General features: G+C 70.9%; 85 protein-coding genes and 1 riboswitch (1 of these 86 running past the window's edge). Of the genes, 24 read left to right on the top strand and 61 right to left on the bottom strand.

What is annotated here, in order from left to right:
- Positions 1 to 350: the 3' portion of a DUF3093 domain-containing protein gene (locus ACFYV1_RS00425; RefSeq protein ID WP_389393103.1), read on the top strand. Its footprint begins 109 nt before the window's first position; the window shows 350 of its 459 coding nt (coding positions 110-459); its start codon lies off the left edge, out of view; it ends in the stop codon at positions 348 to 350.
- A 118-nt stretch (positions 351 to 468) separates the two neighbouring features.
- Here the strand turns inward: ACFYV1_RS00425 and ACFYV1_RS00420 are convergent, their stop codons facing one another.
- The 4 genes from ACFYV1_RS00420 to ACFYV1_RS00405 all read right to left on the bottom strand — a co-directional run bounded on the left by ACFYV1_RS00420 (position 469) and on the right by ACFYV1_RS00405 (position 4,053).
- On the bottom strand, positions 469 to 1,464 hold the full coding sequence (locus ACFYV1_RS00420; RefSeq protein WP_389393102.1) for a hypothetical protein: 996 nt from the start codon (positions 1,462 to 1,464) through the stop codon (positions 469 to 471).
- A 13-nt stretch (positions 1,465 to 1,477) separates the two neighbouring features.
- Complete coding sequence (locus ACFYV1_RS00415) at positions 1,478 to 1,774, bottom strand: DUF4193 domain-containing protein (protein WP_005310959.1); 297 nt, start codon at positions 1,772 to 1,774, stop codon at positions 1,478 to 1,480.
- 381 nt (positions 1,775 to 2,155) lie between these two features.
- On the bottom strand, positions 2,156 to 3,394 hold the full coding sequence (locus ACFYV1_RS00410; protein WP_389393101.1) for a sensor histidine kinase: 1,239 nt from the start codon (positions 3,392 to 3,394) through the stop codon (positions 2,156 to 2,158).
- 5 nt (positions 3,395 to 3,399) lie between these two features.
- Entirely contained in the window at positions 3,400 to 4,053 is a 654-nt protein-coding gene (locus ACFYV1_RS00405) for a response regulator transcription factor (RefSeq protein ID WP_018848142.1), read from the bottom strand.
- 302 nt (positions 4,054 to 4,355) lie between these two features.
- On the opposite strand from ACFYV1_RS00405, the gene ACFYV1_RS00400 reads away from it, so the two are divergent.
- Positions 4,356 to 4,523: a hypothetical protein gene (locus ACFYV1_RS00400; RefSeq protein ID WP_389393100.1), complete on the top strand. Its 168-nt coding sequence runs from the start codon at positions 4,356 to 4,358 to the stop codon at positions 4,521 to 4,523.
- A gap of 531 nt (positions 4,524 to 5,054) precedes the next feature.
- Here ACFYV1_RS00400 and ACFYV1_RS00395 read toward each other — a convergent pair.
- Both ACFYV1_RS00395 and ACFYV1_RS00390 read right to left on the bottom strand, forming a co-directional pair.
- The gene (locus ACFYV1_RS00395) at positions 5,055 to 5,855 is read right to left on the bottom strand and encodes an inositol monophosphatase family protein (RefSeq protein ID WP_389393099.1); all 801 of its coding nucleotides are present in this window, start codon (positions 5,853 to 5,855) and stop codon (positions 5,055 to 5,057) included.
- An 11-nt stretch (positions 5,856 to 5,866) separates the two neighbouring features.
- Positions 5,867 to 6,994 carry a ferrochelatase gene (locus ACFYV1_RS00390; RefSeq protein ID WP_389393098.1) on the bottom strand — a complete coding sequence of 376 codons (1,128 nt, stop codon included), beginning with the start codon at positions 6,992 to 6,994 and terminating at the stop codon, positions 5,867 to 5,869.
- A 108-nt stretch (positions 6,995 to 7,102) separates the two neighbouring features.
- Between ACFYV1_RS00390 and ACFYV1_RS00385 the strand changes: the two genes are divergently transcribed.
- Both ACFYV1_RS00385 and ACFYV1_RS00380 read left to right on the top strand, forming a co-directional pair.
- On the top strand, positions 7,103 to 8,353 hold the full coding sequence (locus tag ACFYV1_RS00385) for an MFS transporter (RefSeq protein WP_389393097.1): 1,251 nt from the start codon (positions 7,103 to 7,105) through the stop codon (positions 8,351 to 8,353).
- Complete coding sequence (locus ACFYV1_RS00380; RefSeq protein ID WP_389393096.1) at positions 8,304 to 9,632, top strand: D-arabinono-1,4-lactone oxidase; 1,329 nt, start codon at positions 8,304 to 8,306, stop codon at positions 9,630 to 9,632. Before ACFYV1_RS00385 ends, ACFYV1_RS00380 begins: the two co-directional genes overlap by 50 nt.
- A gap of 3 nt (positions 9,633 to 9,635) precedes the next feature.
- Here the strand turns inward: ACFYV1_RS00380 and ACFYV1_RS00375 are convergent, their stop codons facing one another.
- Positions 9,636 to 10,523: a hypothetical protein gene (locus ACFYV1_RS00375; RefSeq protein ID WP_389393095.1), complete on the bottom strand. Its 888-nt coding sequence runs from the start codon at positions 10,521 to 10,523 to the stop codon at positions 9,636 to 9,638.
- A 453-nt stretch (positions 10,524 to 10,976) separates the two neighbouring features.
- Here ACFYV1_RS00375 and sepH point away from each other — a divergent pair, with 453 nt between their 5' ends.
- Complete coding sequence (gene sepH / locus ACFYV1_RS00370; RefSeq protein WP_389393094.1) at positions 10,977 to 12,020, top strand: septation protein SepH; 1,044 nt, start codon at positions 10,977 to 10,979, stop codon at positions 12,018 to 12,020.
- A gap of 159 nt (positions 12,021 to 12,179) precedes the next feature.
- Here sepH and ACFYV1_RS00365 read toward each other — a convergent pair whose 3' ends face one another.
- A complete protein-coding gene (locus tag ACFYV1_RS00365) occupies positions 12,180 to 13,010 on the bottom strand; it encodes a sulfurtransferase (RefSeq protein ID WP_389393093.1) in 831 nt (276 codons plus the stop codon).
- Positions 13,011 to 13,252: 242 nt separating this feature from the next.
- Between ACFYV1_RS00365 and ACFYV1_RS00360 the strand changes: the two genes are divergently transcribed.
- Positions 13,253 to 14,026 carry a VOC family protein gene (locus tag ACFYV1_RS00360; RefSeq protein WP_389393092.1) on the top strand — a complete coding sequence of 258 codons (774 nt, stop codon included), beginning with the start codon at positions 13,253 to 13,255 and terminating at the stop codon, positions 14,024 to 14,026.
- 149 nt (positions 14,027 to 14,175) lie between these two features.
- Here ACFYV1_RS00360 and ACFYV1_RS00355 read toward each other — a convergent pair whose 3' ends face one another.
- The 4 genes from ACFYV1_RS00355 to ACFYV1_RS00340 are packed head-to-tail and all read right to left on the bottom strand — an operon-like array spanning position 14,176 to position 20,007.
- Positions 14,176 to 14,826: a thymidine kinase gene (locus tag ACFYV1_RS00355; RefSeq protein WP_389393091.1), complete on the bottom strand. Its 651-nt coding sequence runs from the start codon at positions 14,824 to 14,826 to the stop codon at positions 14,176 to 14,178.
- A gap of 39 nt (positions 14,827 to 14,865) precedes the next feature.
- Positions 14,866 to 16,062 carry an alkaline phosphatase family protein gene (locus ACFYV1_RS00350; protein ID WP_389393090.1) on the bottom strand — a complete coding sequence of 399 codons (1,197 nt, stop codon included), beginning with the start codon at positions 16,060 to 16,062 and terminating at the stop codon, positions 14,866 to 14,868.
- On the bottom strand, positions 16,059 to 16,643 hold the full coding sequence (locus tag ACFYV1_RS00345; RefSeq protein ID WP_389393089.1) for a DUF5998 family protein: 585 nt from the start codon (positions 16,641 to 16,643) through the stop codon (positions 16,059 to 16,061). Before ACFYV1_RS00345 ends, ACFYV1_RS00350 begins: the two co-directional genes overlap by 4 nt.
- Before the next feature lie 37 nt (positions 16,644 to 16,680).
- On the bottom strand, positions 16,681 to 20,007 hold the full coding sequence (locus tag ACFYV1_RS00340; protein ID WP_389393088.1) for a GNAT family N-acetyltransferase: 3,327 nt from the start codon (positions 20,005 to 20,007) through the stop codon (positions 16,681 to 16,683).
- 230 nt (positions 20,008 to 20,237) lie between these two features.
- Here ACFYV1_RS00340 and ACFYV1_RS00335 point away from each other — a divergent pair, with 230 nt between their 5' ends.
- Complete coding sequence (locus ACFYV1_RS00335; protein WP_389393087.1) at positions 20,238 to 20,519, top strand: HPr family phosphocarrier protein; 282 nt, start codon at positions 20,238 to 20,240, stop codon at positions 20,517 to 20,519.
- Positions 20,520 to 20,670: 151 nt separating this feature from the next.
- Here ACFYV1_RS00335 and ACFYV1_RS00330 read toward each other — a convergent pair whose 3' ends face one another.
- From ACFYV1_RS00330 to ACFYV1_RS00315, 4 genes are all read right to left on the bottom strand, one after another.
- The gene (locus ACFYV1_RS00330) at positions 20,671 to 21,348 is read right to left on the bottom strand and encodes a GntR family transcriptional regulator (RefSeq protein ID WP_389393086.1); all 678 of its coding nucleotides are present in this window, start codon (positions 21,346 to 21,348) and stop codon (positions 20,671 to 20,673) included.
- Positions 21,349 to 21,562: 214 nt separating this feature from the next.
- Entirely contained in the window at positions 21,563 to 22,357 is a 795-nt protein-coding gene (locus tag ACFYV1_RS00325; protein WP_389393085.1) for a M23 family metallopeptidase, read from the bottom strand.
- Between the two features lie 12 nt (positions 22,358 to 22,369).
- Positions 22,370 to 22,528, bottom strand: a riboswitch (cyclic di-AMP (ydaO/yuaA leader).
- A gap of 240 nt (positions 22,529 to 22,768) precedes the next feature.
- Positions 22,769 to 24,136 carry a M16 family metallopeptidase gene (locus ACFYV1_RS00320; protein ID WP_389394529.1) on the bottom strand — a complete coding sequence of 456 codons (1,368 nt, stop codon included), beginning with the start codon at positions 24,134 to 24,136 and terminating at the stop codon, positions 22,769 to 22,771.
- A 17-nt stretch (positions 24,137 to 24,153) separates the two neighbouring features.
- Positions 24,154 to 25,509: a M16 family metallopeptidase gene (locus ACFYV1_RS00315; protein ID WP_389393084.1), complete on the bottom strand. Its 1,356-nt coding sequence runs from the start codon at positions 25,507 to 25,509 to the stop codon at positions 24,154 to 24,156.
- 215 nt (positions 25,510 to 25,724) lie between these two features.
- On the opposite strand from ACFYV1_RS00315, the gene ACFYV1_RS00310 reads away from it, so the two are divergent.
- Positions 25,725 to 28,175, top strand: coding sequence for a DNA topoisomerase (ATP-hydrolyzing) subunit A (locus ACFYV1_RS00310; RefSeq protein WP_389393083.1), 2,451 nt, complete (start codon positions 25,725 to 25,727; stop codon positions 28,173 to 28,175).
- Positions 28,176 to 28,263: 88 nt separating this feature from the next.
- Here the strand turns inward: ACFYV1_RS00310 and ACFYV1_RS00305 are convergent, their stop codons facing one another.
- Positions 28,264 to 29,424 carry a CobW family GTP-binding protein gene (locus tag ACFYV1_RS00305; protein ID WP_389393082.1) on the bottom strand — a complete coding sequence of 387 codons (1,161 nt, stop codon included), beginning with the start codon at positions 29,422 to 29,424 and terminating at the stop codon, positions 28,264 to 28,266.
- Between the two features lie 239 nt (positions 29,425 to 29,663).
- Between ACFYV1_RS00305 and ACFYV1_RS00300 the strand changes: the two genes are divergently transcribed.
- Together ACFYV1_RS00300 and ACFYV1_RS00295 are read left to right on the top strand one after the other, a co-directional pair.
- On the top strand, positions 29,664 to 31,376 hold the full coding sequence (locus tag ACFYV1_RS00300; protein ID WP_389393081.1) for an ATP-binding protein: 1,713 nt from the start codon (positions 29,664 to 29,666) through the stop codon (positions 31,374 to 31,376).
- Positions 31,373 to 32,053: a response regulator gene (locus tag ACFYV1_RS00295; RefSeq protein ID WP_389393080.1), complete on the top strand. Its 681-nt coding sequence runs from the start codon at positions 31,373 to 31,375 to the stop codon at positions 32,051 to 32,053. Before ACFYV1_RS00300 ends, ACFYV1_RS00295 begins: the two co-directional genes overlap by 4 nt.
- A gap of 21 nt (positions 32,054 to 32,074) precedes the next feature.
- Here the strand turns inward: ACFYV1_RS00295 and ACFYV1_RS00290 are convergent, their stop codons facing one another.
- From ACFYV1_RS00290 to ACFYV1_RS00270, 5 genes are all read right to left on the bottom strand, one after another.
- Complete coding sequence (locus tag ACFYV1_RS00290) at positions 32,075 to 33,712, bottom strand: cation acetate symporter (protein ID WP_389393079.1); 1,638 nt, start codon at positions 33,710 to 33,712, stop codon at positions 32,075 to 32,077.
- The gene (locus ACFYV1_RS00285) at positions 33,709 to 34,158 is read right to left on the bottom strand and encodes a DUF485 domain-containing protein (RefSeq protein ID WP_389394528.1); all 450 of its coding nucleotides are present in this window, start codon (positions 34,156 to 34,158) and stop codon (positions 33,709 to 33,711) included. The genes ACFYV1_RS00290 and ACFYV1_RS00285 overlap by 4 nt, the downstream gene beginning before the upstream one ends.
- Positions 34,159 to 34,284: 126 nt before the next feature.
- The gene (locus tag ACFYV1_RS00280; protein ID WP_389393078.1) at positions 34,285 to 34,959 is read right to left on the bottom strand and encodes a response regulator; all 675 of its coding nucleotides are present in this window, start codon (positions 34,957 to 34,959) and stop codon (positions 34,285 to 34,287) included.
- Positions 34,956 to 36,116 carry a sensor histidine kinase gene (locus ACFYV1_RS00275; RefSeq protein WP_389393077.1) on the bottom strand — a complete coding sequence of 387 codons (1,161 nt, stop codon included), beginning with the start codon at positions 36,114 to 36,116 and terminating at the stop codon, positions 34,956 to 34,958. Before ACFYV1_RS00275 ends, ACFYV1_RS00280 begins: the two co-directional genes overlap by 4 nt.
- A gap of 114 nt (positions 36,117 to 36,230) precedes the next feature.
- Positions 36,231 to 38,357: a type IIA DNA topoisomerase subunit B gene (locus ACFYV1_RS00270; RefSeq protein ID WP_389393076.1), complete on the bottom strand. Its 2,127-nt coding sequence runs from the start codon at positions 38,355 to 38,357 to the stop codon at positions 36,231 to 36,233.
- Positions 38,358 to 38,790: 433 nt separating this feature from the next.
- Here ACFYV1_RS00270 and ACFYV1_RS00265 point away from each other — a divergent pair, with 433 nt between their 5' ends.
- The gene (locus tag ACFYV1_RS00265) at positions 38,791 to 39,021 is read left to right on the top strand and encodes a hypothetical protein (protein WP_100109587.1); all 231 of its coding nucleotides are present in this window, start codon (positions 38,791 to 38,793) and stop codon (positions 39,019 to 39,021) included.
- 256 nt (positions 39,022 to 39,277) lie between these two features.
- Here the strand turns inward: ACFYV1_RS00265 and ACFYV1_RS00260 are convergent, their stop codons facing one another.
- The 6 genes from ACFYV1_RS00260 to ACFYV1_RS00235 form a co-directional block, all read right to left on the bottom strand.
- Positions 39,278 to 40,099 (bottom strand): S1 family peptidase, encoded by an 822-nt coding sequence (locus ACFYV1_RS00260; protein WP_389393075.1) that lies wholly within the window; start codon positions 40,097 to 40,099, stop codon positions 39,278 to 39,280.
- 161 nt (positions 40,100 to 40,260) lie between these two features.
- Complete coding sequence (locus ACFYV1_RS00255; protein WP_389393074.1) at positions 40,261 to 41,817, bottom strand: RNA polymerase sigma factor; 1,557 nt, start codon at positions 41,815 to 41,817, stop codon at positions 40,261 to 40,263.
- A gap of 338 nt (positions 41,818 to 42,155) precedes the next feature.
- On the bottom strand, positions 42,156 to 43,043 hold the full coding sequence (locus ACFYV1_RS00250) for a FadR/GntR family transcriptional regulator (protein WP_389393073.1): 888 nt from the start codon (positions 43,041 to 43,043) through the stop codon (positions 42,156 to 42,158).
- A gap of 159 nt (positions 43,044 to 43,202) precedes the next feature.
- Positions 43,203 to 44,972, bottom strand: coding sequence for an ATP-binding cassette domain-containing protein (locus ACFYV1_RS00245; RefSeq protein ID WP_389393072.1), 1,770 nt, complete (start codon positions 44,970 to 44,972; stop codon positions 43,203 to 43,205).
- 282 nt (positions 44,973 to 45,254) lie between these two features.
- Entirely contained in the window at positions 45,255 to 46,019 is a 765-nt protein-coding gene (locus ACFYV1_RS00240; protein ID WP_389393071.1) for an NUDIX domain-containing protein, read from the bottom strand.
- A 256-nt stretch (positions 46,020 to 46,275) separates the two neighbouring features.
- Positions 46,276 to 47,628, bottom strand: a complete 1,353-nt coding sequence (locus ACFYV1_RS00235; protein WP_389393070.1) for a DUF4192 domain-containing protein — start codon at positions 47,626 to 47,628, stop codon at positions 46,276 to 46,278.
- Between the two features lie 110 nt (positions 47,629 to 47,738).
- Here ACFYV1_RS00235 and ACFYV1_RS00230 point away from each other — a divergent pair, with 110 nt between their 5' ends.
- Together ACFYV1_RS00230 and ACFYV1_RS00225 are read left to right on the top strand one after the other, a co-directional pair.
- Complete coding sequence (locus tag ACFYV1_RS00230; RefSeq protein WP_389393069.1) at positions 47,739 to 49,910, top strand: RecQ family ATP-dependent DNA helicase; 2,172 nt, start codon at positions 47,739 to 47,741, stop codon at positions 49,908 to 49,910.
- Positions 49,911 to 50,128: 218 nt separating this feature from the next.
- Positions 50,129 to 50,758 carry a hypothetical protein gene (locus ACFYV1_RS00225; RefSeq protein WP_389393068.1) on the top strand — a complete coding sequence of 210 codons (630 nt, stop codon included), beginning with the start codon at positions 50,129 to 50,131 and terminating at the stop codon, positions 50,756 to 50,758.
- A 96-nt stretch (positions 50,759 to 50,854) separates the two neighbouring features.
- Here the strand turns inward: ACFYV1_RS00225 and ACFYV1_RS00220 are convergent, their stop codons facing one another.
- The 3 genes from ACFYV1_RS00220 to ACFYV1_RS00210 form a co-directional block, all read right to left on the bottom strand.
- Positions 50,855 to 51,481: a hypothetical protein gene (locus ACFYV1_RS00220; protein WP_389393067.1), complete on the bottom strand. Its 627-nt coding sequence runs from the start codon at positions 51,479 to 51,481 to the stop codon at positions 50,855 to 50,857.
- 80 nt (positions 51,482 to 51,561) lie between these two features.
- On the bottom strand, positions 51,562 to 52,263 hold the full coding sequence (locus ACFYV1_RS00215) for a ribonuclease HII (protein ID WP_389393066.1): 702 nt from the start codon (positions 52,261 to 52,263) through the stop codon (positions 51,562 to 51,564).
- A 30-nt stretch (positions 52,264 to 52,293) separates the two neighbouring features.
- On the bottom strand, positions 52,294 to 52,962 hold the full coding sequence (locus tag ACFYV1_RS00210) for a TetR/AcrR family transcriptional regulator (protein WP_389393065.1): 669 nt from the start codon (positions 52,960 to 52,962) through the stop codon (positions 52,294 to 52,296).
- A gap of 119 nt (positions 52,963 to 53,081) precedes the next feature.
- On the opposite strand from ACFYV1_RS00210, the gene ACFYV1_RS00205 reads away from it, so the two are divergent.
- Complete coding sequence (locus ACFYV1_RS00205) at positions 53,082 to 54,635, top strand: MFS transporter (RefSeq protein WP_389393064.1); 1,554 nt, start codon at positions 53,082 to 53,084, stop codon at positions 54,633 to 54,635.
- Positions 54,636 to 54,711: 76 nt separating this feature from the next.
- On the opposite strand, the gene ACFYV1_RS00200 is transcribed toward ACFYV1_RS00205, so the two are convergent.
- From ACFYV1_RS00200 to ACFYV1_RS00190, 3 genes are read right to left on the bottom strand one after another with little or no spacing between them, the layout of a single operon-like run.
- Positions 54,712 to 55,626, bottom strand: a complete 915-nt coding sequence (locus tag ACFYV1_RS00200; RefSeq protein WP_389393063.1) for an ADP-ribosylglycohydrolase family protein — start codon at positions 55,624 to 55,626, stop codon at positions 54,712 to 54,714.
- A 12-nt stretch (positions 55,627 to 55,638) separates the two neighbouring features.
- Positions 55,639 to 56,298: a histidine phosphatase family protein gene (locus tag ACFYV1_RS00195; RefSeq protein WP_389393062.1), complete on the bottom strand. Its 660-nt coding sequence runs from the start codon at positions 56,296 to 56,298 to the stop codon at positions 55,639 to 55,641.
- 22 nt (positions 56,299 to 56,320) lie between these two features.
- Positions 56,321 to 57,931, bottom strand: a complete 1,611-nt coding sequence (locus ACFYV1_RS00190) for an ABC-F family ATP-binding cassette domain-containing protein (RefSeq protein ID WP_389393061.1) — start codon at positions 57,929 to 57,931, stop codon at positions 56,321 to 56,323.
- Between the two features lie 88 nt (positions 57,932 to 58,019).
- On the opposite strand from ACFYV1_RS00190, the gene ACFYV1_RS00185 reads away from it, so the two are divergent.
- Positions 58,020 to 58,643 carry a TetR/AcrR family transcriptional regulator C-terminal ligand-binding domain-containing protein gene (locus ACFYV1_RS00185; RefSeq protein ID WP_389393060.1) on the top strand — a complete coding sequence of 208 codons (624 nt, stop codon included), beginning with the start codon at positions 58,020 to 58,022 and terminating at the stop codon, positions 58,641 to 58,643.
- Here the strand turns inward: ACFYV1_RS00185 and ACFYV1_RS00180 are convergent, their stop codons facing one another.
- Entirely contained in the window at positions 58,644 to 59,249 is a 606-nt protein-coding gene (locus ACFYV1_RS00180) for a YdbC family protein (protein WP_389393059.1), read from the bottom strand.
- A gap of 174 nt (positions 59,250 to 59,423) precedes the next feature.
- On the opposite strand from ACFYV1_RS00180, the gene ACFYV1_RS00175 reads away from it, so the two are divergent.
- Complete coding sequence (locus ACFYV1_RS00175; protein ID WP_389393058.1) at positions 59,424 to 59,954, top strand: TerD family protein; 531 nt, start codon at positions 59,424 to 59,426, stop codon at positions 59,952 to 59,954.
- Between the two features lie 100 nt (positions 59,955 to 60,054).
- On the opposite strand, the gene ACFYV1_RS00170 is transcribed toward ACFYV1_RS00175, so the two are convergent.
- Both ACFYV1_RS00170 and nrdR read right to left on the bottom strand, forming a co-directional pair.
- Positions 60,055 to 62,940 carry a vitamin B12-dependent ribonucleotide reductase gene (locus ACFYV1_RS00170; protein WP_389393057.1) on the bottom strand — a complete coding sequence of 962 codons (2,886 nt, stop codon included), beginning with the start codon at positions 62,938 to 62,940 and terminating at the stop codon, positions 60,055 to 60,057.
- A gap of 167 nt (positions 62,941 to 63,107) precedes the next feature.
- On the bottom strand, positions 63,108 to 63,620 hold the full coding sequence (gene nrdR, locus ACFYV1_RS00165) for a transcriptional regulator NrdR (protein WP_389393056.1): 513 nt from the start codon (positions 63,618 to 63,620) through the stop codon (positions 63,108 to 63,110).
- Positions 63,621 to 64,185: 565 nt separating this feature from the next.
- Here nrdR and lexA point away from each other — a divergent pair.
- Entirely contained in the window at positions 64,186 to 64,971 is a 786-nt protein-coding gene (lexA, locus tag ACFYV1_RS00160; RefSeq protein WP_389393055.1) for a transcriptional repressor LexA, read from the top strand.
- A gap of 76 nt (positions 64,972 to 65,047) precedes the next feature.
- Here lexA and ACFYV1_RS00155 read toward each other — a convergent pair whose 3' ends face one another.
- From ACFYV1_RS00155 to ACFYV1_RS00135, 5 genes are all read right to left on the bottom strand, one after another.
- Positions 65,048 to 67,018 (bottom strand): ATP-dependent DNA helicase, encoded by a 1,971-nt coding sequence (locus tag ACFYV1_RS00155; protein ID WP_389393054.1) that lies wholly within the window; start codon positions 67,016 to 67,018, stop codon positions 65,048 to 65,050.
- Between the two features lie 52 nt (positions 67,019 to 67,070).
- Positions 67,071 to 68,840: an IucA/IucC family protein gene (locus ACFYV1_RS00150; protein WP_389394527.1), complete on the bottom strand. Its 1,770-nt coding sequence runs from the start codon at positions 68,838 to 68,840 to the stop codon at positions 67,071 to 67,073.
- Positions 68,841 to 69,000: 160 nt separating this feature from the next.
- Complete coding sequence (locus tag ACFYV1_RS00145; RefSeq protein WP_389393053.1) at positions 69,001 to 69,741, bottom strand: GNAT family N-acetyltransferase; 741 nt, start codon at positions 69,739 to 69,741, stop codon at positions 69,001 to 69,003.
- A gap of 64 nt (positions 69,742 to 69,805) precedes the next feature.
- Positions 69,806 to 71,812: an IucA/IucC family protein gene (locus ACFYV1_RS00140; protein WP_389393052.1), complete on the bottom strand. Its 2,007-nt coding sequence runs from the start codon at positions 71,810 to 71,812 to the stop codon at positions 69,806 to 69,808.
- 28 nt (positions 71,813 to 71,840) lie between these two features.
- Positions 71,841 to 73,217, bottom strand: coding sequence for a diaminobutyrate--2-oxoglutarate transaminase family protein (locus tag ACFYV1_RS00135; protein ID WP_389393051.1), 1,377 nt, complete (start codon positions 73,215 to 73,217; stop codon positions 71,841 to 71,843).
- 333 nt (positions 73,218 to 73,550) lie between these two features.
- Here ACFYV1_RS00135 and ACFYV1_RS00130 point away from each other — a divergent pair, with 333 nt between their 5' ends.
- Together ACFYV1_RS00130 and ACFYV1_RS00125 are read left to right on the top strand one after the other, a co-directional pair.
- Positions 73,551 to 74,726 (top strand): trypsin-like serine peptidase, encoded by a 1,176-nt coding sequence (locus tag ACFYV1_RS00130; protein ID WP_389393050.1) that lies wholly within the window; start codon positions 73,551 to 73,553, stop codon positions 74,724 to 74,726.
- A gap of 309 nt (positions 74,727 to 75,035) precedes the next feature.
- Positions 75,036 to 76,205, top strand: coding sequence for a trypsin-like serine peptidase (locus tag ACFYV1_RS00125; protein ID WP_389393049.1), 1,170 nt, complete (start codon positions 75,036 to 75,038; stop codon positions 76,203 to 76,205).
- Between the two features lie 157 nt (positions 76,206 to 76,362).
- On the opposite strand, the gene hflX is transcribed toward ACFYV1_RS00125, so the two are convergent.
- From hflX to miaA, 5 genes are all read right to left on the bottom strand, one after another.
- The gene (gene hflX / locus ACFYV1_RS00120; protein ID WP_389393048.1) at positions 76,363 to 77,853 is read right to left on the bottom strand and encodes a GTPase HflX; all 1,491 of its coding nucleotides are present in this window, start codon (positions 77,851 to 77,853) and stop codon (positions 76,363 to 76,365) included.
- A 251-nt stretch (positions 77,854 to 78,104) separates the two neighbouring features.
- Positions 78,105 to 79,568 (bottom strand): M1 family metallopeptidase, encoded by a 1,464-nt coding sequence (locus ACFYV1_RS00115; protein ID WP_389393047.1) that lies wholly within the window; start codon positions 79,566 to 79,568, stop codon positions 78,105 to 78,107.
- A 76-nt stretch (positions 79,569 to 79,644) separates the two neighbouring features.
- Positions 79,645 to 81,723, bottom strand: coding sequence for a RelA/SpoT family protein (locus tag ACFYV1_RS00110; RefSeq protein ID WP_389393046.1), 2,079 nt, complete (start codon positions 81,721 to 81,723; stop codon positions 79,645 to 79,647).
- A gap of 321 nt (positions 81,724 to 82,044) precedes the next feature.
- Positions 82,045 to 82,485, bottom strand: a complete 441-nt coding sequence (locus tag ACFYV1_RS00105; protein WP_389394526.1) for a hypothetical protein — start codon at positions 82,483 to 82,485, stop codon at positions 82,045 to 82,047.
- 106 nt (positions 82,486 to 82,591) lie between these two features.
- On the bottom strand, positions 82,592 to 83,530 hold the full coding sequence (gene miaA, locus ACFYV1_RS00100) for a tRNA (adenosine(37)-N6)-dimethylallyltransferase MiaA (protein ID WP_389393045.1): 939 nt from the start codon (positions 83,528 to 83,530) through the stop codon (positions 82,592 to 82,594).
- A 288-nt stretch (positions 83,531 to 83,818) separates the two neighbouring features.
- On the opposite strand from miaA, the gene ACFYV1_RS00095 reads away from it, so the two are divergent.
- Positions 83,819 to 83,980 (top strand): gliding motility protein, encoded by a 162-nt coding sequence (locus ACFYV1_RS00095; protein WP_389393044.1) that lies wholly within the window; start codon positions 83,819 to 83,821, stop codon positions 83,978 to 83,980.
- A 25-nt stretch (positions 83,981 to 84,005) separates the two neighbouring features.
- Positions 84,006 to 84,245, top strand: coding sequence for an antitoxin (locus ACFYV1_RS00090; RefSeq protein ID WP_389393043.1), 240 nt, complete (start codon positions 84,006 to 84,008; stop codon positions 84,243 to 84,245).
- A gap of 121 nt (positions 84,246 to 84,366) precedes the next feature.
- Here the strand turns inward: ACFYV1_RS00090 and ACFYV1_RS00085 are convergent, their stop codons facing one another.
- The 3 genes from ACFYV1_RS00085 to ACFYV1_RS00075 all read right to left on the bottom strand — a co-directional run bounded on the left by ACFYV1_RS00085 (position 84,367) and on the right by ACFYV1_RS00075 (position 88,600).
- On the bottom strand, positions 84,367 to 85,176 hold the full coding sequence (locus ACFYV1_RS00085) for a class III extradiol dioxygenase subunit B-like domain-containing protein (RefSeq protein ID WP_389393042.1): 810 nt from the start codon (positions 85,174 to 85,176) through the stop codon (positions 84,367 to 84,369).
- A gap of 201 nt (positions 85,177 to 85,377) precedes the next feature.
- The gene (gene miaB / locus ACFYV1_RS00080; RefSeq protein WP_389393041.1) at positions 85,378 to 86,904 is read right to left on the bottom strand and encodes a tRNA (N6-isopentenyl adenosine(37)-C2)-methylthiotransferase MiaB; all 1,527 of its coding nucleotides are present in this window, start codon (positions 86,902 to 86,904) and stop codon (positions 85,378 to 85,380) included.
- 121 nt (positions 86,905 to 87,025) lie between these two features.
- The gene (locus ACFYV1_RS00075; RefSeq protein ID WP_389393040.1) at positions 87,026 to 88,600 is read right to left on the bottom strand and encodes a tryptophan 7-halogenase; all 1,575 of its coding nucleotides are present in this window, start codon (positions 88,598 to 88,600) and stop codon (positions 87,026 to 87,028) included.
- Between the two features lie 149 nt (positions 88,601 to 88,749).
- On the opposite strand from ACFYV1_RS00075, the gene ACFYV1_RS00070 reads away from it, so the two are divergent.
- Positions 88,750 to 88,989, top strand: a complete 240-nt coding sequence (locus ACFYV1_RS00070; RefSeq protein WP_389393039.1) for a DUF6269 family protein — start codon at positions 88,750 to 88,752, stop codon at positions 88,987 to 88,989.
- Positions 88,990 to 89,062: 73 nt separating this feature from the next.
- Here ACFYV1_RS00070 and ACFYV1_RS00065 read toward each other — a convergent pair whose 3' ends face one another.
- From ACFYV1_RS00065 to ACFYV1_RS00045, 5 genes are all read right to left on the bottom strand, one after another.
- Positions 89,063 to 90,910 (bottom strand): BTAD domain-containing putative transcriptional regulator, encoded by a 1,848-nt coding sequence (locus tag ACFYV1_RS00065; RefSeq protein WP_389393038.1) that lies wholly within the window; start codon positions 90,908 to 90,910, stop codon positions 89,063 to 89,065.
- A 615-nt stretch (positions 90,911 to 91,525) separates the two neighbouring features.
- A complete protein-coding gene (locus ACFYV1_RS00060) occupies positions 91,526 to 94,513 on the bottom strand; it encodes a BTAD domain-containing putative transcriptional regulator (RefSeq protein WP_389393037.1) in 2,988 nt (995 codons plus the stop codon).
- Positions 94,514 to 94,648: 135 nt separating this feature from the next.
- Positions 94,649 to 94,873, bottom strand: coding sequence for an acyl-CoA carboxylase epsilon subunit (locus tag ACFYV1_RS00055; RefSeq protein WP_389393036.1), 225 nt, complete (start codon positions 94,871 to 94,873; stop codon positions 94,649 to 94,651).
- A 10-nt stretch (positions 94,874 to 94,883) separates the two neighbouring features.
- Positions 94,884 to 96,425 (bottom strand): acyl-CoA carboxylase subunit beta, encoded by a 1,542-nt coding sequence (locus tag ACFYV1_RS00050; protein WP_389394525.1) that lies wholly within the window; start codon positions 96,423 to 96,425, stop codon positions 94,884 to 94,886.
- A gap of 27 nt (positions 96,426 to 96,452) precedes the next feature.
- A complete protein-coding gene (locus ACFYV1_RS00045; RefSeq protein ID WP_389393035.1) occupies positions 96,453 to 97,427 on the bottom strand; it encodes a polyprenyl synthetase family protein in 975 nt (324 codons plus the stop codon).
- 629 nt (positions 97,428 to 98,056) lie between these two features.
- Between ACFYV1_RS00045 and ACFYV1_RS00040 the strand changes: the two genes are divergently transcribed.
- On the top strand, positions 98,057 to 100,225 hold the full coding sequence (locus ACFYV1_RS00040) for an MMPL family transporter (protein ID WP_389393034.1): 2,169 nt from the start codon (positions 98,057 to 98,059) through the stop codon (positions 100,223 to 100,225).
- A gap of 129 nt (positions 100,226 to 100,354) precedes the next feature.
- On the top strand, positions 100,355 to 102,376 hold the full coding sequence (locus ACFYV1_RS00035; protein ID WP_389393033.1) for an AarF/UbiB family protein: 2,022 nt from the start codon (positions 100,355 to 100,357) through the stop codon (positions 102,374 to 102,376).
- Positions 102,377 to 102,560: 184 nt separating this feature from the next.
- On the opposite strand, the gene ACFYV1_RS00030 is transcribed toward ACFYV1_RS00035, so the two are convergent.
- From ACFYV1_RS00030 to ACFYV1_RS00005, 6 genes are read right to left on the bottom strand one after another with little or no spacing between them, the layout of a single operon-like run.
- The gene (locus tag ACFYV1_RS00030; RefSeq protein ID WP_389393032.1) at positions 102,561 to 103,349 is read right to left on the bottom strand and encodes an ABC transporter permease; all 789 of its coding nucleotides are present in this window, start codon (positions 103,347 to 103,349) and stop codon (positions 102,561 to 102,563) included.
- Entirely contained in the window at positions 103,346 to 104,308 is a 963-nt protein-coding gene (locus tag ACFYV1_RS00025) for an ATP-binding cassette domain-containing protein (RefSeq protein ID WP_389393031.1), read from the bottom strand. The genes ACFYV1_RS00030 and ACFYV1_RS00025 overlap by 4 nt, the downstream gene beginning before the upstream one ends.
- Before the next feature lie 49 nt (positions 104,309 to 104,357).
- Positions 104,358 to 104,903 (bottom strand): DUF3995 domain-containing protein, encoded by a 546-nt coding sequence (locus tag ACFYV1_RS00020; RefSeq protein ID WP_389393030.1) that lies wholly within the window; start codon positions 104,901 to 104,903, stop codon positions 104,358 to 104,360.
- Between the two features lie 54 nt (positions 104,904 to 104,957).
- Positions 104,958 to 106,223 carry a cytochrome P450 gene (locus ACFYV1_RS00015; RefSeq protein WP_389393029.1) on the bottom strand — a complete coding sequence of 422 codons (1,266 nt, stop codon included), beginning with the start codon at positions 106,221 to 106,223 and terminating at the stop codon, positions 104,958 to 104,960.
- A 58-nt stretch (positions 106,224 to 106,281) separates the two neighbouring features.
- Entirely contained in the window at positions 106,282 to 110,229 is a 3,948-nt protein-coding gene (locus ACFYV1_RS00010) for an amino acid adenylation domain-containing protein (protein WP_389393028.1), read from the bottom strand.
- Positions 110,229 to 115,328, bottom strand: a complete 5,100-nt coding sequence (locus ACFYV1_RS00005; RefSeq protein WP_389393027.1) for an amino acid adenylation domain-containing protein — start codon at positions 115,326 to 115,328, stop codon at positions 110,229 to 110,231. Before ACFYV1_RS00005 ends, ACFYV1_RS00010 begins: the two co-directional genes overlap by 1 nt.
- Positions 115,329 to 115,343 lie beyond the last annotated feature (15 nt).

The raw sequence follows: 115,343 nt of genomic DNA, 5'->3' as shown, positions 1-115,343 counted from the left end.
GGACGCTGCCGATGCTGGGCGGCGTGATCGGCGCGGGCGCGCTGGCGTCGGCGCTGGTCAGTTCGTACGGCTCGGCCCGGATCCGGGTGGTGGCGGGGGCACTGGTCGCGGCGGACGCGAAGATCCCGGTGTCGGCGCTCGGGGAGCCCGAGGTGCTCGATGCCGACGAGGCGCGGGCCTGGCGGTTCCACAAGGCCGATCCACGCGCCTTCATGCTGCTGCGCAGCTACATTCCGACGGCCCTGCGGATCGAGATCACCGATCCCGAGGACCCGACGCCTTACGTGTACCTGTCGACACGGGACCCGCGGGCGCTGGCGGACGCCCTGACGGCCGTCCGCTCCGCCTGAGGCTCACGGGCGCGAGGCGCCGGCCTTCGGAGGCATGGCCGGTTGGGGGCTCCGCGGCAAGGCCGCTGAGGCGTGCGTACGGGCCGCCTTCCGCCCTCCGCCCTCCGTCAGGCCGGGGTCAGGTGTTGTCTCCCGGAGGGAGCTCACGGGGCTCCAGGGGGTCCTTGGGCTGCTCCAGCGCCGGAAGGCCGCTCAGTGCGTCCCAGGGGACCTGCCTGTGCCGCAGGTCGCCGCGGACGCGCTCCGCGAGTTTCCGGGTGTCACGACGGTTCATCACGGCACCGACCGCCGCGCCGATCATGAACGGCATCAGGTTCGGAAGGTTGCGCACCATGCGTTTCATGATCTGCTGACGCAACTGGCGCTTGAGCTGACCGCTCATGGACGCGTTGAACGTCGAGGGCTTGGTGATCTCGATCCCGCGCTCCTGCGACCAGGCGTTCAGATAGGTGGTGCTGCGGTCCTTGAGGTTGCCGGGCGGCCGCACGCCGTAGACCTCGTGGAGTTCGGCGATGAGTTTCAGCTCGATCGCCGCGACGCCGATGATCTCCGCCGCGAGCTCGGTGGGCATCGCGGGTGGTACGGGCATCATCGCGGCGGCGCCGACTCCGGCGCCGACGGTGGAGCTGGCGTTCGCCGCTCCCGCGACCAGCTTGTCGGCAAGCTGCTCGGGGGTCAGGCCGGGAAACTGCGTGCGCAGCTTCTCCAGGTCGCGCACGGGGATGCGCGGCGCGTTGTCGATCAGGGTGTCGGCGATGTGGGCCAGCGCCGCTTTGGCGCCTTCTTTGCTCTTCACGAGCCCGGTACGGGCGCCCTGTCCGCCTCTGACGAGGCCCGCCCTTGCGTTTCCACCGCCCTTGACGACGCTCTCGCCGACACGCCTGCCGGCACTGGCCAGGCGTCGGACCCTGGTCGGGGGCCCGGCCTGGCCGGCCGTATCGAGCGAGGCCGGCAGGCCCCGCTCCACACCCTCGATCGCGTCGTGCGGCAGTAGAGCGGCCGGGTCCGCCGCGGACGCCGTGGCGTCCTCTACGGGGCCCGTACCGCCCTGGTGCGCCTCCGGCGGTTTCCTGCGCCGGAAGCGCCGCTTCCCGGACGGTGTCTCGCCTGCCACTGGCGGCCTGCCCTCAGTCGCAGTCGCGGCAGATGGGCTGGCCGTTCTTCTCGCGCGCCAGCTGGCTGCGGTGGTGCACGAGGAAGCAGCTCATGCAGGTGAATTCGTCGGCCTGCTTGGGCAGGACCCGGACGGCGAGCTCCTCGTTGGACAGGTCGGCTCCGGGGAGCTCCATGCCCTCTGCGGCCTCGAACTCGTCGACGTCGACGGTCGAGGTCGACTTGTCGTTCCGCCGAGCCTTCAGTTCTTCCAGGCTGTCCGAATCGACGTCGTCATCGGTCTTGCGTGGGGTGTCGTAGTCCGTTGCCATGTCGCTCTCCCCCTCTGGGTGGTTGCGGTGTCTCCAGCGCACGTAACGCGTAAGAGGCCGGACTTGTGCCCGACCTGAGGCGGAGATTTTGCCTCACATCAAGGTCTGTTACTCAATCGACACCCAACCGGACCCCTCGGGAGTGATCGGGTTGGACGGCGATGGGGACCGTACACGGTCCATGGACGCGCTTCACGGGCGCCACCCCGTGTACTTCCCGTGATGTCACCCCCTGGAAACCCGGGCTTTTCCCGGCTTTCCGGGGGATTCTTGATCACGGAGCGTAGACAGCGACGATCAGGCCCATGTGATCGATCGCACACGGATTCGCCGGAGGCCTTTTCCGAAAATTCCGCTTAAAGCGAACATCGATTCCTCAACTCAAACCGGAAGGGTGACACGCATCACCAGACCGCCGCCGTCCCGCGGCACCGCCGTGATGCGACCCCCGTGGGCCCGGGCCACGGAGCGGGCGATCGAAAGCCCCAGGCCGACACCCTTGTCACTGCCGGTCCGCTCCTGCCGGAGCCGCCTGAACGGCTCGAACAGATTGTCGATCTCGTACGCGGGCACGACAGGGCCCGTGTTCGAGACCAGCAGGACCGCGTGGCCGTGCTCGACCGTCGTGGTCACCTCCACCCAGCCGCCCTCCTGAACGTTGTAGCGGACGGCGTTCTGTACGAGGTTGAGAGCGATCCGCTCGAGCAGGACGCCGTTTCCCTGCACGACGGCCGGCTCGCGCCCTCCACGCACCTCCACGCCCTTCTCGACGGCCTCGGAGCGGACCTGGTCGATGGCGCGCGAGGCGACCTCCGCGAGGTCCACAGGCTTGCGCTCGACGATCTGGTTGTCGCTGCGGGCGAGCAGCAGAAGGCCCTCCACCAGCTGTTCGCTGCGCTCGTTGGTGGCCAGCAGCGTCTTTCCCAGCTGATGCAGCTCCAAGGGCGCTCCGGGGTCGGAGAGGTGGACCTCCAGCAGCGTGCGGTTGATCGCGAGCGGCGTACGCAGCTCGTGGGAGGCGTTCGCCACGAACCGCTGCTGGGCGCTGAAGGCCCGCTCCAGGCGGTCCAGCATCTCGTCGAAGGTGTCGGCGAGCTCCTTGAGCTCGTCGTCCGGGCCGTCCAGCTCGATCCGGCGCGACAGGTCGGAACCGGCCACCTGACGGGCGGTGCGGGTGATCCGCCCGAGCGGAGACAGGACGCGGCCGGCCATCGCGTAGCCGAACGCGAACGCGATGATGCTCAGCCCCAGCAGCGCGAACAGCGAGCGGCGCAGCAGGTCGTCCAGGGCCAGCTCACGCTGGTGCTGGAGACAGGCGGAGACGGCCTGGTTGAACTGCTCGCCGGAGCCCTCCTTGGGGAGGGTGCACCAGTCCGTGGTGGGCCGCACCTCGCCCTTGACGATCTCGAAGGGCAGCTCGGTGACGCCGACGTTCAGTGCCTGCGCGGTGAAGAGGTAGATGATCGAGAGCAGCAGGATGCCGGCGATCAGGAACATCCCGCCGTACAGCAGCGTGAGCCGTATCCGGATGGTGGGGCGCAGCCACGGGCGGACCGGCTCCCGGGGGTCCCAGGTCGGCTTGGGCGGCGCCTCCGGAGGCGGCGCGGGAATGGTTGCCATCGCGATCAGATCCGGTAACCGGAACCGGGCACCGTGACGATCACGGGTGGTTCGCCCAGCTTGCGGCGCAGGGTCATCACGGTGACCCGCACGACGTTGGTGAAGGGGTCCGTGTTCTCGTCCCAGGCCTTCTCCAGCAGCTGCTCGGCCGAGACGACCGCGCCCTCGCTGCGCATCAGCACCTCCAGGACGGCGAACTCCTTGGGGGCGAGCTGGATCTCCCTGCCGTCCCTGAAGACCTCGCGGCGGTTGGGGTCGAGCTTGATCCCCGCACGCTCCAGGACGGGCGGCAGCGGCACGGTCGTACGGCGTCCGAGGGCGCGCACCCGGGCGATGAGCTCGGTGAACGCGAACGGCTTGGGCAGGTAGTCGTCGGCGCCGAGCTCCAGGCCCTCGACCCGGTCGCTCACATCGCCCGACGCCGTCAGCATCAGCACGCGCGTGGGCATACCGAGCTCGACGATCCTGCGGCAGACGTCGTCCCCATGGACCAGCGGAAGGTCCCGGTCGAGCACCACCACGTCGTAGTCGTTGACCCCGATGCGCTCCAGGGCGGCGGCGCCGTCGTACACGACGTCGACCGCCATGGCCTCCCGGCGCAGCCCGGTGGCCACCGCATCGGCGAGCAGCTGCTCGTCCTCGACGACGAGTACGCGCACGTCGCTGTTCCTCTCTCGAGAGCCCGTCGTGTGGTGACAGGGCAGGTCTGCGCACTGACTGTGCGGATCCATCCTGCCCTTTACGCGCGTAAACCGGCCGTAAGGCGAACGGGCTCAGGGCGGGCACCCCGGAATAAGGAGGATTCGCGGGAGAGTTGAGGTTTCCACCCGGGAAGGCCGGGGGAGGACGAATGCACACCCCGATCACGCCCTGTATGTGGCGCACCACGACCTGTTCCAGGGCTGATCAACCCACCGTCGGCACACCCCCGTGCCACCGACCCACGACGAGGGGGCGCATCATGGACGCTTTCACCGCCGGACTGCTGCAGCGTATAAAGGCCGCCGAGACCGACCTCACGATCGCCCGGGAGACGGGCGACGACTTCCTCGCCGACGTCGAACAGGCGGAGCTGGACGACCTCCACCGCCTGGCCGCCGAGCACGGGGTGAACCTCGCGGCGGCGTGACGCCACGGCGCACGCACGCACCACGTACGGGAGGCCCGCCACCGCGGAAGCGGCGGCGGGCCTCCCGCCGTGCGTCCCTCCCTCCGGACCCCCCGCCGCGCGTCAATCGCCGGCGAGGCTGAAGTCGCCCCCGTCGACGGCTCAGCCCGGCCGGCGATTGAGGCCACCGCGCGGGAGCGCAGTACAGCCGTCCGCAGGGCGGCACCATTACGGGAAGGGACCGCACAGCGGCAAATACCGGCCCGGCCGGGGCGCTCCCACTCGCCTGGCGGCATGGGAGACAGCCCCACCCACGGCCGCCAGGCCGTAGGAGGAGCTTGCGGCCGCCTGCAGGGCGGCACCGGGTCCGGGCGGAGCTCCATACGGGGGCCTCAGCGGTAAATGGAGCCCGGCCGACGATTGAGGCCACCGCGCGGAGCGCGTACGCCGCCCGCAGGGCGGCACCGGGTCCGGGCGGAGCCCGGTTCGGGAAGGGGCGGGGAGGGGGAAACGGCCCCGCGCAGCGGCCACGCCCGCCCCGCCGCCCACACGTCAGTCGTGCCAGGCGCCGAGCTCCTCCAAGAGGCCCTGCAACGGCTCGAAGACCCCCGGTACCGCCGCGATCGTCAGCTCGCCGGACGGCCGCTCCCCCGGTCGCCCGCCGGTCAGCGCGCCCGCCTCGCGGGCGATCAGGTCACCGGCCGCCAGGTCCCACGGGCTGAGGCCCCGCTCGTAGTAGCCGTCCAGACGGCCGGCCGCCACGTCGGACAGGTCGATCGCCGCGGAGCCACTGCGCCGGATGTCCCGCAGCTGCGGAATGAGCCGCTGGGCGATGTCCGCCTGGTGCGTGCGCACCGTGTGGACGTAGTTGAAGCCGGTCGAGACGAGCGCCTGGTCCATGGGTGGCGCCGGCCGGCACCGGACCTGCCTGTCGTTCAGGAACGCCCCGCCGCCTCGCACCGCGCGGAACGTCTCGCGGCGCATCGGGGCCTCGACCACGCCCACCACGGTCTCCCCGTCCAGCTCCGCGGCGATGGAGACCGCCCAGGTGGGCAGTCCGTACAGGTAGTTGACCGTGCCGTCGAGCGGGTCGATGACCCACCGGACACCGCTGGTGCCGACGGAGGACGCGCCTTCCTCGCCGAGGAAGCCGTCGCTGGGGCGGTGCTCGGCCAGGAAGCCGGTGATCAGCTTCTCTGCGGCTATGTCCATCTCCGTCACGACGTCGATGGGACTGGACTTGGTCCTGGCGACGCCCAGGTCGTCCGGTCGGCCGTCCCTCAGGAGCGCACCGGCCCTCCGGGCGGCCTCCAGGGCGAGGGGCAGCAGTTCGGACGTGAGCGGGTCGGTCACAGGGGTCTCCTTCATGCGTACGGGCTGTCCATGCCGGCCGCCGCGGGCTTCGGCGCACGGGCCGGGCAGCACCCGACCGGGCAGAGGTCGTGGCTCGCGCCGAGCGTTCCGAGCGCGCAGCGCTCCGCCGCGATGCCCCGCTCGGTCGCGGCCCGCTCCAGCAGGAGGTCGCGCACCGCGCCGGCGAACCGCGAGTCGGCGCCCACGGTGGCGGAGCGGCGCACCGGCAGGCCCAGTTCGGCGGCCTTCGCGCCGGCCTCCGTGTCGAGGTCGTACAGGACCTCCATGTGGTCGGACACGAAACCGATCGGGACCATGACCACCGCGGGCACGCCGGAGGCGTGCAGGCTCTCCAGATGGTCGCAGATGTCCGGTTCCAGCCAGGGGATGTGCGGGGCTCCACTGCGGGACTGGTAGACGAGCTCCCAGGGGTGCTCGACGCCGGTCTCCCCTGCGACGGCTCCGGCAATCAGACCGGCCACGTCGAGATGCTGGCGGACGTAGGAGCCGCCGTCCCCGTGCTCGGGCCCGGGGCCGGAGGAGTCCGCCGCGGCGGTCGGGATCGAGTGGGTCGTGAACGCGAGGTGCGCGCCGGCACGGACGTCCTCCGGCAGGTCCGCGAGCGAGGCGAGAACGCCGTCGATCATGGGACGTACGAAGCCGGGGTGGTTGAAGTAGTGCCGCAGCTTGTCCACACGCGGCAGCTCCCGCCCCTCGGCCTCCAGCGTGGCCAGGGCTTCGGCGAGGTTCTCGCGGTACTGGCGGCAGCCCGAGTAGGAGGCGTACGCGCTGGTGGCGAGAACGGCGATGCGCCGGTGCCCGGCGTCGCTCATCTCCCGCAGGGTGTCGGTCAGGTACGGCGCCCAGTTGCGGTTGCCCCAGTACACCGGCAGGTCCACGGCGTGCTCGGCGAAGTCCTTGCGGAGGGCGTCCAGCAGGGCACGGTTCTGGTCGTTGATGGGGCTGACGCCGCCGAAGAGGAAGTAGTGCTGACCCACTTCCTTGAGCCGTTCCTTGGGGATGCCACGGCCGCGGGTCACGTTCTCCAGGAACGGAACCACGTCGTCCGGGCCTTCTGGGCCACCGAACGAGAGCAGCAGAAGGGCGTCGTAAGGAGCTGGATCGCGCAGATCGGACATGAGGTCGATCCTGCCACCCGCCTCTGACACCGGAAAAACCGCGGTGCGCCGACCGGCGTTCGGCACGTAATCTGCGAAGGCTGCCCATACGCCTTACCGGAGAACCTGTTGCCCAGTCCGTACCGCGCGATCTTCGCCACCCCCGGCACTCTGCGGTTCTCCGCCGCCGGCCTCCTCGGCCGGATGCCGCTGTCCATGATGGGCATCGGCATCATGACCATGATCTCCGAGCTCACCGGCCGCTACGGTCTGGCCGGCACGCTCACCGCGACCCTCGCCCTGTCCGCGGCGGTACTGGGCCCGCAGGTGTCCCGCCTCGTCGACCGCCACGGCCAGCGCAGGGTGCTGCGCCCGGCGACCCTGGTCGCGCTGACCGCCGTAACCGCCCTGCTCGTCTGCGCCCAGCAGGGCGCACCGGACTGGACGCTGTTCGCCTGCACGGCCCTCGCGGGGGGCGTGCCGAGTGTCGGCGCGATGACCCGGGCACGCTGGGCGACCCTGCTGCACGGTTCGCCGCGGGAGCTGCACACCGCCTACTCGTTCGAGGCGATCATCGACGAGGTGTGCTTCATCTTCGGGCCGATCATCTCCATCGGACTGTCGACCCTCTGGTTCCCCGAGGCCGGGCCGCTGCTGGCCGCCGGATTCCTGCTGATCGGCGTCTGGTGGCTGACGGCTCAGCGCGCCACGGAGCCGGTGCCGCACCCGGTGGAACACCACAGCGGCGGAAGCGCCCTGCGCTCCCCGGGGCTGCAGGTCCTGGTCGCCGCGTTCGTCGCCACCGGCGTGATCTTCGGCGCGGTCGACGTGGTGACGGTGGCGTTCGCGGAGGAGCACGGCTCCAAGTCCGCTGCGAGCTGGGTGCTCGCGGTGTACGCGCTGGGTTCCTGTCTGGCAGGGGCTGTCTTCGGCCTTTTGCACCTGAAGGGCGACCCCGCCCGCAGGTGGGTACTGGGCGTATGCGCGATGTCCGTGAGTATGATCCCCCTCCAACTGGCCGGGAGCCTGCCGTTCCTGGCCGTGGCGCTCTTCGCTGCGGGCCTTGCCATCGCGCCGACGATGGTGACGACCATGGCCCTCGTCGAGGCGCACGTACCGCGCAGCAAGCTGACCGAGGGCATGTCCTGGACCAGTACGGGCCTCGCGGTCGGCGTCGCTCTGGGTTCCGCGGCCGCCGGCTGGGTGGTCGACGCACAGGGCGCCGCTGCGGGGTACGCGGTGCCCGGCGTCGCGGGAGTGTTCGCGGCCGCGGTGGCGTTCCTGGGTTACAGCCGGCTGCGCAGGCCGGAGCCGACGCGGGAGGGGCAGCGTGAGCAGCGTGATCAGGACCCGGAGGAGCGAGAGCAGCCCGTGGCGTAACTGGGCGGGCACGGTCACTTCGAGGCACGCGAGGGAAGCACGCCCCGCGTCCGTGCAGGAGCTCGCCGACGCGGTGCGCGAGGCGGCCGCGGACGGCCGGCGGGTGAAGACCGTCGGCACGGGCCACTCGTTCACCGCCATCGCGGCGACGGACGGTCTGCTGATCCGACCCGATCTGATGACGGGGATCCGGCGGATCGACCGTTCGGCGATGACCGTGACCGTCGAGTCGGGCACGTCGCTCAGGCGGTTGAACACGGCCCTCGCCCGTGAGGGTCTGTCGCTCACGAACATGGGCGACATCATGGAACAGACGGTCGCGGGGGCGACGTCGACCGGCACGCACGGCACCGGCCGGGACTCCGCCTCGCTCGCCGCCCAGATCAAGGGCCTCGAGCTGGTGACGGCGGACGGCCGGGTGCTCACCTGCTCGGAGAGCGAGAACCCGGAGGTCTTCGCGGCTGCCCGGATCGGTCTGGGAGCGCTCGGTGTCATCACGGCGATCACTTTCGCCGTGGAGCCGGTCTTCCTGCTGACCGCCCGCGAGGAGCCGATGTCCTTCGACCGGGTGACGGCCGACTTCGACGCTCTGCACGCGGAGAACGAGCACTTCGAGTTCTACTGGTTCCCTCACACGGGCAACTGCAACACCAAGCGCAACAACCGCAGCGCGGGCCCGCCCGCGCCGCCCGGCAGGGTGGGCGGCTGGGTCGAGGACGAACTGCTGTCCAACGGGGCCTTCCAGGTCGCCTGTTCGTTCGGCCGCGCCGTGCCCGCGGCCATCCCCGCGATCGCCAGGGTCTCCAGTCGCGCGCTCTCCGCCCGTACCTACACGGACATCCCCTACAAGGTCTTCACATCACCGCGTCGGGTGCGGTTCGTGGAGATGGAGTACGCGCTGCCGCGGGAGGTCGCGGTCGCGGCGCTGCGGGAGGTCAGGGCGATGGTCGAACGCTCGTCGCTGCGGGTGAGTTTCCCGGTGGAGGTCCGCACGGCGCCCGCCGACGACATCACTCTCTCGACGGCCTCCGGCAGGGAGACGGCGTACATCGCCGTGCACATGTACCGGGGTACGCCCTACCGTTCCTACTTCACCGCCGTGGAGCGGATCATGACCGCGCACGGCGGCCGTCCGCACTGGGGGAAGATCCACACGCGGGACGCGCAGTACTTCGCCGAGGCCTACCCGCGGTTCGGCGAGTTCACCGCTCTGCGCGACACCCTCGACCCGGACCGGGTCTTCCAGAACCCTTACCTGCGAAGGGTGTTGGGCGACTGACGCTCACGGCCGGGCCGTCCCCCTCACATCTTCGGCCCCCGTGTGCGGTTCACCTTCACCGGACCGATCGCCCGTTTCCCCGGTACCGGACGGCGTCGGCCGGTCCGCGGTCGGAGTGGGCGAGGGCGTGGGGGTGGGCGCGGGCTCCTGGTCAGCGCCGGTGGACGGTGAGGGCGACGGTGTACCGGCGGTGTCCGGGGTGGCGGACTGCCCGGAGTCCGTTCCGGAGCCCTCCGTTCCGGCTGGTTCCGGGCCGGACTCCCCGGTGCTGTCGGCTCCTTCGTCCGATGTCCGCGACGACGGGGTCCCGGATGGCGCGGCGGTGTGCGTGTCACCGCCGCGTACCGCCGAGCCGAGCGTGGTTCCCGCGCCGCCTCCGAGTTCGCCGCCGGAGGCGAGTTCGTACCCGGTGACCGTGGCCATGGCGAGACCGAACACCGCGGCGGCCGCGAGTGCGGGGCGTTTCCACCCCCGCACCCGGGTGCCGTGCACGGTCGCCGCGCCGAAGTCGCCGTCGAGATCACCGTCGAAGCCGAGGTCGAAGTCGAGGTCGGACTCGCCTCCTTGGCGGGCACCGGCCCTCGTCCCGCCATGAGCGGCGGCCCCGCGAAGCTGCTCCCCGGTTCTGCTGAAGAAGTGCTGGAGGAGGGAACCGCCGCAGGTCGCCACCAAGCTGACCACTCCGGCCCCGATGATGGTGCCGTAGACGCCCAGCCGGGACGCGAGCACGGCCGCCGCCACGGCGGCCAGGGCGCTGCCGGCCACCTGCGGCAGACTCAGGTCGAGCCGCGGCCGCGACAGCCGGGCCTGTTCGCCGCCTTGCTGACGGTCCGTCCCCTGATCCGGCTTCTGTCGCATCTCCAGCCTCTGTTCGCGCATCTGTCCTGCCATGCACCAAGTAGGGACATTTGAGCGAAGTGAATAGTTCCGATTCTGGTGATTCCGTGAAGCACAACACCCGCCCACCCCGGTTCCGGGCACCCAACTACCGCCGTCCGACAGAAGTTCGGCGGCGCGGCGGTCCACCCGGATGGCCCGAATGGAGTACTGTGGCGAGCCCTGGGCCCGGCCTCCTTCATGGCGTCCGGACCCCAGGTTGGGGGCCGAAAACGGCGCTCGATCCGGCGGCGCCGCGGTGAAGCACGGAGTTCTATTGCTCAGAGTGACCAACCGATCACACTGAGTGGCGAATAGATCACCGTGCCATAACGGCGATCCAGGGCAGGTGCCCGACACGCCGGGCACCTCGGCAAGGTTGTGGCAGGCTGCACCCGGGCAGGCCACACTCGACTAGCGGAAGCAGCGACGCAGGTGACGTCGGCAGGCACCACCCGGGAGGTCCCCATGCCCGAACTGCGTGTCGTGGCCGTCTCCAACGACGGCACACGACTGGTGCTCAAAGCTGCGGACAGCACGGAATACACCCTTCCGATCGATGAACGGCTGCGTGCTGCCGTACGCAACGACCGTGCCCGCCTCGGCCAGATCGAGATCGAGGTCGAGAGCCACCTCCGCCCCCGCGACATCCAGGCGCGCATAAGGTCCGGCGCGTCCGCGGAGGAGGTCGCCCAACTCGCGGGCATCCCCGTGGAACGAGTGCGCCGCTTCGAGGGGCCGGTACTGGCCGAGCGGGCCTTCATGGCCGAGCGGGCCCGCAAGACTCCCGTACGACGCCCCGGGGAGAACACCGGCCCGCAGCTCGGCGAGGCCGTGCAGGAGCGGCTGCTGATGCGCGGCGCCGAGAAGGACACCGCCCAGTGGGACTCGTGGCGCCGCGACGACGGCACCTGGGAGGTCCTGCTGGTCTACCGGGTCGCGGGCGAGCCGCACTCGGCGAGCTGGACCTACGACCCGCCGAGGCGGCTCGTGCAGGCCGTCGACGACGAGGCACGTGCCCTGATCGGCGAGACCGACGACACGATCGCCCAGGAACCGAGCTTCCCGTTCGTGCCGCGCATCGCACGGCTGCCCAGGGACCGTCCGCTGGACCGCGCCCTGGACCGGCAGATCGAGCGCCCGGCCCCGCCTTCGTCGGACGACAGCGGCAACGACGAACGGGACTCGCTGACCAGCCTGCTGGAGGCCGTACCCAGCTTCCGCGGCGACATGGTCGTGCCCGAGCGGCCCTCGTCCTCGGAACCCGCCGCGGTCGAGCCCGCGAAGGAGCCGGACGCCGAGGAGGAGCCGGTCGCGCCCGCCGCGTCGGCCGGCGCCGGATCCGCGTACGCGGATGTGCTGATGCCCCGCTCCGTCGCGGGTCACCGCGACCGGCTGACGGGCACAACGGACCGGCAGGCGGAAGCCGATGGCGTCCGCCCCGGCCGTCGGGCCGCGGTGCCGAGCTGGGACGAGATCGTCTTCGGCACGCGCAGGAAGAAGCAGGAGTAAACGTTCCGTATCAGGGCCGGCCCTCCACCGGGTCGGCCCTGATGCCGTCCATCAGCCCTGGCCGCTCGCCGGCCCTGCGGCCGTACGTCTGCCCTGGCCGCTCGCCGGCCCTGCGGCCGTACGTCTGCCCTGGCCGCCTGTCGGCCCTGCGGCCGTACGTCAGCCCGGATGCGGCCCCGTCGCGACCGGGCGGTCCGGGTCACCGGACCACTCGGACCAGGAACCGGCGTACAGAGCGGGCTCGAAGCCTGCGATCTCCAGGGCCACCGCCTGCTGTGCGGCGGAGACACCGGAGCCGCAGTACACGCCGACGGTCGTGGTGCCTTCGTCCGCCCCGAGTTCCCTGAAGCGTGCCGCGAGCCACTCGGCCGAGCGGAAGCGTCCGTCGGCGTCCATGTTCTCGGCCGTCGGCGCCGACACGGCGCCGGGGATGTGCCCGGCGACCGGGTCGATGGGCTCCACCTCGCCGCGGTAACGCTCCCCCGCGCGGGCGTCCAGCAGCAGACCGTCCCGGGCCATGGCCACCGCGCCGTCGGCGTCCAGCAGGGGCAGCGCGCCGGGCTTCGGCTCGAAGGTGCCCTCCTGCGGAACCGGAACCGTGGACTGGAGCGGCCCCGTCCAGGCGGCGATTCCGCCGTCCAGCACCCGTACGTCGCCGTGCCCCGCCCAGCGCAGCATCCACCAGGCGCGAGCCGCGCCCCAGCCCTTGTCGCCGTCGTACGTGACCACTGGTGTGCCCTCGCGGACGCCCGCGCGGCGCATCGCGGCGCCGAACGCGGCCATGTCGGGCAGCGGGTGGCGGCCGCCCGCTCCGGGCGGTCCGGCCAGTTCCGCATCGAGGTCGACGAAGACTGCGCCGGGGATGTGCCCGGCCTCGTACTCGGGCCGGCCGTGCGGTCCGCCCAACCGGTAGCGGACGTCGAGGAGGACCGGCGGGGTGGGGCCGGCGAGCTCCCGGGCGAGTTCGGCCGCGGAAATGATCGGAGTCATGCGGCCATCCTGGCGCACCGGCCTGGCGCACCGGAACACCTCCGAAGCGGGTGATGCCCCGCAAAACGGGCATCCTCCGGCGGGAACCCGCCATACCGGCGCGGCCCGGGCGCTCCGGGACCGCGGTGGTGACAACATCTGCTCGGGCGCAACGGCCTGCCCCGCGGTCCCACCGGACCCAGGCCGGCAACGCGCCCGGTCCCCCCGTACGGCCACGACGATGGTCCGAGGAGAGAGTGACGATGACCGAGGCGACTCGGCGCTCACCCGGCACACCCTGCTGGGTGAGCCTGATGGTGCACGGCCTTGACGCGACGCAGGACTTCTACGCGGCACTGTTCGGCTGGGAATTCTCGCCGGGCCCCGAGCAGCTCGGTCCCTACGTCCGCGGGATGCTCGGTGACAAGGAGGTCGCCGGCATCGGCCGCCTCCCCGGCGACCGCCACCTGCCCGTCGCCTGGACCCCCTACCTGGCGAGTGACGACGCCGACGTGACGGCGGAGGCGATCCGCAGCTGCGGGGGAACGGTCGGGGTGGGCCCGCTCGACGCCGCCGACGCGGGGCGGATGGTGATCGCGTCCGACCCCGCGGGCGCCGTGTTCGGTGTCTGGCAGGCGGCGGCGCACACCGGTACCGCCGTACACGGAACGCACGGGACGCCCGTCTGGAACGAACTGCTGACCAGGGAGACCTCGTCGGTCGGCAAGTTCTACCACGCGGTCTTCGGTTACGACACGGAGGCGGTCGGGGCCCCGGGCCTCGACCGGCTCACGCTGCGCGTCGACGACCGTCCGGTCGCCTCCGTGCACGGGATCGGCCAGGCGCTGCCACGCGACCGCGGGCCGCACTGGATGACGTACTTCGAGGTCGCGGACGTCGACGACGCGGCCGACCGTGTGGTGGAGCTGGGCGGCCGGTTGATCGGGGCGCCCGGGCCGGGTCCTGGCGGGCGGGTGGCTACCGTCTGCGACCCGGAGGGCGCGGTCTTCACGATCGTACGGTCGGACGCCGACTGAAGAGGCGCGCCGGCGAGGCGCCTCCTCTCAGCTGTCCGTCGGGCCCTCGTCGGCAGGGCTGACCGGTCCTCTTCGCGCCGGGGCGAGCCGAGGCACGTCCGCCGGGCGTCGGGGTGCGTCGGGCCGGGTCGGACCAGGTACGCCGGGGATCAGGCGGACGTCACCGGGAGCACGTCCGGGGAGAGCGCAGCGGCCTTCGTCGTGGCCGCCGTCATCCGCCGGCGGTGGTGCCGGCGGCACAACACCTCGTAACCGACCTCGTCCGGCGACTGGTTGACGTCGCCGACGACGACCTGGGCGCCCTCGACGACCATCACCCCGCCGACGGTGCGGGCGTTGTGAGTGGCACGCGCACCGCACCAGCACAGCGCCTCGACCTGCAGCACCTCGACCCGGTCGGCGAGTTCGACCAGCCGCTGCGAGCCGGGGAAGAGCTTGGACCGGAAGTCGGTGGTGATACCGAAGGCGAAGACGTCCAGCTCCAGGTCGTCGACGACGCGGGCGAGTTGGTCGATCTGTTCGGGGGCGAGGAACTGCGCCTCGTCGGCGATCACGTAGTCGCAGCGGCCGCCCTTCGAGAAGCGGTCGACGAGAAAGGCGTAGAAGTCGAAGCCCTCGGCGGCCTCGACGGCGTCGGTGACGAGGCCGAGACGGGAGGAGAGCTTGCCCTCCCCCGCCCGGTCGTCACGGGTGAAGATCATGCCCTGCAGACCGCGCGCGGACCGGTTGTGCTCGATCTGAAGAGCGAGGGTGCTCTTCCCGCAATCCATCGTTCCGGAGAAGAACACCAGCTCGGGCATGGGAATGCAGAGACCTTTCGGGTCTGGGCTGAAAGGGGGTCAGGAACGTACTTCGAGGAGTGGTACGAGCTGTTCGGCGGGGGTCATGGAACCGTGCATGCCGACCATCGCCGACTCGTTCGGTTCGTTCACGGAGGCGATGACGACCACGTCGTCGTGGGCGGCCGCGACGACGTCGCCGATCCGCCCGTACACCCGCTCGTCGATCCGGGGGCCGAACCAGCCGGCGTCGATCGCCTCGTCCCGGCTCGCCACCCAGAACTGTTCTCCCAGCACCTCGCGCCAGACGGTGAGCACGTCGTGCTCCGCGCCCGGCACGGCGTAGACATGGCGTGCCCTGCCCTCGCCGCCGAGGACGGCGACGCCGGCCCGCAGCTCCCAGTCCTCGTCGAAGTCGATACGGGACTGCTCGTCGAACGGGACGTCGATCATGCCGTGGTCGGCGGTGACGTACAGGGCGGTGCGCGGCGGAAGCTGGTCGGCGAGCCGCTCGACCAGCCGGTCCACGTACATCAACTGGCCGCGCCAGGCGTCGGAGTCGATGCCGAAGCGGTGCCCCTTGCCGTCGACCTCGCTGTAGTACGTGTAGACCAACGACCGGTCACCTGCGGCGAGTTGTTCGGCGGCGAGGTCCATGCGCTCCTCGCCGGTCAGCCGGCCGTGGAACGAACCGCCGCTGAGCGCGACCTTGGTGAGCGGGGTCTGCTCGAACGCGGGCGACGACACCTGGGCGGTGTGCACGCCCGCGCGGTCCGCCAGCTGGAAGACGGTGGGGTACGGCTGCCACGCGTGCGGCGCGGTCCACGGCTTCCAGCGCAGCTGGTTCATCAGTTCGCCGGTCTCAGGATTGCGCACCGTGTAGCCGGGCAGGCCGTGGGCGCCGGGCGGCAGACCGGTTCCGACGGAGGCGAGCGAGGTGGCGGTGGTCGCCGGGAACCCGGCGGTGACGGGTGCTCCCGTACCGCCGCGTGACGTGCCGAGGAGCGAGGTCAGGTACGGCGCCTCCTCGGGGTGCGCCCTGAGCTGCTCCCAGCCGAGGCCGTCGATGAGGAACACGCAGTTCCGGTCGGCGGGCGTGAGCTCCGGGATCGACTGCGCGAGACCTGGCACCCCCTGGCCCGCCGCAAGGGTCGGGAGCAGGTCGGCGAGGGAGCCGCTGCCGTACTCGGGCGCCGGAGCCGCGTACACGTCGAGCGTCACGGGGTCGTCCGGCCACACCGCGGGCTGGGCCGTCAACGCGTGGCTGCCGTGGCTTCGGAGAGCGCCTGGGCGAAGACCAGGGTCTGGCGGACGGTGTCGGGGCCGTCGCCCGCCTCACTGACCCGCAGGCTCAGGTCGTCGGCGGTGGAGTTGCCCGTGTAGCCGTGGTCGGCGTCGCAGTTCGGGTCGCCGCAGGCGGCGGGCTCCAGGTCGAGGCGCGAGACGGCGCCCCAGCCGATGGTCAGCACCACCTCGCGGGGCAGGGTGCCGGGCGTGTACGACTCCGGATTGGCGACCACGCGGCTGACCACGACCGACGAGATCCGGCCGAGCTTGACCGACTCGGTGGAGGTAGTCGCGTACGGGGTCGGAGACCCGGAGTCCGCGGCCTGCTCGTCGGTGTGGCTGACGATGAAGCGGTTCGCCGTCAGGACGAGGACGGTGACATGGCGGCGGACCTCGTTCGCGTCGAACGTGGTCTCCTGATGGACGAGGTACGACGCGATCGGCTCACCGCCGACAGCGGCCTCCACCGCCTCGGCCACGAGTGCCGGGTAGTAGCCGCTGCGCTCGATCGCCGTGCGCAGCCCCTGGGTCGTCGTACCGGTCTTCGCCATGCGGTCCATCCTACGGGCCCGCGAAGGGCCCAGGTGCTCAGTAGCTCGGGAGCCGGCGGGGCCCGAGATCGTTCCGGGGCGGTGGTGGGGCGAGCCGTACGGACGCGTCCAGCACGCTGAGACCGTGCTGGGCGACGACGACCGGTTCCAGACCGATCCCGACCACCTCCGGGTGGTCGTCCATCAGCCGTGACACGCGCAGCAGCAGGTCCTCCAGCGCCGACGTGTCGACCGGCGCGGAGCCGCGCCAGCCGAAGAGGAGCGGCGCGGTGCGAATGGTTCGGATCAGCTCCGCCGCGTCGCGGTCGGTGGCGGGCACGAGCCGGTGCGCCGTGTCGCCGAGCAGTTCGGAGGCTGCGCCGGCCAGGCCGAAGGACAGGACGGCGCCGACGGCCGGGTCGATGGCGGCGCGCACGACGGTGTCCACGCCGCGCGGCACCATCGCCTGGACCACGGGCTGCAGCTCGGCCGGCTTGCCGAGCGTCTCCGTCAGCTCGCGGTACGCCTGGCGCAGCTGCGTCTCGTCGGCCAGATCGAGCCGCACGCCGCCGAGGTCGGCGCGATGGCGCAGGTGGGGGGCCGTGGTCTTCAACGCGACGGGGTAGCCGAGGCGTGCGGCCGCGTCCACGGCGGCGTCGGGGCCGGGCGCGGGGAGCGTCGGCCGTACGCGGACGCCGTAGTGCGCGAGGAGCGTGTGCGCGTCGGCGGCGGCGAGGGTGAACCCTCTGGGGTCCGCCGCCGCCCCGAGGATCCGCTCGATGTGCGCGGCGGCGCCGGCCTCGTCGATGTCGTCGTAGGCGGGCACCCGGCCGGGCTCGGCGGCCTGCCTGCGCCACTGGGCGTATCTGACGGCCTCGGCCATCGCGCGCACCGCCCGCTCAGCGGCCGGATACGCGGGGATCCGGCGCGCGTCGGCAACCGGGTCGCCGTCCGCCGCGGGGGCGCGCCCGCCCCGGCCGGGCTCCCCCGCTGCCTCGGCCGCGTCCCGGCCAGGGCCGTCCGTCGGCGTCGCACCGGCGGGGCCAGGCACCTCACCGGGCCCGGACGCGGACCCGGACACCGACGTCCCCGACACCTCACCGGGCCCGGGCCGGGACGCTGTGAGGCCGGGCCTGCCGGCTGAGGTTCCCTGCGGCGCGGTGCCGCCCGCCCGGCTCACAGGCTCAGGCAGGCTCCCACCCGTACAAGCCTCCGTGGCGGGGGCCCCGGCCGAGAACGGTGCATCGTCGGGGACCGCCCTGCCGGACGCGGACCGGCCCGCATCGCCCTTCTGCGGCGCGCCGGAGGAAGCTCCGTGCGGCGGGACGCCGCCCGCCCGCTCCGGGAGCACGGAAGGTTCCCCGGCCGACGGCTGGGTGCCGCCCGGCACCGCGCGGTCCCCCGCACGTGCGGAGTCCTCGGCGGCGTCCGCACGCGACGGGTCCGCGAAGCCGGACGCGCCTTCGGGCGACGAACCGGACGGGCCCGACGGGCCGGACCCGCCGCCGGGCGAGGGCCGCGGAGCCGTACTGGAGGCTGCCGCGAGCGCTTCGGCCAGGGCGCCCATCTCGACGTGGACCACCGCCACCGGCTTCGCCGGCGCCCTGGCCGCCGCGTCCCGCAGAGCCGTGGCGAGGACCTCTCCGTCTCCCGACTCCGTCACGCCGTTCTCCCCGACCCATGGGATCGCCGTCACCACCACCGCGTCGCAGGCGTCGTCCACCAGCGCCTGCGCGAGCGCGGCGCGGAAGTCCGCGGGCGTGGCCGCCGTCGTGAGGTCGCGCGGTGGAAGCGGGCGCAGGCCCTCCGTCAGGCAGGCGTCATAGGTGAGCAGTCCCAGGGACTCGGAGTTGCCGAGGATCGCGACCCGCGGCCCGCTCGGCAGGGGCTGCCCCGCCAGCATCAGACCCGCGTCGACGAGCTCCGTGACGGTGTCGACGCGGATGACGCCCGCCTGGCGCAGCAGCGCGCCGACCGTCGCGTCCGGGATGCGGGTGAACGGCACGGCGTGCCCCGGCGGCGCACTGCCGCTGTGCCGCGCGCCCTTGACCACCACGACCGGCTTGACCGCGGCCGTGCGCCGCGCGAGCCGGGTGAACTTGCGCGGGTTGCCGATCGACTCGAGGTACATGAGGACGACATCGGTCTGCGGGTCCTCGTGCCAGTACTGCAGGAAGTCGTTGCCGGAGACGTCGGCGCGGTTCCCGGACGAGATGAAGGAGGACACGCCCGCGCCACGCCGGTGGAGCCCGGACAGCAGCGCGATGCCGATCGCGCCGGACTGGGTGAACAGACTGATCCGTCCGGGAGCCGGTGCCTGTGGCGCCAGAGAGGCGTTGAGCCGGACGGTGTCGGAGGTGCTGATGATCCCGAAGGAGTTCGGCCCGATGATCCGCATCCCGTACGAACGGGCGTGCCGTACAAGTTCGCGCTGGCGTTCCCGTCCGGCGGGGCCGCTCTCCGCATACCCGGCGCTGAGCACCACAAGGCCCTGGACGCCGTGCTCGCCGCAGTCGGCGACGACGTCGGGCACCCGTTCGGCCGGTACGGCGACGATCGCCAGGTCGACGGGCTCTTCGATGTCGGCGACCGTGCGGACCGCGGGCACGCCGTCGATCTCGCCGCGTCCTTCCGGGAACGCGCGGTTCACCGCGTACACCCGGCCCGTGAAACCTGCTCCCAGGAGGTTGCGCAGGGCCGTGCGGCCGACGCCGCCGGGCAGCCGGCCGGTTCCGACGACGGCCACGGAGCCCGGCGCGAGCAGGCGCTGGACCGAGCGGGCCTCCGCGCGCTGCTCGCGGCCGCGCTGCACGGCGACGGACTCCTCGGTCGGTTCGAGGTCGAGGGTCAGATGGACGGATCCGTCCTCGAAGCTGCGCTTCTGGGTGTACCCGGCGTCCCGGAACACCTTGATCATCTTGTTGTTGGCGGGCAGCACCTCCGCGGCGAACCGCCGGATGCCGCGCTCGCGGGCGACCGCCGCGATGTGCTCGAGGAGGGCGGAGGCGACGCCGCGCCCGTGGTGGGCGTCCTGGACGAGGAAGGCGACCTCGGCCTCGTCGGCGGGGGCGCTCGCGGGCCGCCCCTGCGCGTTGATCCGGTCGTAGCGGACGGTGGCGATGAACTCGCCGCCCACCGTGACCGCGAGACCGACCCGGTCCACGTAGTCGTGGTGTGTGAACCGGTGGACGTCCTTGTCACTGAGCCGCGGATAGGGGGCGAAGAAGCGGTAGTACTTCGACTCGTCGGAGACCTGCTCGTAGAAGCTGACCAGCCGGTCGGCGTCCTCCGTGGTGATGGGCCTGATCCGGGCGGTGCCGCCGTCGCGCAGCACCACGTCTGCTTCCCAGTGAGCGGGGTAGGCGTGCTCCTGCGAGGTCTGCATGAGGAAAGCCTACGGCGCGCCCACGGGTCGCGGAGGCTGTTGCCGACGGGCAGTCTGAGGAGGCGTACGGGCGGTCCGCCCCTTGCGGGAACCGGCGAGGAGCGCCTGCCGGACCCCGCCGGGGGCGCCCGCCGCACCCGTCGAGGAGCAGTGGTCGAAGCCGACGGGGAGCACGCCGGGACACATGAGAGACTGGTCTAGACAACCACTGAGACTTGAAGGGCAACACCATGGCTGAGCGCCGCGTCAATGTCGGCTGGGCCGAGGGCCTTCACGCCCGCCCCGCGTCCATCTTCGTCCGCGCCGCGACGGCTGCCGGCGTCCCCGTGACGATCGCCAAGGCCGACGGCAACCCGGTCAACGCGGCCTCCATGCTCGCCGTGCTCGGCCTGGGCGCTCAGGGCGGCGAGGAGATCGTCCTCGCTTCCGACGCCGACGGTGCCGAGGCCGCTCTGGACCGCCTCGCCAAGCTGGTGACCGACGGTCTCGAGGAGCTCCCCGAGACCGTCTGAGCGAAGCGGGCCGTTGCCCGCCCTCTTTCGCGACCGAGCCGCGGTGCCCCGAATTCGGAGCACCGCGGTTCCGCTTTCCAGGAATCCGAAAACGGCGAGAGAAACAGAAAAGGGCCCATCAAAGCACGCCCTCTTTTGTATACGCCTCCTGTTAATTCCGGCCGCTCGCGGTGTTTACGTCATGTTGCGAAGTCCTCACCAGCACGCGGCGCCGCAGCCGGTGCGCGCCGGCGGAACGCTCCGCGTGCAGGGCGGTCAGCGTGCGCGCCCGCTCCGCGTCCCCGCGCGCCACGGCGTCGACGATCGCACCGTGCTCGGCCCACGCCTCGACCGGCGTGACCGACTGCTCCACCGCGTACATCCAGGCGATCTTGTGCCGCAGCTGGGTGAGCAGCGCGGTGAGCCCCGGGCTGCCGCAGGACTGGGCGAGCGTCTCGTGGAACCAGCCGCCGAGGGACCGCAGATCCTCGCCCTGACCCCGGCGCGCCCGCTCCTGACCCAGCCTGACCAGGCCGCGGAGCACCTTGAGGTGCGCCTCCGTACGGCGCTGCGCCGCCCGCGCCGCCCCCAGCGGCTCCAGCAGCATGCGGACCTCCAGGAGGTCGGCGGCCTCCCGCTCTGTGGGCTCGGCGACACAGGCGCCCGCGTGCCGGCGGGTCACGACGAACCCCTCGGACTCGAGGGTGCGCAGAGCCTCGCGCACCGGGACGCGGGAGACTCCGTAGCGCCGGGCCAACTGCTCCTCCGTGAGCCGGCCGCCGCACTCGAAGACACCGGAGACGATGTCGTCGCGGATCGCCGTGCATACCGAGCGCGCGGGAATACGCATGACCGAACCTCCGTCCTGATCCGAGCAAAACGCAGCCGATTGACGCGTGTTCCCGTGACTCTATTGCAGTTCCCGCGGTTTCCCGAAGGCAGCCGGAAATTCATGGGGATCTCTCGGCCACGACCGCGATCACGGAACGGCGGAAACGGATCGGAATGCGCCGAAGGTCCCCGGCGTGAACGCCGGGGACCTTCGCAAGACGTGTTCGCGGGCGTCAGACGTTGACGCCGTGGGAGCGCAGGTACGCGACCGGGTCGATGTCGGAGCCGTACTCGGCGGTGGTCCTGGCCTCGAAGTGCAGGTGCGGTCCGGTCGAGTTGCCGGTCGAGCCGGAGAGACCGATCTGCCGGCCGGGCGTGACCTGCTGACCGACGACGACGCTGATGGACGACAGGTGACCGTACTGGGTGTAGGTACCGTCGTTCATGCGGATCACCACGTTGTTGCCGTACGCGCCGCCCCAGCCGGCCTCCACGACGGTTCCGGAGCCGACGGCCACGACGGAACTGCCGGAGGCGGCACGGAAGTCGACGCCGGAGTGGCTGCCGGAGGACCACAGCGCACCGCCGGCCCGGTAGCCGGTGGTCACGAAGGAACCGGCGACGGGGAGCTGGAAGGAGTTCAGCCGCTTGCGCTCGGCCTCGCGGGCCGCGCGCTCCTTGGCCTCGCGGAGCTCCTTGGCGCGGGCTTCCGCCTTGCGCCTGGCCTCCGCCTTGGCCTCTGCCTCGGCCTTCGCCCGGGCTCGCGCCTTGGCAGCGGCCTCCTCCGCCTCCCGCTTCTGGGTGGCGGCCTGGTCGGCTATCTCGTCGGCGAGCGACCCCATGGAGATGATCTGGGTGAGACCGGTGTCCTCCACGGAGAGGGCTTCGGTGTCGGCGGCGAGCGCCGGGGAGGCGAGGGTTCCGATGACGCCGGTGGTGGCGAGGGCGGCGACGCCGGCCAGGTTCGCGCTCCTGCGCGTCAGGCGGCTCGGGGCACGATGCTTCCCGGTGGCACGGGTGAACGCCATGAAGGGGCTGGTCCTTTCCTTCCTTCTCGCCTACCGGGTTAGCTGACGGGTTCGGAGCAGGAAGGTCTCCTACGGATGCCTCCGGGCGAAGGCGTCCGATTCACCCCAGGGACTGAGTGGGTCCCCGGCTCCCCAGGCTCGCGCCTGACGGGGACTCGGCGATGACTGTCCGATGCCGCGGGCGCGACGATCTCCAGGCGGACAGCCGGACCGACGCTAGGCATCGGCATCGCCGATCGCCAAACGGACAGGCCGTTTTGTAGCGCATGCCACAGGGCAGACACACCATCTCCACCACGAAACGGACATAACGCAGAACCCCGGCAAACGATTCGAAGCCGGGGTCCTGTTTGTGTGTTGCGTACCGTTCTGTACCGCCGGTTGCCGGGGCAGTCGGCGGACGGCTCTCAATCAGCCCGTGACAACGGTCACTTCACCGATACCGAGCGCCTTGACCGGCTCCTCGATCTGTGACGCGTCGCCGACCAGGACCGTCACCAGACGGTCGACGGGGAAGGCGTTGACGGCCGCCGCCGTGGCCTCCACCGTGCCCGTCTCCGCAAGCCGTACGTACAACTGGGCCTGGTAGTCGTCCGGGAGGTGCTGCTCGACCTGGTCGGCCAGCGTGGCGGCGACGGACGCCGCGGTCTCGTACTTCAGCGGAGCGACGCCCACGAGGTTCTGCACGGCGACGTCACGCTCGGCGTCGTCGAGTCCCTCGGCCGCGAGCGTGCGCAGCACCTTCCACAGGTCGTCGAGCGCCGGGCCGGTGTTGGGCGTGTCCACGGAACCGCTGATGGCCAGCATCGAGGCGCCCGAGCCGTCCGGCGCGGAACGCAGCACCTGACCGAAGGCGCGCACACCGTAGGTGTAGCCCTTCTCCTCCCGCAGCACCCGGTCGAGGCGCGAGGTGAGAGTGCCGCCGAGGCAGTACGTACCGAGCACCTGGGCCGGCCAGACGCGGTCGTGGCGGTCCGCCCCGATACGGCCGATGAGCAGCTGCGTCTGCACCGCCCCCGGGCGGTCCACGATGACCACCCGGCCGGTGTCGTCGGCGCTGATCGCCGGCACGGGGCGCGGGTCCGCCTTGTCGCCCGTCCAGGTGCCGAGCGTGTCGCCGAGGACGGCGTCGAGGTCGACACCGGTGAGGTCTCCGACGACCACCGCGGTCGCGGTCGCGGGGCGCACATGTGCCTCGAAGAAGGCGCGTACGGCGGCCGCGTCGATCCGGGCCACCGTCTCCTCTGTGCCCTGCCGCGGACGCGAGACCCGCAGCGAGGCCGGGAAGAGCTCCTTGGAGAGCTGCTTGGCGGCCCGGCGGCCCGGGTTGGCCGTCTCGTGCGGGATCTCGTCGAGGCGGTTGCGGACCAGCCGCTCGACCTCCGCCGTGTCGAACGCGGGAGCGTTCAGTGCCTCGGCGAGCAGGCCGAGGGCCTTCAGCAGCCGCGACGCCGGGACCTCGAGGGACACCCGCACGCCCGGATGATCCGCATGCGCGTCCAGGGTGGCGCCGCAGCGCTCGAGCTCCGCGGCGAACTCCTCCGCGGAGTGCTTGTCGGTGCCCTCCGACAACGCGCGGGCCATGATCGTGGCGACTCCGTCGAGCCCCTCCGGCTCGGCGTCCAGCGGGGCGTCGAGAGAGAGCTCGACGGCCACCACCTGCTGTCCGGGGCGGTGGCAGCGCAGCACCGTCAGGCCGTTGTCCAGCGTGCCGCGCTCGGGAGCCGGGAAGGCCCAGGGCCGGGCGGTTCCCGGAGCCGGCTGCGGGTGGAAGTCCATGGTCACGGCAGCGTCGCTCACTTGTCCGTCCCCTCGTGCTCGTTCTCGTCGGCCGCTTCGGTCTCTTCCGCGGCGACCGGTTCGTAGACCAGCACCGCCCTGTTCTCGGGGTGCAGGCGCGCCTTGGCCACCGCCCGCACCTCCTCCGCGGTGACGTCGAGCACCCGCTTGACGGCGGTGAGCGCCAGCTGCGGGTCACCGAACAGCACCGCGTAGCGGCACAGTTCGTCGGCACGGCCGGCGACGGTGCCGAGGCGGTCCAGCCACTCGCGCTCGAGCTGCGCCTGAGCGCGCTCCATCTCCTCAGCCGTCGGGCCCTCCGCCGCGAACCGGGCCAGCTCCTCGTCGACGGCCGCCTCGATCCGAGGCACCTCGACGCCGCCGGACGTCTTGACGTCGAGCCAGCCCAGCGACGGGGCGCCGGCCAGCCGCAGCAGACCGAAACCGGCCGCCACGGCGGTCTGGTCGCGACGCACCAGACGGTTGTGCAGCCGGGAGGACTCGCCGCCACCGAGGACGGTGAGCGCCAGGTCGGCGGCGTCGCACTCGCGTGTGCCGTCGTGCGGCAGACGGTAGGCGGCCATCAGCGCACGGGCCGGGACCTCCTCGACGACCTCCTCCCGCAGCTGGGCGCCGATGTTCTCGGGCAGCGTGCCGTCGCGCGGCGGCTGCTTGCCGTCGTGGGACGGGATGGAACCGAAGTACTTCTCGATCCAGGCGAGCGTCTGCTCCGGGTCGATGTCGCCGACGACCGACAGCACCGCGTTGTTGGGCGCGTAGTACGTACGGAAGAAGGCACGGGCGTCCTCGAGGGTCGCCGCGTCCAGGTCGGCCATCGAGCCGATCGGTGTGTGGTGGTACGGGTGGCCCTCCGGGTAGGCGAGGGCCGTCAGCTTCTCGAAGGCCGTGCCGTAGGGCACGTTGTCGTACCGCTGGCGGCGCTCGTTCTTGACCACGTCCCGCTGGTTGTCCATCGACTCGTCGTCGAGGGCGGCCAGCAGGGAGCCCATGCGGTCGGCCTCCAGCCAGAGCGCCAGCTCCAGCTGGTGGGTGGGCATCGTCTCGAAGTAGTTGGTCCGCTCGAAGCTCGTGGTGCCGTTCAGCGAGCCGCCGGCTCCCTGGACGAGCTCGAAGTGGCCGTTCCCCTTCACCTGGCCCGAGCCCTGGAACATCAAGTGCTCGAAGAGGTGGGCGAGTCCCGTACGGCCCTTGACCTCGTGGCGTGAACCGACGTCGTACCAGAGGCAGACCGCGGCGACCGGGGTCAGGTGGTCCTCGGAGAGCACCACGCGCAGGCCGTTGGCCAGGCGGTGCTCGGTCGCTGTCAGGCCGCCGGAACCGGCCTGCGCTGTGGCCGTGTGACCCATGGGCATGTACGTCCCTTCGATCGCGAAAACTTGAAAGTGCTGCCAGACCTGCCACTGTATGCAAGCGTGCCGACACCTGGCGAAGTTCCCGGGCCGCGATCTGCGTTGTTCCACCCCGCGCCGCGCGGCGGATGACGGGTCGCGGTCGGCCTTGTCAGCGGCACGGTCCACAATGGTCGGCGTCAGATGCCCACCTGGTACGTGAAGGAGCAGCAGCCGCGATGGCCCGCCGCAGCACGAAGACCCCGCCGCCGGACGACTTCGAGGAAAGAATCCTCGACATCGACGTGGTGGACGAAATGCAGGGCTCCTTCCTCGAGTACGCGTACTCGGTGATCTACTCCCGGGCCCTGCCGGACGCACGCGACGGCATGAAGCCGGTACACCGCCGCATCGTCTATCAGATGAACGAGATGGGACTGCGTCAGGACCGCGGCTATGTGAAGTGCGCGCGCGTCGTCGGCGAGGTCATGGGCAAGCTGCACCCGCACGGTGACGCGTCGATCTACGACGCCCTCGTGCGCATGGCACAGCCGTTCTCGATGCGCCTGCCCCTGGTGGACGGCCACGGGAACTTCGGTTCGCTGGGCAACGACGACCCGCCGGCCGCCATGCGGTACACCGAGTGCCGGATGGCCGATGCCACGAGCCTGATGACCGAGTCGATCGACGAGGACACGGTCGACTTCCAGTCGAACTACGACGGGCAGGAGCGCGAGCCCGTCGCGCTCCCCGCCGCCTACCCGAATCTGCTGGTCAACGGCGCCTCGGGCATCGCGGTCGGAATGGCGACCAACATGCCCCCGCACAACCTCGGCGAGGTCGTCGCGGCCGCACGCCACCTCATCAGGCATCCGGGCGCCGACCTCGATACGCTGATGCGCCATGTGCCGGGCCCCGACCTGCCGACCGGCGGCCGCATCGTCGGGCTGAGCGGTATCCGGGACGCGTACGAATCCGGCCGCGGCACTTTCAAGATCCGCGCCACGGTGTCCGTGGAGAACGTCACCCCGCGCCGCAAGGGCCTGGTCGTCACCGAACTGCCCTTCACGGTGGGCCCGGAGAAGGTGATCGCGAAGATCAAGGATCTGGTCGGGTCGAAGAAGCTGCAGGGCATCGCGGACGTCAAGGACCTCACCGACCGCCAGCACGGCCTGCGTCTCGTCATCGAGATCAAGAACGGCTTCATTCCGGAGGCCGTCCTCGAGCAGCTCTACAAGCTGACGCCGATGGAGGAGTCCTTCGGCATCAACAACGTGGCCCTGGTCGACGGACAGCCGCTCACACTCGGCCTGAAGGAGCTGCTCGAGGTCTACCTCGACCACCGCTTCGACGTCGTCCGGCGGCGCAGCGAGTTCCGGCGCACGAAGCGCCGGGACCGGCTGCATCTGGTCGAGGGCCTGCTCGTCGCCCTCCTCGACATCGACGAGGTCATCCGCCTCATCCGCTCCAGCGACAACTCCGCCCAGGCCAAGGAGCGGCTGATCGAGCACTTCTCGCTGAGCGAGATCCAGACGCAGTACATCCTCGACACGCCGCTGCGCCGGCTCACCAGGTTCGACCGGATCGAGCTGGAGAGCGAGCGCGACCGCCTCAACGGCGAGATCGACGAGCTGACCGGCATCCTCGAATCGGACGCCGAGCTGCGCAAGCTGGTCTCCGCCGAACTGGGCGCGGTGGCGAAGAAGTTCGGCACCCCGCGGCGCACGGTGCTCCTGGAGTCCGCGGGCACCCCCGCGCCGGCCGCCTCACTGCAGGTCGCGGACGACCCGTGCCGGGTGCTGCTCTCCTCGACCGGCCTGCTCGCGCGCACCGCTACGGGAGAACCGCTGGTGGACGGGGAAAGCAGGCGCGCCAAGCACGACGTGATCGTCTCCGCGGTGCTCACGACGCAGCGCGGCGAGGTGGGCGCGGTGACGTCGGCCGGGCGGCTGCTGCGGCTGTCGGTGATCGACCTGCCCCAGCTGCCGGACACGGCGACCGCGCCCAACCTCTCCGGTGGTGCGCCGGTCGCGGAGTTCCTCTCGCTGGAGACCGAAGAGACCGTCGTCTGCCTGACCACTCTCGACGAGTCGTCGCCGGGGCTCGCGCTGGGAACGCTGCAGGGTGTGGTCAAGCGGGTGGTGCCCGACTATCCCTCCAACAAGGAGGAACTCGAGGTCATCACCCTCAAGGACGGCGACCGGATCGTCGGCGGCGTCGAACTGCACACGGGTGAGGAGGACCTGGTCTTCATCACCTCCGACGCCCAGTTGCTGCGCTATCCGGCGTCGCAGGTGCGCCCGCAGGGCCGCCCGGCGGGCGGCATGGCCGGCGTCAAGCTCGCCGAGGGGGCCGAGGTGATCTCGTTCACCGCGGTCGATCCGGCGGGCGACGCCGTGGTGTTCACCGTGGCGGGCTCGCACGGCACTCTGGACGACTCGGTCGCGACGGCGAAACTGACCCCGTTCGACCAGTACCCCCGCAAGGGGCGGGCCACCGGCGGTGTCCGGTGCCAGCGCTTCCTGAAGGGCGAGGACGTACTGGTCCTGGCCTGGGCGGGCGCGGCGCCCGCCAGAGCGGCGCAGAAGAACGGAGCTCCGGCGGAGCTGCCGGAAATCGATCCGCGCCGGGACGGGTCGGGCACACCCCTGGAGTCACCCGTCGCGGTGCTCGCGGGACCGGCGAGCTAGTGCCGTGACCGGCAATGTTTGCCCGTGAAGGAGCGTCGTCCGGTGCGTGCCGGGCGGCGCGACAGGGCAAAACTTGCCGGGACAGCCCTCAGGAGTCGTAGCCGTCGTTCTCGAAGGGGTCCTCGGACGGGTCGTCCGAGGACCCCTTGGGTACGTAGCGGAGAATGCCCCAGAGGCTGTGCTCCTCGGGAACGCCCTCGGTCCCGGTCAGGCGCGTGGCGTCGAGTTCCGCGAGCAGTGTGCCGGGGTCGATGCCCGCGCCGATGAGCACCAACTGGGTCGCGGGTCCGGCGTCGCCGGACTGCCGGGGCTCCGGGTAGAAACGCAGGAACCTGCCGACGGAGTGGACCGTGTACCGGTTGCGGGGGTCCAGGGCGCCGAAGTCGACGAACCCCTTGATGCGGTACAGCCCCTCGGGCCGTGAGTCGAGGAAGTCCAGCAGCCGGCGCGGGTGGAGAGGGTCGGCGGAGGTGAACGAAGCGCTCTCGTAGGCGGCGTGCAGATGACCGTCGTGGTGGCGGCCGTCATGGCGGTGATCGTCGTGGTGGCAGCCGTCGTGGTGGCGGCCGTCCTGGTCGTCGTCGTGGTGGCAGTCGTCGTGATCGTCGTGGATGTCCTCGAACGACAGCTGTCCGACCCGCTCGGTCCGCGGCCGGGGTTCGAAGAAGAGCTCGGCGTCGACCCGCCCGTACGAAGCCGGAATCACAGCGGCACGGCCGGCGAGGCCGGTGATCCGCTCGCGCAGCCGGCGCTGTGCCGCCTCCCCGACCCGGTCCGCCTTGTTCAGCACGACGAGGTCGGCGACGGCGAGGTGCCGGTCGATCTCCGGGTGCCGCTCACGGGTCTGCTCGTACTCGGCCGCGTCGACGACCTCGACCAGCCCGCCGTACACGATGCGGTCGTTCTCGCTGGCGAGGAGCATCCTGACGAGCTCCTGCGGCTCGGCGAGACCACTGGCCTCGATGACGATCACATCGAGGCCGGCGGCCGGACGGGCGAGCTTGTCCAGGAACACGTCCAGCTCGCTCGCGTCCACCGCACAGCACAGGCAGCCGTTGCCGAGGGAGACCGTTGAGTCACCGAGCTGCCCCGCCACCGTCATGGCGTCGATCTCGATCGATCCGAAGTCGTTGACGATCGCCCCGATCCGGGTCCCGCGGCTCGTCCGCAGCAGATGGTTGAGCAAGGTCGTCTTGCCGGATCCCAGAAAGCCCGCGAGGACGATGACGGGGATCTGCGGCTGACTCAAGACGGCACCTCCGGGCACTCACAGTGGCCCTCCAGGATATGGGCGCGGGCGACCGGCTCTGCCCGCACGCCCCCGGCCCGCGGCAGGCCCGACGGCACGCGTACCCCGTCGTACCGGCGGCTTTCGCCCGAGTCGCGGAGAACGTGGGTGTGCACCGCGGAACACGCGGTCCATCCGCCGAGATCGCGGTGAGAGACCAATTTCGGAAAGCGGAGCTGCTCCCCTTACCGTTCGTAGGCATGAGTCCCGTATCGACCGCCCCCGCCCGGCGACGGCGGTTCGGCTGGCCGCAGCGGGTGTTCTCCCAGGTCCTGCTGATGCAGCTGACCATCGTCACCGGCGTCATCGCGCTGGCCACCGGCCTGTTCCTCGCCCCGCTCAGCGCCCAGCTCGACGACCAGGCGATGCGCCGCGCCCTCGCCATCGCGGAGACCACCGCGTCACCGGAGCTCGCAGAGGATCTGGCGGGCTCCCGGCCCACCTCCGACGGCCCGGTGCAGGCAGAGGCCGAACGGATCCGTCAGGCCACCGGCGCCGAGTACATCGTGGTCATGGACCACCGCGGGGTCCGCTGGTCCCACACCTCCCCCGCGCAGATCGGCCGCATCGTCTCCACCGACCCGAGCGAGGCGCTCGCCGGACAGGACGTCATGGAGATCGACAGTGGCACCCTCGGCCGCTCAGCCCGCGGCAAGGTGCCGCTGCGGGACACGGACGGGCGGATCGTCGGCGCGGTGTCGGTCGGCATCGAGTACGACAGCGTGCGCGCGAGGCTGCTGGAGGCGATCCCGGGCCTGCTCGCCTACGCCGGCGGCGCGCTGGCCGTCGGGGCGCTCGCCGCGTATCTGATCTCCCGCAGACTCCAGCGGCAGACCCACGACCTGGCCTTCTCCGACATCTCCGCCCTGCTCGCGGAGCGCGAGGCGATGCTGCACGGCATCAGGGAGGGCGTCGTGGCCCTCGACGCGGCGGGACGCATCCGGCTGCTGAACGACGAGGCGCAGCGTTTGCTGGGCGTCGGCGCGGAGGCCACCGGCCGGCCGTTGGACGAGGTGCTCGGCGAAGGCCGGACCACCGACGTGCTGGCGGGCCGGGTGAGCGGGGACGACCTGCTGACCGTACGCGGCAGCCGCGTGCTCATCGCCAACCGGATGCCGACCGACGACGGCGGGGCCGTCGCCACGCTGCGTGACCGGACGGAGCTGGAGCAGCTGGGCCGGGAGCTGGACTCCACCCGTGGGCTGATCGACGCGCTGCGGGCCCAGGACCACGAGCACGCCAACCGCCTGCACACACTGCTGGGGCTGCTGGAGCTGGAGATGCACCAGGAGGCGGTGGAGTTCGTCACCGAGGTCGTCGGGGTGCACCGGGCGACCGCGGAGCAGGTCACGGAGAAGATCCACGACCCGCTGCTGGCCGCTCTGCTGGTCGGCAAGGCGACGGTCGCCGCGGAGCGCGGGGTCTCGCTGCGCATCGCCCCCACGACGCTGCTGCCGGACCGGTTGGTGGATCCGCGCGGCCTGGTGACGATGGTCGGCAATCTGGTGGACAACGCGCTGGACGCGGCCACCGGCACGCAGGACGCGAGGATCGGTGTCGAGCTGCACACGCGGGAGCGCACGGTGGTCCTCAGGATCGCCGACAGCGGCCCCGGTGTTCCGGTGGAGCAGCGGGAGCTGATCTTCACGGAGGGCTGGACCACCAAGGAGCTGCCGGCCCACGGCAAGCGCGGTCTGGGTCTGCCGCTGGTCCGCAGGCTCGCCGAGCGGCAGGGCGGCAGCGCGTCCGTCCGCGACTCGGCTTCCGGTGGCGCCGAGTTCTGCGTCGTACTGCCCGACGCGCTGACGGACACAGGCCCGGACACAGGCCAGGACGTGGTCACGGCGGACGGCCCCCCGGAGGCGGACGTGTCCACGGCTCCCGCGGCACACGAGACTGGGCAGGGACGATGATCGACGTACTGGTCGTGGACGACGACGTCCGGGTCGCGGAGATCAACGCGGCCTACGTCAGCAAGGTCGAGGGCTTCCGTGTCGTGGCCCGGGCCCACTCGGCGGCCGAGGCGCTCGCCCGGATCGCCGAGGTGCACGTCGATCTCATCCTGCTCGATCACTATCTGCCGGACGAGAACGGGCTGTCGGTCGTACGCGAACTCCGCGCACTCGGCCACCAGACGGATGTGATCATGGTGACGGCTGCCAGGGACGTCGCAACCGTTCAGGCAGCGATGCGCCACGGGGCGCTCCAGTACCTGGTCAAACCGTTCAACTTCGCCGGGCTGCGCGCCAAACTCGAGGCGTACGCGACCCTGCGGCGCACTCTCGACGTGGGCGGCGAGGCCGAACAGGCCGAGGTGGACCGGATCTTCGGCACGCTGTCGGCGGGTTCCATCGCCCCGGAACTGCCCAAGGGGCACTCGCCGACCACCGCCGAGCTGGTGCGCCAGGTGCTGCTGGCCGCCGAAGGCCCGCTGTCGGCGCAGGAGATCGCCGAGCGGGCGGGGGTGAGCCGGCAGACCGCACAGCGCTATCTGAAGCTGCTGGAGCGGTCGGACAGGGTGCGGCTGACGCTCAGGTACGGCGAGACCGGTCGTCCGGAACACCGCTACGTGTGGTCGACGAGCGCGTGATCCGTGGCCGGAGCGGCGGTGTCAGACGGCCCCGGCCCCGGTCAGCGCACGCACCTCGGTCTCGGCGTGCTTCGCCGGGTCCGGCGGCTCCGACGAGACGACCGTCCCGATCCAGCCGGCCAGGAAGCCGAGCGGGATGGAGACGAGCCCCGGATTCTCCAGCGGGAAGACTTGGAAGTCCACGCCGGGGAAGAGTGAGCGTTCGCCGCCGGAGACGACCGGCGACAGCAGTACCAGCAGTACGGCGGGCACGAGCCCTCCGTAGACGGACCAGACGGCGCCGCGCGTGGTGAAGTTCCGCCAGAACAGCGAGTAGAGCAGGACCGGAAGATTGGCGGAGGCCGCGACGGCGAAGGCCAGGCCGACGAGGAACGCCACATTCAGGTCGCGGGCCAGCAGACCGAGCGCGATCGCGACGGCGCCGATGCAGACCGCGGCGACCCTGGCGACGGCGACCTCGCTCAGCCTCCGGTCGTCCGGTTCGCCGTGGCGGCCCTCGGGCTCCTCCGCGTCGGTGGGACGCCGGCGCCGCAGCGTCGCGTACAGGTCGTGGGCGACCGAGACCGAGGACGCCAGCGTGATCCCCGCGACCACGGCCAGGATCGTCGCGAAGGCCACCGCCGCGACGATCGCGAACAGGACGGCGCCTCCGGTGGAACCGGCTCCCCCTCCCAGGTCCAGCGCGAGCAGCGGCACCGCGGTGTTGCCCGCGGCGTTGGAGGTCCGGACCTCCTCGGTACCGACCACGGCGGCCGCGCCGAACCCCAGCACGATCGTCATCAGGTAGAAGCCGCCGATGAGACCGATGGACCAGACGACCGAGCGCCGGGCGGCCCGCGCGGTCGGCACGGTGTAGAAGCGCGACAGGATGTGCGGCAGACCCGCCGTGCCGAGGACGAGCGCCAGGCCGAGGCTGATGAAGTCCAGGCGCGCGGTCCAGTCACCGCCGTACCGCAGGCCGGGGGCGAGGAAGTCCTTGCCGTGACCGCTGCGTGCGGCAGCGGAGTTGAGCAGCTGGTTGAAGTCACCGTGGAAGCGCATCAGCACCAGCACGGTCATGGCGACGGCGCCGGCCATCAGCAGGACGGCCTTCACGATCTGGATCCAGGTGGTGGCGCGCATCCCGCCCAAGGAAACGTAGATCACCATCAGGGCGCCGACGCCGATCACGGTCCAGGAGCGCGCTGCCTCGCTGGTGCCACCGAGCAGCAGCGCGACCAGACTTCCGGCTCCCACCATCTGCGCCACCAGATAGAGAACGGAGACGGCGACCGAGGAGGTTCCCGCCGCGATACGAACGGGCCGTTCCCTCATCCGGGCGGCGACGACATCGGCCAGGGTGAACCGCCCGCAGTTACGGACGAGTTCGGCGACGAGCAAGAGCACCACGAGCCAGGCCACCAGGAAGCCCACGGAGTAGAGCATTCCGTCGTAGCCGTAGAGCGCGATGAGTCCCGAGATACCCAGGAACGAGGCGGCCGACATGTAGTCGCCGGCGATGGCGAAACCGTTCTCCATCGGGGAGAACAGCCGGCCGCCCGCGTAGAACTCCTCCGCCGATCCGTGCCTGGCGCGGCTCGCCCAGGTGGTGATGGCGAGAGTGACCACGATGAACGCGCTGAACAGCAGCAGCGCAAGCGCCTGGTGGTCCCCGCTCAACGCCCGATCCCCCGCGTCATCTCCTGGGTGTCCCAGCGCAGGTCGAGCGCGGCACGGTCCCGTCGCAGCCTGGCGTGGCGGGCGTACGCCCAGGTCAGCAGAAAGGTGGTCAGGAACTGCGCGAGTCCTGCGGCCATCGCCACGTTCACCGCCCCGGCGACCGGCCGGGCCATCAGCGCGGGGGCCGCCGTCGCGGCGACGACGTACGCCAGGTACCAGGTCAGGAAGGCGGCGGAGGCGGGGACGACGAACCGCCGGTAGCGGGCGCGCACCTCCTGGAACGCCTCGCTGCGCTGGACCTCCAGATAGATGTCTCCGGCGCTGGGTCCGGCCGTCCGCCCCTCCTCCCGGGCGGCCGCCGACCAGCCGGGAGCAGGGACGACGGTGCTGTCCTGATCGCTCCAGCCCGAGGCCGGCGCGTCGGACCACGGGTCTTCGAGCCGCACCGGGGCACCCCGGCCTTCCTGCTTCTCCACGATCGACTCTCCTTGCCGGCGAACCGTTTCGGCCGCCAGCCCAAGAATGGGCAGAACGTGAAGATCCCGGACTCTTCTCCCTCTGACTTCACCCCATCAGGTGACGTCCGGTCCCGGAGGCCGCGCAAGGCCCTCCCGATAGGCGTAACGGACCGCCTGGGCCCGGTCGTGGAGGCCGGCCTTCGCGAACAGGTTGTTGATGTGGGTCTTCACCGTTGCAGTCGAAATGCCCAGCCTCCGCGCGATGTCCGCGTTGCCGAGGCCCTCGGCGATCAGCGTGAGCACCTCGCCCTCACGGGCGGTCAGCCCGTCGGGCAACCTGGGACCGGAGGGCGCCGGTTCCGCCGTGATCTGCTCCAGCAGACGCTGCTGGACCACCGGCGACAGTCCCGCCCGCCCGGCCGTCACCTCACGGATCGCCCGGACGATCTCGTCCCCGTCCGCGTCCTTGGTGAGATATCCCCGGGCACCGGCCCGCAGCGCGGGGAAGAGCGAGTCGTCGTCGGCGTAGGTGGTGAGCACGACGACCTGGGTCGCGGGGTGCCTCTCGCGGATCCGGCGGGTCGCCTCCACCCCGTCGACCCTGGGCATTCGCAGGTCCATCAGGACCACGTCGGGGGCCAGTTCGGCGACGAGGGCCACAGCCTCCTCCCCGTCCTTGGCCGAGCCGACGACCTCGATGCCGGGCAGCAGTCCCATCAGCATCACGATTCCCTCACGCACCACCGCCTGGTCGTCCGCCACGACGACCCGTGCGCTCGTCCCGGTCACGCCGGCACTCGCAGCCGCACCACGAACCCCTCCCCCTCCGGTCCCGCCTCGAGCGTGCCGCCGAGCAGTTCCGCCCGCTCGCGCATCCCGAGCAGACCGTACCCGGCACCGGAAGCCGTGAGGGCACCGGCCTTCCCAGCGGCTCCGAAGTCCCGTACCTCCAGGGAGACTTCGTGGGGCAGATAGGCGAGCAGCAGGTGCACCGCCGCTCCCGGCGCGTGCTTGCGCACATTGGTCAGGGCCTCCTGCGCGACCCGGCGCACGGTCTGCGACGCCTCTGCCGAAAGCTGCCGGGGCTCACCCGAGATCCGGGTCCGCGCGCCGTCGTTCGCGGCGAGTTCGCGCAGACAGTCCTCGACGGGCGCCATCTCGCCGCGCAGCGCCGACAACGCCTGCCGGGTCTCCGCCAGTCCCTCGCGGGCCATGCCGCGCGCCGCCACCACCCGTTCCAGAACGCTGTCCCGGAACGCTCCTCGCGGCTCACGCTCGATCAGCAGCCTGGCCGCCTCCAGGTGCACCAACTGCGCGGAAAGGCTGTGCGCCAGCACATCGTGGATCTCGCGGGCGATACGGGCCCGTTCGGCGAGTGCCGCGGAAACCGCCTCTGCCTCACGGGCCGCGCGTTCCTGGGCGAGAAGCCGGAAACCCGCCCCGCGGGCCTCCGCGTCCAGGCGCAGCACATAGCCGCCGAGCGACACCGAGGCGAACGTGAGCCCGATGCCCCAGTCGCTGTCGTCCACCAGCGCGAACCCCGGCAGCAGGACCACCACGACCACCAGGGCCGCGGCGATCGGCAACCGCTCCATCGACATGACACACGCACCGATCCACAGCACCACCGCGGCGACGGGCGCCTCGGCGAGGCAGGCGCCCCATCCGACGACCGCGAAGACCGCGATCAGTGCCAGCGACGGCACCAGGCGGTGGGCCAGCGTGGTCAGGTGGTAGCGGACCGCCGCGGCCGCGCAGGCCAGCAGAGCCAGCGGAGGCAGCACGACGGCCCAGCCGCGGAAGACCTCGGACGAGTAGGAACTCGCCACGGCCCAAGTGGACAACGCTGCGAGCATGACGAAGTCGAGCGCGATCCGGGCCCTCGGGATGCCGATACGGGACAGGGCCTCCCGCGTGGGCCACCGGGTCCACTTGCCACCGCGCACGTCCGCCTCCTCGGTCCCGGCCGATGCTACGGAGGACGGTGGCGCGAGCGGATCGGGCCGGGGGTGGAGTCGTCGGCTCCACCCCCGGGTGGGCACGGCCGGGCCGGCCGGCCGTCAGGCGTCGATGCGCGAACGGTCCAGGGTGGCCGCGGAGCTGGTGATGAACTCCTTGCGCGGTGCCACCTCGTTGCCCATGAGCAGATCGAAGACCTGCTCGGAGGACTCCAGGTCCCCGATGTTGATCCGGCGCAGCGTGCGGTGACGCGGGTCCATCGTCGTCTCCGCCAGCTGATCGGCGTCCATCTCGCCGAGGCCCTTGTAGCGCTGGATGGTGTCCTTGAAGCGGACCCCCTTGCGCTGGAACTCGAGCAGCGTCTGCCGCAACTCGTTGTCCGAGTACGTGTAGACGTACTTGTCCTGGCCCTTCTTGGGCTGGATCAGCTCGATCCGGTGCAGCGGCGGCACCGCGGCGAACACCCGGCCGGCCTCCACCATCGGCCGCATGTAGCGCTGGAAGAGCGTGAGCAGCAGGGTGCGGATGTGGGAACCGTCGACGTCGGCGTCCGTCATCATGATCACCTTGCCGTACCGAGCGGCGTCGATGTCGAACGTACGGCCTGATCCCGCTCCTATCACCTGGATGATCGCGCCGCACTCGGCGTTCTTGAGCATGTCGGAGACCGACGACTTCTGGACGTTGAGGATCTTGCCCCGGATCGGCAGCAGCGCCTGGAACTCGCTGTTGCGCGCGAGCTTGGCCGTGCCGAGCGCCGAGTCGCCCTCGACGATGAAGAGCTCGCTGCGCTCCACGTCGTCGCTTCGGCAGTCGGCGAGCTTGGCGGGCAGCGACGAGGACTCCAGGGCCGTCTTCCGGCGCTGCGCCTCCTTGTGCTGGCGTGCCGCGATGCGCGTACGGGCGGCCGCCACGGCCTTCTCCAGCACCGCTCGGGCCTGGGCCTTGCCGTCCCGCTTGGTGGACGTCAGGAAGGCCTTCAGCTCCTTGGCGACGACGGCAGCGACGATCCTGTTGGCCGCCGAGGTGCCCAGCACCTCCTTGGTCTGGCCCTCGAACTGCGGCTCGGCCAGACGGACGGTGACGACGGCCGTGAGGCCCTCCAGGGCGTCGTCCTTGACGACGTCGTCCTCCGCGACGCGCAGCAGCTTCGCGGAGCGCAGCACCTCGTTCATCGTCTTCGTCACGGAGCGTTCGAAGCCGGTCACATGTGTGCCGCCCTTGGGGGTGGCGATGATGTTGACGAAGGACTTGAGGACGGTGTCGTACCCCGTCCCCCAGCGCAGCGCGATGTCGACGCCGAGTTCGCGGGTGACCTCGGTCGGGGTCATGTGGCCGCGGTCGTCGAGGACGGGGACGGTCTCCTTGAAGGTGCCCTGGCCGGTGAGCCGCACCACGTCGCAGACGGCCTTGTCCTGGGCGAGGTACTCGCAGAACTCGCTGATGCCGCCGTCGAAGCGGAACGTCTCGACGCTCTTGCCCTCGCCACCCTCCCCCGCGGGACCGCGCTCGTCGCGCACGACGATCGTCAGCCCCGGGACCAGGAAGGCGGTCTGCCGTGCCCGCTGGTGCAGCGTCTCCAGCGAGAGCTTGGCGTCCTTGAGGAAGATCTGGCGGTCCGCCCAGTACCGCACTCGCGTGCCGGTCCTGGCCTTTGGTACGCGCTTGCCCTTGAGCAGCCCGTTCGCAGGGTCGAAGGGGGCGTCGGGGCCGGACTCGGTGAACATGCCGGGCACACCGCGCCGGAAGCTGATCATGTGGGTGGCGCTGTTGCGGTCCACTTCCACGTCCAGGCGGGCGGAGAGCGCGTTCACCACAGAGGCGCCGACGCCGTGCAGACCTCCGGACGCCGCGTAGGAGCCGCCGCCGAACTTGCCGCCGGCGTGGAGCTTGGTCATCACGACCTCGACACCGGAGAGCCCGGTCTTGGGCTCGACGTCCACGGGGATCCCGCGGCCGTTGTCCCGCACCTCGACCGAGCCGTCCTCGTGGAGGATGACCTCGATGTGGTCGCAGTGGCCTCCGAGGGCCTCGTCGACCGAGTTGTCGATGATCTCCCAGAGGCAGTGCATCAGACCGCGGCTGTCGGTCGAGCCGATGTACATGCCAGGTCGCTTGCGGACCGCCTCGAGCCCTTCCAGGACGAGCAGGTGCCGCGCGGTGTAGTTGGAGCTGTCGCGGTCTGCCGTCAGCAGCGCTGTTGACGGCACGGACGTTTCGGCGGTCACGCGGTTCGCTCCTCGCTGAATTTCAGATGTGGCCAAGTGGGGTACAGGCCCGGCGTCATTTGCCGGTCAGAGCGTACCGAGGCCTGGTAGAGCCGATGTAACGCCACCCACCTGATTTCTCATGCTAGTCCAGCCTCGCATGCGTGTTCGATCCCTCGTTGGGGTGACGTGCACATCACGTTCCCTTCCAGGCATGAACCATTTAGGCTCCGGGCACGTCCTCAAGAACAACCGGCAACCCGGCCGGGAGGGCCAAACGAGACAAGCAACGCGAAATCCGTAGAGCGAAGCAATACGGCTCATTCGCCGCCAACCGGCAGCAGACAGCCACCTCGGGAAAAAGTTTCGAGGAAATGCCACGAGCGGGAACGTTTTCGGCCTGGTTGGATGTTGACCCTGGTACGACAGCTCGTCGAGCTAGAGAAGAGGCGACGTGACTACTGTTCTGACCCCCGCGAGCCCGCTGACGGCCGCTGACCGCTGCGACCGCTGCGGCGCCCAGGCGTATCTGCGCGTCGTACTGATCAGCGGTGGTGAACTGCTCTTCTGTGCCCACCACGGGCGCAAGTTCGAGCCGGAACTCAAGAAGATCGCCGCGGAAATACAGGATGAGACGGACCGACTGACGGCCGTACCGGCCGGCGCCGGTGAAGAGGATCACTGACACCTCGCATCCCCGACGAGCCAGTGCCGGTCCAGGACCGGACGACGGGCGGTTCCCCCGGACACCGAGGGAAGCCGCCCGCTCTCGTTCCGTCACCGATTCCGTCGGGACCGATCGACCGTGGTGCCGATCGACCGTGCCGGCGGCTCATGTCGCCGACCGACCGTGGAGCAGATCGATCGACCGTGGTGTCGGCGGCTCATGCCGTCGGCCGGCTGCGGGGATCGACCGCCCACGTGCCCGGCGGCCAGTCGGCTCATGCCAGGGGCGGGGCGACCGCGGAGACCTTCGTGTACACGCCCGGCCCGTCGGGCCGCCCGCATCCGCTGCCCCAGGAGACGAGGCCGATCAGCCTCCCCCGGGCGACCAGCGGCCCTCCGCTGTCCCCCTGACACGCGTCGTGGCCGCCCTGCGGATCTCCTGCGCACAGCATCGTGGAGCTCTGGTACCTGCTGCCCCGACCTCCCGGGTAGGCATTCGCGCACGTCGCGTCCGGCAGCACGGAGACCCGTGCCGCTCGCAGTGACGACGCGTAGCTGCCGTCACCCCTCGTGTCGCCCCAGCCGTAGACCGTAGCGGCCGTCCCCACCTCGTACGCCTGATCCCCTGCTCCCGCCACCGGCAGCACGCTGCCCTCCGGCAGGGCCTTGGCGAGCGTCAGTACCGCCATGTCGGCGCTGTTCGTCGCGGGATCGTACTGGGGGGCGACCCAGGTCCCCCGTACAGGGACCTCCTGCCCGCCGTCAGCGGCCAGCTCCGACCGGCCCGCGATGATCCGCAAGTCACGTACCGAAGCGGCGTCCTTGCCCAGCACAGCGGTGCTCAGACAGTGGGCCGCGGTCATCACCTTGGTCGGCGCCACCACCACACCGCCGCAGAACTGGCCGCCCCGCGCTGGGCCGAACCGGTCACGGCTGGCCAGCGCGACCACCCAGGGACTGTCGTCGGCGCGCACCTCGTACCCGCCGATGACCACACTGTCCGCGGCGGCGGGGAGGGGCAGCGCCACTGGTGTCACGACCGCTGCTGCGATCAGGGCCGGTACTCCGGCCAGGGTTCGGGCAGTGGGCCGACGCATATGGTCTCCTGACTCTGCGTGAATCCGGTTCAACCCAGAGTCGGCCAGGTGGCTGCCGTACGCACCCCCGCACCATGGCGAAGGGTCCGGAACCCCCACGGGTCCCGGACCCTTCGTCCGGACTGCTGTGCGACACGGTCGGCGACCCGACCGGGTGCCGACTAGTCGAGGTAGTCGCGCAGGACCTGCGAACGCGACGGGTGGCGCAGCTTCGACATGGTCTTGGACTCGATCTGGCGGATGCGCTCTCGCGTCACGCCGTAGACCTTGCCGATCTCGTCCAGGGTCTTCGGCTGGCCGTCCGTGAGGCCGAAGCGCATGGAGACCACGCCCGCCTCGCGCTCGGACAGGGTGTCGAGCACCGAGTGCAGCTGCTCCTGCAGGAGCGTGAAGCTCACGGCGTCGGCCGGCACGACCGCCTCGGAGTCCTCGATGAGGTCACCGAACTCGCTGTCGCCGTCCTCGCCGAGCGGGGTGTGCAGCGAGATGGGCTCACGGCCGTACTTCTGGACCTCGATGACCTTCTCGGGGGTCATGTCGAGTTCCTTGGCCAGCTCCTCCGGGGTGGGCTCGCGGCCCAGGTCCTGGAGCATCTGGCGCTGGACGCGCGCGAGCTTGTTGATGACCTCGACCATGTGCACCGGGATACGGATGGTGCGGGCCTGGTCGGCCATGGCGCGGGTGATCGCCTGACGGATCCACCAGGTGGCGTACGTGGAGAACTTGTAGCCCTTGGTGTAGTCGAACTTCTCGACCGCGCGGATCAGACCGAGGTTGCCCTCCTGGATCAGGTCCAGGAAGAGCATGCCGCGGCCGGTGTAGCGCTTGGCAAGCGAGACGACCAGACGGAGGTTGGCCTCCAGCAGGTGGTTCTTGGCCCGGCGGCCGTCCTCGGCGATGATCTCCAGCTCGCGCTTGAGCTTCGGCGCCAGCTTGTCGGAGTTCGCCAGCTTGTCCTCGGCGAACAGGCCGGCCTCGATGCGCTTGGCGAGCTCGACCTCCTGCTCGGCGTTGAGCAGCGGGACCTTGCCGATCTGCTTGAGGTAGTCCTTGACCGGGTCGGCGGTGGCACCGGCGACGGCGACCTGCTGTGCGGGCGCGTCGTCCTCGTCGTCGTCGGAGAGGACGAAGCCCTTGCTCTCGCCTTCGGTCTCCTCCTCGTCGCCCTTGCCGCTGGGCTGGGCCTCGTCGAGCAGCTCCTCGCCCTCGGCGGGCTCGTCGGAGTCCTTCTTGCCGGCGGTCTTCTTCGCCGCCGTCTTCTTGGCCGTCGTCTTCTTGACGGCGGCCTTCTTCGCCACCGTCTTCTTGGCCGCCGCCTTCTTGGCGGGAGCGGTCTCCGACGACTCGTCGGCCGAGACCTCGACGGTCTCGGCGGCCGGGGCCGTGGAGGCGGCGACGGTCTTCGCCGTGGCGGTCTTGGCCGCGACGGTCTTTGTGGCGGTGCGCTTGGCCGGGCTCTTCGCTGCGACGCTCTTGCGGGCGCGCTTCGGCGACTCCGCTGCACTGACCATCAGCGTCACACCCTCTTCCTCGAGGATCTGGTTGAGGCTGCGCAGAACATTCTTCCACTGGGTTGGCGGAATCTGGTCAGCCTCGAAGGCCCGACGCACGTCATCGCCGGCGATCTGCCCATCAGCCTTTCCCCGCTCGATGAGCGCCATCACAGACTCGGACTCGGCGATCTCCGGCGGGAGCGTACGGGATGTGCTGGCCGACACGAACAACCTCTCGGAACGATGGAAACGGCTTCCGGCCCTGCCCATGATCGGGCCTGAGCCGACGACCACCGGGCTGCGGATGAACCGGTGGCGCGGGCGGAGCCAAGGAGCTGTCACAGCGCCGTGAACGGCGGCTGTATTCCCTCCTCGGCTGTCACCTCTTAGGTCATCGCGCAGCTTCGAGGAGTGTTACGCCCAATCCGCGTGGCCCGAGTCACACTCCGAATGCCGCTTAACGGCCGGAGTGGGGCATTCACCGCGCGTCATGTCGCCGGATTCCCTCGGAATCCGGCGACATGACGCGCGGACGCCTCCGCACCACCCGGGCACCGCCGCGGTCAGTGCTCACGCGGCGCGGGGACCACTCGCTCCACTTCCGGGTGAACGGTGAGCAGCTGCCTCATGGCGGACTCGGCGGCATGGCTGTCGCCGGCGGCGAGGGCGTCGGCGATCCGGGCGTGGTGTGCCAGAGAGGCCTCGGTGGGGCGGTCACAGCCGGTGACCGGGCCCCCCGAGACCTGGAGCGCCGAGGAGACGATGCCCGAGAGGTGTTCGAGCATGCGGTTGCCGGCGAGCTGGATGAGCAGGGAGTGGAACTCCGTGTCGGCGCGCGAAAAGGTCAGAGCGTCACCCTGCGCCAGGGCGTGGCCCATGATCTCGACCATGTCCACGAGGCGCTGCTGCACGTCCTCGCGACCGTGGCCGGCCGCGAGCCGGGCGGCCAGCGGCTCGATCGTCCAGCGCAGCTCACTCAGCTCCCGGCGCTGGTCCTCGCGCTGGGGCCCGAAGGCGCGCCACTCGATGATGTCGGGGTCCAGCAGGTTCCAGTCGCTGACCGGCCGGACCCGGGTGCCGACGTTGGGCCTGGCACTGACCAGGCCCTTCGCCTCGAGGACACGGAGCGACTCCCGCACCACGGTGCGGGAGACCTCGAACCGCTGACCGATCTCCTCCGGGACCAGCGGGCGGTCCGCACCGAGATCACCGGAGACGATCATCTGACCGAGCTGCTGGACGAGTTGGCCGTGCAGGCCGCGGCCGCGACTGCCTGCCGACCGGCGGCCGACACGGCCCAACTCGACGTCGGACCCCTCCCATGCGGGAGGACCGACCCGGTCGGTCACCGGCGGCTCCCCATAGCCGTACCGGTCGAGTTCGCCCGGGCCGGCCAGGCCGGTCTCGTTGGGGCGGGCGGGGGTCATCATGGTGTGCGCAAGGGTACTCACGCATCCTTTGTCGGCGTGGCTCCCAAGCCCCTTGAGTTCTTTGGTGAAAAGCACACGAAAGGGTGATCGGCACCCGCCCCGCAATTGACGCCTTATCGGAAAGAAACGGGCATTCCCCAAGGAGTTGTGGGCAGTTCACGAACAGCCGGTCACCATTGCTCACCAAGAAGCCCTGCGGCGAAGTGCCGTGAGCACATACGCGCAGATCAGCGCCGCCACCGACAACGTCAGTGCGGCGCCCACCGGTTGCGCGAGCACGCGCACGGCGGCGACGAACCAGTGATCCACCTGCCGGGGCAGCTCGACCCAGGCCATTTCACGGAGCCTGCCGGAGATCCCGGCGATCGAACGGGCTGCCGGTACGACGAACACCTTGTCCACCAAGGGTGCGACCAGGACCGGCACCGCGAGAACCGCGGCGATCCCCGCCGCGGTCACCCTGAAGATGCCTGCCGCCAGCAGGCCGGACCAGGCGCAGCCGATACAAAGGCCGACCCAACCAGCGGCCGGGGCAGCCCAGTTGCGCGGCAGAGCCGCCAATTCCGTTCCGTGCACGAGACGCAGTGCCTGGAAGTCGACAGCGACGGTGAGTGCGGCGAGGACCACCGCGACCGCCGCGGTCACCCCGAGTTTGGCCAGCAGCAGCCCCAGTCGGCGGGGCGCCGTACCCCGCGCGGTGGCAAGGGCGGGGAAGCGGAACTCCTCCCCGAAGGCGAGGGCCCCGATCAGACCGGCACCGAACGCCGCGGGAGGAAGCGGCAGATACCCGGGCCAGGCCGTGAGGGTCCGCGGCTTGGGAGTGCCGCCGGCACCGGCGAGCAGCACGCACAGGGCGAGCGAGGCGGCGACCGCGGCAAGGGCGACCAGCGGAGCGGTGCGGACGCCGAGGATGCGGCGCAGCTCGTAGCGCAGGGGCCATCGAGGGCTGCGCACGGGGTGCGGCGGCCGCGGCAGGGCCGTGGCGGCGGGAGTGCCGCCCGGAGTGCCGGTGGCGGCCCCGCCTCCGGCACCTGCCGCAGGAGCGGGGGCCGGGGGCACGGCCCGAGCGGGCAAGGGGCCTGTGTCGCCGGCCTCGTCGGCGAGGCGGTGCACCAGCACACCGTGCCGGAAGGCGGCCTCGCCGACCTCGGCACAACTGCTGCCGTAGACCGTCAGGGCGCCGCCGTTCTCGTCGACGACCTCCACCGAACGCCGCTCGGCGCGCGCCTCTCGCGTGAGAACCGCGGAGAGCCGGGCGGCGTGCGGGGTACGGACTGCGACACGAGGGCGGAGGCGGGTGCGCGAGAAGTCGGCGTCCTCCTGGTCGGCGACGAGGCGGCCGCCGTGAAGCGTGACGACGCGATCCGCGACACGGGCGGCCTCCTTGGGATCGGCCACTGCGCACAGAACTGTTCCACCGCCGTCGGCGTGCGCCCGCAGCAGCGCGAAGAGCCATGCCCTGTCGCGCGGCGAGAGGTCCCGGGCAGGCTCGTCGAGCACCAGTGTCTGCGGATCCCCGAGAAGAGCGGAGGCCAGCCCGAGTCTGCGGTCCATGCCGCGCGAGAGCCTGCCGAGTTGCTCCTGCGCGAGACTGCCGAGGCCCACGACGTCGAGCAGTTCGTCGGCACGGGAGGGCGGCACACCCACAGCGGCACTGAGCATCCGCAGGTGGCTGCGCGCGGTCCTGGCGGGGTGCCCCGGCACGTCACCCAGCAGGGCGCCGACCTCGGCCGCGGGATGGGCGATGCGGTGGAGCGGGTTGCCCCGGAAGTACGTGACTCCGCGGCCCGCCTCGAGCCCGAGCGCGAGCCTCAGGGCCGTCGTCTTGCCCGCGCCGGGTGCGCCGAGCAGCGCGGTGATCCGACCGGGCCGGGCCTCGAAGGTGAGATCGTCGACGGCGGGCGGGTGCTCCCGGCGGCGGGTGCTGGTCAGTCCGATGGCCTGGAGCATCGCTTCTCTCGCCTCTCTCGCGGAAGGTGAGACCGCTCAGCGGCAGCACAGGTACCGGAGCAAGATAACGCGACATTTCAGACTTTCTGTGCATCAGCCACCGTGCCGGGTGTCAGACCGGTCGCTGCCGGCGGCCCCCGAGCACGACGACACGAGTACGGCAACGCGCGGGTACGGCCATGCATGCGGCGACACGGGGACGGCAACACGCGGGTACCCAACCGGTCGGCGAGGGGCGGCGGCGCGGGTACGGCAACCGGTCGGGCGGCGGCGCTGGGGCGGTCAGACCTCGGGGCGCAGCATCGGCGGATTCAGCACGGTGGCGCCGCCGGCCCGGAAGAGCTGCGCGGGCCGACCGCCCTGCCTGGTGGTCGTGCCGCCGGCCGGGACGAGGAAGCCCGGGGTCCCGGTCACCTTGCGGTGGAAGTTACGAGGGTCGAGGGCGACGCCCCACACCGCTTCGTACACCCGCCGCAGCTCGCCGACGGTGAACTCCGGTGGGCAGAACGCCGTGGCCAGCGACGAGTACTCGATCTTGGAACGGGCCCGCTCCACGCCGTCCGTGAGGATCAGCGTGTGGTCGAAGGCGAGCTGGGCCTGCTGCTCGTCCTCCCGCGCGAAGGAGCCGTCGCGGGCGAGGAGTTCCTCGACAGGTGCCCACCGGGCGCTGTTGGCGTCGCCGCCCGCGCGGGGGGCCGGCAGGTCCGGAGCGAGTACGAGGTGGGCGACACTCACCACCCGCATCCGGGGGTCGCGCTCGGGGGCGCCGTAGGTGGCGAGCTGTTCCAGATGGGCACCGTTGACGGCTCCGGGTGAAGCCGGGTCGTGCGCGCACAGGCCCGTCTCCTCGGCAAGCTCACGCGCGGCTGCCGCTGCCAGATCCTCGTCGCCCCTGACGAATCCTCCGGGCAGCGCCCACCGCCCCTGGAAGGGTGGCTCGCCGCGGCGTACGACAAGAGCGCAGAGCGCGTGCCGGCGCACGGTGAGCACGACCAGATCGACGGTGACGGCGAAGGGCGGGAAGGCCGACGGGTCGTAGGGCGACATGCCGCGATCATAGTCGTCTGCCTGACGATAAACACACCCTTCCGCGTCTCGGCGGAAGGTTTCGCCGCCCCGTCGGCACGACCTCCGCGATCAGGGCACACCTCCGGCTTCACTCATTGCCGCTCGGCCCGCCCGCCTGTTCCCGGGCGGCCGTTCCCGCGTCGGTGAGGCCGGTGTCCCGCCTCCGCGGCCGTCGGCGACGCTCGGCCGCCAGGGACGCTCCTGCCGGCTCGCGCGGCCGGCCTGGTCACGCCCGTCACCGTCCGCTCCGGGTGCCGCGCTGCCCGCTGCGCCGGCCGGCGCGCCTACGGGCCCGTGCCGCCGCCGCACCGTCACGCGGCCGGTTCACGGCCACCCGGCGCCGTGGACGGACGGCTGCGGTGTCAGAGCTGGTGGCGGACGGCCTCGGTGCCGTCGGGCGACGCCGTCGCCGGGTCGGGGGCGGCGAATCCGGGCAGGAGGCGGGCGGCGTCGTCCGCTGCTGGTCCTCCCGCTCCTTGCGCAGGCACCGACGCACGGTCTCCGGGTCCAGCCCTTCGTTGCACGCCTGGTGGAGCAGGCGTGCGAAGACGTATTCGGGATCCGCCCGCAGGGCCAGCCCCAGTGCCACCCGGGCACCGGGCTCGTCCCCCATGGACCAGGACACCCAGCCCGCGAGTGTGAGCGGGGCGGCGGCGTGCTCCGCGTACGGGCCGGCGCAGCGGCGCGACAGGGTGCGCCAGAGGCGCAACGCCGGAGCCGCTTCCGCCCCTTCCATCCATTGCGCCGCCCGGTCCCTGGTCTCTCTGTCCTGCAGGCCGAGGATCACCGCGGCGGCCTCCTCCGCCGAGACGAGCCGGTCGTCCGCCGCGTCGGTGCCTGGATCGCCCGCGTCACGAGGTGTCTGCTCCATGCGCCGCAGCAGTCGGCGGGCCAGCGTCACGGTCTCTTCCGCGACCTGCTCCCGCCCCTGCGGGTCGAGGATCCTGGCGGTCAGCGCGGCGCCCGCCGCGTCCAGCGCTCGCACCTGGTCTCCCGCCTCGGACACGGCCCATGGTGCGAACCGCCCCTCCATGTCGCGCAGGCTCCCGCGCACCCGGATTCCCGCGTAGGCGGCCGCGGCGGCCATCACGGACGTGCCGGACAGGACGAGCGGTGTGCCGTCGGGCGGGCAGCAGCGGGCGTCCGGACAGCAGTAGCTCCAGAAGCGCCCGTCGGAGATGCACAGCGCTTCGTACACGGGCACGTCGAGACCTCCGCAGGCGGTGCGGAGCCGCTGCGCGAGCGGGCGCAGACGCTCCATCACCCGTGCCCCTGGCTCCCCTTCGGCCGGATCCTGGCAGAGGAAGACCACAATGCCGTCGGGGCTGCGGCCTCTGCGTCGGCTGCCCTCGATCAGGCACTTCGCGAGCTGTGCCGCGACGGGCTCCCATTCTCGCGGCGACTGCGGAATTCCGAGCCGCAGCCGTCCGCCGAAGCGTCCGTTGTCGCCGTGCAGCGCGACCAGCACGATCGAGTCGGTCGGGTGGAAACCCATCATGTACGGGAGGGCGTCGGCCAGTTCGGCGGGGCCGCGCAAGGTGATCTGCCGGTCTGCGCCGGAACCGGTGAGGTCGTGGTGCTTGTTCATGCGACGACGGTCCCGCGAAGGCCCGGACTCCGCGACCCCCTGTGGATAAGTTGTCCACAGGGCCGGTGGCTCGTTCGCGGTTTGTCGGTGGTATCGGGTTGCATGGGTGCATGACCAACGCAGACCGCGCGGAGCTCAGGGCTTCCGCCGATTCCGTACTGGCCCGGCTCGTCTCCGACACCTCGGGCCGGGCCCGGCTGCGCGAGGACCAGTGGCGTGCGATCGAGGCGCTGGTGGCGGACAAGCGGCGGGCGCTGGTCGTCCAGCGGACAGGATGGGGCAAGTCCGCGGTGTACTTCGTCGCGACTTCCCTGCTGCGGGCGGGCGGAAGCGGCCCCACCGTCATCGTTTCTCCTCTGCTCGCTCTGATGCGCAACCAGGTGGAAGCCGCGGCACGGGCGGGTATCCGCGCCCGGACCATCAATTCCTCCAACCCGGAGGAGTGGGAGACGATCCAGGCCGAGGTCACCGACGGAGCGGTCGACGTCCTGCTCGTCAGTCCCGAGCGGCTCAACAACCCGGACTTCCGCGACCAGGTGCTGCCCCGGCTGGCGGCCGCGACCGGACTGCTCGTGGTGGACGAGGCGCACTGCATCTCCGACTGGGGCCACGACTTCCGGCCCGACTACCGCAGGCTGCGCACGATGCTCGCCGACCTGCCGGCGGGCGTCCCCGTCCTCGCCACGACCGCGACGGCCAACGCGCGGGTCACGGCGGACGTGGCGGAACAGCTGGGCACAGGAGCGGGCACGGACGCCCTGGTGCTGCGCGGTCCGCTGGACCGGGAGAGTCTGAGTCTCGGCGTGCTGCAGCTTCCGGACGCCGCGACCCGTCTGGCCTGGCTCGCCGATCACCTCGGCGAGCTCCCGGGGTCGGGAATCATCTACACACTGACGGTCGCGGCCGCCGAGGAGGTCACGGCGTACCTGCGTCAGTGCGGCCACACCGTGACCTCCTACACCGGCCGCACGGAGAACGCCGACCGGCAGCAGGCCGAGGAGGACCTGCTCGCCAACCGCGTCAAGGCGCTGGTGGCGACATCGGCCCTCGGCATGGGTTTCGACAAGCCGGATCTGGGCTTCGTCGTTCATCTCGGTTCGCCCTCGTCCCCGATCGCGTACTACCAGCAGGTGGGCCGCGCGGGCCGCGGTGTGGAACACGCGGAGGTGCTGCTGCTTCCCGGGAAGGAGGACGAGGCGATCTGGCAGTACTTCGCCTCGGTCGCCTTCCCTCCGGAGGAGCTCGTGCGGCGCACCCTGGACGTGCTGGCGCACGCCGAAAGGCCGCTGTCGCTCCCGGCCCTGGAGCCCTTGGTGGAGCTGCGGCGCACACGGCTCGAGACCATGCTCAAGGTGCTCGACGTCGATGGCGCAGTCCGCAGGGTGAAGGGCGGCTGGACGACCACCGGCCTGCCCTGGTCCTACGACTCGGAGCGGTACGCCTGGGTGGCCCGGCAGCGTGCCTCCGAGCAGGAGGCGATGCGCGAGTACGCGCGCTCCACCGGCTGCCGGATGGAGTTCCTGCGGCGCCAGCTGGACGACGAGGAGGCAGCGCGCTGCGGCCGCTGCGACAACTGCGCCGGGGCCCGGTTCAGCGACAAGGTGTCCGCCGCGGCTCTGGACGCCGCGCGCGGGGAGCTCGGCAGGCCGGGTGTCGACGTGGAGCCCCGCAAGATGTGGCCGACCGGGCTGGCCGCTGTCGGCGTCAGCCTCAAGGGTCGTATCCCGGAAGGCGAACAGTCATTCACCGGGCGGGCGCTCGGGCGGCTTTCCGACATCGGCTGGGGCAACAGGCTCCGTCCGATGCTCGCACCGCAGGCACCGGACGGCCCGGTGCCGGACGACATGGTCGGCGCGGTCGTGACCGTACTCTCCGACTGGGCCAAGGGGCCGGGAGGCTGGGCCTCCGGCGCCGCGGACGCGCCGCCGCGCCCCGCGGGCGTGGTCACGGTCGCCTCCCGCAGCCGGCCCCGCCTGATCGGTTCCCTCGCCGGCCGGATCGGGGAGGTCGGCCGGATGCCTCTGCTGGGCTCCGTGGAGTACGCGCCGGAGGCCATGGACGAACGGATCTCACGCACGAACAGCGCCCAGCGGGTGCGGGCGCTGCACGAGGCGCTCGTGGTGCCGCCTCAGTTGGCGGACGCCCTGGCCGCCGCGGAGGGCCCGGTGCTGCTGGTGGACGACTACTCGGAAAGCGGCTGGACCCTGGCCGTGGCGTCGCGGTTGCTGCGCAGGGCGGGAGCCAAGGGGGTGTTTCCGCTGGTCCTTGCCGTCCAGTCCTGATGCCGATGGGTCACAACCGGTCCTTCGGGGAAGGGATATGAGCGTCATACCCGCCGATTCCCGCCGGTGGTGCCGAATTGCTCGTTGCCGCATTCCCATGCGCCAGGAAGAATTGGAGTGCTCCCCGCACGGCCCGTTCTCGGTCCCTATGGGCCATGCCGTGGCGCGCCCTCACCCGACCCTGCCCGCACTGTGGGCGCGTATGCGAAGGGAGGACCGTGACCTTCGGATTCGCTTCGTCCGCAGCCACTTCGATCACCCCATCGGCCAACTCCGCCAACCGCCTTGCCCGGTTGCTCGAACCGGCCGAGTGGGCAGCGGCCGGAATCCCGCTGCTGCGCAATCCGCGTGAGGTGGTCGGCGGACTGCACGCACGGCACCGCCCCCTGCCCGCCACGGCGGTCGTGGCCGTGCTCGATCACGAAGAACGGCTGGCTGCGAGCGCGTCGTTCTCCCGGCGCGCCACCCCGGCCGACGGCTGGGAGTTCCGCAACGCGCTGCTGGCACATCTGCGCCGGGTGATCCCCCATGACCTCCGCCGGCGTACGCCGGTGCGCACCGCCGTGCTGCTCTACTGCCGCGAGGGCGACGAGCGGTGGACGGAGGAGGACGGGGCATGGATGTGGGGCCTGCGGGACGCCTGCACACTTCACGGGCTGCGCTGCGGTGCGTACATCACGCTCACCCGCGGTGGCTGGCAGGTACTGGGCGAGGGGCGGGGCGGGCGTCACCCCAACTCGACGTCCTCGCCGGGCCGGTTGACCGATGCCACGGCCGACGGCGACTCCGTGCCCCTGCGTACGGCGGGGGGCGCCGCCGATGCGTTCCGGCGCACGGCCGCCCGCTGAGGGGGACGCGGGCCGGCTGCCCAGTCCTCGGGCAGCCGGCTCACGACTGTGTCATCGGCCCACCGGGGCCGGTCCGGACGGCTCAGGTCCGAGCGATCAGACGCTTGCGCCGAGCACCGCGTTGATCCGCTGGGGGTCTCCGCACACGATGAGAAGTGCCGAGGCCTTGTTCATGGCAGCCGGCAGCGCTTGGGCGGCGATGCCATCAGCACCGCCGTTGAGCGCGACGACCACCACGGGGCGGGCCGCGGCCCGGTCCGCCGAAGTCGCGGCCGCGTAGAAGACGTCGTCGCGGGCGTCGTGCTGCGCCCAATAGGCGCTCTCGCCGAACGACAGCTCGTGCGCGGCCCACGGGTGCTGATCACCGGTGGTGAGCACCAGGACGTCGCCCGGAGCACGGCCGGAGTCGAGCAGCAGGTCGACCGCCTCTTCGGCCGCGTCCAGGGCACCGTCGACCGGTGCCGGGACCAGCTGGACCTGTGGCGTGGAACGACTCTCCGGCCTGGACGGCGACGGCTTCGCCTTCCCTGCAGCACCTGGGGGGCGCGGCACGGCCGGGGCCGGCCTGGACGGGCCGGGGCCCGGATGCCCGGGACGCGGCGAGGCCGCGGAACGCGGACCGGGTACGGGACGGGGGGTCGGCGCGGTGCGGCCTGTGGCCGGAGTCGCGCGGGGACCCTGGGCGCTCTCGTGAATCTGAGGCTCCTCGGGAATGAGAGGCATGGGTGGATGTCTATCAAACACCGGTGCGGATGGCACCGGCGGGTGGCACAAACAGTGCGCCGGGCTGCTGACGGGAGGGTTCAGAAATCGAAGCCGAGCTGGCCCCCGCTCTCCAGTTCGGCCGCCTCCGGAGAGATACGGATCTTCTTGAGGTGCCGCCATCGGGGCATGGCGTCGAGATAGGCCCAGGAGAGCCGGTGGTACGGGGTGGGGCCCAGCTCCCGAAGGGCTGCTTTGTGCACGGGTGAGGGGTAGCCGGCGTTCTCCGCGAAGCCGAAGACGGCGAAGTCGTCCGGCAGTTGCGCCATCATCGCGTCCCTGCGCACTTTGGCGATCACCGATGCCGCGGCCACCGCCACGCAGGACTGGTCCCCCTTGATCACCGTACGCACCTGCCAGGGCACTCCCAGATAGTCGTGCTTGCCGTCGAGGATGATGGCGTCCGGGCGAACCGGCAGCCCTTCCAGCGCCCGGCCGGCGGCGAGCCGGAGGGCCGCCGTCATCCCCAGTTCGTCGATCTCCTCGGGTGAGGCATGACCGAGCGCGTGGGCCGTGACCCACCCCTCGAGCAGCCCCGCCAGTTCCTCGCGGCGCCGGGGAGTGATGAGCTTGGAGTCGGTCAGGCCGACGGGCGGCCTGCGCAGTCCGGTGATCGCCGCGCAGACGGTCACCGGCCCCGCCCAGGCGCCGCGGCCGACTTCGTCGATGCCGGCAACGATCTTGGCGCCGGTGGTGGCCCGGATCGAGCGCTCGACTGCGTGGGTGGGTGGTTCGTACGGCATGGCGCCAGCAAGGGTACGCCGCCGGAGGGCTCAGGTGACAACCGGATTCCCGTCACGGGCCCGAGGCACGGGTCCACAGGTGTGGGGCCGGAGCAGCGGGACCATGACCTGATCGATCATTTCGGCGATGTCCCCGTCGGTCCATTCGCTTCCGCACACCTTCGAGCGGTACATCAGCAGACCGGGAATCACGTCGAGGACCAGCTCACAGGCCGCGTCCGCCCGGACGTCCCCGCGCCGGACACCACGGTTCACGACCTCACGGAACAGCCGGGCGGACGGTCCGACGACACGACTGGTGATCAGCCCGTGAAAGCGCACTGCCGCGGTGGAGTCGCATTCGTAAAGCACCGATCTCAGCGCGATCCCGGTGCGGGAGAACATCGCGTCGCGCACCCGCCGGCAGGTCTGGAAGAGATCCTCCCGGACGTCTCCGTGATCGGCGGCCTCGTCGAGGTCGGGAAGCCCGGCCTCGAGGGCGTCGGCGACCAGGTCCTCCTTCGAGGGCCAGCGGCGGTAGACAGCCGCCTTTCCCGTCTGCGCCCCGGTCGCCACCCCCTCCATCGTGAGCCCGTTCCAGCCCACCGTACTGAGCTGCTCGAGGGTGGCTTCGAGGATCGCGTGCTCCAGCACGGGTCCTCGCCGGCGCAGCGGGACCGGCGGGTCCTCGTCGGCGTCGGGCCGACGCGAAGTGGCCATCGTCATATCTCCGTTGGGGACGGGAGGTTCAGTGAACGCTTGCGTTCACTGACGGGGACTCTCTACGGTTGAAAAAAGTGAACGGCTTCGTTCACTAACTCTTGTGTGGGGGACTCACAGTGACAACCTCTCAGTTAACCGCACCCGATCGGCCGGGAGCGGCCCGCCGACAGGGGCGCCCCGGCATCGCGCTCGCCGTCATCGCCTCACTGCAACTCATGGTGGTCCTCGACACCACGATTGTGAACATCGCGCTCCCTCACATCCAGGGAGCTCTCGAGTTCACCACGACCCAGCTGTCATGGGTGGTGAACGCCTACACGCTCACGTTCGGCGGGCTTCTGCTGCTCGGCGGCAGAGCCGGCGACATTCTGGGGCGCCGCCGGGTGTTCGTCGCCGGCGTGCTGCTCTTCACCTTCGCCTCACTGCTGTGCGGCATCGCCCAGGAGCCGTGGCAGATGCTCGCGGCTCGCGCACTGCAGGGTGTGGGCGGAGCCATCGCCTCCCCCACGGCCCTCGCACTGATCACGACGACGTTCCGCGAAGGGCCCGAACGCAACCGCGCCTTCGGGATCTTCGCCGCCGTCTCCGCCAGCGGCGCGGCCATCGGCCTGCTGGCGGGAGGAATGCTCACGGAGTGGCTGGACTGGCGCTGGGTCTTCTATGTGAACCTGCCCATCGGTCTCCTCATCGCCGCTCTCGCACCGGTGTTCATCAACGAGTCCGAGCGCAACCCCGGCCGGTTCGACGTCGCGGGCGCGCTCACCTCCACCGTCGGCATGGCGTCGCTGGTCTACGGCTTCATCCGGGCCTCCGAGGACGGGTGGAGCGACTCGCTCACCCTGGGCGCGTTCGCCGTCGCCCTCGTTCTGCTGGTGGCGTTCGTACTGACCGAACGCAAGGCGCGTGACCCGATCACACCCCTGCGGATGTTCGCCGACCGCAACAGGTCCGGTACGTACCTGATCATGATGAGCCTCGCTGCTGCGATGTTCGGCATGTTCTTCTTCATCGTCCTGTTCGTGCAGAACGTCCTGGGCTACAGCCCCATCGCCTCGGGTCTGGCCTTCCTGCCGGTCACGGTGATGATCGTGGCAGCGGCAGGTCTCTCATCGAGGCTGCTGCCGGTGCTTGGGCCGAAGCCCTTCCTCACCGCCGGTGCGGTGCTGACGGGCAGCGGCATGGCATGGCTGACCGCGATCTCCCCCGACAGCTCGTACCTGAGCGGTGTGCTGGGGCCGATGCTTCTGTTCGGCTTCGGCATGGGCCTGGTCTTCGTGACGGCGACGCTGACCGCTGTGTCGGGGGTGGCACAGCACGAGTCCGGCGCGGCCTCGAGCCTGCTCAATGCCACCCAGATGGTCGGCGGCTCCCTCGGCCTCTCGATTCTCATGACCGTGTTCGGGACGGCGAGCCGCGACGAGGCGATACGCCAGATGCCGTCGTTCCTCGCCGAATCGACACCTGCGCAGAAGGAGGCCTTCGCCAGGACCCACGAGCTGCCACCCCCGTGGGGGCACCATGTGCTCGCCGAAGGGATAGCCACCGCGTTCTGGGCGGGGGTGGGCCTGGTCGTGCTCGCCGTCGTGACCGCGGTCTTCGTGGTGCGGGTGCGCAAGAGCGACATCGAGGCGCTCAGCGGTGCGGCCGGCCCGGGCGGCCACGCCGCATGACGGGCAGGACGCATACGGGCAGGACGCAGGCCGTGCACACCGCGGCCTGCGTCCTGCCCGTCAGCGCGCCCGCGCGTCAGCGCCTACGGTCGGCTCCGGGAAGCCAGCCGGGCAGTTCCTCCGTCCGCTCCAGCCACGCGGCGGGAGGCGCTCCGGCCTTGGTCGCCGCGACGACTCCGCAGGCGATGGCGCAGGTGGTGTCGACATCGCCTCCGGCCTGGGCGGTCGTCCAGAACGCCTGCTGGAAGTCGCCCAGCGATCGCGCCGCGGACCACAGAGCGAACGGCACGGTGTCGTGGGCGCTGGTGCGCCGGCCGTTGCCCAGCACCGCGGCGACGGTACCGGCGTCGTCGTAGTCGAGCATGTCCCGGGCACGGCGCAGTCCCGCGCCCACCGCGCTGCGCGGCACCAGGGCGACGACTCCGTCCAGCAGCTCCGTCGGTGCGGGCGGCCCCGCGGGGTTGGCCGCTAGGGCGGCCGCCGCGGCGACGGCCATGGCTCCCACCACTGCCTCCCGGTGCTGGTGCGTGGTGTACGAGGAGATCTCGGCCTGGTGAGTGGCCTGCTCGGGGTCGTCGGCGTACCAGGCGCCGAGGGGCGCGATCCGCATCGATGATCCGTTGCCCCACGACCCCTGGCCGTTGAACAGTTGCGACGCCAGCTCCCGCCAGTCGCCGCCTTCTCTGATCAGTCGGAGCATGCGGTTGACGGCAGGGCCGTAGCCGCGGTCGAAGTCGTGGTGCTCGGCGAAGGAGAGGGCGAGGGCGTCCTGATCCACGCGGTGGTGACCGGCGAGCACGGCAACGACGGAGCAGGCCATCTCGGTGTCGTCGGTCCACTGCCACACCGACGGCGGCAGTTCGCGTCGTTTCAGCAGCGGATAGTTGGAGGGAACGAAGAACTGGGAGCCCAGGGCGTCTCCCACGGACAGGCCTCGCAGGCTGTCCAGAGCGCGGTCGAAGCGCCGCTCGGATGTGGAATCAACGGTCATCTTCCTGCCACTCTATCCGGTGGCCCCGTACGGCTCAGGGGTTCGCCAGCGCTCGAACGACCGGTCGAGGCGGTACCGCCCGTCGTCGTCGAGCTGCAGTATGCGAATCTCCCCGTTGCCCGGATTGGACAGCGACTCGAACTCCGCGACGGTCCAGTGAAACCACCGCATGCAGAACAGCCGCATGGTCAGTCCGTGCGTGACCAGGAGCACGTTGGGCGGATGGTCCGGCGCCTCGAAGCTCCGGTGCAGGCTCTCCAGGAAGGCGCCGACCCGGTCGTACACATCGGCCCCGGACTCCCCCTGGGCGAATCGGTAGAAGAAGTGACCGTACGCGTCCCGGTACGCCTTCTGGAGCCGCACGTCGTCCCTGTCCTGCCAGTTTCCCCAGTCCTGCTCCCGCAGCCTCGGCTCCTCCCTGACCCGCACGAGTTCAGGGTCCAGCCCGAACGCCCGGAACGTCTGATGGGTGCGGCGATACGGGGAGACGTAGACACTGACCCGTTCGCGCCCGAAGAGCTCACGCAGCCGTGACCCCGCCTCCGCGGCCTGGGCCAGCCCTTCGGAGGTCAGTTGGAGGGCATGGTCGGGTTCACGTTCGTACACCGTGTCATCGGCGTTGCCCACCGATTCTCCGTGCCGGACGAGGACGATACGTCGCGGTCGTGCCATACCTCGACCCTACGGGCTGTGTTCAGTCGAGCAGTCGACCCGCTGCCATCCGGCACACCCTCCCTTCGAACCGCCGCCGCAGGAGGCGGTCGTGGGAAACCACCACCAGCGCGCCCGTCCACCGGGACAGGGCTTCCTCCAACTCCTCCACCAGGCCGAGCGCCAGATGGTTGGCCGGCTCGTCGAGCAGCAGCAGGTCCGCCGGCCGGGCCAGCAGACGGGCCAGGGCGAGTCGGCGACGCTGGCCGGCAGACAGGGACCCGACGGCGACACGCAGATCCCGAGAACGGAAGAGGCCGTAGGACAGCAGCAGATCCGCGCGCTCGTCCTCGCTGAGCGCGAGGCCCCGTCCGAAGACCTCGAGCACCGGCTCCGCCGGCCGGTTCGCCGGGATCTCCTGGGCCAGAAAGCCGATTCTTCCCCTGCGCGTCACGGATCCGGTGTCGGGCTCCAGCAGGCCGGCCATCACCCGCAGCAGAGTGGACTTCCCGGCGCCGTTGCCACCGTGGATGAGCAGCTTGTCCCCCGCCTCGACGACGAGCCGGTCGACCGACAGCCTGTCCCCGACCCGCACACCGGCCAGGGCGGCCAGCTCTCCGGAGGCGGTGCCCGACTGCGGTCCTGCCGCGAACCGCAACGGTTCCGGGGGTTTCGCGACAGGTGCCTCCCGGAGTCTGCGCAACCGTTCCTGAGCGTTCCGGATCCGCCCCGAGAGCGACGCCTGGACTCTGCCGCCGGCCCGGTCGTAGGCCATCTTGTTGTTGTCCGTCATGGGCCGGCCCGCGCCGAAGTCATGAGCCGTGGTGGCCGCGACCTCCTCGAGCCGCGCCTCCTCCTCCGTCCAGTGCAGGTAGGCCTGCTCCCACCGCTTGCGCGCGGCTGCCTGCTCCGCACGGAAGCCTTCGTAGCCACCGCCGTACCGGACGACGGCGCGGCGGTCGGCGTCGACCTCGACGAGGGCCGTGGTGACCCGCTCGAGGAAGGTGCGGTCGTGCGAGACGGCGATCACCGTCCCCGAGTGACGGAGCAGTGCGCTCTCCAGCCAGTCGAGCGCCGCCTCGTCCAGGTGGTTCGTCGGCTCGTCCAGCAGCATCACCTCTGGGGCCGCTGCCACCAGACAGGCGATGCCGAGTCGCGCCTGCTCGCCTCCGGACAGGCTGCCCAGGGTGCGCTCCCGGCTCACATGGGCGACACCCAGGCCGTTTACCGCTCTTTCCACGCGGGCGTCCGCCTCGTAACCGCCACGGACCTCGAAGGCGGTGAGGAGGTCGCCGTACTCGTCGAGGGCGTCGGTGCGGCCCGAGCCGAGGGCATCTTCGAGATCGCGCAGTCTCGTCTCCATCGAGCGCAGCTCTGCGAGGGCCGCGTCGATGGCATCGCCGACGGTACTGGTGGGCGGCAGCTCAGGGGTCTGGGCGAGGTGCCCGGCCCCGTCGTCGACGACGGTGACCACTTCGCCGTCGTCCGGCCGCTCGATACCGGCCAGCAGCCGCAGAAGGGTGGACTTGCCCGCGCCGTTCTCCCCGACGATGCCGATCCGCTCGCCTGGACGCACGGCGAGGGAAGCACCGTCGAGCAACAGCCTGTCGCCGCGGGCCACGGTCACATCACGCATGGAGATCTGAGTGGGCAAGCGCACCTCCGAAAGCCACTAACGCAACGGTTGTCGCGTTACATGAAGTGTGGCACACTCGAATCATCTAACGCAACAGGAGTAGCAATTGAGTCCTGAAGATCCGGCACCGGGCACGCTTCGACCCGGCGGCCGCACCGCCCGCACCCGCGCCGCAGTGCGTGACGCCGTCCTCACCGGCCTCGGCGAGCACGGCTACCCCGGCCTCACGGTCGAGTACGTGGCCGAACACTCCGGCGTGCACAAGACCACTCTCTACCGGCGCTGGGGCGGCATCGAAGGACTCGTCGCCGACGCACTCGCCCTGGCCGGCGAGGACGGATGGAGCCCGCCGGACACCGGGAGCCTCGAGGGCGACCTACGGGCCCTGGCCCGGGAGACGGCCGAATCGTTCGCCGATCCGGCGCACGCCGCCGCGCCCACGGCATTCGTCGCCGCGGGCTTCCAGTCCCCACGCGCGGCGGACGCGCTGCACGCCTTCTACGCGGAGCGGTTCTCCCGCTGCGAGGCGATCGTCCGCCGCGCGGCCGAGCGCGGCGAAGCACAGGCGGGGACCGATGCCGGCGCGGTGGTGCGCGCCGTCTCCGCCCCGTTGTTCTTCAGGCTGTTCGTCACCCGTGAGCCGATCGACGTCGCTCTCGCCGACCAGGCGGCCGCCGTCGCTCTCGCAGGGGTCCGGTCGGGCGCCTTCGCCACCGCCGCAAACCGCTGATCACACCGTCCAGGACGGTTCCAGTTCCACGACGTCGCCGGCCAGGGCGGACACGTCCGCCTCCGTCTGCGCGCGGAGAAGCAGTCGCTCCACGCGCTCGGCACGGTACTTGCCGTGCTCCGCCGCCGACAGCCACATGGACATCACCAGGAACTCGTGTCCGGGCGCCTCCCCGAAGACGCCCCGCACCATCCCGGGGGAACCGGCCATCGCCGGGTTCCACACCTTCTCCTGCATCAGCGTGTAGTGCTCGACCCTGTCCTCGCGCACACGGCAGTGCGCCACCCTGACCACGTCGGCGTCCGTGAACCGCGGTTCGAACCCGGTCCTGACGTCGAAGCGGTGGTCGAACAGCTTGGCCTGACTGTCCTTGTACGTCCCGGACTGCCCGGCCGCGAGCCGGTCGTGCGAGCGCGCCATGAACGAGTCGTAGAAGGCCCGGGTCTCCCAGAAGGCGAAGACGTGGGCCACATTCGGCCGTATTCTGCTCCACCCTCCGCCCTGCCCCCGGAATCCCGGCTCACCCAGCAGCCCCGCCCATTTCCGCTGCCCACGCTCGAACCCTCGGCGGTCCGTGACCGTGCAGCGAATCCACTTGACCAGCACGGCGCCATCGTACGGCGCGGAACGTGGCGCCGGTCACTCTCCACGGCACTGCGTCCTTCCGTGAACGCCCACGCCACGACGCCGTGCGCCGATGGCCGCCTCGCGGGATCGCTCCGTGAGCGGATACGGTCAACGGACTCAGATTGTCCGGCAGTTGCGGGGAAGGAAGAAGCCGTGAGCAGCCTCAACAAGGGCGTCCGGAAGGCAGATGTTGCCCTCAGGTGGGATCCGAGTCCTCTTGGCGAGTCGCCCCATGACCTCGACATAGTGGCCGCGACCTATCCCGTGGAGGCACCCTTCGGCGAGCCCGCGTACGTCGTCCACTTCGACAGCCGTTCGCCCGACGGCACGATCACTCTGACCAGGGAGAGCAAGACGGGACAGGGCTTCGGAGCGGACGAGGTCATGACGCTGGAGTTCGACCGGCTGGCGGCGGGATACGGACGGGTCGTCGTCGGGGTGGTGATCCAGCAGCGCGACGGACGCACGGAGTTCGGCGACATCGCGAACGCCTCGGTGAAGGTCCTCGAAGGGCATGTCGAGATCGGCCAGAACGACTTCGCCGCGGTCGCGCACTCCACAGCCGCCGTGGTCGCCGAGTTCGTCCGCGGCGAGTCGGGCGACTGGGCGTTCAACGACTCTCTCGTCGGCTTCGACGCGGACCCCCAGTCGTTCATCACGATGATGGGCGACCGCCGGCACTGAGACACCGCCGGCACTGAGACACGGTCGGCGGCGGAACACGAAGGGCGGGGAAGCCTCATCGGCTTCCCCGCCCTCAGTGGTTCACCCGAACCCGTGGCTGTCAGCTGCAGCCGCTGGTCGAACCGCAGCCCTCGCAGATGTAGCACGACCCGGCGCGCTGCATCTTGGTCCCGCAGGAGAAGCAGAGCGGGGCGTCGGCGCTGATACCGAGCTGCATCTCGACGAGCTCGGCCGAGGTGTGCGCCTGCTTCGGCGCCGGGACCTCCGCCTTCGCCGGAGCGGCGACGGCCTTCAGTTCCTGCTGCACCGGGGCCGACTGGGCCAGGCCCTCGACGTCGAGCTCGTCGTCCGACGGCTCGTACGAACCGGTCTCCAGGTGGCGCTGGCGCTCCTCGGCGGAGTGGATGCCGAGCGCGGAACGGGTCTCGAAGGGCAGGAAGTCCAGCGCCAGGCGGCGGAAGATGTAGTCGACGATCGACTGGGCCATCCGCACGTCCGGGTCGTCCGTCATGCCCGCGGGCTCGAAGCGCATGTTGGTGAACTTCGAGACGTACGTCTCCAGCGGCACGCCGTACTGCAGGCCGACGGAGACGGCGATCGAGAAGGCGTCCATCATGCCCGCGAGGGTGGAGCCCTGCTTCGACATCTTCAGGAAGACCTCGCCGAGACCGTCGTCCGGGTAGGAGTTGGCGGTCATGTAGCCCTCGGCACCGCCCACCGTGAAGGAGGTGGTGATCCCCGGGCGGCCCTTGGGAAGACGCTTGCGGACCGGACGGTACTCGACGACCTTCTCGACCGCGGCGCGGATCGTCTCCTCGGCCTTCGCCGTGACCTCGGTCTTCTCCTTCTCCTTCTTCTTGGCGGAGAGAGGCTGGCCGACCTTGCAGTTGTCGCGGTAGATCGCGAGCGCCTTGACGCCCAGCTTCCACGCCTCGAAGTAGACCTCTTCGACGTCCTCGACGGTCGCCGTCTCCGGCAGGTTCACCGTCTTGGAGAGGGCACCGGAGATCCACGGCTGGATCGCGGCCATCATGCGGACGTGGCCCATCGCGGAGATGGAGCGCTCGCCCATGGCGCAGTCGAAGACCTCGTAGTGCTCGGGCTTCAGACCCGGCGCGTCGATCACGTTTCCGTGGTCGGCGATGTGCGCCACGACGGCCTCGATCTGCTCCGGCTGGTAGCCGAGGCGGCGCAGCGCCTGCGGGACCGTGCCGTTGACGATCTGCATCGAGCCGCCGCCGACCAGCTTCTTGAACTTGACCAGGGCGAGGTCGGGCTCGAGGCCGGTGGTGTCGCAGGACATCGCCAGGCCGATGGTGCCGGTCGGTGCGATGACCGAGGCCTGGGAGTTACGGAAACCGTTCTTCTCGCCGAGGCGGACAACGTCCTGCCATGCCTCGGTCGCGGCGGCCCAGATCGGCGTGTCCAGGTCGTCCATGCGGACGGCCACGGCATTGGCGTCGGCGTGCTGCTTCATGACCCGCTTGTGCGGGTCGGCGTTGCGGGCGTAACCGTCGTACGGGCCGACGACCGCGGCGAGCTCGGCGGAGCGCCGGTAGGAGGTGCCGGTCATCAGGGACGTGATGGCGCCGGCGAGCGCACGGCCGCCGTCGGAGTCGTAGGCGTGGCCCGTCGCCATCAGCAGCGCACCGAGGTTGGCGTAGCCGATGCCGAGCTGGCGGAAGGCGCGGGTGTTCTCGCCGATCTTCTGAGTGGGGAAGTCCGCGAAGCAGATGGAGATGTCCATCGCGGTGATGACCAGCTCGACGATCTTGGCGAAGCGCTCGACGTCGAACGACTGGTTGCCCTCGCCGTCGTCCTTCAGGAACTTCATCAGGTTCAGCGAGGCCAGGTTGCACGAGGTGTTGTCCAGGTGCATGTACTCGCTGCACGGGTTCGAGCCGTTGATACGGCCGGACTCGGGGCAGGTGTGCCAGTTGTTGATCGTGTCGTCGTACTGGATGCCCGGGTCGGCGCAGGCCCAGGCGGCCTCGGCCATCTTGCGGAAGAGGGACTTGGCGTCGACCTCCTCGATGACGTCACCGGTCATCCTGGCGCGCAGGCCGAACTTGCCGCCCGACTCGACCGCCTTCATGAAGTCGTCGTTGACGCGCACCGAGTTGTTGGCGTTCTGGTACTGGACGGACGTGATGTCGTCGCCGCCCAGGTCCATGTCGAAGCCCGCGTCACGCAGGGCGCGGATCTTCTCCTCTTCCTTCACCTTGGTCTCGATGAAGTTCTCGATGTCGGGGTGATCGACGTCGAGGATGACCATCTTGGCCGCACGGCGGGTGGCACCACCGGACTTGATCGTTCCTGCGGAGGCGTCGGCGCCACGCATGAAGGAGACCGGGCCGGAGGCGTTGCCACCGGAAGACAGCAGTTCCTTGGAGGAACGGATGCGGGACAGGTTCAGGCCTGCGCCCGAGCCGCCCTTGAAGATCATGCCCTCTTCCTTGTACCACTCGAGGATCGACTCCATGGAGTCGTCGACGGAGAGGATGAAGCAGGCGGAGACCTGCTGCGGCTGGGGCGTTCCGACGTTGAACCACACCGGGGAGTTGAAGCTGAAGATCTGGTGCAGGAGGGCGTACGCCAGCTCGTGCTCGAAGATCTCGGCGTCGGCGGGCGAGGCGAAGTAGCTGTGGTCCTCGCCGGCCTTGCGGTAGGTCTTCACGATCCGGTCGATGAGCTGCTTGAGACCGGTCTCGCGCTGCGGGGTGCCGACCGCCCCGCGGAAGTACTTGCTGGTGACGATGTTGACCGCGTTCACCGACCAGAAGTCGGGGAACTCGACGCCACGCTGCTCGAAGTTCACCGAGCCGTCACGCCAGTTGGTCATGACGACGTCACGGCGCTCCCAGACCACCTCATCGTACGGGTGCACTCCGGGGGTGGTGTGGACGCGCTCGATACGCAGGCCCTTGCTCGCCTTGGATCCCTTGGCCCGGGACCCTCGTGCCGGGCCGCTCGTCGTCTCGGTCATGCCGCCTCCCATATACGGGCAAAAACGCCCTGAAGTGCCCAGATCTTCCCGGGGCACGGTTTGTGTCTATTGCTCCGGCCGCTGCACACAGCGCCCGCGAGCAGGTCATTTGCCGCCCTGGGCCGGCCGGCGGGCCTGTGGCGGCCCTTCCGCTCGGCCCCTGTGGCTCAGTCGGCGGCGGTGGCGGGGACAGGGACCTCCGCGGCCCCGCCGCTCCCGCCGTCCTCAGCGGGAGGCCGCCCGGCGCGGAGCTCCGCGATGGCGGCCTCGAAGTCTTCGAGTGAGTCGAACGCCCGGTACACGGACGCGAAGCGCAGGTACGCGACGAGGTCGAGTTCCCGCAGGGGGCCGAGTATGGCCAGACCCACGTCGTGAGTGGTCAGCTCGGCGCTGCCGGTGGCGCGCACCGCCTCCTCGACCCGTTGGCCGAGCTGGGCGAGAGCGTCCTCGGTGACCGGCCTGCCCTGGCACGCCTTGCGCACTCCGGAGATGACCTTGGTGCGACTGAAGGGCTCGGTCACACCGCTGCGCTTCACAACCATCAGCGAGGCGGTCTCGACCGTCGTGAAGCGACGGGCACAGTCCGGGCACTGCCGACGGCGTCGGATCGCCGTTCCGTCGTCGGTGGTGCGACTGTCGACGACACGACTGTCGGGATGCCTGCAGAAGGGACAGTGCATGGCTCCCAACCCCTCCTTCACAGCATGACCGAATAGCCTCCGCGGGCCGGATCCGGCCCCCGCGAAGCAGCCACAAGCATAGGCGATGCCATCGGCCGTGGAGCACCGGGGACACAACTTCTGGGTGGCGAACCCAATCCAACCACTAGATCTGGGGTTTGGCGTACTTTCAGGTCGCTACGCGTGTCGCCGTACGGTGCGGCCGGAGGGGGCTCTCGGCCCGGTCGGACACGGTCCGTGCCGGCTCGCTGCGGCCCGTGTCCGGACACCTCGGGCCGCGGCAGGGAACGCCACTCGAGACTCCCGCGACCGGGACCCGGATGTACCGGCTCCGGGCAGGCGGAGATGCGAGACTGAAGACGGGTCTCGCGCCCCCGTCGCCGCGCCGTCGGCCGCGAAGGCTACCGTAGCGGGTGCGCAAACCCGGTTCGATCATTCGCACATACACCCAGCAGAATGGCCACGTAAAGCGATCTGCGATTTTTCACTCGAACGTGTGTTTGGCGCAACCTTTCGAAACCAACTACCGTTGTCCAGCTAGGGAGACCATTCGAGAGGGGCCGATGTGACCACCACCGCCGACAGTGCCACCATCACTGCCCAGGACCGCTCACAGAGCCGATTCGAGCCGGTGCATGCCATGAATGACTCAGCCACGACTCCGGAGGGGCCGAAGCCCGGCCGCTCCCTGCCCGGCCGACCTCCAGGGATCCGGGCCGACAGCTCCGGCCTCACGGACCGGCAGCGGCGGGTCATCGAGGTCATCCGTGACTCGGTGCAGCGGCGGGGATACCCGCCGTCGATGCGTGAGATCGGCCAGGCGGTCGGACTGTCGAGCACCTCGTCCGTGGCCCACCAGCTCATGGCACTGGAGCGCAAGGGATTCCTGCGCCGGGACCCGCACCGCCCCCGGGCGTACGAGGTCCGCGGATCCGACCAGCCCAGCACGCAGCCCACGGACACCACCGGCAAGCCCGCCGCGTCGTACGTCCCCCTGGTCGGCCGGATCGCGGCCGGTGGCCCCATCCTCGCCGAGGAGTCGGTCGAGGACGTCTTCCCGCTCCCCCGCCAGCTGGTCGGCGACGGTGAGCTCTTCGTGCTGAAGGTCGTCGGCGACTCGATGATCGAAGCCGCGATCTGCGACGGGGACTGGGTGACCGTCCGCCGCCAGCCCGTCGCGGAGAACGGGGACATCGTGGCCGCGATGCTCGACGGCGAAGCCACGGTCAAGCGTTTCAAGCGGGAGAACGGCCATGTGTGGCTGCTCCCGCACAACGCCGCGTACCAGCCCATCCCCGGCGACGAGGCGACCATCCTCGGCAAGGTCGTGGCGGTGCTGCGACGGGTGTAACGCCCCCGCCGGCCCAGACCGGACCCCGGGACCCACTGCGCCGGGCCCGGGGTCCTGCTCGTGTTCGAGCAGCGATCTACTTGCCGTCCTGCTTCGCCACCGCGTCGATGGCGGCCAGCGAGCGGCGCACCTGATTGCGGTCCGTCGTGTACCAGAACTCGGGCAGCGAGGCGCGCAGATAGCTGCCGTAGCGCGCATTGGCAAGCCGCGGATCGAGGACCGCCACCACACCCCGGTCACCCGTGGCACGCACCAGCCGGCCCGCTCCCTGCGCCATGAGCAGCGCGGCGTGGGTGGCCGCGACGGCCATGAATCCGTTGCCGCCCGCCTCCTCGACCGCCTTCTGCCGAGCGCTCATCAGCGGATCGTCCGGGCGTGGGAACGGGATGCGGTCCATGACGACGAGCTGACACGCCGGACCGGGCACATCGACACCCTGCCAGAGCGAGAGAGTGCCGAACAGACACGTCTGCGGGTCCGCGGCGAACGACTTGATCAGCTCACCGAGGGTTTCCTCGCCCTGCAGCAGGATCGGCTTGTCGAGGCGGCCCCGCAGTTCCTCCGCAGCCGCTTTCGCCGCCCGCATCGAGGAGAAGAGCCCGAGAGTCCGCCCGCCGGCGGCTTCCACCAGTTCGGCGAGCTCGTCCATCATGTCGCCTCGCGACCCCTCACGGCCGGGAGTGGCGAGGTGGCGCGCGACGTAGAGGATGCCCTGCTTCGGATAGTCGAAGGGCGACCCCACGTCGAGCCCCTTCCACTGGGGCACGTCCTCTCCCCCGCTGCCTTCAGGCGCCAGGCCCAGTGAAGCGCCCACGCCGTTGAAGTCGCCGCCGAGTTTCAGAGTGGCCGAGGTCAGCACCACCGATCGCTCCGCGAAGAGCTTCTCGCGCAGCAGGCCGGAGACGGAGAGCGGCGCCACCCGCAGCGACGCACCGAAGCGGTCGTGCCGCTCGTACCAGACCACGTCGTACTCGGAGCCGTGGGTGATCCGCTCGGCGACCGCGTGGACGTTCTCGACGGCGGCCAGGGCCTGCTTCCGTACGGCGTCCTCGTCCTGGACCGACTTGTCCCGGGTGGAACCGATCGCGCTGATCACCGTTCGGGCGGCGTCCCTCAGCGCCGTGAGCGCATAGCCGAGATCCTCGGGGATCTCCTCGAGACGACCGGGGAGGGCCAGTTCCATGAGCCGCTCGAAGGTCTCCGCGGCGGTCTGCAGAGCGTCGGCGGCCTTCTCGTTGACGAGCTTGGCGGACCGGCGGACAGCGCGGTTCACCTGGCCCGGGGTGAGCTCGCCCGTGGCGACACCGGTGACACGGGAAACCAGCTCGTGCGCCTCGTCGACGATCAGTACCTCGTGCTGGGGCAGCACCGGCGCGCCTTCGATGGCGTCGATGGCCAGCAGCGCGTGGTTGGTGACGACCACGTCCGCGAGCTTGGCCCGCTCCCGCGACATCTCGGCGAAGCACTCGGCCCCGTAGGCGCATTTGGACGCGCCCAGACACTCGCGGGAGGAGACGGACACCTGGCTCCAGGCGCGGTCGGAGACGCCCGGTGTCAGGTCGTCCCTGTCACCGGTCTCGGTCTCGTCGGCCCAGTCCCGCATACGCAGCAGGTCCTTGCCGAGCTTGCTCGTGGGCTCCGCGGCCTCGAACTGGTCGAAGAGCCCGTCCTCGTCGTCCTGCGGCACGCCCTCGTGAAGACGGTGGAGGCACAGGTAGTTCGAACGGCCCTTGAGCATCGCGAAGTCGGGCCGGCGCCGCAGCAGTGGGTGCAGGGCATCGACCGTGCGCGGAAGATCACGCTCCACGAGCTGTCGCTGCAGCGCCAGGGTCGCCGTGGCCACCACGACGCGCTCGCCGTGCGCCAGCGCCGGCACCAGGTAGCCGAGCGACTTGCCGGTACCGGTACCGGCCTGGACCAGCAGATGGGAGTCGTCGTCGATGGCCTCGGCCACGGCCTCGGACATGGCGGCCTGACCTGGCCGCTCCACTCCGCCGACGGCGGTCACTGCGGCGTGGAGGAGATCGGGGAGGGATGGCTTCGTCATAGCCCGACCACCCTACGGGGCTCCACCGACAACGGGATCACACCGCGGTGCATCAGGCCTGTGCCAGGGGGTTGGGGACAGTGCCGTGGACAGCCGCGTGGGGACGCTCCGAACGGTCCCGGTAACCGTCGAGATGCAGCCGGTTACGGTTCAGGCACAGGCGCTCGATACGGGGCGTGAGCAGGTCGAACGTCTCGTACCGCTCCTTGAGCTCCGGGAACCGGGCCTGGTGCCGGAGGATTTCCGCCCGTACGAGGGAGAAGAACGTCTCCTCGGAGACGTGCAGCTGGTCCTCGCAGAGCGGCGCGAGGTAGCGGAACACTCCCACGAAGAGTCCCGAGTGGATGAACTGGGTCAGGAACCCCGGCTCCTCGGTGAGCAGGACCCGCCGTACGTCGTCGGGCATCGACGCGTGCTCCGGCAGCGGCTGGGCGCTCACGTTCACGTCGTCGACGAAGTCCTTGATCGCCAGGCGCACGGGGACGTCCTGCGCGTCGTAGACCACGATGGCGTTCTCCCCGTGCGGGGAGAAGACCGTTCCGTAGCGGTAGAGGAAGTGCAGGAGCGGTGGCAGCAGCGCGGCGAACAGCCGCTGCAGCCACGCGACCGGCGCGAGACCGGACCGGGAGACCAGTTCGGCGGCGAACGCGCGGCCCTGCGGGTCCGTGTGAAGGAGCGAGGCGAGGGTGCGGGCACGCTCACCCGCGTCCAGCAGCGGCTGGAGAGGTTCGCGCCAGATGGCGCCGAGCAGTTCCTTGTACTGGTACGGCACCTCCGCGAGGTGGTCGTACAAGGGATGCTCCACGGTCACTGACGCGACCTCTCCGAGCAGGACGACGCGGCACTCGTCGCGCAGGAACGGGTCGGCGTCCCGCAGGCCCTGCACCCAGGACGTGACGGCCGGGGCTGCGAGCGTCCGTTCGGTGGGCAGGCCCCGCCACACCAGCGTGTTCAGGACGGACAGGGGCAGCTTGACGGTGTGCCGGTCGGGCCGGTCGACATTGACGAAGGTCCGGATGGACTGCTGAGGCAGTCGCAGATCGCCGTCGCTGGCGAGTGGAACGATCTCTCCGTTCGCCACGGCGGGTGCGTACAGCGGAAGCAGCACCTCGTCCCACTGCCACGGGTGCACCGGGAGAAGCAGGTACGCGGCCGGGTCGAGACCTCTGGCACGCAACAGGTCGGCGAAGGATTCGCGGGTGGGTTCGTCCAGTTCGCGGCTGTAGAGGGTCTCCGCCTCTGCGAGTCCGGGAACTCCGCGGTAGGAGGCGAGGCCGTTCTTCACCGCTATCCAGGGCAGACGCACCGAACGGCGCGCCTCGGGTGCCCAGTTCGCCGCGTCGGTGGCCGAGAAGCCGATGCGCCCCTTGTTCAGGACGAGCCAGGGGTGCCCGGTCTGGTGGCCTTCGAGTTCCGCGTAGCCGAGATCGGCGAGGTCGGCGGCAGTCAGCGCCGTGCCGTCGAGCCGGGTGTCCCCGGACAGGGTGACGGACGTTTCGCGGAGCAGGTGGCCGAGTGTCGCTCCGTCGAGGCCGAGCAGGTCACGCGCCCTCGCGAGGAAGGCGAGCGGGTCGGCGAAGGGCCGGCCGTCGCACTCGATGGAGCCGGAGGCGACGCGCCAGCTTCCGTAGGCTCCGCGTCGCGCCAGGAACACGAGCTCGCCGGTGTCGTCGAGGGGGAGGGTGTAGCGGTCGCCGTCGGCCGAGGACCCGCCGGGGCGGTGGGGCGAGGCGGCTTCGGCCCGACCGTGCGGCACCGCATCGGCCGGGACCGGGACCGGGACCGGCTCGATGATCTCTTCGTACGCGAACTCGCCGAGCATTTTGGCAAGGAGACGGGCAGCGGCCCTCTCCCAGTTCCGACGGGTCAGACCGGGCGGAGTGAAGAGCACGGAGTCTTGGCTGACAGAGGGCTTCGACACGGGGACTCTCCTCGAATGGAACCGATGCGGATCGAGCGGTGTGCACAAAGTGGCGGGTGGTTCACAGCAGTTCCCGCAGGGCGCGATCACGGACCATCAGGGCGGCTCGTTTGTCGGGAAGGTCGAGTTCTGCGGCGAAGCGGAAACCGGAGCTGAGGAACGCGGAGACGGAAGGGGTGTTGCGCAGATCGGGTTCGGCGATGACACGTGTGCACCGAGGACGATTGTCGAGAACGAGATCGGATACGGCTCGAAGGAGGGCGGAACCGACGCCGCGGCCACGGTCCGCGACCCCACCGACGAGCAGGTGGACGCCCGTGTCGTGCGGGCGCGCGGGATAGTGGCGGGCCAGGGGATCGAGATCCGCGCGGTAGATCTCGAAGTAGCTCATGGGTGTTCCGTCGAGGACGCCGAGGCAGGGGATGCTGCGGCCGTCGCCGTCCAGCTGTGCGCGCACATGAGCAGCGGTGACGGAGTCGGGTCCTGCGAGGTCCCAGAAGGCGGCGACGGCCGGGTCGTTCATCCAGCGGGTGATCAGGGCGAGATCACGTTCGACGGCTACGGGGACGAGTTCGAAGGCGCCGGCCGGCGTGGCCGCCTGCCCCCAGTGGCCCGGGTTGCCCAGGAGGATGCCGGTGGCCCCGCCGTCCTCGGTTCGTGCCGGGCGGCGAGCGGGGTCGCCCTCCCGCAGGAGTGCGAGGAACTCCTGCGGGAGCCTCAGGTCGAGCGTGTCCTCGATGCCCCTTTCCCGCCGGGGCGTGGGGCCCGGCCCGTCGGCGGTTTGCGCATCGGTGGGGGGCAACGCGGCGCCCTCCTCTCGCGGTTCGATCGGGTTGGGGTGCCCAAGGAACGAAGGGGGTGGTTCCTCAGGAACGAAGGGGGTTGGTGATGGTGACGTACACGGACTGGGTGTCGACGGGGCCGACCAGTTCGTCGAGACCGTGGAGCCGGGTGAGCAGATTCGCCTTGCAGCGGAGTGTGGGCGTCTCGAGCAATTGGCCCGGAAGGGGGGACCCCGTACCGGTAGCGGTGACGAGGAACCGCCGGAAGGCGGCGAGGAGGACGCGTTCGTCGGCGAGGCGCTGCGCGCCGAAGGCCCCGATCAGGCCGAGCACGTTGTTGATGCCCAGGTAGTAGGCGAAGCGCTCGTCGGTGACGTCGTCCGGCACGAAGGTGTCGCTGTGGGTGCCGATGCCCGGGAGGCGGTCCTCGAGCCGTCCGCGGTGCGACTCTCGGAAGTAGTAGCCCTGGTTGTCACGGTAGCGGCCGCCCGTCGGCCAGCCTTCCGGGTCGAGAAGCACCAGCGTGTTCTGCTGGTGCGCCTCGAGGGCGACGCCGGCCGTTGCGTCCAGCCAGAGCACGGGGCGTACGACATGGTCGAGGTAGCGGAGGAACCACTCGGCCGACACCGCCGTGAGCGGCCGCCCGGTACGTGCTGCGAGCCGCTCGACGATGACGGCCAGGCGGGAGCACATCCCGGTCCGTCCGCGCCAGGGCCGGGGCGTGGTGAGTGCCGCGACGCAGACTGCGTCGTCGCCGTGGCCGAAGGGGTTGTGACGGATCACGACGTCGAGTCCTTGCAGGGGCTCCGCGTCCGGGGTGTCGACGGCGAGCCAGGCGGGATCGCGCACGATGTCGAACCCTGGGTGTGCCGTCCGCCACTGTTCGGCGAGACCGGCGCGGAGCAGGCGGTGCACCTCGACCCCGCGGTGGAGTTCCTTGCGCAGGTTCTCCCGCCGCGAGTTGGTGATGCGCAGGCCGAGGGAGAGTTTCAGCATGGCCGGAGCACCGGGACGGTGAACCGTGCGTACGGAGGAGGTGGGCCACCAGGCATCGCCGTGGGGACCGAGGTCGTGCAGCAGCCCGGCTTCCAGGAGCGCGGCGACCGCCGGGCGGCGCCGGGCGTCCTGCGCCTGCCAGGGGTGGAGCGGCAGGGCAACGGTGTCTTCGGGGAGCGGGAGATCTCCGGCCAGCCGGGAGGTCAGCTGCTCGGCCGTGACCGGCCGCCCCTGCTCGGTCCAGGCCGAGTCGGCGGCCAGGACGGACCGGTCGACGGCCATCCAGTGCAGCGGGAAGGAGCCGTGCAACTCGGGTGAGTAGTCTCGGGCTTCGGCCTCGGAGAGTCCTTCACGGCTCTTCGGGGTCGGATGAAGGGGGTGGCCCAGCAGGAGCGACTGCTCGGCGGTGAGGAACAGATCCGCCTCGGGCGGGGCGGTGGGACGATCACGCCGGTCGGCGATGAAGTCGGTGGTGCGCCGTACGGAGTCGGCGACCCTGCCCACGAGGTCCGTCCCCTCGCTGTGGCCGGCTTCCCGGCACAGGAGGGCGGCGACGGTCACGGCGTCGGCCCGAGTGGCATCTCGCGGGCTCCCCTCCAGGGCGGGAGGGCCGAAGCGGTGCCATCCGGTGGCCGACCAGTAGTGGACGGGCACCAGGAGGGCGGTGCCGCTGACGGGCAGTGGGATGCGCAGGGTGGGACCGTCGGGCCGGGCCATGTCGTGCTCGCGCGCCCAGCAGCGCAGAAGGTTCTCCGCGGTGGCGACGTCCGCGGCACGGCGCGGGTCGGGGTCGTCGAGGTGGTCCGTCGGGGACGGCTCATCGCGGTGCAGGTCCTCGACGGGCCATGCGTCGGCGTGGCGTCCGTCGGGGCGGAGCCCGTCACCACACGGTTCGTCCGGACGCGGTTCGTCGAGAGGCCGTTCGTCGAGAGACGGTTGGTCGAAGCGGCGTTCGTCGGGACGCTGCTCGTCGAGGCGCCCGGCCTGGCGTGGCACCGTGGCGGGCTCCATCGTGAGGGGCCCGCTCGCTCCGCCCTGATCGCGGTGGTGGCCGGCGGGACCGTCGTGGGCTTCGGGTGCGGGAGTCGAATTCACGGAGGGCTTCCTTGTGACGTGGTCCGGGTCAGTGCGAGTGCCTGCTGTCGGTACGGCGTTGTGCGGAACGCTCCGCGGCGGCCAGGGCGTCGGCGAAGCGGTCGAGGACGGCCACGGCCTGCTCGTCGGTCAGGGTGAGCGGAGGAAGCAGCCGGACCACACCGGCCTGGCGTCCGCCGAGTTCGACGATGAGACCGCGGCGCAGGCACTCCTGCTGGACGGCGGCCGCGAGCCGGGGTGCCGGAGGAGGAACGAGGGCGTCCGGTGCCGCCGCGTCCGGATCGACGAGCTCGACGCCGATCATGAGACCGCGGCCGCGTACGTCCCCGACGCACGGATGGGCCGCCGCGAGCCCCTGAAGGCTCGCCAACATCCGCGCGCCCAGCGTCGCCGCGCGCTCGGCCAGACGGTTCTCGCGCACATGGGCGAGGGTCGCCGCGCCGGCCGCCATGGCGAGCTGATTGCCCCGGAAGGTGCCCGCATGGGCTCCGGACTTCCATACGTCGAGCTCGGACCGGTACACGATCACGGCGAGTGGCAGGGAACCGCCGATCGCCTTGGACAGCACCATGACGTCCGGCACCACTCCGCTGTGCTCGACCCCCCAGAAGGTGCCCGTGCGTCCCACTCCGGTCTGGACCTCGTCGGCGATCAGCGCGATGGAGCGGGAGGCGGTGAGGCGGCGCATCCTGCGGAGCCACTCGTCGGGCGCCGGGATCACGCCGCCTTCGCCCTGCACTGGTTCGACGATCATGCCCGCCGGCAGGGGCACCCCGCTCTTGGGGTCGTCGAGGAGGCTCTCCGTCCAGCGGGCCGCGAGTTCGGCGCCGCGTTCGCCGCCGATCCCGAAGGGGCAGCGGTAGTCGTGCGGGAAGGGCAGTCTGGTGACCCGGCCGTCCGTGGCACCGCCCGAGGCTTCCAACGCCCCGGCGGTCATCCCGTGGTAGGCGCCCGTGAAGGCGAGAAGTCCGCTCCGCCCGGTCGCGGTCCTGACGAGTTTGAGCGCGGCCTCCACCGCGTCCGTACCGGCGGGGCCGCAGAACTGGATGCGCGCGTCGTCGGCGAGCGCCGGTGGCAGCGTGGCGAACAGTTCGGTGGTGAACGCGTCCTTGACCGGGGTGGCGAGGTCGAGCACATGCAGAGGGGCGCCCGAGTCGATGACCTTCCTGATCGCCTCGAGGACGACGGGGTGGTTGTGCCCGAGCGCCAAGGTGCCCGCTCCGGAGAGGCAGTCGAGGTACCGCCGCCCGTCTGCGCCCTCGATCGTCAGGCCTCTGGCCCGTACCGGCACGATGGGGAGCGAGCGCGCATAGGTGCGGGCAGCCGACTCGCGGAGCGACTGCCGGCGCAGAATCCCCTCGTGAGCTACGGTCGGCGCCACCGCAGCGGGTTCGGTCACGGCCACGGCTGTAGGTCCTCCGGCTGTCACGGTTGCGTTGCACGTCGGTACAGCACTTATGCGCGACGCATGCGCGCTGAAAGGCTGCCCTTGTGTCCCCGCCACTACCAACGACGCGGGGAGCCGGGGATCACGGGTGATCGGAAGATCCTTGCCGACCGGAACCACGGACCTGCCGCACGCCGTCCCCAACGGCACCGGCATAGTGGGGGGCCGCGCTCCGGCTCCAAGCTCCACCGGGGCGGCCAGGGACTTGCTCGCTTGGAAGTTCCGGCACAATTCCGGTAGTTCAGACAGTTCAACAGATCAGCAGCACCGAAGTCCCAGGGGGATCAAAAGATGCGACCCATTCGCCCGACGCTGGCAGCGGCCTCGATGGCCGCGCTGCTCGCGCTGGCCGCCACCGCGTGCGGCCCGACCGAAGACAACGCCGGCGGCACGCCGAGCGCGTCGGCCGGTCAGACCGCCGACGGCAAGATCACCGTTCCGGACGATCTCAAGGACCGGCTCAAGGAACACGGGATCGACCTGGACAAGTGGAAGAACGGCGAATGGAAGAACTGGGACAAGGACAAGTGGCTGCGTGAGGCCAAGGACTTCGTCAACCCGATCATCGAGGATCTGTGGGACCCGGACCGGATGCGGGACGCCGAGAAGCCCCCGGAGAAGCCGGTCGACAATGACATCTCCGGCGACGAAGGCGTCACCGACCCCACGCCGGCCCCGGTCGACGCCCAGGCCGTGAAGGCCCCGTACCACGCGAACGCCGCGGAGGCCGGGAAGGTCTTCTTCGACGGTCCGCAGGGCTCGATGGTCTGTTCCGCCACCGTCGTGAAGGACCCGGCCCACCCCGGCAAGTCCAACATGGTGTGGACCGCCGGCCACTGCGTGCACGCCGGCAAGAGCGGTGGCTGGTACCGCAACATCGCCTTCGTCCCGTCGTACAACGACGCGGCCAAGGAGACCGCGGACCTGGAGAACGCGCCCAAGGAGGAGATCGCTCCCCACGGTGTCTGGTGGGGTGACTGGGCCCAGACCTCCGAGCAGTGGATCTCCAAGGGTGCCGCGACCGGCGGCCAGGGTGCGGCATACGACTTCGCCGTCATCCACGTGACCCCGGAGAAGGGCAGCACCGGCAAGTCCCTCGAGGAGACGGTCGGCGCGGCCCTGCCGGTCGACTTCAACGCCCCGGCCGTGCCAGAGATCAAGAACATGACCGCCACCGGCTACCCGGCGGCCCCGCCGTACGACGGCCAGAAGCTGTTCCAGTGCGCCGACAAGCCGGGCCGGCTCTCCCTGGACGCGCAGGAGCCGACGATGTACCGCATCGGCTGCACCATGACCGGTGGTTCGTCCGGCGGCGGCTGGGTGGCGCAGGGACAGGACGGCAAGCCGGCCCTGGTCTCGAACACCTCCATCGGCCCGGTGACGGCCGGCTGGCTGGCAGGTCCGCGCCTCGGCAAGGAGGCCGAGGGCGTCTACACGGCGGTCAGCAAGAAGTTCGCGGGACAGTAGGCGAGCCGGGCGGCGCGTGAGCCGCCCCGCGACAAGCGACTCGTCAGGGGCCGCCGACCGTACGGCCGGCGGCCCCTGTTCTTTGCCCTCGCGGTCCTGTTCCTCGCCCTTGACCTTCATCCTCGTGGAGACTCCGTGCAGTTGGGCGGCGTCCCGGCTGATCAGCCGTGCGCGGAGCTTAAAGTGGTGCCGCACCTGGAGGCGGCCCCGGAGGCCGCCTTTTCCATGACAAGTTCATGACAAACACCGCTTTCGCGGCAAGCACGAATTTTGTGACAAGTACTGAGTAATGCAGGGGGAATCGTTCCAATGCGATCCATACGTCCGCTGCTGGCTGCCGCCGGCCTCGTCTCCGCTCTCGCCCTGACGGCGACCGCCTGCGGGCCGGGCGAGAACAACGCGACCACCACCAAGCCGTCCCCGGCCGGACAGGGCGCGGACGGGGACGCGGCACTCCCCGCGGACCTGGCCGACAAGCTCAAGGAGCACGGTGTCGACCTGGACAAGTGGAAGAACGGCGAGTGGAAGAACTGGGAGAAGGACAAGTGGCTGCGTGAGGCCAAGGACTTCGTCAACCCGGTGATCGAGGGGCTGTGGAAGCCCGAGCGGATGACGACGGCCAAGTCCCCGGCGAAGACGATGGCCACCGGCGACATCTCGGGCGACCAGGACGTCACCGACCCGGAGCCGCGCCCGGTCCGGGCCGAGCCGGAGAAGAAGCCGTACCACAAGAACGCCGCCCCGGTCGGCAAGGTCTTCTTCGACGCCCCCGAGGGCTCGATGGTCTGCTCCGCCACCGTGGTCAAGGACCCCAAGAACCCGGGCAAGTCGAATCTCGTGTGGACCGCCGGCCACTGTGTGCACGCCGGACAGGCCGGCGGCTGGTACCGCAACATCGCCTTCGTCCCCGCCTACAACGACAAGGGCAAGTCCCCCGCCGCGCTGGAGAACGCGCAGCCGCAGGAGGTCGCGCCCTACGGTGTCTACTGGGCCGACTGGGTCGCGACTTCGGGTGGGTGGATCAACGAGGGCGGCCCCACCGGCGGCACCGGCGCACCGTACGACTACGCCGTGATGCACGTGAAGCCCGAGAACGGCACCAAGTCGCTCGAGGAGACCGTCGGTGTCGCGCTCGACATCGACTTCGACGCGCCCGAGGCGAAGGACATCAGCGCCATGGGCGCCTGGGGCTACCCGGCAGCGCCTCCCTACAACGGTGCGCTGATGCACAAGTGCGTGGACCGGCCCGGTCGGCTGTCCATCGCCCCCGGGACGCCGACGATGTGGCGTATCGGCTGCACGATGACCGGCGGTTCCTCCGGCGGCGGCTGGTTCGCGGAGCAGCCGGACGGAAAGCTGGCGCTGGTCTCCAACACGTCCATCGGCCCGGTCACTTCGGGCTGGCTGGCGGGCCCGCGACTGGACGAGAGCGCGCAGCAGATCTACACGATGATGAGCGACAAGTTCGCCGGCCGGTAGCTCCGGCGACCTCCGTACGCAAAGACCTCCGTACGCAAAGACCTCCGTACGCAAAAGGCCCGCCCCCTGCTGTTGCCGGGGGCGGGCCTTCCGGCGTGTCAAGCCGCGTTCGACCGCCTCGGTCAGCCGCCTCGATCAGTCGGCGGCTGCGCCTGCGTCAGTGCGTCGCGGGCACGTACGGAGACAGTGCCGCGGCCAGCTCCTCGTGCACGCGTGCCTTCAGCAGAGTGCCCTCCGTGGTGTGCTCCTCGGAGATCACCTCGCCGTCGGCATGCACCCGCGAGACCAGTCCGCCCTGGGTGTAGGGCACGACCGCCTCGATCTCGATCTTCGGCCTGGGCAGCTCGGTGTCGATCAGCCGCACCAGTTCGTCGATACCGGCGCCGGTACGCGCCGACACCGCGATCGCGTGCCGCTCGACGCGCAGCATGCGCTGCAGCACCAGCGGATCGGCCGCGTCCGCCTTGTTGATCACCACGATCTCGGGCACGTCCACCGCGCCCACGTCGCGGATGACCTCGCGCACGGCGGCCAGCTGCTCCTCCGGTGCCGGGTGCGAACCGTCGACCACGTGCAGAATCAGGTCGGAATCCCCGACCTCCTCCATCGTGGAACGGAACGCCTCGACGAGGTGGTGCGGAAGGTGCCGTACGAACCCGACGGTGTCGGTCAGGGTGTACCCCCGGCCGCTCGGGGTCTCGGCCCGGCGGACGGTCGGGTCCAGGGTGGCGAACAGTGCGTTCTCCACCAGGACTCCGGCGCCGGTGAGGCGGTTGAGCAGGGACGACTTGCCGGCGTTGGTGTAACCGGCGATGGCTACGGAGGGCACCTTGTTGCGACGGCGCTCCTGGCGCTTGATGTCGCGGCCGGTCTTCATCTCCGCGATCTCACGGCGCATCTTCGCCATCTTCTCGCGAATCCGTCGCCGGTCCGTCTCGATCTTGGTCTCACCGGGACCACGCGTGGCCATGCCGCCACCGCCGCCGCCACCCATCTGACGGGAGAGCGACTGACCCCAGCCTCGGAGCCTGGGCAGCATGTACTGCATCTGCGCCAGCGCCACCTGCGCCTTGCCCTCTCGGGACTTGGCGTGCTGGGCGAAGATGTCGAGGATCAGGGCGGTCCGGTCGACCACCTTGACCTTGACGACGTCTTCGAGCTGGATCAGCTGGCCGGGGCTGAGCTCACCGTCGCACACGACGGTGTCCGCCCCGGTCTCGAGCACGATGTCACGCAGTTCCTGCGCCTTGCCCGAACCGATGTACGTGGCCGGGTCCGGCTTGTCACGGCGCTGGACGACACCGTCGAGAACCAGCGCACCCGCCGTCTCGGCGAGGGCCGCGAGTTCCGCGAGGGAGTTCTCCGCGTCCTGCACCGTCCCGGAGGTCCAGACGCCGACCAGCACCACGCGCTCCAGGCGCAGCTGCCGGTACTCGACCTCTGTGACGTCCTCCAGCTCGGTGGACAGGCCCGCCACACGCCGCAGCGCGGCGCGCTCCGAGCGGTCGAACTGGTCGCCGTCCCGCTCGGTGTCGATCTCGTAGCTCCAGGCGACGTCCTCTTCCATCAGGGCATCGGCCCGAAGGCTCTCGGTGCGCGTCTCCGCGAAGCTCTGCTTTTCCTGGGAAGTGGATGAAGAGGAGGTCATTGGATCCTTACGTAGATGGGTGGAGCGCTCTCGCGGACACAACCGTCCGAGTGCTCCGGTGACTGTGACAACGTGTGACGGGGCCGGATGATTCCCGCTGAGGGGCTCCCGTCCCGGCAGCGGCGCCGACCTGCTGATGGTCGCACGGGCCGAGCGGGACCGTCACCCGCATTTCGGCGCCCGCCCGGCTACCGGCGGCCGGATCGCGGCGCCTCGAGCGTTTCTCGACCGATCCTCCGTCCCGGATCGTCCTACCTTCCGGTTTTCTGCTCGGGGGCCCGGCTCTTCCACTCCGGGTGGCCGGGCATCGGAGGCGTCTTCTTCCCGTACAGCCACGCCTGGAAGAAGGCGGAGAGGTCACGCCCTGTGATGCTGGACGCGAGCTGGGTGAAGTCCTCCGTGGACGCCGTGGCGTCCCGGTGCCGCTCGACCCACGCGCGCTCCAGGCTCTCGAAGGCTGCCTTGCCGATCTCCTGCCTCAGTGCGTAGAGGACCAGCGCACTGCCGTCGTAGACGACCGGCCGGAAGATGCTGAGCTTCTGCCCGGGCGCCGGAGAGGCGGGGAACGCCGGCGGGCCGCCCGCCGCCCGCCACCCGTCGGAGAACTCGTACGCCTGCCGCATACGGGTCTCCAGCGACTGCTGCGACTTCTCCTGCGCGTACAGCGCCTGGTACCAGGTGGCGTGCCCCTCGTTGAGCCACAGGTCGGACCAGGTACGCGGCGAGACGCTGTTGCCGAACCACTGGTGCGCCAGCTCATGAACCATGATCGAGTCGACGTACCACTCGGGGAGGTCGGGCGAGGTGAACACGGAACGCTCGAAGAGCGACAGGGTCTGCGTCTCCAGTTCGAAGCCGGTGTCGGCGTCGGCGACCAGTACCCCGTACGTCTCGAAGGGGTAGCGGCCGACCTTCTCCTCCATCCACGCCACATGGCCCGGCGTCTTCTTCAGCCAGCGCTCCAGTTCTTCACGGTCGGCGGTGGGAACGACGTCGCGCAGGGCCAGTCCGTGCGGGCCCTGCCGCTCGACGACGGTCGAGCGGCCGATGGAGACCTGCGCCAGCTCGGTGGCCATGGGGTGGCCGGTGCGGTAGACCCACGAGGTCGTCCCACCGGTGTGTGCCCTGGCGACCCGGCGCCCGCCCGCAACCACCGTCATGTCCGACGGCGCGGTGACGCGGAAGGTGAAGTAGGCCTTGTCGGAGGGGTGGTCGTTGGAGGGGAAGACACGGTGCGCGGCGTCTGCCTGGTTGGCCATCGCCAGACCGTCGCCGGTGCGCACCCAGCCGCCGGCGTCCTTGGGACCCCGCGGGTCGCTGGTGTGGGTGACCGCGATCCGCATCCGTGAGCCCGCCGGAATGTTCGCGGGCGGGTCGATGACCAGATCCTCGCCGGCACTGGCGAAGTCGGCCGGGGTGTCGTTCACCGTCACCGAGCGGACCCGGCCGTGGGTGAAGTCGAGATTGATCCGGTCGAGCCCGCGCGTCGACCAGGCGTCGATCTTCGTGACTGCTTCGAGAGGCTTGTCGTTCCGGCCCTCGTAGGCGAGGGCGATGTCGTACTCGAGAACGTCGTAGCCGGGGTTGCCCAGTTCGGGGAAGAGCCGGTCGCCGATGCCGAGGGGCTCGGGCGAGGGCAGCGTCGCGGCGACGAGAGTGGCCGACGCGGCGGCCAGCAGGGCGGCACGCGTACGGCGCCGGGAAGTGTGCAGCATGCCCCACCGCTACCAGCGGCTCCCCGGCGGACCGTGGCGGCACGCGAGGCAGGGCCCCGTACCCACCCGAACGGGGTCAGGCCGTGGCCGCCGAATGCTGGGACCGGCTCACGTCGTACACCCCCGGCACGTCGCGCATGGCCCTCATGAGGGCGGGAAGCCCGGCCGCGTCGGGGAGTTGGAGGGTGTACGTGTGCCGGACCCGCTGCTCCGTGGGCGGCTCCACGGTGGCGGAGACGATGGCGGCGCCCTCACCGGCGATCGCCTCCGTGAGGTCGGCCAGGAGGCGAGGGCGGCCGAACGACTCGGCGACCAGCGTCACCCTGCACTCGGCGGCGTCCCCCCAGCACACCTCCACCGGCTCGCGCCCCACATCGATCATGCGCGCCACGGCCGGGCACTCCTGCCGGTGGACGGTGACGGCCCCGCCCCGTACGGGGAAGCCGGTGACGGCGTCCGGCGGTACCGGGGTGCAGCACCCGGCGAGCCGGACCGTCGCGTCCGGGAGGTCCACCACCGCGTTCGCCGAGGCCGGCCGGCCCGCAGGGAGCGGTGCGGGTCGGCGGGGAACCGCGGAGGGGGCCGCGGCCCGATCCGGATGCGTGTCGAGCCAGCTGGTGATGGCGATGCGGGCCGCGGTGGTGCGGGCGTGGTCCAGCCACTCCGGGGAGGGGCCGGACGCGCTGTCCTGGGCCAGCAGGACGTCCACCGTGTCACCGTCGCCGAGGACCGTGCTCAGGGTCGCGAGGCGGCCGTTGACGCGCGCACCGATGCAGGCGTGGGCCGCCTCGCCGTACTGCGCGTAGGCGGCGTCCACACAACTCGCCCCGGCCGGCAGTCCGAGAGCGCGGCCGTCGGCACGGAAGACGGTGATCTCCCTGTCCTGTGCCAGATCCGCCCGCAGGGAACTCCAGAAGGTGTCCGGGTCCGGGGTGGACTCCTGCCACTCCAGCAGCCGGGAGAGCCAGCCCGGCCTGGTCGGGTCGGCGCGCTCGTCGTCCGCCGGTTCCGCGCCTTCCAGCGGGACGTACGGATTGCCCAGGGCCACCACACCTGCTTCGGCGACCTGGTGCATCTGGTGGGTACGGATGAGGACCTCGGCGACCGCGCCGTCGGGGCCCGCCACGGCGGTGTGCAGCGACTGGTACAGGTTGAACTTGGGGGCCGCGATGAAATCCTTGAACTCGGAGATCACGGGCGTGAAGCAGGTGTGCAGCTCACCGAGCACGGCGTAGCAGTCGGCGTCCTCCTGGACGAGGATCAGCAGTCGTCCGAAGTCGGTGCTGCGCAGTTGCGAGCGCTTGAGGCACACCCGGTGCACGGACACGAAGTGCCGGGGTCTGATGAGCACTTCGGCGCTGATGCCCGCATCGCGCAGTGCGGCCTTGAAGTCGTCCGCGATGGAGGCGAGGGCGGTGCACGCGGTGGAGTTCTCCGCGATGAGCGCCCGGGTCCGCTCGTACTCCTCGGGGTGCAGGATCGCGAAGACGAGGTCCTCGAGCTCGGTCTTGAGCGCCTGCACACCGAGCCGTTCCGCGAGCGGGATCAGGACGTCGCGGGTGACCTTGGCGATACGTGCCTGCTTCTCGGGCCGCATCACCGTGAGAGTGCGCATGTTGTGCAGCCGGTCGGCGAGTTTGATCGACATCACACGGACGTCGTTGCCGGTGGCGACGAGCATCTTGCGGAACGTCTCGGGTTCGGCGGCGGCGCCGTAGTCGACCTTCTCCAGTTTGGTGACGCCGTCGACGATGTAGCCGACCTCCGCGCCGAACTCGGACCTCACCTGGTCGAGCGTCACCTCGGTGTCCTCGACGGTGTCGTGGAGCAGCGACGCGGTCAACGTCGTGGTCTCCGCGCCCAGTTCGGCAAGGATCAGGGTCACGGCGAGGGGGTGGGTGATGTAGGGCTCACCGCTTTTGCGGAACTGACCGCGGTGGGAGGACTCCGCCAGAACGTACGCCTTGTGCAGCGTGGCCAGGTCCGCGTCGGGATGGTGCGCCCGGTGCGACTCGACGACATGGCCGATCGCGTCGGGGAGCCGGTCACGGCCGGCGGGGCCCAGCAACGCGGCGCGGCCCAGCCTCCGCAGGTCGATCCTGGGGCGGCCGCGCCTGCGGCTGTGGGCACCTGGGTTGGTGGCCTCTGCGCTCATGGGGCACCTCCGGCAGCTTCGACCGGCGGTGCGGAGAACTGGCGTGCCTCCGGGCCGGTGCTTGATGCTACCGAGCCCACCACGTGGCGCAGTCCCGCTCTCGCCCAGCGTGAAACGGATCACCCATTCGAGCGACGCTCCAGATGTCCTGTCCCGGCGGCCGCGGAGGGCCGGACCGTGACGTCGAACGTGTCGGTGAGATCAGGTGCGGCGACTCGTACCGGCGACCGGCTCACCCGTTCCGGATGCCGGTGCGGCGGGTGCCGGTGCGGCGGTGGCCGCGGCGGATCGGCCGGCGGGCTCTCCTGGACCGGCCCGCGGTCATCTCAGGCGGGCGACACGCCACACGGCGAGTGCCACGAGCACGGCCGCGACGCCCACGTACAGGGCGATCATGCGCCAGTCGGGGCGCTCGCCGGAGCCGCGTGACGGCAGACCGGGCCAGCTGTGGCCGACTCGGCGCGCGGCCATCATTCCCCAGCCGGCGGCGCAGCAGCTGATCAGGAGTCCCAGCATGGCGACGACCGCTCCGCCGTCGCCGGTACCGAAGGCGAGCGGGAACGCGAACATCAGGGAGCCGATGGCGGCGAGGACGACGATCGGCGCCAGCTGCCAGATCCTGAGCCGACGCTGCGGGCGCAGTTCGACCTCGACCTCGTCGGCGAGCAGTTCCTGCTCGTCGGGCCCGTCCGGGCTGAGACCGGGCGGACCGTCCGCCGCTTCTCTTCGTTGCTGTTCCGTGTCGCGAGGGCCGGCCTCCATCGCCACGTGCCCTCCCAACTCGGACTCAACTGTCGATCGATGCTCGATGATGGCACGCTCCCGGGGGCCGGAATGACGGGCGGAGCGTCCCGATGCCATCACGTGATCAGGCTGTGACCGCTCGTTCGATCAACGCCCACGCGCGGTCCGGAAGTTCCGACCTGTCGGCGGCCGCGCCGCTCAGCCAATGGACTCTCGGGTCGCGCCGGAACCACGAGTCCTGACGGCGCGCGAAGCGCTTGGTGGCGCGCACGGTCTCGTCACGCGCCTCCTGTTCTGTGCACTCCCCGGCCAGAGCCGCGAGCACCTGCTGGTATCCGAGCGCACGCGAGGCGGTACGTCCTTCCCGCAGCCCCTGGGCCTCCAGCGCGCGCACCTCCTCGACGAGGCCCGCCTCCCACATCCGGTCGACACGCGCCGCGATGCGCTCGTCGAGCTCGGGGCGCGCGACGTCGACGCCGATCTGGACGGTGTCGTACACGGCGTCGTGCCCGGGCAGATTGGCGGTGAACGGCTTGCCCGTGATCTCGATGACCTCGAGGGCCCTGACGATCCGGCGGCCGTTGCTCGGCAGGATGGCGCGGCCGGCCTCCGGGTCGGCGGCGGCCAGCCGGGCGTGCAGAGCGCCCGGGCCGCGTACGGTCAGCTCCTCCTCCAGGCGCGCCCGCACCTGCGGATCGGTACCGGGGAACTCGAGCGCGTCGATCGCGCCGCGTACGTAGAGGCCCGATCCTCCGACGAGAACCGGGGTGCGGCCTTCGCCGAGCAGCCGGTCGATCTCCGCGCGGGCCAGCCGCTGGTACTCGGCGACGCTCGCGGTCTCCGTGACGTCCCAGATGTCGAGGAGCCGGTGCGGCACTCCGCCGCGCTCCTCCTCCGTCAGTTTGGCGGTGCCGATGTCCATCCCCCGGTAGAGCTGCATGGAGTCGGCGTTGACGACTTCGCCGTTCAGGTGCCGGGCGAGGAACACCCCCAGATCGGACTTTCCGGCTGCGGTGGGACCGACGACGGCGATGACCCGCGGGGCGGGAGCTGCACTTCTCACTGCCCCAGTCTCGCAAACCCGTGGACATGTCCCCGAACGAGCGAGGTGACGGCAGGGGTCCGGGGTCGTTGCCTGTTGCGAGGTTCCGAGTGCCGGTATCGCGTGCCGGTGCCCGCGCGTGACGCAAGAGGGCGCTCCGGGCGGCGCGGAACTTCGCCCGCACGAGTAGGCTATGGAGTAGATATGGGTGTTTTTTCATGGTTTCGCAGAAAGCCTTCGGCGGCAGAGGAGCCTCAGGCACCCCAGGCGGCTTCTGAGACTCCGGCGCAGGAGTCGCAGGAGTCTGACGTGAGCGGAAGCGTCGAAGAAGCCTCCGCGACGACGGAGACGGCGGGAGACGCGCAAGACGCGGCTCCGGCCGTGGAGGCGGCCGAGGGAGTGGACATCCCGAAGCAGCAGTCGGCCGAGGAAGCGGCGGACAGCGAGGCCGGCGAAGGCGCCCGCCGGTAGGTCCCGCGACAAGGGAAGGTGCCACATGGGCTTCCTGGACAACCTGAAGGCCAAGCTCGGTCCCGCGAAGGACAAGGTCACCGACCTCGCCCAGCAGCACGAGGGCCGGATCGGGCAAGGCCTGGACAAAGCCGCCCGAACGGTCGACGACAAGACCAAGGGCAAGTACAGCCGCAAGATCGAGACAGGCACCGGCAAGGCCAAGGAGGCCCTGGGCCGCATCGCGCACAAGGACGGCGGCAGCACGACCCCGCCGGCCCCCTGAGGCGTCGAAACGGTCCGGCGGAGGCGGCCGTGGAGCACTGCGCTCCACGGCCGCCTCCGCTTCGCGCCGGCGCTCGTCCCCTCGAGTCCGCCCGGTGCGGGCGTGACCCTGCCGGGTGGTGCTACGACCAGGCCGCGACGAAGTAGCCGACGCCGTACGGGGCGTCCTCGCGCAGCAGCCGGCCCTCCAGACCGGCGCCTTCACCGGCACCGGCCAGCACCTGCCACGGGGCGCGGCCCGAGACCTTGAGCTCACGGGCCTGAGAGACGTCCAGGGCCTTGAGCCCGTCGAGGTCGGCACAGCCGAGGGCGTCCGCGGCCCGCCGGTCGAAGTCCACCGCCCGCTCGTCCAGGTAGCCGGGCGCCTTGAGTGTGCGGCAGGCGCTGCCGTCGCCCATCGCCAGCAGGGCGACGCGGCCCGCCCGGGCGGCGAGTCCCCGTCCGGCGGCCATGCATTGGTCAGGGGTCGGCGACTCCCCCACCCCCAGTCCCTCGACCGGTGCCGCGGCCCAGCGGGCGCGGTCGAGCAGCCAGGCGGCGACGGCGAGCGAGGGCGGCAGCGTCCGCCGCGACCCGTTGTTCCCGCTCACGCCCTCGCGCCCGGCCTCGGCGCCGTTCCCGTCCCCGTTCCCGTTCCCGTTCCCGTTCCCGTTGTCGTTGTCGTTGTCGGCACCGCCCCCGGCCTCGCCGAGCCGTACGCCGAGATCCACGCCGAACCCTCGGAAGGACCCGACCGTGCCTGCGGTGCAGATCCCCTCCTGCGTCTCCTCAGCGGGTCCGACCACGATCAGCAGATCCGGTCTCGAGGCCGCGAGAACCGCCACGGCGTCGGCGGACGCGGCGCGGAGGGCGTCCAGTTCGGGAGCGGCACCGGAGGCGACCTCTGGCACCAGGAGCGGCGGGCACGGACACACTGCGGCGGCTACGAGCATGATCCGCAGCCTAGTCGGCGACCGCCACCGGCCGGGGAGGCGCCGGGCACACGGCCGGCGGGCACACGCCCGGCGGGCCCGCGGGCCGAGCACACGGGCCGGGCACACGGGCAGAACCGGCAGACAGACGGGTACGCGCGCAGACGGACAAAGGAAGGGCCCGGCCGAAGCCGGGCCCGCGTCCTGTCCCCCGTGCCGCGGTCAGACCACCGCGCAGCCGCCCGTCGCCGGCGGCAGCGGCGCGGGCACGCCCACCGCGGGCAGGCCGAGCATCACACCGGCCGGCTTGGCGGTCTCCGCGGCGTTGCGCTTCTCCCACGCGTCACCGGCGCGGGTGCGGCGCACCGAAGAGACCGCACCCTCCGCCAGCAGGTGGTGCGGGGCCGCGTAGGTGATCTCGACGGTCACCACGTCGCCCGGGCGCACATCCGCGTCGGGCTTCGTGAAGTGGACGAGACGGTTGTCGGGGGCGCGGCCGGAGAGCCTGTGGGTGGCTCCGTCCTTGCGGCCCTCGCCCTCCGCGACCATGACCTCGAGCGTGCGCCCGACCTGTGTCTTGTTCTCCTCCCAGGAGATCTCCTCCTGAAGCGCGACCAGGCGCATGTAGCGCTCCTGGACGACCTCCTTGGGGATCTGCCCGTCCATGGTCGCCGCCGGGGTACCGGGGCGCTTGGAGTACTGGAAGGTGAAGGCGTTCGCGAAGCGGGCCTCGCGCACCGTGTGCATGGTCTGCTCGAAGTCCTCCTCGGTCTCGCCCGGGAAGCCGACGATGATGTCGGTGGAGATGGCGGCGTGCGGAATGGCCGCGCGCACCTTCTCGATGATTCCGAGGAAACGCTCCTGCCGGTACGAGCGGCGCATCGCCTTGAGGATCGTGTCGGATCCGGACTGCAGCGGCATGTGGAGCTGCGGCATCACGTTCGGCGTCTCCGCCATGGCGGAGATCACGTCGTCGGTGAAGTCCCTCGGGTGCGGGGAGGTGAAGCGGACCCGCTCGAGGCCCTCGATGTTCCCGCAGGCACGCAGCAGCTTGCTGAACGCCTCGCGGTCGCCGATGTCGGAGCCGTAGGCGTTGACGTTCTGGCCGAGCAGGGTGATCTCGCTGACGCCTTCGGCGACCAGTGCCTCGATCTCCGCGAGGATGTCGCCGGGCCGGCGGTCCTTCTCCTTGCCGCGCAGCGCGGGCACGATGCAGAACGTGCAGGTGTTGTTGCACCCCACGGAGATCGACACCCAGGCCGCGTAGGCCGATTCACGGCGGGTCGGCAGCGTGGAGGGGAAGGCCTCGAGCGATTCCGCGATCTCGACCTGCGCCTCCTCCTGCACGCGTGCCCTCTCGAGCAGCACCGGGAGCTTTCCGATGTTGTGCGTACCGAAGACGACGTCGACCCACGGCGCCTTGGTGACGATGGTGTCGCGGTCCTTCTGGGCCAGGCAGCCGCCCACGGCGATCTGCATCCCGGGCCGCTTCGTCTTCATCGGGGCGAGCCGGCCGAGGTTCCCGTAGAGCTTGTTGTCGGCGTTCTCCCGCACCGCGCAGGTGTTGAAGACGACGACGTCGGCGTCGCCGTCGGAACCTTCGGGCGCGCGCACGTAGCCCGCGTCCTCCAGGAGGCCCGAGAGCCGCTCGGAATCGTGGACGTTCATCTGGCACCCGTAGGTGCGGATCTCGTAACTCTTGGTTCCTTGAACGTTCACCGCGGGGCTCCGGTCGCTGCTGTTGGTCACCGCTCAAGGGTAGGTGCTCCCGGGAGGTGACCTGCCGCAGCGCTCGTGGGCCCGCCCCGGCTGTCCAGGACGGTGGGACGCCAGGAGCAGGCACAGGAGCCCACCAGGCACTGCGCGGAGTTCAGAGCGGAGCGACTACGGCCGGCCTGGGCGTGGGGCGGGTGTGGAGCCGTTCCAGGTATCGCTGTGCCGAGGGCAGCGTCTCCAGCAGGATCTGCTGCTGCCGCTTGATCCGCAGGAAGTGGGCGTCGGCCACGGCGCGGGCGTCGCGGCGGTGCGCCAGGGCGGCCCGCCCGGTGGAGCCGTTCGGCTCCAGCGCCGCGAGGACTCCCGCGTACGCCAGTTCGTGGTTCTCCGGGGTGAGGCCCGAGCGGTGGGCGGCCAGGCAGTCCTCGAGCTCCGCCGAGAGCGGCAGTTCGCGCTGGGACTTCCAGAACGGCGTGTCCGCGCGCGGTGCGATGCGGTACAGCAGTTGGGCGAAGTCACGGGCCCGCGCCCAGGCGGTCTCGGCGGCACGGTTGAAACGCGCGGCAGGTCCCTCCCGGTCCCCGAGGGGTGGGAAGTCGCGTACCAGCCGGTCCAGGGCTGTCATCACGCCGTTCATCGTGTCGCCCGCCAGCGGCTCGACCATGCCGGCGGCGGATCCCACGGCGACGCAGTTCTTCACCCAGGTACGGCGGCTGCGGCCGGCGCGGAACTCGGTGTGCCGCACGGGTGTGCGCTCCGGGCAGACGCCCCACAGGGCGCACAGCTCGCGCGCCGCTTCGTCCCGGTCTGTCCAGTTACTCGCGTAGACATGGCCGGAACCGAACATACCGGGCAGCGGCATCCTCCAGGCCCAGCCGTTCGGGAGGGCGGTGGCCGTGGCGTACGGCTCGATGCCGTGCACGGCGCTCCGGTGCGGGATCTCGGCCGTGACCACGCTGTCGCACAGCAACCGGTCCTGGGCGGTGAGAAACGGCTCCCCCAGCACACCGGCGATCAGCAGTCCCTCGGGCCCGGTGCAGTCGACGAAGAGCTGCCCGGGGACGGCCCGCCCCGTGGTGGTGTGCAGAACGGTGAGCATGCCGTCCCCGTCGCGCTCCGCGCGCAGCAGTTCGCCGTGCACGGACCGTACGCCGAAACGTGCGGTGACCACATTCCGCAGGTATTCCGTGAACCCGCGGACGTCGACATGCCAGCCGTAGGGAAGGGCCGCCCGGCCGTCCAGCCACCGGGGTGATTTCTTGGCGTCCATCAGCGGCGGCTCGCGAAAGCAGGCGTAATCGAACGCCTCGGCCGTCTCGCCGTTCTTCCGGCGGTGGTGCCAGTGGTCCGAGAGGGGCACGTCGTCACACTGGAGAATTCCGTCGCACGGCTGATGGAATCGGTCGGCGGCTCCGCCCGGTACGACACGGGCGGCTGTTTCCGCCGGCCCCTCCGTGCGCCAGTTCACGTACCGGACAGCCACTTTGAACGATGCCCGGCAGGCCCGCATCCATTCGTCCTCGGGAACACCGAGACGGTCGAAGAGCTCCCGCTGGATCTCCGGTCCGAGGGCCGTGATCTGGCCCGTTTCAGCCAGATCGATGCGCGACGGTGTCTCGATCACGGTGACGGAGACGGTTTCGCGGAACGCAGTCGCGAGCCGGGCGGCGGCCGTCCATCCGGCGGCGGTGCCGCCCACGACGACGATTCGCGTGATGTGACTGTCCATGGGACAGAGCCTGTCCGTATTCCTTGTACGGCGTCTATACGGGAGCTGTACCGGTCGATACAGACGGACCGGAGAAATCATATGCCGAAGCATCAGAACCTGTTGTTGCCGGACCTTGAAGGTAACCGGACTCAATCACAGGAGGAACGATGCCCTACGCGAAAGTCAGCCCGTCCCGAGTCCGCAACCCGCTCGACGTTCTGGCCGAAATCGAGCATGAGGGAACGGCCGACCAGGAACTGCTGCTGCGGGACAGTTCGACGCCGTGGGCCGAATTGCTGGCCGATTACGTCGACGTGCTGAACGCGCTGGCGGCCGGCGGCCCGCAGGCCGAGGAGGCCGTACCGGTGTACGGCCTGGACGAGGGGCACGCGGGCGGCTGCGGCTGAGCCGGACCGGACCGGCGGGCGGCGGTGGCAGCACCGTCCGTCGGGCCGGACCCCGAAGAAGCGGCGGGTCCGGTCAGGGTGAGAGCACCGACGGGGCGGGTCCGGTGGCGCATTCGGCCCGGGCGAAGAGCTGGACGAGCGGCGCGAGGCGGTAGCACAGCCGGGCGTCGCCGTCGACACTCCAGGCGTCCAGCAGCTGGGCTTCGACCAGCCGTTCCAGCAGCTCCTCTGCCTCGTCGGGCCCGGTCCCGAGCAGGGCGGCCGCCTCACTCGCGGTCAGCCGTGCCGGTCCGGCAGCCGCCAGGGCACAGAGCGCGGTCCGCGCGGCCGGCTCCAGCCGGTCCACGATGCCACGCAGACCGGCCCGGACGTCGAGGCTGCCCAGCCGCAGTTCGGCGAGCCGGCGCTCCGGCTGTGCCAGCCGTTCGGCGAGCAGCCCTGCCGACCAGTGCGGGTGCGCGGCCAGCCGGGCGCCCGCGATGCGCAGAGCGAGCGGAAGGCGCTCGCAGTACTCGGCGATGCGCCCGGCCGCCTCCGGCGAGGCGGAGAGGCGCGCGGCGCCCGCGACGGCGGCGAGCAGCCGCCTCGCGTCCGCACGCCTCAGTGGGCCGAGCCGCACCAGCCGGGTGCCTTCGAGCGACGCCAGGTGGGAGCGGACTCCGGTGACGACGGTGCGGCTCGCGCCCTCTCCGGGCAGCAGCGGACGCACCTGAGTGTCGTCGAAGGCGTTGTCGAGGACGACGAGCATCCGCCGGCCGGACAGCAGCGTCCGGTAGAGCTGGATCCGCTCGTCGACCGCGGAGGGCGTTCGGTCGGGCGCGACGCCCAACGCGTGCAGGAACCAGCCGAGCACTTCGGCCGGGGTACGGGCCCCGCCGTCCGCGGTGCGCAGATCCGCGTAGAGCCGGCCCTGCGGGAAATCGTCCCTGCACCGCTCGGCCGCCCACAGGGCGAGGGCGGATTTGCCCGTTCCGGTCGCACCGGTGATCACCACGTCCTGGTGCCGCAGCGCGGCCAGCACTTCGCCGGTCTCGGCGGCCCTGCCGGTGAAGTCGGCGGGAGCGGCGGGCAGCGTCGCCGGCACGAGGACCGACCGTGCGGGCGCGCCCGAGGACGCGGGCCGGGCGTCAGGGGCGGCCCTGCGCGAGGGCGCGTCCGCCGGTGCGGTCGGCGGGGCGGCCGTGACCTCCGCGCGTTCGGGAGTCTCGGGCGGCGCGAGCGTCCCGGTCAGGACCTCCTGGTGCAGGGCGCGCAGCGACGGTCCGGGGCCGATGCCGAGCTCGTCCGCCAGCGCTCTGCGCCCCTCGTCGTAGACCGCGAGCGCGTCGGCCTGGCGGCCGCTGCGGAACAGGGCGGTCATCAGCTGGCCGCGGAGCCGTTCACGGACCGGCTGCAAGGACACCTGCTGGGTGAGGGCGGGAATCACGTCAGTGTGCCGGCCGAGGGCGAGCGCCGCCTCCACATGGTCCTCGACAGCGGCGAGACGGGCCTCCTGCATGAAAGGCCCCTCGGTTTCCAGCAGATACTCGGTGACGCCCGTCAACGCCGGTCCGCGCCACAGGGCGAGGGCCTGCGCGAGCCGGCGTTCCGCCTCGTCGTACCGCTGCGCGTGCAGGTCGATGCGTGCCGCGCGCACCGCCTCCCGGAAGGCGGCCCAGTCGAGGGCGGCGTCGCCGGTCTCCATGCGGTAGCCGGGGCCCTGACGCTCCAGACCGATGCCCGGGCCGAGACGGGTGCGCAGCCGGGACACATAGGTGTAGAGCTGCCTGGTGCTGGTCGCCGGCGGATCCCAGCCCCACAGCACGGCGGTCAGTCGCTCATCGGGCACGACCCTGCCGTCGGCGAGCAGCAGCGCCGCGAGCGTCGTGCGCTGCTTGCTGCCGTCGAGTGCAACCGCGTGGCCGTCCATTTCGGCCGACACGGGTCCGAGGATCCTGAAATCCATTGAGGGCCGACCCCGTTCCGCGGGCCCGTGCCGATCGCAGGGCCAACCGCCGGGCACGTTACCGAGCGGGGATTTTCCCTCGGCATCGACTGGATTTCGTGCTTTCGAAATCGACACGAAAGAAGCTCAAAAAGGGGCGTCCGTAGCGTACGTCGCGTACCGCAGCGCATCGGCCCACAGTGGAGAGTCGGAACTCTTCACCGCGCCCGGGCAGAGCCTCGCACAGGGGAGGAACACCATGAGAAGCCTCATCATCCCGGCCACGCGGCCGGCCGGTGTGACCACGGCGGCCGCCGACGATCCCTGGACGGTCGTCCCGTAGACACATCCGGCGCGCAAGAAGTCGATCTCGTGCGCCGCACCTTCCACGGCCGCGGGGCCTGAAGAGCCCCTGCCGGCGCGTCCGACGACGGGCCGGGCGAACGCCACCCGGCAGGGGCGTGCGCGACGGACGAGCGGCCCGGCGGGAGCGTGCGCGACGGACGACCCGTCCGGCGGGGGCGTGCGCGGCGGACGAGCGGCCGGCGGGGCGTGCGGCGGACGAGCGGCCCGCCCGTCCGCCGCGGGCCCCGCCGGCCGCTCCGGCCCGTGTCAGGGCCTGGCCAGCGCGCACAACTTCTGCGCGTCGAGGCGACCGCCGCCGCTGATCACCGCACGCAGCTGCGCCGAGCGGTCCCGCCAGGCCGGCACACCCACATCGGTGAAGAGTTCCTCCGCCGCCCTGAGACTGCCCGCCGCCCCTTCACGGTCCGAGTGAAGGGCCTGTACGCATCCGAGGACGACCGACGCCCGTGCCTGAAGGTAGCGGTCCGGCACCTCGCCCGAGGCGGTCAGCGCCTCCCGCAGGACCGCCATGGCCTCCTCGGTCCGCTTCCGGTGCAGCAGCGCCTCGCCCAGCGTGCGCAGGGCGTGCGCCTCGCCCCGGCGGTCGCCGCTGCTCCTGACGAGTTCCAGGGCGCGCCGGGATGCCTCCTCCGCACGTCGGCCGTCCCCCCAGTGCAGCAGCGCCTCCGCCAGTCTGACGGTGCTCTGCGCCTCTCCCCGCGCGGTGCCGAGCCCCCGGCTGCGGGCGACCGCTTCGGAGGACAGCACCAGGCTCTCCTGCGGGTCTCCCCGCTCCAGTTCGATCTGCGCCAGCAGCCCCAGTACATGCGCGGAGGCGTAGTGGTCGCCGACCGCCCGGAAGGTCTCCAGCGAGCGGTATCCCATCTGTCTGGCACGGTCCATGTCTCCACGATGGCGTTCGCACAGCGCCAGGTTGCGGAGCACCAGGGCGCGTCCCTGGTGCTCGCCGTGGCGCTCGAACAGCCGCAGCGCCAGGGCGAGGCGTTCGTACGCGGAGTCGTACGCCCACTGGACGATCTCCAGGGTGCCGAGCGAGTGCAGCATCGCCGCTTCGCCCAGGGTGTCCCCGGCGTGGACGGCCGCTTCGAGGGCCCGTTCGCCGCAGTGGCGCCAGTCCTCCAGGTAGTTGCGGTTCTGGAAGAGGGTCACACCGGTCATCGCCAGGTCCCAGGCGTAGGCGGCCTCGCCCTCCCCGGCCGCCTGGTCCACCAGGCCGGTGATGGAGAAGCGTTCGGTCTCGAACCACTCCATGGGGTCGTCCAGCAGGCCGTCGACGAGGGCGCCCGGCAGCGGGTGCAGCGGCGCCGGACCGTGGAGGACAGTGTAGTCGCCGCCGTACACGCGGCGATGCGCTTCGCCGGCCATGCCCAGCCACGCGCCGTAGGCACGGCGGAGCGCCGCCCGCCGCACCTCCGCGCTGTCCTCCGCCTCCGCGCACTCGCGGGCGTAGAGCCGCAGCAGCTCCTGGAACCGGTAGCGGACACGGCCGGTGGTGGCGCTGAGCGGCTCCAGGAGCTGTGCGTCGACGAGCTGCTCGATCAGGTCCTCCGCGTCGACGGCGTCGATGCCGAGGAGAGCCGCGCCGGCCCAGGCGGCGAAGTCCGGCACGTCCAGCGTGCCGAGCAGCCGGAACATGCGCGCGGTGTCCGGGGGCAGGTCACGGTAGCTGAGCCGCAGTCCGGCTCGGACACCGCGCTCGTCGAGGCTGAGTTCGTCGAGCCTGCGGCGCTGGTCCTCGAGCCGGGCAACGAGAGTCCGTACCGTCCAGTGCGGTTTGGCGGCCAGGCGGGCGGCTGCCACCCGCAGCGCGAGCGGCAGCCGGTCGCAGAGCTCGCTGAGGCGTGCGGCACCGACCGGGTCGTTGCTGAAGCGGTCGTCTCCCGCGACGCGGGAGAGCAGTGCGATGGACTCGTCCGGTTCGAGCGAACCGAGGTGCAGGGGTACGAAGGAGTAGTCGCCGGCGAGCGCGCCGCCCATGCTGTCCCGGCTGGTGACGAGGACGCAGGAGCGTCCGTTGCCGGGCAGCAGCGGCTGTATCTGCTGGAAGGAGCGGGCGTTGTCGAGCACGATCAGCACCCGGCGGCCGTCCAGGACGCTGCGGAACAACGTGGTGCGCTCCACCTGCTCGGCCGGGATCTGCGGTCCGGGAACGCCGAGGGCGCGCAGGAATCTGTCGAGTACGGCGCCGGGGGTGCGGGGCGCCTGTTCCCCGTCGTAGCCGCGCAGGTCGGCGAAGAGCCGGCCGTCCGGGAAGCGCGCGGCGACCTGATGGGCCCAGTGCACGGCGAGGGCCGTCTTGCCCACGCCGCCGATGCCGGTGATGGAGCCGACCGGCAGTGTGCTGCCGTCCAGGTGGTCCAGCAGCCGGTCCAGCGAGGCGAGTTCGACCCGGCGTCCGGTGAAGGAGGCGGCGCTGGCAGGCAGATGAGCCGGCACAGCCGTCACCGGGACGAGTGCGATCGTCTCCGCGGGCAGGCTGAGTTCCGGGGAGTCGGCGAGGATCTCCTCGTGCAGCTCCTGCAGGGCGGGCCCGGGATCGATGCCCAGTTCCCCGGCGAGCACCCGCCGTCCCTCGCGGTAGGTCTCCAGTGCCTCCGCCCGGCGGCCGGAGCGGTACTGGGCGAGCATGAGGTGTGCCTTGGCCTGTTCCCTGAGCGGGTGTTCGCGTACGAACGCGCTGAGCTCGCCGATCATTTCCCGGTGCTGACCGAGCTGAAGCCGCAGACCGGCGTGCTCCTCGTACACGTCGAGGCGCATCTCGGTGAGCCGGGCGGCCTCCACCTCCACGCGTTCGGTCGAGACGCCTTCGAGGGCGGGGCCGCGCCACATGGCGAGGGCCTCCTCGAAGAAGGCGCACGCCGCTTCCGGCCGGCCACGGCGGGCGGCCTCCCGGCCCCTGGCGGCGTGCTCCTCGAACTCCACGGCGTCGATGCGGTGTTCGCCGGCGAAGAGCATGTAACCGGGGTGGCTGGTGACGAGGACGTCCTCGACACCGACCGCGTTCCTGATCGTCTTGCGCAGGGCGGAGACGCAGATGGCTATCTGGTTGCGGGCCGTGGCCGGCGGGCTGCCGCGCCAGACGGCGTCGGCGAGGGTGTCGACGGACACCACGCGGTTGGGCGCGAGCAGCAGCATCGACATGATGGTGCGCTGGCGGGCTCCTTGGAGCACGACCGGGCGCCCGTCGGCGCTGACCTCCAACGGCCCCAGGATCCGGAACACCACCTGAAGCACGAAACTGCCTCCTGATCGCGGTCGCACAGCACCTCTGCGACCGGCTTCGCCTTCTTCTTCACCGGATGACGGGGCTCCGTCCGGCCATGCAGCGACGGTGGCAGCAAACTGCCGTGCCGACCCCGGAGGACCGTCTCACCGCCTCGCCATCCAGGACATCGGGGGGAAGGACTCCCGGCGGCCCCAGGCGGCGGGCACGGGTCCGTGCGCCCGCGGGTCCGCGACGGCCCCGGTGGCCACAGGGGCGGTAAGGGCGCCGAGGAGAGCCGCGAGGGCCGCGAGTTCCTCCGGCGTGGGGCGGCCTCTGATCACCTTGAACAGCGACGGGTCGGACGGGATTTCGGACACCGGTACGGACATCGGGGTCTCCTCACATGGGCGGGTTGCCGTGCTTGCGGGTGGGCAGGTCGGCGTGTTTGGTGCGCAGCATCACGAGTGCGGCGATGAGCGCCGACCGGGTGTCCGCGGGGTCGATGACGTCGTCGACGAGTCCGCGTTCGGCCGCGTAGTAGGGGTGCATGAGTTCGGCCTTGTACTCCTTGACCAGCTGTTCTCGCATGGCCTCCGGGTCGTCGGCCGCCTGTATCCGGCGGCGGAAGACGACGCCCGCGGCCCCTTCCGCGCCCATGACGGCGATCTCGTTGGAGGGCCAGGCGAAGGAGACGTCGGTGCCGATGGAGCGGGAGTCCATGACGATGTAGGCGCCGCCGTACGCCTTGCGGAGGATGACCTGCACCCTGGGGACCGTGGCGTTGCAGTACGCGTACAGGAGTTTGGCGCCGTGGCGGATGATGCCGCCGTGCTCCTGGTCGACACCGGGCAGGAAGCCGGGCACATCGACGAGGGTGACCAGAGGAATGTTGAAGGCGTCGCACATCTGCACGAAGCGGGCGGCCTTTTCCGAGGCCTCGATGTCCAGGACGCCGGCCAGGGACTGGGGCTGGCTGGCGACGATGCCGACGACCCGGCCGTCGAGGCGGGCGAGGGTGGTGACGACACTGGTCGCCCACTGTTCGTGGACCTCCATGTGGTCGCCGTCGTCGACGATCTCCTCGACGACGGTGCGCACGTCGTAGGGCCGGCTGCCGTCCAACGGGACGATTTCGAGCAGCCGCTCGCAGCGGCGGTCGGCGGGGTCGTCGCAGGCGGCGGCGGGCGGGTTCTCCCGGTTGTTGGCCGGCAGCATCGACAGGAGGTAACGGACCTCGGCGATGCAGGTCTCCTCGTCGTCGTAGGCGAAGTGCGCCACCCCCGACGTCTGGGCGTGCACGTCCGCACCGCCCAGACCGTTCTGGGTGATCTCCTCCCCCGTCACCGCCTTGACCACATCCGGCCCCGTGATGAACATCTGCGACGTCTCACGCACCATGAACACGAAATCGGTCAGCGCCGGACTGTAGGCGGCGCCACCCGCGCACGGGCCGAGCATCACCGAGATCTGCGGAATCACCCCCGACGCCCTCGTGTTCCGCTGGAAGATACCGCCGTAACCGGCCAGCGCCGAGACACCCTCCTGGATCCGCGCACCCGCACCGTCGTTCAACGACACCAGCGGCGCACCCGCCGCGATCGCCATGTCCATGATCTTGTGGATCTTCGTCGCATGCGCCTCACCCAACGCGCCGCCGAAAATCCGGAAATCATGCGCGTACACGAAGACCGTCCGGCCCTCGACCGTCCCCCACCCCGTCACCACACCATCGGTGTACGGCCTCTTCGCCTCCAGACCGAAACCCGTCGCCCGGTGCCGGCGCAACTGCTCCACCTCACGGAACGAACCCTCGTCCACCAGCAAAGCGATCCGCTCCCGGGCCGTCAGCTTGCCCTTCGCATGCTGCGCCTCGGTCGCCTGCTTCACGCCGTCGAGGACGTCACTCCTGATCTTCGCGAGTTCGACGACCCGCTCGTACATCGTCATGTCGAAACCTCCTTGTCGGGATCAGGCGGTTCGCAGCGCGACGTAGTCGCAGAGCCTGGTGAGCGCGCGCCGGGCCGGCAGCTCCGGCAGCCCCTCCAGCTGCGCGCGGGCACGGTCCAGCCGTTGGCGCATCAGTGCCTCCGCCTCTGCGGTCGCGGGTGAGCGGCGGAAGAGCTCCAGGACGCGGCGGTGGACTCCGGGACCGGAGGTGGGGCCGGCCGCGAGGAGGTCGCGCAGTTCGCGGTCGCCCGGTTCGTCACCGTGCAGCGCCAGCAGGACGGGCAGGCTCGGGATGCCGGCGAGCAGGTCCATTCCCTGCTCCTTGCCCGTGTGCTCCGCCGGTGCCGTGAGGTCGAGCAGATCGTCGGCGATCTGGAACGCGACTCCGAGCTGCTCGCCGTACTCGGCGAGAGCCTCGACACGGGCGGCGGGCGCCGCCGCCTGGACGGCGCCGATGCGCAGACTCATGGACAGCAGTGCGGCGGTCTTGCCCTCCGTCACCTTGAAGTAGTGCGCGAAGGGGTCCTGTCCGGGTGCCGGCCCGGTCAGTTCACGCAGTTGCCCGGCCACCAGCCGGCCCGCGGTCCGCGCGTTGAGGTCCACTGCCTCCGCGCCGAGGCCGGCGGCGATCCGGGCCGCTCGGGCGAGCAGCCAGTCGCCGCTGAACACCGCGGCCCGCCGGCCCCACGCCGCGTGGACGCTCGGGCCCCCGTGCCGGGTGTCGGCCCCGTCCATCACATCGTCGTGATGGAGCGAGGAGATGTGGACCAGTTCCGCTATGACCGCGGCCTGGGTGACACCTTCCCGCCACGGCTCGCCGAACTCCGCGCCGAGCAGCACCAGCAGCGGCCGCAAACGCTTTCCGCCGACCGCGGCCAGATGACGCGTGATTGCCGCGATTCGCGGGTCCGGTGCGCTGCCGACACAGTCCTGGAGCCACTTCTCCGCCTCGGTGAGCGCATCGCGCATTCTGGACTCGAAGGCAGGCTCTTTCATGCCGAGCTGCTCCAGGATTCCGCGGGAGGAGGACGGACGCAAGGTGAATTCGGAGTCCCCGCATGTTTGTTGCGCCGTCACGAGAGCCCCTCTGTCGGCACGCCCCGGCGGGGCGTCGCGCATTTCACGGATACCGACCGCAACTGTCCCGCCGCGCCGGAGGGCAGCCAAGTGGCATGACATGAAGGTGCCATGGCAGTTTCCGGCGGTAACCGGTCGCTTCCGTGTGGACCCCCGCGGGCCCGCTCCGCATCACGGACCTGCGACGGAAGGGCCGGCACCATTTGGCGGCCGCGTGAATTCCCGCTCTTCGGTTTCCCGGATCGACAGTCGTCGCGTTCCTCGCTCGTGCCGGTATTTCGCGGGACAACGCCGCGAAGAAATTAATCCGGCCGCAACGGACCCGACACCTCGCGGCCATGGGTCGACGACCTCGTGCGGGCCGCTCGGAGCCCTTTCCGGCAACGGCGGCTGTCAGCTTGTGGACAGCCGGAACCCCGAGGTGCGACCGAGGCCGCTTCGTCAAGAGGGATCACTGTCAACAAGCTGTCACGGAAAGGGGAACGCGCCCGCACGCTCCCTAGACTTCCCGCGATTCCCCCCATACGAGACCGCTGAAGGAGTCTTTCATGTTCCGAGGGATTGGGCGGCTGGTCACCAGCCGCCCATGGCTCACCATAGCCGCCTGGTTCGTCGCGACAGTGGCAACGGTGATGCTGGCGCCGAAACTTCCGTCCACCACCGACCAGGCCGAATTCCTTCCGTCGCATTACGAGACGGTCCAGGTCATGCAGGTGGAGGAGCGTGCCTTCCCGCGCGAGGAGCAGCCCGCGGCCACCATCGTCTTCAAACGGACGGACGGCGGCGCGCTCTCGGCCGAGGACCAGGCCACCGTCACCAAGGTGACCAAGGCGCTCGCCGACAAGAAATACAAGGAGATCGAGGGCGTCCGGACGGCGCCTCAAATGCTCTCCCCCAACGGCCGGATCATGCTGGCCTCCGTCACGGCATCGACGAAGAACGTCTTCACCGAAGGCATCTTCGAGTCCGTCAAGGAGATGCGGAAGGAGGCCAGGACTCAACTCGCCGACACCCCGCTGAGCATGGGGATGACCGGTCAGGCGGCTTCCGCGGTGGACTCCATGGAGTCGGCGGGTGACACCGACGCCATGATCATGATGGCCACGCTCGGCCTGATCATCGTGCTGCTGCTCATCATCTTCCGCAGCCCTCTGATCGCGCTGCTGCCCGTGCTGATCATCACCCTGGTCTTCGCTGTCGCGACCGGGCTGATCGCCGTCGCGAGCAAGATCGGCGGGCTCAAGGCCGACGCCTCGGTCTCCTCGATCCTCATCGTCGTCCTGTTCGGCGTGGGCACGGACTACATCCTCTTCCTGCTCTTCCGCTACCGGGAGCAGCTGCGCACCGGGGTCGCGGCCCGGCAGGCCATGGCACAGGCCGTCGAACGGGTCGGCGAGACCATCGCCTCCGCGGCCGGCGCCGTCATCGTCGCCTTCCTGGCCCTGCTGCTGTCCTCGATGGGCATGCTGCGGACGATGGGGCCGGCGCTGGCCATCTCGGTCGGTGTCACTCTGCTCGCTTCGCTCACCCTGGTGCCCGCGGTCTTCGCGCTGCTCGGCACCAAGGCGTTCTGGCCGTCGAAGGCGTGGCAGCGGGAGCCGAAGAACGCGCTGTCGCACCGTACGGCGAAGCTGGTCTCCACCCGTCCCGGTCTGGTCGCCGCGGTGTCCGGCGGCATCCTGGTGGCCCTGACCGCGGGGCTCTTCGGTTTCACCGCCGAGTACGACGCCAACAGCTCACTGCCCAAGCACCTCGAGTCGGTGAAGGCCCAGGAGGACCTGGCGCGCGGCTTCGCGGCGGGTTCCACGGAACCCACCCTCGTCTACGTGGAGAACAAGGACGGCAAGCCCGTCCCGCAGACCGCGCTCAGCGAGTTCAGCAAGCAGGTCGGCGGTGTGAGCGGCGTCGGCCAGGTCTCCCCGCCCCGAGTGAGCCCGGACGGCTCCGTGGCGCAGTTCACGGTGGTGCTCGACCACAAGCCGGCCGAGGACAAGGCCCTCGCGCTGGTCGAAGGACCGTTGCGGGACGCCGTCCACAAGGCCGCCCCCGAGGGCACCCGGGGCCTGGTCGGCGGTCCGACCGCGCTCCTCGCCGACATCAGGGACGCCGTCAACCGTGACTACGCGGTGGTGTTCCCGGCGGCCGGCGTCGCCATCATGATCATTCTGGGCCTGCTGCTGCGCAGCGCCGTCGCACCCTGGTACCTGATGGCGGCCGTCGGTCTCGGCTTCAGTGCCACGCTCGGAGCGACGGTGGTGCTCTTCCAGAACGTGCGGGGCGAGCACGGGCTGCTCTTCATGCTGCCCGTGATGGTCTATCTCTTCGTCGTGGCCATCGGTACCGACTACAACATCCTGATGGTCGCCCGGCTGCGCGAGGAGGCCGCCCGCGGCCGGGAGCCGAAGGAGGCGACGCGCCTCGCCGTCGCCCACTCCATGCCGACCGTCGCCACGGCCGGGATCATCCTGGCGGGCACCTTCGGTGTGCTGCTGCTCGCGCAGAACTCCATGCTCCAGCAGATGGGCTTCGCCGTCTCGTTCGGCATCCTGCTCAGCGCCTTCGTGATGGCCGTGCTGCTGGTGCCCGCGGTGACCGCCCTGCTCGGGCACCGGGCGTGGCTGCCGGGCCGTCCGGCGGCTCGGGCCGCGGACGCGGAGCCGGCCTCCGAAAGCGCGGAGGACCGCGAGAACGAGAGCGTACCGGTGGGCGGCAGGTAGCCCACCCGAAGGGGCCCCGCCGACGGCGGGGCCCCTGTTCCTGGTCGGCGTTCCCCCTGCACCGGGGCGTCGTGAACTGTCCACGCGGGCCGAGTTGCGGGTGTGAAACCGATGCACACGATCATCCAGGTGAAACCGGTAGTCATCGTCCTGACCGCGGTGGGCACGATCGTGCTCGGACTCGTCGTCATGGCCTGGGTGGCCCGGAGACTGCTCGGCCTGCGGGTCGGGAAGCTGCGCGCCGTCCTCACCGGCGCCGTCGGCCTGCTGACCGCCGGCGTGGTCAGCGCCGCGATGGGGCCGCGGGCGGGACAGACGCCTCTGGTGAGCGTCCAGTTGGGCAGCGCCCTGCTCGCCGCCATGATCTTCCTGGCACTCTCCGAGGCCATGATGCCCAGCGGCTCACTGCGCGCGATCCTCCAGTCGCCCGCCTCGCTGCGGCGACGGCTGGCCAGAGGCCGCCGCTACACGCAGCTGAGCAGGATCGTCGTACGCCACGGACTCGGCAGGTTCCTCGGCGGCCGGGTCAGACGCGGCACCGCCGCGGCCAAGGACCAGGCAGTGCTGGCCCGTTCGCTGCGGAGGGCGCTGGAGGAGGCCGGCGCGACGTTCGTCAAACTGGGGCAGGTCCTCTCGACCCGTTACGACCTGCTCCCCGACGTGTTCATCGACGAACTGAGCTCACTGCAGCACGAGGTGACCGCCGAACCGTGGTACCAGGTGCGGCAGGTCCTCATGAACGAGCTGGGTGCCCCGCCGCACGAAGTGTTCGCGGAGTTCGACCCGGTCCCGTTGGCCGCCGGCTCCATGGCCCAGGTGCACCGGGCACGGCTGCGCAGCGGCCGGCATGTCGTCGTCAAGGTGCAGCGTCCCGGCGCCCGCCAGGTCGTCGAGCGCGATCTGGACATCCTCTTCCGGCTCGGAGCCAAACTGGAGCAGCACACCGAGTGGGGCAGGGCCATGGGGGCCGTCAAGCTGGTGCACGGCTTCGCCACCTCGCTCGAGGAGGAGCTGGACTTCCGCACCGAGGCCCGCAACACGCTGGTGGTCGCCACGACGATCGCCGCCGCCCGTGGTTCCGGCGGCGCCGCGGGCGAGGACGACACAGCGGCCGGCCGCCACGGACCGGGCGGCGAGGGCGCCGCGGCGGAGGTCAAGCTGCCCATGGTCCATCAGGAGCTGAGCAGCGCCCGGGTACTGGTGGTCGAACGTCTCGACGGCGTCACCCTGAACCGCGCCGACCCGGTCATCGAGGAACGGGGCCTGGACCGCGTGGCGCTCGCCCGGTCCCTGCTGAACTGCGTGCTCGAGCAGATCATGTCCGGCGGTGTCTTCCACGCCGACCCTCACCCCGGCAACATCCTGGTCCTCGACGACGGCAGGATCGGCCTGATCGACTTCGGTTCGGTGGGCCGCATCGACCAGGTGCTCCGCGCAGGGCTGCGCAATCTGCTGCTGGCCATCGACCGCAGCGACCCGGTGGCCCTGTCCGACGCGCTGCTCGAACTGACGGACCGGCCCGAGGAGATCGACGAGGAGCGCCTCAAGCGGGCGCTGGGCCGGTTCATGGCCCGCCACCTCACTCCGGGGATCCGTCCGGACCGGGAGATGTTCGCCGACCTCTTCCTGCTGGTGGCGAGGTACGGGCTGACCGTGCCGCCGGAGATCGCCGCGGCCTTCCGCGCCCTGGCCACCCTCGAGGGTTCGCTCGAACGGCTGGTGCCCGGCTTCGACATCATCACGGAGGCGCGTTCGTTCGCCGCGGACGAGGTCACCCGCCGGCTCTCCGCTCCCCGCCTCGGCCGTTCCCTGGCGGGTGAGGTGTTCGCCGTGCTTCCGATGCTGCGCCGGCTGCCGCGCCGGCTGGACCGGATCACCAACGCGCTGGAACACGGCCGTCTCAGCGTCAACGTGCGGCTGCTGGCGGACGAGCGGGACCGCCGCTTCGTCCGCGGTGTCGTCAGGGACATCCTGCTGACGTTCCTGGGCGGCATCACCGGAGTGCTCGGCGTGATGCTGCTCCAGGCCGACGGGGGCCCCCGTCTGCCGGGCGCGATGCGGCTCTACGAGTTCCTCGGCTACAACATGCTGCTCGTCAGCTCGGTGCTGGTGCTGCGCGTGCTGTTCACCGTCACCCGGCCGGAGCGCTGACCGTCCCGGCACGGCACGGCACGGTGACCCGAGGCGTGGCCAGGGCCCGTGCCGCAGTCGGTGACGCGAGGTACCCGGTGATCCCCTTCGTACCCCGAGGCGTGCCCGGTACCCCAGGCGCGGGAAGAAGGCAGCAGGGCCCGGCCGTTGTTCCGGCCGGACCCTGCTGCTGTGCCGTACGCGGTCAGCGGGCGACCGCCGTGCGGTAGACCCGGCCGGACATCGGGACGACGATCGCCAGCACCGCGCCGATGAGCACCAGGGACATCACCACGGGGTGCTCGGACGTGATGCCGGTGCCGGTGCCCACCGTGGGGTTGCCGAACAGCTCCCGGCAGGCGGTGACGACCGAGCTGATCGGGTTCCACTCGGCGATCGTGCGCAGCCAGGCGGGCAGACCGTCCAGCGGCACGAACGCGTTGGAGAGGAACATCATCGGCATCATCGCCATGAACGCGAGCGCGTTGACGGCCTCCGGGCTGCGCAGCGCGAGCCCGAGGAGGGCCCCCAGCCAGGACATCGTGAAGCCGAGCAGGAGCAGCAGGGCGAAACCGCCGAGCGCGGACAGGATGCCGTTGTGGATCCGCCAGCCGATGAGGTAGCCGACACCGGCCATCAGGGCGCAGGACCAGGCGGCGAGTGCCATGTCGGCGGTGGTGCGCCCGATGAGCACGGCGGAGCGCGAGATGGGCAGTGAACGGAACCGGTCCACCAGGCCGTTGCTGAGGTCGCCGACCACGCCGAGGGCCGTGGTGGAGACGTTCGACATCATCACCTGGATGAAGATGCCGGCCATGATGTACTCCTCGTAGCTGCTGCCCTTCACCTCCATGGCGCTGCCGAAGAGCATGCCGAAGATGACCACGAAGGCGATCGGCATCAGGGTGACGCTGAGAAGCTGCTCGGGTATGCGCACGATGTGCCGGAAGTGCCGGCCCACCAGTGCCTTGGTGTCGCTGAGTGCCTCGATCATGCGGTCTGCTTCTCCTTGCCGGCCGTCTGGCCCGTCAGCGTCATGAAGACGTCGTCGAGCGAAGGCCGCCGTACGGCGAACTCCGCGATCTCGATGCCGAGCGCCTCCACGGCACCGGCCGCGGCGGTGACGTCGCCCATGCCGCCGGTCAGCGGGACGGAGACGGTACGTCCGTTGTCCCCCAGCACGGGCGGGCCCGCCACGCTGTGGCCGGCGAGGGCGGAGAGCACCAGATCGGTGTTCGCCGCGTCGGCGGGGGCCACCTCCAGACGTTCGCCGCCCACCTTCTGCTTGAGTTCGTCGGCGGTGCCCTCCGCGATGACCTTCCCTGAGTCGATGACCATGATCCGGTCGGCCAGCATGTCGGCCTCTTCCAGGTACTGGGTGGTCAGCAGCACGGTGACGCCCCGGTTGACCTGCTCCCTGATCATTCCCCAGAGCATCACGCGGCTGTTGGGGTCGAGACCGGTGGTGGGCTCGTCGAGGAAGAGCACGGGCGGGTCGACCATGAGGCTGGCGGCGAGGTCCAGGCGTCGCCGCATGCCGCCGGAGTAGGTGCGTACGACGCGGTCCGCGGCGTCCGACAGGTCGAAGCGTTCCAGCAGTTCGTCGGTCTTGGCGCGTGCCTTGCCGCGGCCCAGGTGCAGCAGTGTGCCGATGAGGCGCAGGTTCTCCCGGCCGGTGAGACGGTCGTCGAGGGCCGCGTACTGGCCGGTGAGGCCGATCCGGCGGCGCACCTCCTTCGGCTTCCTGACCGCGTCGTACCCGGCGACCCGCGCGCTGCCCGCGTCGGGCGTGAGCAGCGTGCTGAGGATGCGGACGGTGGTCGTCTTGCCCGCGCCGTTGGGACCGAGCAGACCGAGCACGGTGCCCTCCGGCACCGCCAGGTCGACGCCGCTCAGCGCCTGGTGCGTCTTGTAACTCTTGCAGAGGCCTTCGGCCTCGATGGCGTTCGTCACCTGTCCCACCCCATGCTCCGGGAATTCCCGGTGATCGGAAAGAGCTGTGTCAGTTCTTGCCGGGCTTCTGCGGCCGACGTTGGAGGTTGAACGCCGAAATGACGAGCGATACCCCCCAGATCAGAAAGACCGGATACCAGTAGTAGTTCCAGTTGCTGGTGGCCTTCGCGACTTCCTCGCTGGGCTCGACCCTTCCGGTGGCGATGAAGAACCGCAGATAGACATATCCGAGGCCCCACAGGGCCAGTCCCGCGCCGGCCGGCCAGGCCGGCAGAAGCAGCAGCCAGCGGGGGAATCTGCGGCCCCACGGCTGGAAGAGCGCCAGCGCGAAGACCGCCGCGCCGAGCGACACCAGCCCCATGCCCCAGAATCCGACGGCCCGTTGCCAGGCGACGTCCGGAATCGTGTCCGGCGAGCCCGGGTATCCGTACATGAATCCGAGGCCCCACCAGGCGTGCGGGAGACCGTAGGCGAGGGCACCGGCCGCCGCGCACCAGCCGGCCACCCGCTCGCCCCTGGACACCGAGGCCGGGTCCCCGGCGGATGTCCCGCCTCTCTTGGCGGACAACTGGACGACCTGCCGAGTCTCTGACACCTGCGTTCCTCCTGTTTTCCGGGATCGGTGCGCGGTGGGCACGGGGGGCGATTGTCAGCGCCATTGGTCCATGCCTTGGCGGTCGATCTCGAATCTGACCGGGAGACTTCCCAGTCCGTTCAGGAAGTTGGAGAAGACGGGCTGCACCGGACCGGCCGGCTCGACGCCGACGACGACCGTGCGCAGGGCGTCCAGCATCGCGTTGATCTCCACCCGGCCCAGATAGGCGCCGAGGCAGAAATGCGGACCGTATCCGAAAGAGGTGTGCTTGTTCGGAGTGCGTCCCAGGTCGAAGAGTTCGGGATTCTCGAAGACCGCCTCGTCGCGGTTGGCCGAGGTGTTCCAGAGGGTGACGATGTCGCCCTCAGCGACAGTCGCGTCCCCGATCTTCACGTCGGTCAGCGCCCGGCGGCCGAAGTGCATGGCCGGACTGGTCCAGCGCAGCACCTCCTCCACGGCGCTCTCGACGGTGACCTCGCGCTCCTTGAGCCGCTTCCACTGGTCCGGGTGCTCCATCAGCGCCACGACGCTGCCGATCATCGAGAGGCGGCTGGTCTCGTCGCCGCCCAGGATGAGGCTGTAGCAGTTGAGGACGATCTCGTCCTCGCTCAGCGGCTCTCCATCGACTTCTCCGGTGGCCAGCACGCTGATCACGTCGTCGACGGGGTCCGCGCGGCGGGCAGCGGCCAGCTCGGAGAAGTAGATCAGGATCTCGTTGCGGGCGAGCCACGCGTCCTGGGCGGTGTGCTCGGCGCTGTCGGAGCTGAGGGCCTGCTTGTTCAGGCTCAGCAGGAACGCCCGGTCCGACTCCGGCACACCCAGCAGATCGCAGATGGTGCTGATCGGGATGTGTTCTGCGACGTCCTTGGCGAAGTCCGCCTCGCCGCGCTCCACCGCCTCCGCGAGCAGCCGGCGGGTGCGCCGCACGACCTGCTCGGAGATGTGCGAAAGGGCGCGCGGCGAGAAGGACTTCAGCAGCAGTTTGCGGATCGCCGTGTGGCGGGGACCGTCGGTGACGGCGAGCATCTTGCCCGACGCCGAGTCGCTTCCGTGGAGCAGCGTGGCCAGCACGTTGCCCCGCTCGGAGTGGAAGCGGTCGTCGTCCTTGTAGACCGCCATGACGTCCGCGTACCGCGACAGCACCCAGAAGGCGGGGCCCGCGTCGGTCTCCGGGTGGCGGTGGACCGGCCGTTCGGCACGGAACCGCCGCCACATGGCGTGGATGTCGGTCTGCTGGTACGTGCGGGGATCCGTGAGGTCGAAAGCGTCCAGCGCCGTGTCCCCGACGTCGCGTACGGGGGTCTGCGTTCCTGTGGTCACTGCGTTCTCTCCAGCGTCGTACGGGGTTGCGGCAACAGGAGGCTGCGGTACGGAGGAGTTACCTGAGCTCGCGGAACCGGGCGGCCAGCGCCCGTCCGACCTCCGCGATCGGACCCGGCCGGGTGAGCTCGTTGTGACCGCAGTCGATCACCTGCGAGTCGAGCCGGCCCGCCACGTAGGGACGCCACGCGTCCACCATCGCCCCGGGGTCCTCGTGGTCGCGGCCTGCCACGGTCACGAGGACATCGGCCCGCAGTACACCCAGCTTGCCCGGTGAGTACGGGTGGATGATGCGCTGTGACATGTTGGTGCCAACCCTTGCCAGCGCCTCGACCTGACGCTCCTCCAGTCCGGCCAGCGCGCTGTCACCGCCGCGCAGCACCTCCATGACGTCCTCGTAAACCAGCGGCCTGGGCCACCGGGAGTGGTCGTGTCCGGCGAGGTCCAGCAGGGTGGTGAGCACGTCCTGGGCGTCGTAGCTGAGGTCGGCGTGCTCCTCGGAGCGGATGTGGGGGTCGGTGTCGAGGATCGCGAGCAGCGCGACCTGCTCGCCCGCCGCCTCCAGCCTGGTGCCGATCATGTGCCCGAGGATGCCGCCGAGCGACCAGCCGGCCAGGTGGTACGGCCCTTCGGGCTGTACGGCGCGGATCTGCGCAAGATAGTCGTCGGCCATCTCCTCGATGGACGCGGGCAGCGGTTCGTCGTGTGCGAGACCGCGCGCCTGGAGCCCGTACAGCGGGCGGTCGGGCCCGATGTGGCGCATCAGGCCGGAGTAGCCCCAGCTGATGCCGGCCCCGGGGTGCAGGCAGAACAGCGGCGGCCTGCTGCCGTGGGTACGCAGCGGAAGCAGCACGTCGAACGGGTCGTGCTCCTCCTCGCCGGCCGCCAGTTCGGCGGCGAGACCCGCGACCGTGGGGTTCTCCAGCAGGGCGCGGACGGACATGCGCACGCCGAAGGCGGCCCTGACCTTGCTGATCAGCCGGGTCGCGAGCAGCGAATGGCCGCCCAGGTCGAAGAAGTTGTCGTCGATCCCGGCCCGCGGCAGGGAGAGCACCTCGGCGAACAGCCCGCACAGGACCTCCTCCTGCACGGTGCGCGGCGCGCCGCTGCCGATGGCGCCGGCGACCTCAGGATCTGGCAGGTTCTTGCGGTCGAGCTTGCCGTTCGGGGTGAGCGGGAGCTCGTCGAGGACGACGATCGCGGCGGGCACCATGTAGTCGGGCAGCAGCTCGGCCAACTCGGCGCGCAGCGCCGCCGGGTCGGGGCGGCCGGGCCCGGCGGGGACGGCGTAGCCGAGCAGCCGGGGGGTGCCGTCCGGAGCGTCGCGGACCACGGCGACCGCCTGGCCGACGCCCGCGCGGGCGGCCAGTACGGCCTCGATCTCGCCCAGTTCGATGCGGAAGCCCCGCAGTTTGATCTGGTCGTCGGCCCTGCCCAGGTACTCCAGCTGCCCGTCGGCGGCCCACCGCACCAGGTCTCCGGTGCGGTACATGCGCTCCCCCGGTCCGCCGTAGGGGTCGGCCACGAACCGCTCGGCGCTGAGCCCGGGACGGCCCAGGTAGCCGCGGGCCAGGCCGGGTCCCGCGACGTACAGCTCGCCGGGCACCTGAGGCGGGACCGGCCGCAGAGTGGTGCCGAGGACGTACAGCCGGGTGCCGGGCAGCGGACGGCCGATCGGGGGCGCGTCCGGCCCCGCGGTCAGGGGGTCGCTGAACGTCGCGGCCACCGTGGCCTCCGTGGGGCCGTAGGCGTTGACCATCCGCCTGCCGCGCGACCAGCGGGCCACCAGATCCGGACCGGTGGCGTCCCCGCCGACCACCAGGGAGCGGAAACCGGCCAGTTCGGTGTCCGGCACGGTGGCGAGGGCCGCCGGAGGTATGAGCGCGTGCGACACCTTCCACTCGGCCAGTGCCTCGGCGAGCGCCTCGTCCGCGAGCGGCCCGGCGGGCGGCACCACGAGAGCGGCCCCGGAGGTGAGGCTCATGCACAGTTCCAGCACGGAGGCGTCGAAGCTCGGGGAGGAGAACTGCAGCACGCGGCTGTCGCCGTCGACGCCGAACCGTTCGACACATGCCTCGGCGAACGCCGCGAGCCCCGTGTGCGGGACGACGACGCCCTTGGGACGGCCCGTCGAACCGGAGGTGTAGATGACGTACGCGGGATGGCGCACGTCGAGCGGTGCGGCACGGTCCGCGTCGGTGAGGTCGGCGGCCGGACGGTCGGCGACCGCCGCGGCGACCGCCGGGTCGTCGAGCACCAGGACCGGGGCGCCTGACTCCGGGACGGCCGTACCCGCCTGGGTGACGACGAGCGCGGGCGCCGCGTCCTGGAGCATGTAGGCGATCCGGTCGGCGGGGTAGGAGGGGTCGACCGGGAGGTACGCGCCGCCCGCCTTCAGCACCGCGAGGCGGGCGACGACGATCTCCACCGACTTGGGCAGCAGCAGCGCAACGACCCGCTCAGGGCCGGCTCCCCGGGCCACCAGCTCACGGGCCAGCCGGTTGGCGCGGGCGTTCAGCTCCTCGTAGGACAGCTCGCCGTGCTCGGCCGCGACCGCCGTGGCCGCGGGGGTGCGGGCTGTCTGCGCCTCGTACAGCTCGCCGAAGGTACGGGCCGTCGGGGCGGTGCGGCCGGCCGACCAGCCGCGGATGTCCGCGCGCTCCCGTTCGGTCAGGACGTCCAGCCGTCCGACGGGGGTCTCCGGTGCCTCGACGACCAGCCGGAACAGCTGCTCGAGCCGCGTCCCGAGCGCGGCGATCGTCTCCGCCTCGAACAGGTCGGGGCGGTAGCTGAGCCGCAGGTGCAGCCGGGGGCCGGGGACGGCGGCGAGACTGAACGGGTAGTGGTTGGCGTCCTGGCCCTGCAGCCCGGTCACCCGCATGGTGTCCGGGTCGGGCTTCTCCTCCGCGGCCAGCGCGGTCGGGTCGACGGGGTAGTTCTCGGTCACGGTGAGTGTGTCGAACAGCTCGCCGATGCCGTCCTTCCAGCCGCCCAGCTGCTGCACGTCGGAAAGGCTGATGTGCTGGTGGTTCATCAGCCCGGCCTGCTGCTTCTGGTGCCGGGCGAGCAGCCCGATCAGCGACTCGGCCGGGTCCAGGGTCACCCGGACCGGCAGGGTGTTGATGAACAGGCCGATCATGTGCTCGACACCGGGCAGCTCCGGCGGGCGGCCGGAGACCGTGCCGCCGAAGACGACGTCGTCGCGGCCGGTGAGTCGGCCGAGGAGGATGCCCCAGGCGCCCTGGAGCAGGGTGTTCACCGTCAGCCCGTGCCGGCGCGCCTGAGCCATCAGCGCCTCGGTGAAGTCCTCCGGCAGGTCGATGCTGTGGTGACGGGGGCGGATCGGCCTGCGGTTCGGGTCCTCGGGCGCGAGGAGGGTCGGCTCGGTGGCGCCGGCCAGCACGTCCTGCCAGGCCCGCTCGCCCTCGGACCTGTCCTGGGCCGCGACCCAGGCCAGGTAGTCGCGGTACGGGGTGACCCGCGGCAGCCCGGAGTCGTCGCCCTTCTCCTTGTAGAGCGTGAGCAGTTCGCCCACCATCAGCGGCGTCGACCAGCCGTCCAGCAGGATGTGGTGGTTGCTCACCAGCAGCCGGTGCTCGCGCTCGCCCAGCCGCACCAGGGTGAAGCGGACGAGCGGCGGCCTGGCCAGGTCGAACCTGCGGGTGCGGTCCTCCGCCACCACCCGGTCCAGCTCGGCGGCCTGTTCGGCCTGGGCCAGACCGGTCAGGTCCACCTCGCGGTACGGCACCGGCACCTTGCGCCGGACGATCTGCACCGGCCGTTCCAGCCCTTCGTGCCGGAACCCGGCCCGCAGGGCGGTGTGCCGTGCGACGAGCTTCTCGACGGCGGTGCGCAGCACGTCCCCGTCGACCCGGCCGGCCAGCTCCAGGACCAGCTGGACGGTGTAGACGTCCAGCCCCTGCTCGTCGAGCAGGGCGTGGAACAGCAGGCCCTCCTGCAGCGGTGAAAGCGGCAGGACGTCTTCGAGCCCCGGCTTGTTCGTCATCACATCTCCCACTCGTCGTCAAGGTCCTCGAGGCCGTCGATCTCGTGCTGGTTCAGCGAGACCAGCGGCAGGTCGGACGGGGTGTAGCCACCGGCTGCCGGACTGCCGGCATGTTCGGCGAGGGCTCGCAGCATCCGGAACCAGCCCTCGCCCAGGGCGCGGACGTCGTCCTCGGGCAGCAGGCCGTCGGCCCAGGTCCAGGTGGCGACGAGCCGGGGTCCGTCGGGGCCGTCCTGGGTGAAGGAGTTGACCTCCAGCGGATGCGCCAGCGGCATCGCGTCGTCGGCTCCGCCGCCCAGACCGCCGGACTCGGGTGCCGGTCCCCAGTCCTGGGGTCCCGCAGTCTGACCGGTCGCCTGTCCCGCAGCCTGACCGGTGGCCTGTCCCGCCGCCTGTCCGGTCGCCGCCGAACCACCCATCCGGCCCAGGTAGTTGAAACCGATCTCGGGTCGACCGTGGGCGGCGAGCACGGACTCGGTCCGCGGGTTGAGGTAGCGCAGCAGGCCGTAGCCGATGCCGTTGTCGGGCACCGCCCGCAGGCTCTCCTTGACCTGCTTGAGGACGTCACCGAGCCGGGCACCGGAGATGTTCCGCCAGTCCTGCCGGCCGGCTTCCAGCCGCACGGGATACAGGCTGGTGAACCATCCGACGGTGCGGGAGAGATCCGCGCCCTCGACGATGTCCTCGCGGCCGTGGCCCTCCAGGTCGATCAGCACGCTGTCCGAGTTCCGGCCGCGGCCGCGCTGCCACTCGGCCGCCGCGAGGGCGAAACCGGTCAGCAGCACGTCGTTGGCGTTGGCGTGGAACGCGGCGGCGACCGTGGTGAGCAGCGGCGCCGTGTGCTCCGGCCCGAGGGCCAGGGTGAGCGTGCGGGCGCCGGCCTGCGTGTCGCGCGCCGGGTCCAGGGCCCGGGTGCCGAGCGGGGGTTCCGGCCGGCCGAGGACGCCGGTCCACAGGGCCAGCTCCTCGATCCGCTCGGGTCGGCCCGCCTCGGCCGTCAGCCGGTGCGCCCAGGTCCGGAAGGAGGTGGCGACGGGCTCCAGTTCGGGAATGCCGCCGTCGGCGGCCGCCTCCCATGCCTCTGCCAGGTCGGGTACGAGGATCCGCCAGGACACTCCGTCGACGACCAGGTGGTGGGCGACGAGCAGCAGCCTTCCGGGGCTGCCGGGGCCGGCGTCGAACCAGACGGCCTGCACCATCGTGCCGTCCTCCGGCGCCAGCCGGTCCCACGCCGCCTCGGCGTGCTCGCCGAGGGCGCCGGCGACCGACTCGGGGTCCGTGGCGGTCAGCGGCACCCTGGTGACCACGGACGCGGCGGGGACACGGCCCCGCTCCGGGACGGTCAGCGACCAGCCCTCCGGGCCTCGCTCGAGCCGCATCCGCAGCACGTCGTGCCGGTCGAGCACGGCCTGCAGGGTGCGGTGCATCCGCGCCTCGTCGGCGCCGGCCGGGACCTGCAGCAGCATCGACTGGTTGAACCGGTCGACCGGGCCGCCGCGTTCGGCGAGCCAGCGGATGATCGGCGTGGCCGGGACGTCTCCGATGCCCGCGTCCTCGCTCTCCCGCACCGCTTCCGCGACGGTTCCGGCGACGGCCGCGAGGGCCTCCACCGTCTTGTGCTCGAACACGTCGCGCGGGGTGAGGAGGAGCCCTGCCTTACGGGCACGGGAGACGAGCTGGATGGAGACGATGCTGTCGCCGCCGAGGTCGAAGAAGCCGTCGTCGGCCCCGACCTCGGGCACGCCGAGCACTTCGGCGAAGAGCGCGCAGAGCAGTTCCTCGATCGCGGTGCGCGGCGCCCGGCCGGCGGTCACGGTGACCTCCGGGGCGGGCAGCGCCTTGCGGTCGAGCTTGCCGTTGGCGGTCAGCGGCAGGGCGTCCAGTGCGACGAACGCCGAGGGGACCATGTACGACGGGAGAACGGCGGCGACGTGCTCGCGCAGTGCCGCTGTGTCCGGGGCGGCGCCGTCGCGTACGGGGACGACGTAGCCGACGAGCTTCTTGTCGCCCGGCCGGTCCTCACGAACCACCGCGGCCACCTGAGCGACGTCCGCGTGGGATTGGAGGGCGGCCTCGATCTCGCCGAGTTCGATGCGGAAACCGCGGATCTTGACCTGCTGGTCGGCGCGACCCAGGTACTCGAGTTCGCCGTCGCCGTTCCAGCGGGCCAGGTCACCGGAGCGGTACATCCGGGCGCCGGGAGCGCCGTACGGGTCGGCGACGAACCGGTCCGCGCTCAGATCCGGCCGGCCCAGGTAGCCACGGGCCAGACCGGCACCGGCGACGTACATCTCGCCCACAGCCCCCGTGGGGACAGGCTTCAGCCGCTCGTCGAGGACCCGGACCCGGAGGTCGGGTATCGCATGTCCGATGGTGCTTCCGGCCGCCGCGGCGGCGGTGGGACGGTCGAGCGCCGCGTACGTCACGTGGACGGTGGTCTCGGTGATGCCGTACATGTTGACCAGCACCGGAGCGTCGTCGGCGTGCCGCTCGTACCACTCCTCCAGACGCCACAGATCCAGCGCCTCACCACCGAACACCACATACCGCAGAGCAAGTTCGCCCGCCGAGTCCGAAGCCTCCCGATCCACCTGCATCAACTGGTAGAACGCCGACGGAGTCTGGTTCAGCACCGTCACCCGCTCACGCACCAGCAGCCGACGGAACTCCTCCGGAGAACGCGACACCTCGAACGGCACCACCACCAGACGCCCACCGTGCAGCAGCGGACCCCAGATCTCCCACACCGAGAAATCGAACGCGTAACTGTGGAACATCGTCCACACGTCGTCCCCGCCGAATCCGCCGAACCCGAACCAGTGCTCCGTCGACGAGAACAGCCGCACCACATTCGAATGCGGCACCACCACACCCTTGGGCCGCCCCGTCGAACCCGACGTGTAGATCACATACGCCGGATGCGCCGGCTCGATCCCCACACCCAGGTCACCACCGTCGGCAGCAGCCAACTCGGCGGACACCGCCGGGTCGTCAAGAACCAGCCACGGCACGCCCGCGGTCTCCACCGCGGAGAGGTCCACCGAGCCCGACGTCACCACCAGCACCGGCGACGCGTCGGCGACCATGTAGGCCAGCCGGTCCGCCGGATAGTCCGGGTCCATCGGCACATACGCCGCACCCGACTTGACAACCGCCAGCAACCCGACGATCAGCTCCACCCCACGCGGCAGCGCCAGCCCCACGAACTGCTCAGGACCCACCCCCCGCGACACCAGCACCCGCGCCAGACGATTCGCCCGCGCGTTCAACTCCCCGTACGACAACGACACATCACCGAACGACAACGCCACCGCGTCGGGGTTGCTCGTGACACGTTCCTCGAAGACGCTCACCAGCGTCGCGGACGAATCCGGAAGGAGATCGGGGGCCGCGAGGGCCCTGTCCCACTCGGCGGTCTCCAGGACGTCGATCTCGTCGAGGGTGAGACCGGGCTTCTGTGCCCACTGCTCCAGCAGGCGGGCGAGCCGGCCGGCGAGCACTTCGACGGTGCTCCGGTCGAAGAGCTCGGTGGCGAACTCGATGCCGCCGCCGATGCCGTCCGCCGTGCCGTCGGGCGTGTGGCGTTCGGTGAGGCTGAGCGACAGGTCGTACTTGGCGACCGTGTGCTCGATCTGCTGGGAGCCGAAGGTGACGCCCGGCAGAGCGAGCCCCGGCTCCACCGAGGCCGTGTTGTGGAAGGTCAGGTTGACCTGGAACAGCGGGTGACGGGCCGCGGAGCGCTCCGGGTTGAGGACCTCCACGAGCCGCTCGAACGGCACGTCCTGGTGGGCGTACGCCGCCAGGTCCGTCTCCCGGACCCTGGCCAGCAGTTCCGTGAGGGTCGGGGACCCGGAGGTGTCCGTGCGCAGGACGAGCGTGTTGACGAAGAACCCGACCAGGTCGTCGAGGGCGGCGTCGGTGCGTCCGGCCACGGGGGTGCCGATCGGGATGTCCGTCCCGGCGCCCAGCTTCCGCAGCAGTGCCGCGGTGGCCGCCTGCATGACCATGAACATGCTGGTGCGGTTCTCGCGGGCCAGCTCGGCGAGCCGCCGGTGCAGAGCGGCGTCCACCTCGAAGGGGACGACGTCGCCGCGGTTGCTCGCCCGCTGGGGACGCTGCCGGTCGAACGGCAGCGGGAGCTCCTCCGGCAGTCCGGCCAGCGTGTCCTGCCAGTACTGCAACTGCCGGGAGATGGGGCTGCCCTGGTCCTCCTCGTCACCGAGCACCGCCCGCTGCCAGAGGGTGTAGTCGGCGTACTGCACCGGCAGCGGCTCCCAGTGCGGCGCGTGACCGGTGCGGCGTGCGGTGTACGCCTCGGACAGGTCGCGCGCCAGCGGGGCGAGGGACCAGCCGTCGGCCGCGATGTGGTGCACCACGAAGAGCAGTACGTGGCGGTCCGCCGCGACCTCGAACAGGGTGACCCGCAGCGGGAGTTCGGCCGCCAGGTCGAAGGCGTAGCCCGCCGCGGCGGAGAGCGCCCCGGCGAGTTCCGCCTCGGTGACGGCCACCACGGGCAGCGCGGGGGCGGCCGCCTCGGGGGCGAGGACCTGCTGCCGTGCCGTGCCGTCGGTCTCCGGGAACAGGGTCCGCAGCGCCTCGTGCCGGCCGGTCACGTCACCCAGGGCGGCGGCGAGCGCCGCCCGGTCGAGGTCGCCGTCGAGCCGGAGGGCCAGCGGAATGTTGTAGGTGGCGTTGGCGCCTTCGAAGCGGTTCAGGAACCACAGCCGGCGCTGCGCGAAGGACAGCGGGACGACCTCGGGCCGCTCGACCGGTGTCAGCGCGGCACGGGCTCCGGCAGCGGTGTCGATCACTCCGGCGAGCGCGGCGACCGTCGGGGACTCGAAGAGCGCGCGTACGGGCAGTTCGACGTCGAAGGCGGTGCGGACGAGGCTCACCAGCCGGGTCGCGAGGAGCGAGTGCCCGCCGAGGTCGAAGAAGCTGTCGTCGACGGCGGTCACGGGGGTGCCCAGGACCTGGGTGAACAGGTCGCACAGGATCTGCTCCTGCGGACTGCCCGGTGCCCGGCCCGTGCCCGACGCCCCGTACTCCGGTACGGGCAGGGCACGGCGGTCGAGCTTGCCGTTCACCGTCAACGGCAACCGGTCCAGCACCAC

The sequence above is a fragment of the Streptomyces sp. NPDC003023 genome (genome assembly GCF_042888225.1).
Lineage (GTDB): Bacteria > Actinomycetota > Actinomycetes > Streptomycetales > Streptomycetaceae > Streptomyces.
Note: the sequence above shows the minus strand (reverse complement) of the source record. Positions and strands in the feature narration are given on the sequence as shown.

Excerpts from the sequence above, each read along its gene's own strand:
- ACFYV1_RS00415 (WP_005310959.1), bottom strand. The coding sequence starts at position 1,774 with ATGGCAACGGACTACGACACCCCACGCAAGACCGATGACGACGTCGAT.
- ACFYV1_RS00410 (WP_389393101.1), bottom strand. The coding sequence starts at position 3,394 with ATGGCAACCATTCCCGCGCCGCCTCCGGAGGCGCCGCCCAAGCCGACC.
- ACFYV1_RS00400 (WP_389393100.1), top strand. The coding sequence starts at position 4,356 with ATGGACGCTTTCACCGCCGGACTGCTGCAGCGTATAAAGGCCGCCGAG.
- ACFYV1_RS00390 (WP_389393098.1), bottom strand. The coding sequence starts at position 6,994 with ATGTCCGATCTGCGCGATCCAGCTCCTTACGACGCCCTTCTGCTGCTC.
- ACFYV1_RS00375 (WP_389393095.1), bottom strand. The coding sequence starts at position 10,523 with ATGGCAGGACAGATGCGCGAACAGAGGCTGGAGATGCGACAGAAGCCG.
- sepH (WP_389393094.1), top strand. The coding sequence starts at position 10,977 with ATGCCCGAACTGCGTGTCGTGGCCGTCTCCAACGACGGCACACGACTG.
- ACFYV1_RS00365 (WP_389393093.1), bottom strand. The coding sequence starts at position 13,010 with ATGACTCCGATCATTTCCGCGGCCGAACTCGCCCGGGAGCTCGCCGGC.
- ACFYV1_RS00360 (WP_389393092.1), top strand. The coding sequence starts at position 13,253 with ATGACCGAGGCGACTCGGCGCTCACCCGGCACACCCTGCTGGGTGAGC.
- ACFYV1_RS00355 (WP_389393091.1), bottom strand. The coding sequence starts at position 14,826 with ATGCCCGAGCTGGTGTTCTTCTCCGGAACGATGGATTGCGGGAAGAGC.
- ACFYV1_RS00345 (WP_389393089.1), bottom strand. The coding sequence starts at position 16,643 with ATGGCGAAGACCGGTACGACGACCCAGGGGCTGCGCACGGCGATCGAG.
- ACFYV1_RS00340 (WP_389393088.1), bottom strand. The coding sequence starts at position 20,007 with ATGCAGACCTCGCAGGAGCACGCCTACCCCGCTCACTGGGAAGCAGAC.
- ACFYV1_RS00335 (WP_389393087.1), top strand. The coding sequence starts at position 20,238 with ATGGCTGAGCGCCGCGTCAATGTCGGCTGGGCCGAGGGCCTTCACGCC.
- ACFYV1_RS00330 (WP_389393086.1), bottom strand. The coding sequence starts at position 21,348 with ATGCGTATTCCCGCGCGCTCGGTATGCACGGCGATCCGCGACGACATC.
- ACFYV1_RS00325 (WP_389393085.1), bottom strand. The coding sequence starts at position 22,357 with ATGGCGTTCACCCGTGCCACCGGGAAGCATCGTGCCCCGAGCCGCCTG.
- ACFYV1_RS00320 (WP_389394529.1), bottom strand. The coding sequence starts at position 24,136 with ATGGACTTCCACCCGCAGCCGGCTCCGGGAACCGCCCGGCCCTGGGCC.
- ACFYV1_RS00315 (WP_389393084.1), bottom strand. The coding sequence starts at position 25,509 with ATGCCCATGGGTCACACGGCCACAGCGCAGGCCGGTTCCGGCGGCCTG.
- ACFYV1_RS00310 (WP_389393083.1), top strand. The coding sequence starts at position 25,725 with ATGGCCCGCCGCAGCACGAAGACCCCGCCGCCGGACGACTTCGAGGAA.
- ACFYV1_RS00300 (WP_389393081.1), top strand. The coding sequence starts at position 29,664 with ATGAGTCCCGTATCGACCGCCCCCGCCCGGCGACGGCGGTTCGGCTGG.
- ACFYV1_RS00295 (WP_389393080.1), top strand. The coding sequence starts at position 31,373 with ATGATCGACGTACTGGTCGTGGACGACGACGTCCGGGTCGCGGAGATC.
- ACFYV1_RS00260 (WP_389393075.1), bottom strand. The coding sequence starts at position 40,099 with ATGCGTCGGCCCACTGCCCGAACCCTGGCCGGAGTACCGGCCCTGATC.
- ACFYV1_RS00245 (WP_389393072.1), bottom strand. The coding sequence starts at position 44,972 with ATGCTCCAGGCCATCGGACTGACCAGCACCCGCCGCCGGGAGCACCCG.
- ACFYV1_RS00240 (WP_389393071.1), bottom strand. The coding sequence starts at position 46,019 with ATGTCGCCCTACGACCCGTCGGCCTTCCCGCCCTTCGCCGTCACCGTC.
- ACFYV1_RS00235 (WP_389393070.1), bottom strand. The coding sequence starts at position 47,628 with ATGAACAAGCACCACGACCTCACCGGTTCCGGCGCAGACCGGCAGATC.
- ACFYV1_RS00230 (WP_389393069.1), top strand. The coding sequence starts at position 47,739 with ATGACCAACGCAGACCGCGCGGAGCTCAGGGCTTCCGCCGATTCCGTA.
- ACFYV1_RS00220 (WP_389393067.1), bottom strand. The coding sequence starts at position 51,481 with ATGCCTCTCATTCCCGAGGAGCCTCAGATTCACGAGAGCGCCCAGGGT.
- ACFYV1_RS00215 (WP_389393066.1), bottom strand. The coding sequence starts at position 52,263 with ATGCCGTACGAACCACCCACCCACGCAGTCGAGCGCTCGATCCGGGCC.
- ACFYV1_RS00210 (WP_389393065.1), bottom strand. The coding sequence starts at position 52,962 with ATGGCCACTTCGCGTCGGCCCGACGCCGACGAGGACCCGCCGGTCCCG.
- ACFYV1_RS00200 (WP_389393063.1), bottom strand. The coding sequence starts at position 55,626 with ATGACCGTTGATTCCACATCCGAGCGGCGCTTCGACCGCGCTCTGGAC.
- ACFYV1_RS00195 (WP_389393062.1), bottom strand. The coding sequence starts at position 56,298 with ATGGCACGACCGCGACGTATCGTCCTCGTCCGGCACGGAGAATCGGTG.
- ACFYV1_RS00170 (WP_389393057.1), bottom strand. The coding sequence starts at position 62,940 with ATGACCGAGACGACGAGCGGCCCGGCACGAGGGTCCCGGGCCAAGGGA.
- nrdR (WP_389393056.1), bottom strand. The coding sequence starts at position 63,620 with ATGCACTGTCCCTTCTGCAGGCATCCCGACAGTCGTGTCGTCGACAGT.
- ACFYV1_RS00155 (WP_389393054.1), bottom strand. The coding sequence starts at position 67,018 with ATGACGAAGCCATCCCTCCCCGATCTCCTCCACGCCGCAGTGACCGCC.
- ACFYV1_RS00150 (WP_389394527.1), bottom strand. The coding sequence starts at position 68,840 with ATGCTCGGCGAGTTCGCGTACGAAGAGATCATCGAGCCGGTCCCGGTC.
- ACFYV1_RS00130 (WP_389393050.1), top strand. The coding sequence starts at position 73,551 with ATGCGACCCATTCGCCCGACGCTGGCAGCGGCCTCGATGGCCGCGCTG.
- ACFYV1_RS00125 (WP_389393049.1), top strand. The coding sequence starts at position 75,036 with ATGCGATCCATACGTCCGCTGCTGGCTGCCGCCGGCCTCGTCTCCGCT.
- hflX (WP_389393048.1), bottom strand. The coding sequence starts at position 77,853 with ATGACCTCCTCTTCATCCACTTCCCAGGAAAAGCAGAGCTTCGCGGAG.
- ACFYV1_RS00115 (WP_389393047.1), bottom strand. The coding sequence starts at position 79,568 with ATGCTGCACACTTCCCGGCGCCGTACGCGTGCCGCCCTGCTGGCCGCC.
- ACFYV1_RS00110 (WP_389393046.1), bottom strand. The coding sequence starts at position 81,723 with ATGAGCGCAGAGGCCACCAACCCAGGTGCCCACAGCCGCAGGCGCGGC.
- ACFYV1_RS00105 (WP_389394526.1), bottom strand. The coding sequence starts at position 82,485 with ATGGAGGCCGGCCCTCGCGACACGGAACAGCAACGAAGAGAAGCGGCG.
- ACFYV1_RS00090 (WP_389393043.1), top strand. The coding sequence starts at position 84,006 with ATGGGCTTCCTGGACAACCTGAAGGCCAAGCTCGGTCCCGCGAAGGAC.
- ACFYV1_RS00085 (WP_389393042.1), bottom strand. The coding sequence starts at position 85,176 with ATGCTCGTAGCCGCCGCAGTGTGTCCGTGCCCGCCGCTCCTGGTGCCA.
- ACFYV1_RS00075 (WP_389393040.1), bottom strand. The coding sequence starts at position 88,600 with ATGGACAGTCACATCACGCGAATCGTCGTCGTGGGCGGCACCGCCGCC.
- ACFYV1_RS00070 (WP_389393039.1), top strand. The coding sequence starts at position 88,750 with ATGCCCTACGCGAAAGTCAGCCCGTCCCGAGTCCGCAACCCGCTCGAC.
- ACFYV1_RS00055 (WP_389393036.1), bottom strand. The coding sequence starts at position 94,873 with ATGTCCGTACCGGTGTCCGAAATCCCGTCCGACCCGTCGCTGTTCAAG.
- ACFYV1_RS00050 (WP_389394525.1), bottom strand. The coding sequence starts at position 96,425 with ATGTACGAGCGGGTCGTCGAACTCGCGAAGATCAGGAGTGACGTCCTC.
- ACFYV1_RS00045 (WP_389393035.1), bottom strand. The coding sequence starts at position 97,427 with ATGAAAGAGCCTGCCTTCGAGTCCAGAATGCGCGATGCGCTCACCGAG.
- ACFYV1_RS00040 (WP_389393034.1), top strand. The coding sequence starts at position 98,057 with ATGTTCCGAGGGATTGGGCGGCTGGTCACCAGCCGCCCATGGCTCACC.
- ACFYV1_RS00030 (WP_389393032.1), bottom strand. The coding sequence starts at position 103,349 with ATGATCGAGGCACTCAGCGACACCAAGGCACTGGTGGGCCGGCACTTC.
- ACFYV1_RS00010 (WP_389393028.1), bottom strand. The coding sequence starts at position 110,229 with ATGACGAACAAGCCGGGGCTCGAAGACGTCCTGCCGCTTTCACCGCTG.